Below are 90751 nucleotides of genomic sequence, written 5' to 3'. Positions count from 1 at the left end.
CGCTTCGAAGTTCATCTCAAAGCGGACGGCCATTCTAGCGAGTTAAGTGTCAGTGTCAACCACTTTTTCAAAACTTTTTTAAGCACTTGGCTTAGCCAGAAGACCTTACTAACTGGGCGCTTGGCTTGTTTGAAGCCATCCCGTGTCAGCGAGGGGGCATTATAGAGATCGGAAGTTTATTGGCAAGCGTTTTTTTCAGTTTTTTTAATATTTTTTATATTTGATTATTTCCTAGCCAACAATGGCTATTTTTCTTACTCTTTTACACGTATATAGTGCCAACTTCACAAACTAAAGGAATCATTATGAGCTCTATCCGTAGTTATAAGGGGATTGTGCCAAAGCTTGGTCAACGCGTGTATATAGACAGTAGTGCCGTTATTGTTGGTGATATAGAGATCGGTGACGACTCTAGTATTTGGCCACTCGTGGCCGCTCGTGGAGACGTAAACTCTATAACAATAGGTCAACGTAGCAATATTCAAGACGGTAGCGTATTACATGTCACCCATAAAAATAGCGAGAACCCTAATGGTTACCCTCTTATTATTGGCGATGATGTCACGGTCGGCCACAAGGTTACCCTGCATGGTTGCACGATAAAAGATCGAGTCTTAGTAGGAATGGGGGCTATCGTTTTGGATGGTGCTGTAATAGAAGATGACGTCATGATTGGTGCTGGTAGCTTAGTGGCACCAAGCAAGAGACTGGAAAGCGGTTACTTGTATGTTGGCAGCCCGGCAAAAAAAGCACGGCCTCTCACTGAAAAAGAACGCGCTTTTTTACAAAAGTCAGCAGACAACTATGTACAAAACAAAGAAGACTATATGCAGCAGGTAAAAACCGTATCGCTATAGTTGGACTCGTCCAGAGGAGTCATACTCCTCTGCTTCGATCGCCTGCTCTGCAAGCTCCTCAAGATCAAACCTTAGCCCCAGAAAGCAGTCTAGTGCGTGCTGGGAAGAATCTATGCTTTCTCCAGACAAATGGCTCAAACGTTCGAGCGTCACCACACATTCAACAAGTAAGCCAGAGACTTGCGCGGGGAAAACAACAGCCTGCAGCGTTTCATTCCACCTCTGCTCATCTGGAAATAGGATCGATTGATTCATTTTGACTGTAACTCTTGTCTTAGTTTGTCTTCGACAATACGCGTTTCTGGACGAACACCGCGCCAAAGCATAAAACTCTCTGCCGCCTGTCCGATCAACATGCCTAGACCATCCAGAGCTTTCAAGACACCGTGTTCTTGAGCCCAACCATTAAATGATGTCGTCTCTGATTTATACACCATGTCATAGCAAACACTGCAATCAGAAAAGATGGCTGATGAGACGTTAGGTAATTCCCCATTCAAACTGGTTGAGGTTGAATTGATAATAATATCGAAGCCATTAACCAGCTCATTAAAATTGGCCGCTTTGATTTCTCCGTAAGCCTGGAACTTATCCGCTAACTGTTGAGCCTTTTCTATCGTGCGATTCGCTATCACTATACGACGCGGTTTTTGATCGAGCAGTGGCTTTAAAACGCCACGTGCCGCACCACCCGCTCCAATGAGTAACACCGTTTTGTCCGCAAACGAAGTGCCGTTTTGTAGCAAGTCCTGTACTAAACCTTCGCCATCCGTGTTATCACCTAAAATTTTGCCATCATCCAGCTTCTTAAGCGTATTGACTGCACCAGCAAGCTCGGCTCTTTGTGTCAAAACGTCTGCGAACTGATAAGCATCCCCTTTAAACGGCATGGTAATGTTGCACCCTTTGCCGCCTTGGGCAAAAAATGCCTCGGCCGATTGAGTAAATCCATCCTCTGGCGCAAGTTCTGCTGTATAAGTCATTGCCTGCTGGGCCTGCTCAGCAAATAGAGCGTGAATCACTGGAGATTTGCTATGGCTGATCGGATTACCAAATACCGCATAACGGTCTTTCTGCTGGGTCATGCTACTTCCTCAAGCTGGATAAAACTAGCAAGCTATCACTAACCTAATCCTGCCTCAATGTTATTCATTTGATCAATCATTAGGTGGAAAAACACCTAGCAGTTTACCAATCTCTTGGCTGTAAATAGTGCTGATACAACTCAGCTTCAGGTGATCCTTGTTCAACTTGGTAATTGTATTCCCAGCGAGCCAATGGTGGCATAGACATCAAAATCGACTCGGTTCTACCGCCACTTTGTAAGCCAAACAAAGTGCCACGGTCATAAACTAAATTGAACTCAACGTATCGACCACGCCGATAGAGCTGGAACTGACGCTCTCTTTCTCCAAATGAGATGTCTTTTCTGCGTTCTACAATGGGTAAGTACGCGTTTGTATAACCCTCACCGACCGCTTTGATGTAATCGAAACACTTTTCGAACTCCCAGTGGTTCAAGTCATCAAAAAACAAGCCGCCAACGCCCCGTGTTTCATCTCGATGAGGAAGATAGAAGTATTTATCACACCAAGCTTTATGTTCCTGATACACCTCATCACCAAACGGCGCACACAGATTTTTCGACACATCATGCCAATGCTGACAATCTTCAGCAAATGGGTAAAAAGGCGTCAAGTCAAAACCACCACCAAACCACCAGATCGGCGCTTCACCGTCTTTTTCGGCTATGAAGAAGCGCACATTAGCATGCGACGTAGGAACGTAGGGGTTATTCGGATGCATAACCAGCGAAACGCCCATGGCTTCAAACCGTCTGCCAGCAAGTTCAGGACGATGAGCCGTCGCCGAAGCTGGCATTTGTCTTCCTTCTACGTGAGAGAAGTTTACCCCACCTTGTTCAAAAACTTGACCTGAGCGCATGATACGAGAGCGGCCGCCGCCACCCAGTTTTTCGCCTGGCTCTCGCTGCCAGGCATCTTCTTCAAACTTTGCCTCACCATCAACCAACTCTAGTTGCTGACAAATGCTGTCTTGTAACTTAAGTAAAAATTGCTTTACCGCTAGCTTATCTATTGAAGTACTCATTCTCGGCCCTACTAAGCGTTATCCTTGGCGTAATACTTGAGAGGTTTTAATATCTCGAATCTCACTTGGGTTGTCACGCCCACCAGTTTTACCATCAACCACAACTAACGGTTGTTCGCCAAGCTGATCCATCACTTCTTGAGTAGTCCTGCATGGCGGCTGCCCAGATAAATTCGCGCTGGTAGACGTGATGGGCTTTGCAAACGCTTGGGTCAGCTTCTGAACCAGTGGATGGTCAGTGACTCGAACAGCGATAGTGGAAAATTCGCCTGACACCCAATGCGTCACACGCTCACTAGCTGGCATAATCCATGTCACCGGCCCGGGCCAGGTTTTCATGGCTTTATCTAACTGCTCATTAGTTAATTGGCTAAGATCAATGTAAGGCTTTAATTGCTCAAAACTCCCCGCGATTAAGATTAAGCCTTTTGCTACGGGCCTTTGTTTTATAGCAAGCAGTTGCTGAATCGCGTCAACATTATCAGGGTCACATCCAACGCCAAACACTCCCTCTGTCGGATACGCAATGACTTTGCCTTGTTGTAAGGCTTGAACAGCTTGTTGAAGTTCAGACACAGATTCACCTTCATTGATTGTAAAACTTTCTCGATTAGCGCTAAGTTTAACGACAAACCTCGTTTGAAAAAAAGATTATTTTTGCTGCTAGTAGATAAAAGCGGCTACCAATAAAAAGCAAACGTTTGCTTAGATTTTTTTTCGCCGTATAATGCGCTCAAATTATCAGCTCGCTTACCACACACAATGAAGGAGTTTGAGATGACTGTTGGTATTATTATGGGTTCTAAATCAGACTGGCCAACCATGAAACTTGCAGCCGACATGCTTGACCAATTTGGCGTCGCATACGAAACAAAAGTCGTTTCTGCACACCGTACCCCTCAGCTTCTCGCCGATTACGCCACTGGCGCGAAAGAAAGAGGCATCAAAGTCATCATTGCTGGCGCAGGTGGCGCTGCTCATTTACCAGGGATGACCGCCGCTTTCACTAGCCTGCCAGTCCTTGGTGTTCCTGTTCAATCACGTGCGCTAAATGGTATGGACTCCTTGCTTTCTATCGCTCAAATGCCAAAAGGCATTGCCGTTGGCACGCTTGCTATCGGAGAAGCAGGTGCAGCCAATGCAGGCATCCTAGCGGCGCAAATTATTGGTACTCACAATGAAAGCGTCATGGAGAAAGTCGAAGCCTTCCGTACCGAGCAAACCGAAACCGTATTAGCTAACCCAAATCCAGCGGAGGACTAGTGACATGCGAGTCTTAGTCTTGGGTGCGGGACAACTAGCAAGGATGATGTCATTAGCAGGTGCGCCTCTCAATCTTTCCATTACCGCTTTTGATGTTGAAAGCGGCAAAATTGTTCACCCTTTAACTCAGGCTCATATTGGCGATGGCTTAGAGAACGCCATTGCGCAAGCCGATGTGGTCACCGCTGAGTTTGAGCACATTCCGCAGCACGTGCTCGAAGTATGCGAAAACAGTGGTAAGTTTCTGCCAGGTCAAGACGCCATTCTAATCGGTGGAGACAGGCGCATTGAAAAAGCCTTGCTGGATAAAGCACAAGTAAAAAATGCCAACTATCACGTGATAAAAAGCAAAGCAGATTTTCATTCAGCTATCGAGAATGTCGGGCTGCCAATGGTGTTGAAAACGGCGTTAGGCGGATACGATGGTAAGGGCCAGTGGCGACTTAAAGATCGGAATGATGCGGAGCTTATTTGGCATGAAATGGAAGCCTGTTTAGCCGATAGCAAACAAGCGATTGTCGCCGAACAGTTTGTTCCTTTTGATCGTGAAGTGTCTCTTGTTGGCGCCCGCAATGCCAAGGGAGAAGTCGCGGTATATCCGCTGACGGAAAACGTCCATACCGATGGTGTATTAAGCTTATCGACGCCAATTGACGATAGCCTATTACAAGATAAGGCAAGAACCATGTTCACGGCTGTCGCGGAAACCATGAACTATGTAGGTGTATTAGCGATTGAATTTTTCGATCTCGATGGCGAGTTATTGGTCAATGAACTAGCCCCTCGTGTACACAATTCGGGTCACTGGACACAGCAAGGCGCTGAGACCTGTCAGTTTGAAAACCACCTGCGCGCCGTCTGCGGTTTGCCTTTAGGCAGCACGACACTTGTTAGGCCAACTTGCATGATTAATGTGTTAGGTGAAGATACACTACCAGATGCGCTGTTAGCACTAGAAGGGTGCCATATCCACTGGTATGGTAAGCAAAAGCGCGACGGTCGCAAAATGGGCCACATCAATGTCAGTGCAGAATATTCGGCCGATCTAGATAGAAAGTTGGCATTGCTGGCAAACATACTCGATAAAAAAGCATTTCCTGCAATGCAGCGCTTTAGTCAGGAATAAAACGGTAAATTGATAAAGGTGTCGCTATGACACCTTTACCTTTTGCACCTGATGGCACTTTTTATCTGCGCACTGATACTTTTCTCCACTGGCTAGCTTTTTCTTCATCAGCAAGGGAAAGCCACACACTTCACAGCTCCCCACTACTGGTTGCTGATTGATGGTAAAACGACATTTAGGGTAGTTATCGCAAGAGTAGAACACTTTGCCAAAGCGATTATTACGCTCAACAATGTGTCCTGTTTTGCACTCAGGGCAGGCAAGCTCAGCGCTTTGCTGTTGTGAATGATGAGCCTCTAGGCTCTCAATGTGATGACATTCTGGGTAATGGCTACAACCAATGAACATGCCATATCGACCTTGCCTTAGCACCAATTCTTGACCACATTCCGGACACGCAACCCCTAACGCCTTCACCACATGGCCATCGTTTTGATGCAACGGGCGCATAAAGTCACACTGCGGATAATGGTTGCAGCCGAGAAAAGCGCCTCGTTTACCATATTTCATTTTTAGTTGCCCTCCACATTGAGGGCAATGTTCATTGGCTAGTGCGTGCTCATGGGCATTGAATAGCTGATTATCGATTTTACGACTCATAAACGTCTTGAGTGTTAGTGCAAAATCCCTTGCTCTTTGGTGTACAACAGCTCTTCCATAAGCGTGTAAGCGTTCTCATTTCCTGGCACATTAAATAGCACCATTAGAATAATCCACTTCAGATCATCTAATTCAAATTCGTTGGTTTCGAGCCCCATCACGCGGTCGATAACCATTTCACGAATCTCAGTGGTGAGAACCTTAATCTGTTCTAAAAACATCAAAAATCCACGACACTCCAAATCGAGCCGTGACATTTCTGTACGTGTGTAAATACGTGTAGATGTGGCTGCACTGGTCGCAATTGCAGAGTGAGTATCGCTTTGTTGTAACGCCGCTAACCCCTCTAACCAATGGAGGGCCTTGTAGATATCTTCTTGGTGAAAACCTGCTCTCAGCAATTCATCTTCGAGCTCATCTTGGTTGACTTGTAACTCCGCATCACTATGGATGTAGGTTTCGAACAAATACATAAGTATGTCCATCATCATAGCTCGCCCCTCCCCTTTCGAATATAGCCACCGGAAACTGCAACAACATGCCCTGAAAGTTCTAACTCCAAGAGCTGCATCATGACTTCATGTACAGGTATATTGGTCCTGTCCGCTACAATATCAACTGGCGTAGCCTCTATTCCTACGTTAGCTAACACTTCAGAAAATGGCAATTCTTCTTGGCCATCATTTTGAACAAAAGTTGCCACTTGCACGGATTTATTACTATTTATCGACCAATTTACTAATATTTCAATTTCGTTTAGGACATCTTGTGTTTTTTGTACTAAGCAAGCCCCTGATTTTATGAGTTGATTTCCCCCTCGATTGTTAGGGTTATGTATAGAGCCCGGAATTGCAAACACGTCTCGTCCCTGCTCAGCGGCATACCTTGCGGTGATCAAAGAGCCACTTCGTTCAGCCGCCTCAACCACCAATACGCCAGTGCAAAGCCCACTGATAATACGATTTCTTCGAGGGAAGTGATTTGATCTCGCTTTAATATGGGGCAAAAATTCGCTGACCAACGCACCTTGCTCAGTAATGCGCTGCGATAGTCCTCTGTGCCGAGAGGGGTAAACCTGCTCCAACCCTGAGCCTAACACGGCTATAGTTTTGCCCGCATTCTTTAACGCCCCGTCGTGGGCGTACCCATCAATGCCCAAGGCTAAACCACTGGTGACAACCAATCCATGTTCAACGAAGTCCTTAGCAAACGCATAGGCTGTTTGTAGCGCTTCTGCGCTGGCATTGCGACTGCCCACCATGGCAATCTGTGGTAAGTCCAATACCTCAACCTCTCCTTTAACAAACAATATCGGTGGTGGGGAGTCGATTTGATTTAACAAACTCGGGTAGTGGCTTTTGTTGGGCACTAGGATATGACGATCAGGTGATTGGGCTTTCCACTCAAAGCATTGGTCAATATCCCGCTTAGCTCGCGATGTTATGTAATGTATTTGTTGTTGAGAAAGACCAATGGAAGCGAGCGCGGCTTTATCGTAACCAACAATGTGTTCAACTTTATCTAGCTTGGATAATTGAGATAAAGATTTTGGTCCCAATTTTGGGGCAAGGGCAAGCGTCATCCATGCCGATAAATAGGCTTCGTCCAATCTATCTTCCTTTTTATTAAGGAGAAAAATAAGTAATGGCTCATCGTATTGTCGCTAGCTAATATTAAACGAATACGATTGGGTGAAATTATACTTTTGGCATGCTGTCATTTGGCTGGTAAAATGTCTAGAATTGACCCAATTAGTTTACGCCGTTTCGGCACAATTCAATTATTTGAGTGTATATGTCTGTATTAGAAGTATTAACGTTTCCCGACGATCGTCTTCGTACTGTCGCTAAACCAGTCAAAGAAGTGACTCCGGAGCTTCAACAGTTTATCGACGATATGATCGAAACGATGTATGACGAAGAAGGTATCGGTCTGGCCGCTACACAAGTGAACGTTCATCAACGCATTGTGGTGATTGATGTTTCAGAAACTCGCGATCAGCCTCTGGTATTAATCAATCCAGAAATTCTCGAAAAACGAGGAGAGGATGGCATTGAAGAAGGCTGCCTTTCTGTCCCAGGTGCTCGCGCATTAGTGCCAAGAGCCGCTGAAGTCACTGTGAAAGCATTAGATCGTGATGGCAAAGAAATCACCTTTGACGCTGACGATTTACTTGCCATTTGTATACAACACGAGCTCGATCACTTGCAAGGCAAACTGTTTGTTGATTACTTGTCTCCACTGAAAAGAAAGCGCATTCAAGACAAGCTTGCCAAGATAAAACGTTATAACGAAAAACAAGCGAATAAATAACTGACGCTGCACGTTGTTCTATAAGAAGGATGCCCACTTTGAGCTCATCTTTAAAAGTTGTTTTTGCAGGAACCCCTGATTTCGCCGCCAGACACTTGGCGGCGTTATTGTCTTCACAGCATGAAGTTATCGCTGTGTACACCCAGCCTGACCGTCCTGCCGGCCGCGGCAAGAAGCTAACCGCGAGCCCAGTTAAAACTCTCGCATTGGATAATGACATTCCGGTTTATCAGCCTGAGAACTTCAAATCCGACTCAGCCAAACAAGAACTCGCTGCCCTTGAGGCTGATATCATGGTAGTGGTCGCCTATGGCTTACTATTACCACAAGCTGTGTTAGATACGCCAAAACTGGGTTGTATTAATGTGCATGGTTCTATTCTCCCACGTTGGCGCGGCGCAGCCCCTATCCAACGCTCAATTTGGGCCGGAGATAAAGAAACCGGTGTCACCATCATGCAAATGGATATTGGCTTAGACACAGGTGATATGCTGCACACAGCCACCTTGCCGATTGATGCCAATGACACCAGCGCCTCCATGTATGAGAAATTGGCACAACTGGGCCCTGTGGCTTTGATTGATACCTTGGCTGAGATTGCAGCAGGCAACACGCAGCCAATCAAACAACAAAATGATTTGGCCAATTACGCAGAAAAGCTGTCGAAACAAGAAGCAAAAATCAACTGGTCTGACAGCGCACAACACATTGAGCGCTGCGTACGCGCATTTAACCCTTGGCCAATGAGTCATTTTTCTGTGGCTGACAACACCATCAAGGTATGGCAAAGCCGAGTAGAAGCCACGAGCACAGATCAACCACCAGGCACCATTATCCAGGCGGACAAGACTGGGATCTATGTTGCGACAGGTCAATCGGTATTGGTTTTGCTGTCGATGCAAATACCTGGCAAGAAAGCCATGTCGGTCCAAGACATCCTAAACTCTCGCTCTGATTGGTTTGCGGTCGGCTCGCAACTGAACTAGTCTATTTTCAGGGCAGAGATGCCCGCTATTTTTAAGGTAACCCTATGAATGTTCGCGCTGCTGCTGCCAACGTTTTATACCAAGTGGTTGATAAAGGCGTTTCGCTTTCATCTGCCCTTCCTACTGCACAGCAATCCATCAAACCTCGTGACCATGCTCTGCTGCAAGAAATTTGCTATGGCGCACTACGCTATTTGCCGCGCCTAGAATCCATTAGCGGCAAACTGATGGATAAGCCATTAAAGGGTAAACAACGGGTGTTCCACCATCTCATTTTGGTCGGTATCTACCAGCTAAGCTTTATGCGAATTCCGGCGCATGCCGCGGTTGGGGAAACGGTTGAAGCGACAAAAAGCCTTAAAGGGCCACGCTTACGAGGCCTCATCAATGCCGTGTTGAGAAACTATCAACGTAACCAAGCGGAGCTCGATAGCTTTGCCGTTAGCCATCAAGCTGGCCAATTGGCTCATCCAAGCTGGTTAGTGACGTTAATACAAAATAGTTATCCAGATCGCTGGCAAGAGATCATGGCCGCCAATAACCAAAAAGCCCCCATGTGGCTCAGGGTAAACCGGCAGCATCACACCCGAGATCAGTACCTTACACTACTTAGCGAGCTAGATATTGCAGCTGAGAGCGTCCAGCAGGCCCCCGATGCCATTAAACTCAGCAAACCTTGCGATGTCTCCACTTTACCAGGATTTGAACAAGGTTGGGTGTCGGTTCAAGACGCGGCGGCTCAGCTGTCTGTGGAATATTTAGATCCACAACCGGGCGAGTTAATCCTAGACTGCTGCGCCGCGCCAGGTGGCAAAACCGCACACATTTTAGAGCGCTCGCAAAACAGCCGAGTTGTCGCGTTAGACTGCGATGAAACTCGCCTTAAACGAGTTCACGATAACTTGCAACGATTACAATTATCGGCACAAGTATTGTGTGGCGATGCCCGCTCACCGCAAACATGGTGGCAAAGTGATGAAAAGTTTGATCGCATATTGCTGGATGCACCATGCTCTGCGCTGGGCGTCGTACGCCGTCATCCTGATATTAAATGGCTGCGCCGCCAAGACGATATTGCCGCGTTGACCCAATTGCAAAGTGAGATCATGGATGCGATGTGGGCGCTATTGAGAGCTGGGGGCACCATGGTCTACGCCACTTGCTCTATCACACCACAAGAAAACACCGAACAAGTGGCGGCATTTCTAGCCAGAACACATGACGCCAATTTAGCCGATATTTCCAAAAAACATGATAGCTCACAATTAGGCCAACAAATCTTACCGGGCGAGCAGGGTATGGATGGTTTTTACTACGCGGTGATACAAAAACAATCGTAGTAAGTACTACTCTAGGTAGCAAATGGCTGTATTACGGATAATTTAGAGAACTCAATATGAAAATCATCATTCTTGGTGCCGGTCAAGTTGGAGGCACACTCGCAGAGAATCTAGTGGGTGAAAACAATGACATCACCATTGTTGATAAAAGCAATGAAAGACTGCGCGAGCTGCAAGATAAATATGATTTACGCGTGGTCAATGGTCATGCAAGTCACCCTCAAGTTCTATTAGAAGCAGGGGCGCAAGATGCCGACATGCTGGTCGCGGTCACCAATATGGATGAAACCAATATGGCCGCATGCCAGGTGGCATTTTCTCTATTTAATACGCCAAATCGAGTAGCTCGTATTCGCTCTCCTCAATATTTGGTCGAAAAAGAAGCGCTGTTCAAATCGGGGGCTATTCCGGTTGATCACCTTATTGCTCCTGAAGAGTTAGTCACCAGCTACATTGAAAGGCTTATCCAATATCCAGGCGCACTGCAAGTTGTCAGCTTCGCAGAAGAAAGAGTCAGCCTAGTCGCGGTCAAAGCCTATTACGGCGGCCCACTGGTAGGTAATGCCTTATCGGCTCTGCGTGAGCACATGCCACATATCGATACTCGTGTGGCGGCTATCTTCCGCCAAGGTCGCCCTATACGCCCCCAAGGAACCACCGTTATCGAAGCAGATGATGAAGTGTTTTTCGTCGCCGCTAGTAATCATATTCGCTCGGTCATCAGTGAGCTACAACGACTAGAAAGACCTTATCGCCGCATCATGATTGTCGGCGGAGGCAATATTGGCGCCAGCCTTGCCAAACGGCTAGAACAGTCATACAGCGTCAAACTGATTGAGCGTAGCTATCAAAGGGCAGAAAAGCTGTCTGAAGAGCTGGAAAACACCATTGTGTTTTGTGGCGATGCCGCCGACCAAGAGCTACTCACCGAAGAGAACATCGAGCAAGTTGACGTCTTTATTGCGTTAACCAATGAAGATGAAACCAATATCATGTCGGCCATGTTGGCAAAACGCATGGGTGCGAAAAAGGTCATGGTGCTCATACAGCGCGGTGCCTACGTTGACCTCGTTCAAGGCGGTGCGATTGACGTAGCAATCTCTCCACAACAAGCGACCATTTCGGCTTTGCTGACGCATGTCCGTCGCGCTGATATTGTCAATGTATCCTCATTGCGACGCGGCGCTGCAGAAGCGATTGAAGCGATTGCGCACGGCGATGAAACCACATCAAAAGTAGTCGGCCGAGCTATTAGCGATATCAAACTGCCTCCAGGTACAACGATTGGTGCTATTGTTCGCGGTGAAGAAGTGCTCATCGCCCATGATAGAACCGTCATCGAGCAAGATGATCACGTGGTGATGTTCTTAGTCGATAAGAAATACGTACCTGACGTCGAAGCCTTGTTCCAACCCAGTCCATTTTTCCTCTAGGTTGCGTCACTATGGTAAACTTTCGTCCAGTCTTGTTCGTTATTGGGCTCGTCCTTTCAAAACTGGCCTTATTCATGTATGTGCCAACAGTGGTGGCTTTTTTCACTGGCACAGGTGGGTTTATTGAGTTTGCTCAAGCGGTGATCATCACCCACATCGCGTCGTTTATTTGCTTATCATTGGGTAAGACCAAGTCGTTTAAACTTAATGTGCGCGATATGTTCTTAATCACCAGTTTAGTCTGGATGATCACCAGTGCCTTCGCCGCGCTGCCCTTTGTCTTTATCAACCATATCAGTTTTACCGATGCTTACTTTGAGACCATGTCTGGTATCACCACGACAGGCTCGACCGTGCTAAGTGGTTTACAACATATGCCGCCCAGCGTGCTGCTATGGCGATCCATCTTGCAATGGATTGGCGGTGTTGGCTTTATTGTTATGGCCGTGGCCATTTTGCCGATGCTAAATGTCGGTGGTATGAAACTCTTCCAAACCGAGTCGTCCGATTGGTCAGACAAAAGCAGCCCAAGGGCGAAAACCGTCGCGAAAAATATTGTTGCTGTCTATTTGGTACTCACCCTACTGTGTATTTTAAGTTATCGCTTAGCCGGTATGAGTTTATTTGATGCCATCAACCACGCTTTTACCACGCTTTCAACTGGGGGCTACTCCACCACTGACAAATCGATGAATCAGTTTTCTCATGCGGCAGACTGGGTAGGGACCATATTTATGTTCCTAGGCGGATTACCGTTTCTTTTGTTTGTCACCGCCATCAAGAAGAAAAAGCCCAAAGCACTCATCTTCGACGAGCAAGTAAAAGGCTTTACCTATTTAGTCTTAATTTCCAGTATCACCATTGCGGTGTGGATGACGCTGCGCGACGGATATCACCCACTAGATGCCTTGCGTTTATCTATGTTTAATGTGGTATCGGTGCTGACAACAACGGGCTATGGCTTAGGTGACTTTACGATGTGGGGCGCTCTACCTACCACCATTTTTGCTGTTTTGCTAATGGTGGGCGCGTGCTCTGGCTCTACATCAGGGGGAATTAAAATATTTCGCTTTCAAATTGCCATGACACTACTGCGCAAACAAATGATGAAATTGATTCACCCATCTGGGGTATTCGTACAGCGCTATAATAACCGCCCGGTGAGTGACGACATTGTTCGCTCTCTGGTGGCGTTTACCTTAATGTATTTCATTACCATTATCGGCTTAGCGGCATTTCTTAGTGCGCTGGGTCTAGATCCGGTAACCAGTATTTCCGGCTCCATCACAGCAGTTGCCAATGTTGGCCCTGGGATGGGCCCAATTATTGGTCCTAGCGGTAACTTTGCACCACTCCCTGATGCCGCGAAATGGGCTCTTAGCCTAGGTATGCTGATGGGCCGCCTAGAGATATTGACACTATTAGTGTTGTTTTTCCCCGCTTTCTGGAGACGATAAGTGTTTAGTAAAAAAAGTCTGTTACTTGCGATAGCTCTGACCACACCTTTGTGTCACGCGGCAGAAATAGTGACGCTCAAAGATGGTCGACAAGTAAAGCTCAACGATGACTTTACCTGGCAGTATGTACAAAAAGATAGCGATAATAAGCAAGCTGTTATCCCGGTAACCGCGGTGCCAGTGATAGAAAAGCAAAATCGCTACACGACTGCCACCCTAGGCGAGCAGAAGCCTACACTACAGCTTACCCAATCTGGTGTAGATGTATTACTTGAGCCGCTGCGATACCAATCGGGCTCGCTACTCATCCCTACCGCCATTACCAACCAAGGCACTGAATCTGTGATTTTAGTGACCATCAAGATAACCGTCGCAGATGAAAACGGACAGATTCTAGACACCCAATCGGTGAATGTATGGGAATCGATAAAACGGATGGCCAGCACGTATTTGCGGCCGAAAACTCATCAGCCGGGTCGGACGATTTCATTGCCAGTCAAACAACTGAAACACTATAAGATTTCAGCAAGTATCAGTGCAGTGACCACTCGCTAACATGTCCGCACGTTAAACCGGTGTGACATACCAATAAATCGCCAAGTAATGACAGACGCTGCCACCCAAGACAAACAAATGCCAAATGGCATGGTTATACGGCAGCGATTTGGCCGCGTAGAAAATCGCGCCTAACGAATAGACTAAACCGCCAGCGGCCAACAAAATGACCCCATTGATTTGCACGTGCAATACAAGCTGGTAAATCACGATAAGAGATAACCAGCCCATGATTAAATAAGTGGCCAGTGAAACCTTTTTAAACCGATAAACAAACAGCAGCTTGATGACAATGCCTACCAATGCCAAAAGCCAAATCACCACCATCAAACCTATTGCCAAAGGTGTGCGTAAGCTGATCAACATAAAAGGCGTATAGCTGCCCGCTATCAGTAAGAAAATGGCGCAATGATCTAGCGTCTTGAGCCATCGCTTGGCTTGGGGGTACGGTATGGAATGATAAAGTGTCGAGGCAAGAAAAAGCAGCACCATGCTTGCGCCATAAATCGAGTAACTGGCCACCGTCAAAGCATCCGCATGATAGAAGTCGGCTTTCAATATCAGCAATACTAAACCAACCACACTGACAACTAAGCCTGCCCCGTGCGTCAACGCATTGAACAACTCTTCTCTTCGCGTATAACCATTAGATACTGATTGCATAACGAACCCCATTACCGATCTCGCTTGCCCAGTATCACACATTTGACTTACACGTGTAAGCCCAAATAAAAGTTAAACCTTATTTGTTTAGGTATACACCTCTTCTAAGTAGTGAATGACTAAGTCTCCTGCTTGTTTGGCATCCACATTTAACGGGATCGATAAATGATGTACCAATTCCCCTTTGCCCAGCAAACTAGCTAACATGCCTTTGGTTCCTTGTCGGTTTCTATCGATCTCAAACCACATTTGAATGCCATCACTGGTGTAATGTGACACCAATTCCAACTCTCGCCATTGGCCATGATAAGGCCCATCAACTGGTACAAATTCGAACTCCTGAACATACGGTAATGGCAAACCATCCACAGCTTCACATTCCACCTGTCGAATGCGTAACCCCTTATTTTCTAATGCCGAAAAAACACCATCCATAATGACATCAGGACGAACGGTGAGTATTTCTTTATCGGTCGGATCGGGCGTTTTGTGAATATCGAGATCTGTCTCGACCCAGACTTTTGTGTCACCAACCGTGATTGGCGTGTTCCAAGGGATATCCAGTTCCACCTCAAAGTCTTTGCTTTCTCGAGGTTCAATTGTAAAAGAGTACGGCAGCTCCCATGCCACGAGCGTATGACTTTGGTGCTTACGCTGCAATGTACCAGAAGACACATCCAGATCTTCTTTGATATAGCGACAACATAGCTTTAAGTGAATGTTATCGATTTCTTGTTGCTCACCACCACCATAAACATGAATGGTGATATTGGCTTTTTGGCCTGGATACAGCGCTTCTTGGTGTAGCACCGAGTCCACCTTGACGGAACCAATACCAAAACTCGAGAGGGTCTTATTGATAAACGACATATACACCTCCATTAGGAATAATTCATATTAGTCCGGTTTACTATACTCAAGCAACCCGGGGCTGTGAGTCCAAATTTTGAGATAGCTCATAACAAACTAGGTCTATCTCACTATTTTAGTATCTTTGATCAAATTTAATTGATTAAGTATCGATCAATACCGTATCGAGTGCTACTATTTGCGCGATATGTTTCATATCAAAAATTCCTGGGTAATGATTTGGATTGGCCGAAGCCAGAAGAGCCACCCTTCATTAAGCAGTAGAAGTTCAACTCATGATTACTCAGGCCTATAAATTGACAAGGATTGTCGGATAGTTAGGTAAACCAATGCACCACACGCCTATTAGATTTGCAAACTATAGTCGCAGTGCGCGTCGTAGTGGCTTCGCTACGATTCCAGTCGCTAAGAAAAAGTAATACATAGTCATCAATGTAATACCACAAAATTAAAGCGCAGTGACCATTTGCGCTTTTTTTACGCCTTCAATCTTACGTTTCGTTAACGCCAACCGCCAAACTTAGACCTTAACCACATAGAAAATAAGCTTTTTGCATTGGTATTTGAGCATGAGTTTGATACCTTACGCAGCACGGTTTACTGCCTAGTGGTCCAACCATGATTCAAATAATCTTTGCGTCAGATAACAAGACCCTCTTCACTAGGTTAAAATATACCCTAAGGTGAGTATTTGTTGGCGAGCAAATCATCGCACTATTTAATATCGCCTGAAGAAGGACCTTCATATGAGCCAAGACAAGATCAATGTCAAAGAGGTTTCCGCTGAAACCACAAGGCCAAAGTCGGCACAACATGCTCGCAAGCGCGCTGGCACCAATAATGACCGATTCAATCCTAGCCAGAGAATTTATGTACGCGCCAGCAGCGGCGTTTTTCAAAAACTGCGTCGCTATGGCGGCTGGTTTTTTATGGCGTTGTTTCTAGTGACACCCTGGATAACTCAAGGTGGCCATCAGGCGATTCTTATCGACATCGGCGAGCAAAGATTCAATTTCTTTAACACCACACTCTACCCACAAGATCTCACTCTACTTGCGCTATTGTTTGTCGTCGCCGCATTTGCCTTATTTTTTCTCACCACGTTTTTAGGCCGAGTCTGGTGTGGTTACCTATGCCCACAGACAGTTTGGACCTTTATCTACATCTGGTTTGAGGAGAAGCTAGAAGGCAGTGCCAATAAGCGGCGTAAACAGGACTCGCAACCTTACACTCGGTCGCTCATCTACAGAAAAACGCTCAAGCACATCGCTTGGTGGGCGGTTGCTTTAGTTACAGGCGCGACGTTTGTCGGCTACTTTGTGCCGATTCGAGAGTTACTGCTCGATAGCTTCACTGGCAGTTTGAGCTTTTGGCCAGCATTTTGGGTGTTATTTTTCTCAGCCTGCACCTATGGCAATGCAGGCTGGATGCGCTCCATTATGTGTATCCATATGTGCCCTTACTCGCGATTTCAGTCAGCCATGTTTGATAAGGACACCTTTATCGTCGGCTATAACACTAAGCGGGGCGAAGATCGGGGACCGAGACCGCGAAAGGCAGACCCTAAACAGCTTGGGCTAGGTGATTGCGTGGACTGTGACTTATGTGTTCAGGTATGTCCGACTGGCATTGATATTAGAAATGGGCTGCAATATGAATGCATTAACTGCGGCGCTTGCATTGACGCTTGCAACCACACCATGGATCGCATGGGTTATGACAAAGGACTCATCAGTTATACAACAGAAAACAAACTCGAAGGCCACTCAACCAAAGTGATGCGACCTAAGCTGATCGGCTATGGGTTGGTCATGGTGCTCATGGTAGGCTTATTCTTTGTCCAGCTAAGCTATATTGACCCGGCCGGGCTATCAGTGCTTCGAGATCGCAACCAGCTCTATCGAGTCAATAGCGCAGGTGAAGTTGAAAATACCTATGTACTGAAAATACTCAATAAAACTCAGCAACCACAGCAATACACGCTTTCAATAAAAGGGCTTGAACAACCTTCCTGGTATGGAAAGCAGCAAGTCTGGGTTCAGCCGGGGGAAGTGCTGAGCTTGCCTATGACTTTAGGTATGTCTCCGGATAAACTCCGCTCACCCGTTTCAAAGATTCAGTTTATACTGTCGGACAGTAATCACTTTACCATTGAAGTTGAAAGCCGCTTTATCGAAAAGCTCTAATCGCAACAACAATGGCACAACGATGGGCTGGGTTTAGTAATGAACCTCGCAATTGATGATGCAACAAGCATTTAATTTTGATGCGCTGACCCCAGATTTTATGTGGTACGCGCTAGAAAGTATCGGTATCAGAGCAGAGTCTGGCCTTTTACCACTCAATAGCTATGAAAATCGCGTCTACCAGTTTACCGACGAGGAACGTCAGCGATATGTGGTGAAGTTCTACCGTCCGCAAAGGTGGAGCAAAGAGCAAATATTAGAAGAGCATAAGTTTACCTGTGAACTGCTCGAAGCCGACGTCCCCGTCGCCCCACCAATACAGCTCAATGGCGAGACGTTGCATCATTATCAGGGCTATATGTTTGCTTTGTTTGCCAGTGTAGGTGGGCGCCAATTTGAAGTCGACAACTTTGACCAGCTCGAAGGCGTTGGGCGCTTTCTAGGTCGTATCCATAAAGTGAGCAGCGTTTACCAATTTCAGCACCGCCCGACAATTGGCTTAGAAGAATACCTATATCAGCCGAGAAAATTGTTGGAGAATTCCACTTTTATCCCCATGCATTTAGAGTCCGCCTTCTTTAATGACTTAGATATGCTCATCACTGAGTTAGAAACACATTGGCACAACCAGCATCAGGTCATACGGCTACATGGAGACTGTCATCCAGGTAATATTTTATGGCGTGATGGGCCTATGTTTGTCGATTTGGATGATTCTAGAAATGGCCCGGCCATTCAAGACATCTGGATGTTACTCAGTGGCGAAAGGCACGATAAGCTTGCGCAACTAGACACAATTTTGGAAGCGTATCAGGAATTTTCACAATTTAATTCTTCGGAGTTGAAACTGATTGAACCTTTGCGCGGTCTGAGAATGGTACATTATATGGCATGGCTAGCAAAAAGGTGGGAAGATCCTGCGTTTCCAATTGCATTTCCCTGGTTTGCAGATCCAAAGTATTGGGAGAACCAAGTTTTGTCCTTTAAAGAACAAATCGCGGCATTGAATGAACCAACACTTTCACTCTCACCTCAATGGTAGATAGTCGCCGATTACAACATAGAATGGAGTTTATATGAAAAAGCTGTTTGCACTTGCTGCTACATTATTGCTGAGTGTATCTGCATACGCAGCCCCCTTCCAAGCGGGCGTGAACTATACAACGCTCAAGCTTCCCGAGTCTGCTAAACCAACAGTGACGGAGTTTTTCTCTTTTTATTGTCCACACTGTTATGCATTTGAGCCCATCATTCAAGAATTGAAAAGTGACCTGCCAAAAGACGTAGTATTTCAAAAAGAACATGTCTCTTTCATGGGTGGTTCTATGGGTGAGAATATGAGCAAAGCTTACGCGACTATGGTCGAGCTAGGCGTACAGGACAAACTGGTTCCAATCATGTTCAATCAAATCCATAAATTGAATCAAGCACCACAAAATATCGCAGAATTAAGACAGATCTTCGTCAATGCTGGCGTCAGTGCCGATCAATTCAACTCGGTGTTTAACAGCTTTGCAGTGGATTCCAAGGTCAGACGCTATGACAAAGATTTTAAAGACTCTGGCCTAACTGGCGTACCTTCTGTCATCGTCAACAACAAGTACGTGGTAAGAACGCAATCCATTACTTCCGTCAAACAGTACATTAGCTTGGTTAAGTACCTACTAAAAGGCAATCCAGGTAAGGGCGATAAAAAAGACAAAGATGATAAATCAACCAGTCTAACTCAGCCTCACGCAGAAGAGACTCACACAGTCGCAGCCACGCACAATTAAATCACCAGTAAGTCTAAATAAGCATAAGGGGAAGCATTGGCTTCCCCTTTTAAAATCTCACTGACTTTTGGCTCGTTGATGGCTATTTGTGAATATCCTTTAACAGCTCATCTTTTTCTTGCCATACATTTGATAGCCATTGCTGGAACTGACGTTTATAGGGCTTATCATTGAAGTAATCGCCCATGACCTGCTCATTCACGGGCAGGGTACGACTTCTTACCACAATCTTCGTCATTCTGCCCATCAGCATGTCTTTAAACGGTTTATCTAAATTGTCTGGATAGGCCAAAGTCACGTCAACAATACTGTCAAATTGCTCCCCCATCGCCGCCAATGTATAAGCGATACCACCTGACTTAGGTTGTAACAGGTGCTGGTAGCCATTGCTCTTCTTTTTGTGATGGTTAAAGCGCGTGCCTTCCACGTAGTTCACTACCGTGGTAGGGGTGTGTTTAAACTTGGCACATGAGCGACGAGTGGTAGCTAAATCTTGACCGCGCTTCTCTGGGTGACGTATCAGATACTCTCGCGAATAACGACGCATAAAGGGCATGTCTAGGGCCCAGCAAGCCATACCGATAAAAGGCACATAGAGCAGTTGCTGTTTCAAGAAAAACTTTGGCATAGGCACTTTATCCTTGAATACACAACACAGCACCACGATGTCTGTCCAACTTAGATGGTTACTGATCATCAAATACCAACCATCTTTTCTTAACCCTTCGACGCCCTCAACATCCCACTCCACTCGGTTTGACGCTGATAATATCCATGAGTTCAAGGTTGCCCACAACCACATGGCTTTATTGGCTAAGCGTGTGGCGATCGATTTTAATCCAGCTGTTGGGAGCACAAATTTAAACAAAGCGATAATGCATATCAAGATAGAGCAAAACGCCGAATTCAACACAACTAACAACACATTGAGAATAAGTAATAGGTACGCCAACATAATTGATAACAACAGTAATAGAGAAATGATAAATCCGTTTGAAGCCTTGACTAGCCTAGGCCTGTCGACCTAAAACAGGTAGAAAAAGCAGCAAGACATTATACAGTTACTCTAAAACATTGGAATATTGGTTCGACGGTTTTGCTTGGAATTTAATCTTTCGTCGTGCTGGAGATCGTTTAAAACAGCTAGCAAGCAATCGAGTTGTCCGTGATGCGTTTAAGCAATCGGTCCATCGCGCGATAGCCAAGGGCTTCTGAAATATGCTGCCGCTCAATGTTTTGGCTGGCTTGTAAGTCAGCGATGGTTCGCGCCACTTTGATGATGCGGTGATAAGCGCGAATCGACAGCCCGAGTCGGTGCAATGCGTTTTCCAAAAACTCGGCGTCGCTTCGGCTTAGCGGGCAATGTACATCGATATCGCGGCTTCCTAGTAAAGCATTCGCCATGCCATTTCTATCTAGCATCCTCTGTCTAGCGTCAGCGACTCGCTGCTTGACGACATCGGTTGTCTCGCCGCGATCGCCGCCCTCGGAAAGCGTGCCTTTAGGTAGAGCAGGTATCTCAATCGACATGTCAAAACGATCAAGTAGCGGACCGGATAAACGACTTAAATAACGCAGCATATGTTGTGGATTAACACGGGCTTGATTGCCCTCATAGTAGCCTGTAGGGCTGGGATTGAGCGCGCCGACTAGCTGAAATCGGGCAGGAAAACGGGTTTTACCTTGTGCACGAGAGATGATGATTTCACCAGATTCTAACGGTTGCCTTAAAGAATCAAGCACTTTGCGTTCAAATTCGGGTAATTCGTCAAGAAACAACAGGCCATTGTGCGCTAGAGAAATTTCGCCTGGCCTAGGCACCGTCCCACCACCAACTAACGCCGCCATCGAACTCGAATGGTGTGGTGAGCGAAAAGGCCTTTGCTTCCAATTATTATGATTAATCTCCTGTTGAGTCAGCGAAGCGATAGAGGCCGTTTCTAGCGCTTCTGCATCACTCATCTCGGGCAGCAAATCACACAATCTTGAAGCCAGCATGGTTTTGCCAGTGCCTGGTGGGCCCAAAAACAACACATTGTGATTACCAGCTGCTGCAATTTCTAGTGCTCGCTTGCCCTGCTGCTGGCCAATAATATCGCGCAGATCTCTGCTTTCCTTAGTGGTTTGCTCATTGGCTTGAGTCTGAAATAAGTCCAAGGGTTGTTGGCCGCATAAATCTGCACACACTTCTAGCAAAGTGCGCGCGGACTTATGCTTGTCTTTACCAACCAACGCCGCCTGATCGCCATTTTGTTGAGGCACCACTAAACTTCGACCAACGTGGTTGGCGGCCAATGCCGCAGGTAACACACCCTTCACAGGCCTCAGCTCTCCAGATAACGCCAGCTCTCCGACAAACTCTTTTTTCTCAATCATGGTCGATGAAATTTGTTCAGAAGCAATCAAAATACCCAACGCGATCGGCAAATCGAATCGACCACCTTCTTTAGGTAGATCGGCGGGCGCCAAGTTGACCGTAATGCGTTTAGCGGGAAACTCAAAACGCGAGTTAATGATCGCGCTGCGCACCCTATCTCTTGATTCTTTCACTGTCGTTTCAGGCAAACCGACCAAACAAAAGCCTGGCATACCATTACTAATATGCACTTCTACTGTTACTTGTGGAGATTCAACGCCAATACAAGCTCGGCTATAAATTACTGATAATGCCATCCCTACTCTCTTTTTATGCTGTATGTTGATTTCGTAACCTAACGCTTATGTATCCACCACATACAGCGCTATGTATTGGTATACAGGAGAAACCGTACACTTGATGATGAAAAAAGAATGAATTTTTACTTGTCAACCAACAGAAATCTGTGTTACCACTAAAGACATAGAGTTTGAAACTCACAATTTGCACAATTACAGAATTAAAAATGAACTTACTCGCTCGCATTAACACTGCTGTTCTCCTGATTATCGTGGTCATTATTAGCACCGCGCGGGGGCGAGTGGGCGAAAGATAACCACAAGATTGCAAAAACCCCCGCACTGAAAAGTCCGGGGGTTTTTTTATAACTAAATTTTAACGGGAATAGGACTGTCGCGGCTTTGGTAATCAACACAACTATAATCAAGCTAGCGACAAAACGGGAGCAAACATGACATCAAGCACACACAGTGACACCACTAGGCGAAGAGGAGCATACCAATGAAGGGAGCCGAACTTGTCGTCGCAGCATTAAAACAACACGGAATCAACACGGTTTTCGGTTACCCAGGTGGAGCCATCATGCCGATTTACGACGCGCTTTATGATGGTGAGGTGGAACACATCCTTTGCCGCCACGAACAAGGCGCAGCCATGGCGGCCATTGGCCTAGCTCGGGCTACGCAGCAAGTGGGCGTATGCATGGCAACATCCGGGCCTGGCGCTACCAACCTAGTCACAGGCCTAGCCGATGCCTTTCTAGACTCTATTCCTTTGGTGGCGATTACAGGTCAAGTTGCCACCTCTCATATCGGTACCGATGCGTTCCAAGAAATGGATGTGATTGGGATGTCGCTCTCTTGCACCAAACACAGTTATCTGGTCACCGATGTCAATGAGCTTGCTGCCACCCTTGCCGAAGCATTTGAAGTCGCTCAATCGGGTAGGCCTGGCCCTGTGATTGTCGATATCGCCAAGGACGTTCAACTTGCCGATGTGCCTGACCCCAGCTTGCCTTCCTTTGATGCTCCTGCTATGCCTGTGCCGAGCGATAGTGACTTTGAAATAGCCCAGCAGGTGTTGTCGCAAAGTTCACGCCCCGTATTGTACGTCGGTGGTGGCGTACAACTGGCGAAAGCCACTGAATCTGTGCGTGAGTTTTTAAGACTCAACCCCATGCCCTGTGTTAGCACGTTAAAAGGCTTAGGTACGATTGAACGCCATGACCCTCACTATCTTGGCATGCTAGGTATGCATGGCACCAAAGCGGCCAACTTAGTGGTACAAGAAAGTGATTTGCTCATTGTCATCGGCGCTCGATTTGACGACAGAGTGACCGGAAAACTGGACACCTTCGCGCCGAACGCTAAGGTCATTCATATTGATATTGATGCTGCTGAAATCAACAAGCTTCGTCACGCACATGCACCGCTGCGTGGCAACATCAATACCATCTTACCTAAGCTAGAACTTAGCCATGATATCTCACCATGGGTTCACCATTGTGAAAGCCTAAGAAGTGCGTTCAAGTGGCGTTACGATCATCCTGGCGAGCTTATTTTCGCCCCTTTGCTACTCAAACAATTGTCCGACATGATGCCAGACAGCAGCATGGTTTCTACCGATGTGGGCCAGCATCAAATGTGGGCTGCACAACACATCCAGCCAAGAAACCCACAAAACTTTATTACCTCTGCAGGGCTTGGCACCATGGGATTTGGTTTACCCGCCGCAATGGGTGCCGCCGTTGGGCGACCAGAAGACCAATCGATCCTCATTTCCGGTGATGGTTCCTTCATGATGAATGTTCAAGAATTAGGTACTTTGAAACGCCGTCAAATTCCAGTAAAGATTGTGTTGCTAAATAACCAACGTCTTGGCATGGTTCGTCAGTGGCAATCTCTGTTCTTTGATGGTCGTCATAGCGAGACCATCTTAGACGATAACCCTGATTTCGTTACTTTAGCCAAAGCTTTTGATATTCCGGGTAAAACGATCACTAGAAAAGAAGAGGTCGAACCTGCTTTGCAAGAAATGTTAGCCAGCAAAACCTCTTATTTACTGCATGTATTGATTGATGAAGAAGAAAATGTATGGCCTTTGGTACCACCAGGTGCCTCAAACAATGACATGTTAGAAAATACCTAGGAGAGACCAATGGACAGATATTTAATCGACATCAAAGCGCAAGACAAACCCGTATTGGTCGAGCGCATCTTACGTGTCATTCGTCATCGCGGCTTTATCATCAAGCAGATAGCTGCAACACAAAATCATGAAAGTAAGGTTGCCAGCGTTGAAATTATTGTCGACAGTGACCGTCCGATTTCATTTTTGATAAATCAAATTGAAAAACTTTGGGACGTTCGTACAGTCGAAGTAACCGCAATCCATAACAACGAACTACCCAACAACAATCTCCAACAACATATTTGTGCTTAATAAAGGAAAATAACAAATGGCTAAGAAAACAGCAGACTACATCTGGTTCAACGGTGAAATGGTTCCATGGGAAGAAGCAAACGTCCACGTATTGACGCATGCGATGCATTATGGAACTTCTGTGTTTGAAGGAGTACGTTGCTATGATACGCCCAAAGGGCCTATTGTTTTCCGCCATCGAGAGCACGCACAGCGCCTACACAATTCCGCTAAGATCTATCGCTTCCCTATTCCTTATTCCGTTGAAGAAATCATGGAAGCGACCAGAGAAACCATCCGCGCTAACAAACTCAGCTCTGCTTATATTCGCCCACTCGGTTTTGTCGGCAATGTCGGCCTAGGAGTATGTCCACCAGCCGATACCAATATGGACGTCATCATCGCAGCGTTCCCGTGGGGTGCCTATCTTGGTGAAGAAGCATTGGAAAACGGTGTTGATGCCATGATTTCAAGCTGGAATCGCGCCGCACCAAATACCATCCCAACCGCGGCCAAGGCTGGTGGTAACTATTTATCGTCTCTATTGGTAGGCGGTGAGGCAAGACGCCATGGCTACGATGAAGGTATTGCGCTTAGCGTCGATGGGTATTTATCAGAAGGTGCTGGAGAAAACATCTTTGTCATCAAAGACGGTTTGATTACAACCCCTCCCGCCACCAGCGCTATCTTACCTGGTATTACCCGAGACACCATCATGACTATCGCTAAAGACAAAGGCTACCGAGTAGAAGAAGCCAACATCGCGAGAGAAGCCTTATATCTTGCTGATGAGATTTTCATGACGGGTACCGCTGCTGAAATCGTTCCGGTTCGCAGCATAGATAAAATTGAAGTGGGCTCAGGCAAGCGTGGTCCTATCACCGAGGAGCTCCAGTCTGCCTATTTTGGACTATTTAATGGAAGCACTGAAGACAAATGGGGCTGGCTAGATTATGTCTATCCAGACCGAGCATAAAACGTATAAGGATAAAAATACAATGCCGAAGTATCGTTCTGCAACCACAACACATGGCCGTAACATGGCAGGGGCTCGCGCTTTATGGCGAGCCACTGGCATCAAAGATGAAGATTTTGGCAAACCTATCATTGCGGTTGTCAATTCCTTCACCCAATTTGTACCTGGCCACGTACATTTAAAAGACTTAGGGCAACTTGTTGCTAAAGAAATTGAACAAGCGGGTGGCATTGCAAAAGAGTTCAACACCATCGCCGTCGATGATGGCATCGCTATGGGACACGGGGGGATGCTGTATTCACTCCCGTCACGCGAGCTGATTGCCGACTCTGTTGAATATATGGTCAACGCGCATTGCGCCGATGCCATGGTGTGTATTTCCAACTGTGACAAAATCACTCCCGGAATGCTCATGGCTTCCATGCGCCTTAACATCCCGGTGATTTTTGTTTCCGGCGGCCCCATGGAGGCAGGTAAGACTAAACTGTCCGATCAAATCATTAAACTTGATTTAGTCGATGCCATGATGAAAAGTGCCGATCCGACGGTTTCTGATGAACAAAGTGAACAAATTGAACGTTCTGCGTGCCCAACCTGCGGCTCGTGCTCTGGAATGTTCACCGCCAATTCAATGAACTGTCTAACCGAAGCACTTGGCCTTTCTCAGCCAGGTAACGGTTCAATGCTCGCCACTCACGCCGATCGCAAACAACTGTTTGTTAACGCGGGTAAACGTATTGTTGAGCTGACAAAACGATACTACGAACAAGATGACTCAACGGCCCTACCACGCAATATCGCTTGTAAAGCGGCCTTTGAAAACGCCATGGCGCTGGATATTGCGATGGGCGGTTCGACCAATACCGTGCTTCATCTACTTGCCGCAGCTCAAGAAGGCGAAATCGATTTTGATATGGGAGACATTGATCGCATGTCTCGCCAAGTGCCGCACCTTTGCAAAGTGGCACCATCGACGCCGAAATATCACATGGAAGATGTACACCGTGCTGGGGGCGTTATCGGTATCTTAGCTGAGCTTAATCGCGCAGGTTTGATCAACAATCAAGTGAGTACGGTGTTGGGCTTGACGCTTGATCAACAACTTGCTCAATACGATATTAAGCAAACTGACTCAAGCGAGGTCAAAGCCTTTTATCGAGCAGGCCCAGCAGGTATCCGCACTACTGAAGCATTCTCACAAGATTGTCGCTGGGACTCACTGGATGACGATCGCCAAGAAGGCTGCATTCGAGAAAAATCTCACGCTTACAGTCAAGACGGCGGACTTGCGGTACTCAAAGGCAATATCGCCTTAGATGGCTGCATCGTCAAAACTGCGGGTGTTGATGAAAGTATCCTCAAGTTCCAAGGCCCAGCGGTTGTCTTTGAGAGCCAAGAAGATGCCGTAGACGGCATTCTTAGTGGTGCGGTAAAAGCGGGCGATGTCGTCGTTATACGCTATGAAGGACCAAAAGGTGGTCCAGGCATGCAAGAGATGCTGTATCCAACTACCTACCTAAAATCCATGGGATTGGGTAAGGAATGTGCACTACTTACCGATGGTCGCTTCTCAGGTGGCACCTCAGGTCTTTCCATTGGCCACGTTTCTCCAGAAGCGGCCAATGGTGGCACAATTGGCCTAGTTGAGCCTGGCGATACCATTACCATCGATATTCCTAACCGTACTATTGAGTTAGACGTCAGCAAACAAGAGCTAAACGCTCGACGCGAAGCGAAAGACGCGCAAGGCTGGAAGCCTGTCGATCGCCAACGTGAAGTGTCATTCGCGTTAAAAGCGTATGCAAGCATGGCAACCAGTGCAGATAAAGGTGCCGTAAGGGATAAATCATTGCTCGAGGGCTAGTATGACTTTGACCAAACAAACTGGCGCAGATTATCTGCGCCAAATTCTCAGGGCCCCGGTATACGAAGTTGCGGTGGTCACACCATTGCAAGACATGCCTCGGCTTTCAGAAAGAATCGGCAACCAAGTACAGCTCAAGCGCGAAGACCGCCAACCCGTGCATTCATTCAAGCTGCGCGGCGCGTACAACATGGTGTCTAATTTATCTGAGTCGCAAAAATCGGCTGGCGTAATAGCGGCCTCAGCGGGTAACCACGCTCAAGGCATGGCGCTTTCTGGTACTAAATTGGGTGTCAAAACCACCATAGTGATGCCAAACACCACTCCGGATATCAAAGTAGATGCTGTAAGGGGATTTGGCGGCCAAGTTATCTTACATGGCAATAATTTTGATGAAGCGAAAGCAGAAGCGCAGCGCTTAGCCGCGCAACATGGCTACACCTTTGTGCCTCCCTTTGATCACCCCTTGGTCATCGCTGGACAAGGCACCATTGGCATGGAAATGCTGCAGCAAAATGGCCATTTGGACTGCATCTTTGTTCCTGTTGGTGGTGGCGGCTTAGCCGCTGGTGTTGCGGTACTGGTTAAGCAACTGATGCCGGACGTCAAGGTCATCGCGGTGGAGCCGGAAGACTCTTCTTGTCTAAAAGCGGCTTTAGATGCTGGTGAACCCGTCGTGCTCGATCAAATCAGCATGTTTGCCGATGGCGTTGCAGTCAAACAAATTGGCCATGAGACGTTTCGTCTGTGCCAAGAGTATATCGACGGGCACGTTAGCGTTAGCAGCGATGAAATTTGCTCAGCGGTAAAAGATATTTTTGAAGACACTCGCGCGATTGCTGAGCCCTCTGGTGCGTTAGCTCTGGCTGGCTTAAAAAAATACGCTGAAGTTAACCAGCTGCGTGACAAGAAGCTTGGCACGATTTTATCGGGCGCCAACACTAACTTTCATGGCTTACGTTATATTTCTGAGCGTTCGGAGTTGGGTGAGAAACGAGAAGGTTTACTTGCCGTCACCATCCCAGAGCGTCAAGGCGCATTTTTTGAGTTCTGCAACTTGATTGGCGGAAGAGCCGTCACTGAGTTCAATTACCGATTTGGCGATGAGTCGCTCGCCAATATTTTTGTTGGCGTACGCCTGCAAGACGGCCAAGAAGAGCTTGACAGCATCATTCAAGACTTGCGTGATGGCGGGTATCCCGTTGTGGACTTATCCGATGATGAAATGGCCAAACTGCACATCCGCTATATGATTGGTGGCAGACCATCCAAACCACTGCAAGAAAGACTGTATAGCTTTGAGTTTCCTGAATACCCTGGCGCATTGCTGAATTTTCTTAGCACGCTGGGTACTCATTGGAACATCAGTTTATTCAATTACCGCAACCACGGTGCCGACTATGGCCGAGTCTTGTGTGGTTTTGAGTTACAAGAGTCTGACTTGGCCCGATTTTCAGCCCATTTGCGCGAGTTGGGATACCAGTGCAAAGATGAAACCGACAACCCTTCCTATCAGTTTTTTCTGTCTTAATCTTGCTCAACCTGATGACCAGTCCATCGGCTGGTCATCATCCCAATGATTGATATTGTTCTATATTATCTTCTTCGCCATAGTGCTATGGTTGCACTTTCACAGAGCACACGCATACTTTCGTATCATTTTTCTTTCGGAGCCAGCCATGTTTAATGCTTTAGTTCTTAATCAAATCGAGAAAAAAACCGTTGCACAAATCGAACCCTTAGATGAGTCTCGCCTTCCTGAAGGCGACGTCCTAATTGATGTCGATTATTCTTCTCTCAATTACAAAGATGGTTTGGCCATTACCGGAAAAGGCAAAATTATCCGTAACTTCCCTATGGTGCCCGGCATCGATCTCGCTGGACGAGTCCTTTCTTCTGATGACGCTCGCTACAAGCAGGGTGATGAAGTCGTGCTAACTGGCTGGGGAGTGGGAGAAAATCACTGGGGCGGAATGGCGCAAAAAGCACGCCTAAAAGCGGATTGGTTAGTACCACTACCTAAAGGGTTAGACAGCAAAAAGGCCATGATGGTTGGTACCGCAGGCTTTACCGCCATGCTATGCGTGCAAGCCTTGCTTGATTCTGAGATCACCCCACAGTCAGGTGAAATTTTGGTGACGGGTGCCAGTGGTGGTGTCGGCTCTGTCGCGATTTGTTTACTGGCGAAACTCGGCTACCAAGTCGCGGCCGTAACAGGGCGCATCGAACAAAATGGCCCACTACTAAAAGAGCTCGGTGCAACGCGCGTTATTGACCGCACAGAGTTCGAAGAGCCTAGCCGCCCACTGGAAAAGCAGATCTGGGCAGGAGCTATCGATACCGTTGGCAGCAAAGTGCTGGCCAAAGTGCTAGCACAAATGGACTACAACAGCACGGTTGCTGCATGCGGTCTTGCTGGAGGCTTTGATCTACCCACCACCGTCATGCCATTTATTTTGCGAAATGTTCGCTTGCAAGGTATCGATTCTGTTTCTTGCCCCTCAGAAAAACGTATTCAGGCATGGCAGTCCTTATCTGAGCTGCTACCAGCCAGTTATTTTGAGCAGGCATGTACCGAAATAAGCCTCAATGAAGCGGCAAAATACGCCGAGGACATCACCAATGGACAGGTGACTGGTCGCGTGGTGATAAAACTATAAGCACCATTCAAGGCCAATAGCTAAGGCTTTGGTGCCTTAGCTTACATACTTACTAGGCTTGGCTGCATGACAAAAGGATGAAAAAAATCCCGCCTTTCAGCGGGGAAGCCCAAGAAAAATGGGGATAGTGTCGGAATGTGTTCGTTCTAATGGTCGTGAGGTTCTTCGCGCCAGCGAAATCTTTCAAGCCAGATCCCTACAATGGATGCACTCAAACCTATGACTGGCAGCCACGAAACGTTGGCCGTTGTTCGAAAGACCAAGGCACAAGCTGCGACCACACAGAGGACAGAATAAATCGTCAACCTATCTCTTGCCGTCAACATGTGCGCCTTAGACTCAATGTTACTAACTTGTTAATTACGTTAAAGGAAAAAGATCACTTTGCCAAGAGGTGATTGAATATTTTTTTACTCCCTGTATCCTCTATATTTTATAAAATTGAACACAGATTACATTTATGGCGCTGAACTCAGAACTTGCTACCCACACTCTTGAAGCGGAAGGCTTGCGCTGCCCGGAACCTGTGATGATGGTGAGAAAGCTCATCAGGCAAATGAAAGATGGTGAAGTGCTGTTAGTGAACGCTGACGACCCATCGACCACTCGTGATATACCGAGTTTCTGTCGCTTTATGGATCATCAGCTGATTGATTCTCAAACCAATGAGCTGCCTTATCAATACCTCATTCGAAAAGGCACAGAATAACCAGAGATGCCCGACGTCACTCTTCCTGTGAGTGACTTTGCTGTTTTAACTGATCCACTTGTTGTTTTAAATTTCTCAGCTCTTTATGCATTGGAATAATATGAGCAACACGTATCCACGACTCAGCCATCAGTGCCGACATAAGAATCGCACCGACCACCATGGGCAGCCAAAGATCTGTTAGGCCCATACCTAAGACGGTTAAAACAAAACCAAAAGTAAACAAATAGCTTTGGTTTTTTGCTGTCATGCCAGTATAACGTGTAAGCATGGTGTCGCCCTCATTCGCCAATCTTCTGTCACCAGATTAGCATGGCTGATGACGGGTAAATTTGCCAATGATCAAACAGGCTGCCAATTGCTGCAAAGATGCTACAAATCTGGCAGCCACCCAGCCGGTTATAGCGACATCCAAGCCAGAATGGCCATGATGACAAACGCCACTGCGGTTATCTTCCTTACCAGTGACATAGGGATTTTATCTGCGGACAGCTGTCCAAGGAGTATGACTGGCACATTCGCCAGCATCATGCCAATGGTTGTTCCCAAAACAACCCAGCCCAATGCATGAGAATATTGTGCGCCTAAAATCGATGTCGCTATCTGAGTTTTATCACCAATTTCAGCAATAGAAAACGCAATAAAGCTGGCTAAAAAGGGGCCCCGGCTGGAAAACGATTGTTGGTCTTCCAGCTTATCTGGGAAGAGTACCCACAATGCCATGGACGCAAAACTCAGCACCACCAGCCACTTTAATACCGTGGGGGACAAAAAGTCAGCCAGAACCACACCAAACCATGCCGCAACAAAGTGGTTGAGAAGGGTCGCCGTAAAAATTCCAAGGATAATACTTAGCGGTTTTCGATAGCGGCTAATCAGCAATAACGACAAAAGTTGCGTTTTATCGCCAATTTCAGCCAAGGCTATACTGGTTATAGATGTTGCTAGAACACTCACATTAAGCTCAGTGAGGCTGGGGTTTATTATATTTAAACCATAGACAAACGCCGCGCCCCTGCCTCGGTTCACGATGCTTGTCTAAGGTCTTGCTAAACTAAAAAGGCTTCTAGTCTCGAACGCCATGGTGATTGGGCACCAATTATGTTGACGGACGAAGTTAACACAGTGAAATGAGTTAACTAAGCTACTCCCCAAAGACGGGCAAATTCTAGTCAAACCGATCGCTAAAAGCAAGTCAGTCAATAAGCAAAACACCACCTTTCCTCAGGTCAGAAGCACTATTTTCCAGTTAGTTTATTAATTAAGCATGATTACCCCTACTCGGCCACGCGATATATAGGTATACTGGGCCGCTATTTTTATCGAATTATTTATCAATTTCGCGCGAACCTGACTATGCAAAAATACGATATCAAAACTTTCCAGGGAATGATCCTCGCGCTGCAGGATTATTGGGCTCAAAATGGCTGTACCATAGTTCAGCCGCTGGACATGGAAGTGGGTGCCGGCACGTCTCACCCTATGACTTGCCTTCGAGCACTTGGTCCAGAACCAATGTCGACGGCTTACGTTCAACCCTCTCGTCGTCCGACTGATGGACGTTATGGTGAGAACCCAAACCGTCTACAGCACTACTACCAGTTTCAAGTGGCGTTAAAGCCATCTCCGGACAATATTCAAGAGCTGTATTTAGGATCACTGGAAGTACTTGGTGTCGACCCATTAGTTCACGATATTCGATTTGTTGAAGACAACTGGGAAAATCCAACATTAGGCGCTTGGGGTCTAGGATGGGAAGTGTGGTTAAACGGGATGGAAATCACCCAATTTACCTACTTCCAACAAGTCGGTGGTCTTGAGTGTAAGCCAGTAACGGGTGAAATCACATATGGTATCGAGCGTCTTGCTATGTACATCCAAGAAGTCGATTCTGTGTACGATCTGGTTTGGAATATTGCCCCAGATGGCAGCAAAGTGACTTATGGCGATATTTTCCACCAAAACGAAGTTGAGCAATCCACCTATAACTTCGAACATGCAGATGTGGACTTCCTATTTGGCTTTTTTGATCAGTGCGAAAAAGAGACCAAAGCCTTACTTGAGCTTGAAAAGCCACTTCCGCTTCCTGCATACGAGCGTATTTTAAAAGCAGGCCATGCCTTCAACCTACTTGATGCACGCAAAGCTATTTCAGTTACCGAGCGTCAGCGTTACATCCTGCGTATTCGTAACCTAACCAAAGCGGTTGCGCAAGCGTACTACGCGTCACGAGAAGCACTTGGCTTCCCAATGTGTAAAAAGGATGAGGAGAAGTAATCATGGCAAAGAATTTTTTAATTGAACTGGGCACCGAAGAGCTGCCACCAACACAGCTACGCACCTTAGCTGAAGCGTTTGCGGCCAACTTTGAAGCTGAGTTAAAAAGCGCGGAGCTTGATCACCAAGGTGTGAAGTGGTTTGCCGCTCCTCGCCGTTTAGCCCTTAAAGTCTCGGCTCTAGCAGAAGGTCAAGCCGATAAGACAGTAGAAAAACGTGGCCCTGCGATTTCGGTTGCGTTCGACGCTGAAGGCAATGCCACCAAGGCCGCGCAAGGCTGGGCACGTGGCAATGGCATTACCGTTGACCAAGCTGAGCGTCTGACCACAGACCAAGGCGAGTGGTTGCTGTTCAAACAAGAAGTCAAAGGTAAGCCGACTTCAGATATCGTCGTTGACCTAGCCGCCAAAGCTTTGGCCAACCTGCCAATCGCAAAACCCATGCGTTGGGGTAACAAAACCACCCAGTTCATCCGCCCAGTAAAAACCCTCACCATCTTGATGGGTGATGAACTGATCGCAGGCGAAATCCTAGGCGTACAATCGAACCGTACCATTCGCGGCCACCGCTTTATGGGCGAACAAGAGTTCACCATTGAGTCGGCTGATCAGTACCCAGACATTCTGGCTGAGCGTGGCAAAGTCATCGCCGACTATGAAGCGCGTAAAGCTATCATCTTGGCTGATGCGCAAAAAGCCGCCACGCAAGTGGGTGGCACCGCGGATCTAGAAGACGATCTGGTTGAAGAAGTCACATCTTTGGTTGAATGGCCAGTGGTATTGACGGCTAAATTTGAGCAAGAGTTCTTGAAAGTGCCTTCAGAAGCATTGGTTTACACCATGAAGGGCGATCAAAAGTACTTCCCAGTTTACGACGATAATAAAAACCTACTGCCTAACTTTATTTTCGTCTCCAACATCGAATCTAAAGAACCAAGATACGTCATTGAAGGCAACGAAAAAGTGGTTCGCCCACGTCTAGCCGATGCAGAGTTTTTCTTCAATACTGACCGTAAACGTCCGTTAGTGGATCGCCTACCTGAGCTAGAAACGGCTATCTTCCAAAAACAACTTGGTACGATTAAAGATAAAACCGACCGCATCACTGAGCTGGCGGGCTATATTGCGGACAAGATTGGCGCTGATGTTGAAAAATCAAAGCGCGCTGCGCTGCTAGCAAAGTGTGATTTGATGACATCTATGGTGTTTGAGTTCACCGATACCCAAGGTGTTATGGGCATGCATTATGCTCGCCACGACGGTGAGGACGAGCAGGTTGCACTGGCTCTGAACGAGCAATACATGCCTCGTTTTGCTGGTGACGAGCTACCAAGCAATGGCATCTCATCTGCTGTTGCCATGGCCGATAAGCTGGACACCATCGTTGGCATTTTTGGCATAGGTCAAGCGCCGAAAGGCAGTGACCCATTTGCTCTGCGCCGCGCCTCGCTCGGTGTACTGCGCATTATTGTAGAAAACGGCTACCAACTGGATTTAACCGACCTGATAAGCAAAGCTAAATCACTGTTTGGCGATAAGCTAACCAATGCTAACGTTGAATCAGATGTGATTGAGTTTATGCTTGGCCGCTTTAGGGCTTGGTATCAAGATGCTGGCTTTAGCATTGATATCATCCAAGCGGTACTGGCTCGTCATCCAACTAAACCGTCTGACTTCGATCAACGTGTTAAAGCGGTCTCTCACTTCCGAGGTTTAGATGAAGCAGAATCGCTTGCGGCCGCGAACAAACGTGTTGGTAATATTTTGGCCAAATTCTCTGGCGAGCTAGCTGAAGAAATCGACTTGTCATTGCTGCAAGAAGACGCCGAAAAAACACTGGCTGAAAATGTTGAAGTCCTAGCGGAAGCTTTAGAGCCCGCATTTGCAACGGGTAACTACCAGCAAGCCTTGAGCCAGTTAGCAGCACTACGAGAGCCAGTCGATGCATTCTTCGACAATGTCATGGTGATGGTAGAAGATGAGGCATTAAAACTTAATCGTCTCACCTTGCTTAACAAGTTGCGCAACCTTTTCCTCAAAGTTGCCGACATTTCGCTGTTACAAAAGTAGCTTCAAGCTCACAATTTGCCCAAAACAAACCCAGCTGACAAAGCTGGGTTTTTTTATCGAAATTAAACAATAATGACTATGAAGCTCAATTGCATTGCGGTATGTTCAATGGTTCATAAATTTTGGCTTTGCTATTTGTACCGTGCACCTGCCCCTTCAGGTTGCCTAGAGTTTTCTAATTACTACAACAGTGGGTAAAGTAAATAATGCAATTTTCTAACTTTGGTGAAAAATTCAATCGATATTCTGGTATTACGCAACTAATGGATGATTTAAATGATGGACTCCGCACTCCAGGCGCCATCATGCTCGGAGGCGGTAACCCAGCCGCAATACCTGAAATGCTCGAATATTTTCGCCAAGTCAGTGAAGAAATGTTGCAAAATGGCGACCTAATTGCCTCGATTACCAACTATGATGGACCACAAGGTAAAAATACCTTTATCAAATCGCTAGCCGCGTTACTGAAAGAAAACTATGGTTGGGACATCAGTGAAAAAAACATTACCTTAACCAACGGTAGCCAAAGTGGCTTTTTCTACCTTTTCAATCTGTTGGCTGGTAAGCAAGCTGACGGCTCGAACAAACGCATTCTTTTGCCCCTCGCGCCAGAATATATCGGTTATGCCGATGCAGGCGTTGCGGATGATATCTTTGTCTCTTATAACCCAGAAATCGAGCTACTTGAAAATCGACAGTTTAAATATCATGTCGATTTTGAAAAAATCGCCATCGATGATTCTATTGCCGCTATTTGTGCATCCCGCCCGACCAACCCGACGGGCAATGTGTTAACCGATCTCGAAGTTCAGAAGCTGGATAAGCTGGCACGCGCCAACAACATTCCTCTCATTATCGATAATGCCTATGGCGTGCCTTTCCCGGGAATTATTTTCGAAGACGTCAAACCATTTTGGAATGAAAACACCATTCTATGTAAAAGCCTTTCTAAACTTGGCCTACCAGGACTACGCTGTGGCATCATCATTGCCAATGAAGAGATCACCAAAGCACTGACCAACCTAAACGGGGTGATTAGCTTAGCCCCAGGCAGCATGGGACCGGCAATTGCGAACCATATGATCCAAAAAGGCGACTTGCTTAAAATGAGCCGAGAGGTCATTAAACCTTTCTACAAAAATAAGTCTCAGCAGGCAGTAGAGTGGTTACAAAATGCCATCCCAGATGAGCGCTTTAGAATTCACAAACCGGAAGGTGCGATGTTTCTTTGGCTTTGGTTTAAGGACTTGCCCATTACCACTATGGAGCTTTATCAGCGCTTAAAAGCCAGAGGAGTGTTGATCGTACCCGGAGAATATTTCTTCTTTGGCCAACAAGATGACTGGCAACATGGCCATCAGTGTTTGCGAATGAACTATGTTCAACCGGAAGATACGATGAAAAAAGGCATAGGGATCATTGCGCAAGAGATTGAAAAAGCATTTGCAGAAAGCTAGTCACTCACTTTCCATGCCGTACATGTTAAAAGAGCGCTAAATAGCGCTCTTTCTCTACCTTTCACAACTATTGATTAGCTGTTTTCTATCAGCTTACTGCCGTTAATCGCAATTTTACGTGGCTTCATCGCTTCTGGAATTTCACGCTCTAAATCAACATGAAGAAGACCGTTTTCCATTTCAGCGCCGATGACTTTTACATAGTCGGCCAGCTGGAACTTACGTTCAAAATCGCGCTCAGCAATACCTTGATAGACATAGTTCTTTTCTTCTGCGGCTTTTTGCTCTCCACGAACCACTAACATATTTTCTTTTTGAGTGATTTCAAGCTGATCTTCAGCAAAACCTGCAACCGCCATAGTAATACGGTACTTGTTTTCATCTTGCTGTTCGATGTTGTATGGAGGGTAACCCGAAGAACCGTTCTTGCTGTTGTTGGCTTCCATCAAATTAAACAGACGGTCAAAACCAATCGCATTACGGTATAAAGGTGAGAAATCTAAATTACGCATAGTACTATCCTCTTTAATAAGCAATAGCGTCGCCAGTTGTTGGCGAGCACGTTCATCTCAACTCCACGGCTCTAGCTTGGGACGTAAGAGTGAACGAGTTTTCAAATTTGCCAAGCTTTGCTTCCTCTACATGAGCGAAACTTGTTTGGCGCGGGTCAGAGGCCCTGTTGGCATCCTCTTCATAACTAGATATAGGGGCAATAAATTGATAATCAAGGGCGCTGGAAAATTTTTCTGCACTCCTTCAAGCTGCTATCCAACCAAGCGATATGGATATTATTTCCCGACAAATGAACATCAGCGCATATCCATTTTATGTTAGCATCCATGGCTAAAACGTTCTTGCAGAACAATGCAATGTAAAAGCGCTCTCTATGCAATATCAAACTATTAGCAGCATTTGTCATCATACTATTGAGGTATTTAATGGCTAACCTCCCTCCCCATTCATTTGTGATGATGGCAGGCATTAGCCTAGTCCTCATCATCGGCACCCTAATTTACCTATTTTTGTCTCACCGCAATAAGGATAAAGATTACACTGAGCTGAAACTACGAATCCGCTCCTGGTGGTGGATGATAGCCATACTCTTTATTGCACTTGCTTTGCCTAAATCCTTCACGCTGGTATTTATTGCCATTTTGAGCTTCATGGCACTGAAAGAATTTCTCTCTATCGTGCCGATACGCATCGCTGATAGACGGGTGATATTTTGGGCCTATCTGTGCATACCGCTTCAGTATTACTGGGTCTCCATCGGTTGGTACGGCATGTTTATCATTTTTATCCCAGTCTACATGTTTTTATATTTACCTATGGTGGCCGTACTCGTTGGCGAGACTAAAGGATTTATTCGCTCTGCTGGTATTATTCATTGGGCATTGATGCTCACGGTTTTTTGCGTAAGTCACATGGCTTATCTATTAACGCTGCCAAGTCTTAATCTTCAAGCTGGCTCCGTGGGCATGATTCTGTTTTTGTTGAGTGCCACCCAATTTAACGACGTGTGCCAATATGTATGGGGCAAGTGCTTTGGTAAGCATAAGATTGTGCCAAAAGTTAGCCCGAACAAAACCTGGCAAGGCTTTATTGGTGGCGCTGCTACTACCACAATACTGAGCTACTTTGTTGCCCCATACTTGACTCCGCTATCGGCCAATCAAGGTTTACTCGCCGGGCTTATCATCGCCTTTAGTGGCTTTATTGGTGATTTAGTCATGTCATCGGTCAAGCGCGATCTAAAAATAAAAGACACCAGCCAATTGATACCAGGCCATGGTGGCATACTCGATCGCATGGACAGTTTGATGTTTACCACTCCATTGTTTTTCCACTTTATCTACTATCTCCACTACTAGGGTATAAGGATGAACATGTTAAAAATCGCATTTATTGTCTTGTTTGTTCGACCATTAGTTTTGATTGGCTTAGGTCTCAATATTATCAACCGAGAGCGCCTGCCAACTCAGGGGCCAATGGTCATTGCCGCAAATCACAACAGTCACCTTGATACCTTGGTTCTGCTGTCTTTGTTTCCACTGGCTATGGTACATAAAGTGAGGCCAGTCGCGGCAGCCGACTATTTTCTGGCGAATAAATTCATGGCTTGGCTTTCCCTTAAAGTGCTGGGCATCATCCCGATTCATCGCTCGCCTAATCCAGCTGAGCGTCACTCTGTGTTTGACCAGTGCCATAAAGCGTTGCAAAACGGAGACATACTTTTAATTTTTCCGGAAGGAAGCCGTGGAAAACCAGAGGTGATGAGCGAGATAAAAAAGGGCATTTATCATCTAGTCAAATCCCATTCAGACTGCCCTGTTCTTCCCGTGGTAATGAGGGGGCTGGGTCTATCATTGCCTAAAGGCACCGCTATGTTGGTACCTTTTAACTGTGACGTCGTTCTCGGCGAGCCAATCAAACGTTTTAACGACGCCGACGATTTTATTCTAACGATGAGCAAAAACTATGCAAAACTGGCCAATGAATGCATTGTCACTCACGCTGACTAAAGGGAAGCCCAACCGATACATGCCAGTAGTGTAACAAGTAATATCACCTGTATTAGCGTGCAAAAAAGCTGAGCTTTTAAAAGCCGCATGGCTCCTTTAAAGCGAGCATCCAGTGACTGGCCTGTTTGGCTCGGCTTTTTTAACCCTAAGGTAGTCAATTGACTATCAAGCGCCTGCAATGACAGCTCTAGGCTAGAGGGTTGTTCAGAGTCAACACAGCGCTGAATACTGGCCGCTACACAAGAAAACAAATCCGCGTCTAGGCTAACTCGAAGCGCATAATATTGCTGAATCAGCCCGGTAATAACGATAATAAACCAGCCAATCAGCTGGCCATTATGGGGTTATGCGCACATTTCAGCGAAAAGTCCAAAGTGACGCTCTAGCCCTTACGTGGCATGGGCTAGAGAGAAAAAAAGGGGGTAAGCTAAGCAACTTGATTTAAGGCTACTTCTTCATTGACTAACGACTCAACATTTTCCAATAACTTTTCTAATACGATATTGTTCTTGTTAGTACCAAACGTATAGTGACCAGCCAACTGAATATGTCTCCAAGCGACCGGAGATAAATGAGTGAGCATATCGATGGTTTGTTGATTGTTATCTGCCTCAAATTTTTCTGCCAAACTAGATAGCAGCGCTGAGTTGTAATAGATAATGCAGTTAGCGATCAAACGAGCGCAGTCATTCCATTGTTCAACTAAATAATCATTACCTCCTCTAAATTGGTTCCCATTGATTGAGGCAATAGCTTTACGTAACTGATGGTACGCTTCTCCACAGTTTAATGCTTGTTGAACGAATTGCCTTAACGTCTTGTTATTTATGCAATTAAGTACATAAAAACATTTCACTAACCGATCATATTCATGAAGTGCTGCAAGTGTTCGGCTGTTTCTTTTGTTGGCTGAAAGCTTTTTAACAATAGTACTTTGTGTGGATGTGTTTGATAGATATTTGCAATGTCAAATACCTGAATAATATCGTGGAGCAGAGTCATCGTTGGGTGAAACAGAAAACTCGTCAAGCCTTGTCGGGTTGGAAATCGGTCGAAGGGGCAATAGCGTCACTGCATGGTCGAGAAATGTGGACAATGTTAAAACGAGGACAAATTGACGTGGAGGGCGAGAGCGCGGTAGATCGATTTTACGCTCTCACAGGGTAATTGTGTCTGGAGATTATTGCCTGCACATCATGAATAAACGTTGCGACAGAACCGTTTGACAGCATCAAAAAATAGCGATGCAATAAGCGCTCCGTAGATAAAAAAAGTAGAGAACGGTGCTGAAAGCATGCACGAACCACGTTAGAAAATCCATTCTTAGTCATCAAAAAATAATTTTATATATTGTTTTGCAATAGAAATATCGGAAAAAGCGTCTGCGCGACGGTAGTACACTTTTTTCTCTTCTTCAAGAGTATCTAACATCGCCTCAGCCAGTGCGTTTGGGTCGTCCACAGCGGTTAAACGTCCCCATTCACCCTCTTCGAGCACTTCAGCAGGACCGCTTGGACAGTTGGTACTCACTACAGGCGTACCAAGCGCCAGGGCTTCTACAATGACATTCGAAAAACCCTCCCGAGAAGATGAGACCGCCAACAAGTTCGCCTGAGCGATATATGGAAATGGGTTGGTTTGTGATCCTAAAAGCATCACCTGGCTAGAAAGGCCAAGCCGTTCTATCTTGTTCTCTAATGAAGATCTTAACGCACCTTCACCAACGATCACCAGCCGTAACGGCCGCATTTTATGTATGGCGACCATCGCGTCCAGTAGCATGGAAAAATTCTTAGCAGGAGTTAATCGGCCAACGGCTACAGCCACGGGAATATCAGTTTTTGTAAACCAAGGGTGGGTAATAGAGTCTTGCGAACGCTGGCGTACAAGCGCCAAATTGATAGGGTTATGAATGACTTTCACTTGATCGCATGGTATGGCATATGAGGTGACTAAGCACTCCTTCACTCCCTTCGATACAGCCACCACTTTTGCCGCTCGTTTATAACTCCAGCGTATAGCACGAATCATCAAGATACGTCGCCACCCAGGCATTTCCGCAAGCTGAGAGGCACTATTACTATGTTCTGTTACAATGTGTTTTGCACGCGAACAGCTCATAAAATGGGCTAAACTGCTAATAACATTCGGCATTTGTAGCCCTGATACAAAGATGTCTGGCTTTTCGGTAACAAAAAAACGGATAAGGGAAGGTAAGGCATAAACGGAGCGTCGTACATTGAGACTACGCACAGTAACGTTTTCATTCACCTCTTGCCGCAGTTCATTGTTAATACCTTGTGTTAGCAAGGTGACACACAAGCCTTCGTGTGCGAAACGATTTGCCAGTGTGACAAAAACTTTTTCAGCGCCACCTACAATGAGGCTTGGTACGAACAAAACACAGCTTTTGGGGGAGTCAGACACGGAAGTTTCTTTTGGTTGTAATAATCATGATGTGTATTCTTATCATACTCTGACGGTGGAGGCGATAATAAAATGGCCATGACCTCGATCCTTTTGGTACCCCTTCCACATAGCGTTAAAGGCGTTTCAAGACACGACATCAGGCGGCCAACGGTTCTGTCGCAACGTTTATTCATGACGTGCAGGCAATAATCTCCAGACACAATTGCCCTGCGAGATCGTAAAATCGATCTACCGCGCTCTCGCCCTCCACGTCAATTTTTCCTCGTTTTAACATCTTCCAGATTTCTCGACCATACATATTGCCCCTTCGACCGATTTTCCAACCCAAGGCTTGACTAGTTTTCTGTTTCACCCAACGATGACTCTGCTCCACGATATTATTCAGGTATTTGACATTGCAAATATCTATCAAACACAGCATGAAGTAACCCGTTAGCCAAAGCTGAACATTCATCGCATCTAGGGCTGCGTAATTCGCATTGTTCCCATCAATCACCACTTTCTCAGGTAAGCCATTTTGAGCGATGTCCTTATTTAGAAAGGCTTTAGCAGCGGCTTCATCTCTATGTTTACTCAGGTAGTAAGCAATAACATCGCCGCATTTATCGACGGCTCGGTAATAATACCAATACTTGCCCTTGATTTTGATGTAGGTCTCGTCCATTCGCCAAGACCGTAATGTTTAGATTACGGAGAATGATACCTCAATATTCATAGATGCGACAGGCCACCTAATACTCTAGTTATAATACTCTCCATATAGAAATGGAACTTCAACAAACTCTGAGCCTAATCGTATTGCGTAACGTGAAACAGAGCTACGATCACTAACAATCTTAATTCTATTAAACAGCATTTCAGCTTCAAGAATGATATTACCTGGCAGTAGTGACACTCCTGAAAACTCAGCTGAATCGAGAATAATTTCTATCTTCCTAAGCGCGCCTCTAGTTTCATAATATGCTGGATGTAGCTTTAAAAACGTTCTCCGCCCTCTATGCGAATATAATTGACCAATCGCGCGAGCCCACTCAGTCTTAGGTAGTCGCCCTGGAGTTGGTAATAACATTACGACATCTCCACCTTTAAGATAAGGTTTATACTTTTCTTTTAAATAAGAGAGCTCTCCAAGTAAGCTAACTCTCTCAACAGGTGCCGCAGGAAATACCCCCTCAACAGTACCTATCCACATCTTGGCATCATCACGCCAATAGTGATCATATTTATACTTCTTTGATCCCGTTTCAGCAGGGGGTTTATAATCTTCCTTGAATGCGCATACCGGTACGTCTTTATACGATTGTTGTCCCTCTTCTATATAGCAATGAGCTCGACACTTACTTGATTTTATGACTTCTGATGCTATTGCATCTAACCAGCTAGTATAAAGAATGAATCCATCAGATAACTGTTCTATGAGATTCCTGACAGCTTCAGGGTAAGTTCTCAAGAAAGTCACCCTTCTTGCAGCTCGGTTAAGAATAGTTCTCTTTATCAAGTGAGTTGAAACCTCATCGAAAAGCGTATATTCCAGTCCGCGGACATAAATCACTTCTACATCCTTAAGATCAATATTTTTTGCTCGAGAAATATATTCATATGCCACCATTGCCATTACTGGATTGGCGATGAGGAAGACATGCTTGACCGACTTCAAAAACACCTCCATTGATTGCAATAACATAGACATTATTTCTAAATAATTATTTAGAATCAAGCGGACACACCACAATGGGTTCTGTCGCAAAGTTTATTCATGACGAGCAGGCAACAACCTCCGGACGCAACTATCCTGCGAGAGCGTAAAATCTATCTACCGTACACTCGCCCTCCACGTCAATTTGTCCTCGTTTTAACATCGTCCACATCTCTCGACCATGGAGTGAAGCCATCGCTCCTTCGACGGACTTCCAACCCAAGGCTTGCCGAGTTTTCTGCTTCACCCAACGGTGACTCTGCTCCACGATATTATTGAGATATTTGACTCCATTGCAAATTTTTAAATTCTATCCAAAATCATAGTATATCGAGTACGTCAACAAAGCCATGCGACAGAACCGTAAGAATGTCACCCAACAAACCCACTCATCGTTCACAAGGTCGACCATGTAAACGAGTTGGATCTCGTGCTTTACAGAAAGTAAAATCGTATATTATACTCGCGCTAACGATTTTTATGATATGTCTATCGTACAACATATAAAAGTGCTTGCTGATGCCTAAATCGACATCTTTTCGCTCTTCAGTGCCACTCACGCAATCTTATGTTTCGGGTGCTGGACTTCTGCAGCGATTTATCTCTATGCGCTATCTACGCTGTGTTGCTGCGCCTTATCGAGCAGAACGCAGTGCACGTATGGCGTGTTTTGCAAATGAAGAAATTGGCAATGAACTTGCCGTGAATGGAATTTATGAGCGGCTCCATATTGATGCTTTACTAAGCATTATAGGACGTTTGTCCCTTGATATGTCTTCCCTTGCTTTTTGTGATGTTGGGGCCAATATTGGTAATCACTCGATGGTTCTGGCCCCTTTTTTCAAGAAAACCTACGCATTTGAGCCCAATCCTGATGCCTATTATTTACTGACATACAACATGTCATCTCTTGATAAAGTAGAGAGCTTTCATGTGGGGTTAGGTGATACAGCTGGGATGATTGATTTGTATCAAAATGAGGGCAATATAGGTGCATCAACCATGATGCATGCATCTACTGATGGGGCTGTTTCTAAGGTGCGTGTTGAGCGATTGGACGATATATGCCCTAGCGATATTCCTATTGGCGTAATGAAGATAGATGTAGAAGGTATGGAGTATCAGGTGCTGAATGGAGCAACGGAAACGATTAACAATCATCGCCCTGTGATTGCCTTCGAACAACATGAGAGCGATATGGTTAGTGATGGGCCATCTGTTATCTCATGGTTGCAAGAACGTGATTATAGCGTGTGCTGGCTTGACCTTTCATCTGCACAAGAGTGTGGCACTGTTGTGCGGGTTTTTCAGCGTGTGTGGGAGTTGCTGTGTGGCCGGACGACACGCATTCGGTTGGTTGTAGAAGGCGATATTCCAAAGAGATCACATACGATGCTCATCGCTATCCCTGCAGAGAGAATGGCAGCTTTGTGACCTGTTTGCATCGCTGGCCCATATGCGTAACAAGCCTATGAAAGATATATGCACGCTGAGAGAAAGATTTTTTTATACGTCTTGAAGAGGCTTTTGGGGGTTCTGTCGCATCTATGAATATTGAGGTGTCATTCTCCGTAATCTAAACATTACTCCTAATCTATAATGAACTTCAAAAGCTATCAATTTCCCAAAGACATCATTTTCGAAACCGTCCGTTACTATCTGGCGTATAAGCTCAGTTACCGTGAAATAGCGGAAATCCAAACGGAGAGCGAGGGGTTAAAGTTGATCACGCCACCATTCATCGCTGGGTAGTGACATTCACTCCAATTTTAGAAGGCTGTGCGAGACGAAAGAAGAAGCCAGGGTAATGTCGTATTTTTACCAAGATCTCGGCCGAGGGTCTTAAACCCTTAACGTACGTTTTCGTACCGCTGGACTTCAAACCACTACATGAAGAATGAGCTTTTCGGGGAAATGTGCGCAGTACCCCATTATCGAGCGATAAATAGTTACCCATAACCATCAGTAACACGCCAAAGAATGTCATCCACAAGCTCAGCTGATTGAGCGCCTTGCCCCGCTTTAATAGACTCACCTGAGTTGCAAGTTTGACGAGAGAGCTCATTCGCTTACCTCAATTGATGGTGACACTTCGCCATGTTCTTGGCCGGAGAAAGCAGGGTTATCTCGCTGATAGTCAATAAACTCCGTCAGACGCATCATATTTTTTAGCGCCATTAAATGATGCTGACGAATAACGACTTGAGGCCGTTTCTTTTCAATCAACGCCTTAGCTTGCTCCGGTGTTCTGACGTATTGGCTCAATAACAGCCATGCCATTAGAGCGACGCTACTGCGAGAATAGCCCAAAGCACAATAGACCAATATTGGCTGGCATTGCTTATCGCGTATAGATTGAATGGCTTTCGCCGCTTGCCAGCATTGCTGCGCACTCAAAGGCAGCAAATCTAACGTAGCAAAGTGGCGATAATGAGTATTATCACCGACAAACACAGGTAATTCGGGGCACATATCCACTAAGCCTGCGTAAGTAGCCGATTGCTTACCAGATGGCCTTCTCCCCAGCCAAACTCCCGGGATGATTTCATTAGCCGGGCTTTGGCCTAGTGTCCACAACTTTGAATTTATCCACGCTCCTAGCAAGTAAGGCGCAAATACGATAAAGGCAGGCAAGCTCAAGCGGCCATGGGGCTGCTTTTGCCAGCCAAGTCCACCTATCCAGGCATAGTTCAGCCCAACCAATAACAAAGAAACACTTGGCCAGATCAAAATCAAAGCAGCGCCAGACCAATAGTTCGCTGCAACCGCAAATAAAATACCAGCAAACCCGTAATAGCTCGCTAGACGAAATTGCGCAGGGTATGGGTTGTATTTTCTGGCTCGCAAAGGACTCACCCCTTTCTCGGGCCAGCACCAAAGACAAAAGAACCCCGCCAGTAGGCCAGTGGGCACATCGATAAAATGATGTTGCCACGTGGTCAGTACCGATACACCGATGAGCAAAAACCAAAAATGAATGGCCCACTTTAGTGGGCCAGTTATGTATTTGCTACAACAAGCCCAAAGTACGACCAATAACGTAATGTGTAGCGATGGCGCTTGGTTGTATGGCTTATCAAAACCCATCAGCACATCGAACATCTGGCCAAATACGCCATGTAGCTCTGGCCGCTCGACGGCAAATTTCAATGGCCACAGAAAAAAACAGCCAATACAAATTAGCTGAGCGGTTAATAGTCTTAAGCCAAGAGTGTTGATCTGTTGGGGCGTACGCGGCAACAAAAAAGCCAAACCATATAAGAGGTCAATAGACCAATAGGGAACGATGGTCCAAGGCACTAAGGGTATATGGCGCTCCCACGCGAAAACCACACTAGCTACTTGCGGTAAGCTCGCTGCGTAGGCGTTCGCCAAGCTGTAACTGGTGAAAAAAAGGGGCACCAGCAGTAATAGCCATGCCACACCTCGCCCCCACAGGATGGCTGGCGAGCGAGTTGAAGTCAGTGATTCTGCCATAGTGGTATCGCTAATCGCTTAAGATCCCTTGCTGGTATCATGGTTTCCCTGACTCATTTTCTGCGCGATAGAAACGGTAAATATGCCCATCTCATCTATCCGTTGCTCGATTTTGCTAAATCCAGCCTGTTTGACTAGCTGGTCCATTTCGGCCTGACTACGCCGTCTCATCACCCAAGCCTGCCCACCTCTATGACTCGTAAGCGAACGGGCGATCATCTCTAACTGAGGATGCCACGGCTGACAGGTGTAGATAAGATAGCCGCTATCTTGCATTCCTTTTGCCAGCCCTCTGAGCGAGTCGAACACGCTGGCATTATCGCTAAAGAGCTCGTAAAGACCAGAGACCACCGCTAAATTGGGCTTAGGATCTAATCTCGCTAAATCAGCTTTATCGAAGGCATCACCTTGTGCAAACTGAATAATGTCAGACAGCCCCTTTTGCTCAATGAGCGCCTTACCATCTCTAACATTGATATCACTAAAGTCTCTGAGTAATACCGATTGGGGTTTGACTGAGGATTTTTCAATCGCTTCGATAACATATCTTCCGTGACCCGCAGCCACATCCACTAAGTGAACGTCTTTTTGTTGGCTTGCTAAGCAACTCATCGCGTTAGAAAGCATCTCTTCTATGTGTATTTTGCGCTGGCGGATGCCTTGCCAACCTGCAGAGTTGAGATAGACCTTATCAATAAGTTGACCAAACTTATTGCTCCCCGCCGCTTGATTACGATATACGTAATCCAAGGTGCTGCCAGAATCAAACCCCGTCTCAAAGCCCAACTTGATGCCTGTGGAGTAACGGCTGGCAAACGACAAACCTGAGCGATAGAGCGACCAGAACCTATCATAAGCAGAGCCGCGAGGTAAGGGCGTAGCTAACGACTCAGCTTCCGCACAAAAAGCGCCATTTTTATCGGCATCGAGCAAGTTGGTCTCTTGGTTTGGCTGCTCAAAACGCTGACGGATGAACCTCTTGATACGAGACAAGGCATCTGAGCGGCTAAGCTCTCCTAACGTATCGTGATAGTAGCCTGGTAAAATATGCTGCTCTTTGCAACTGCTCCCTAGGCGCTGAAAAAATTGTTGCTGGGGCTTACGTCGCACCACCCAATCTGATCCCGATATCAGTAGTTGAGTCGGCACCGTAATCGCGGCGGCATCAGCGACAACTCGCTTCGCCGTATCATGCAGCCCCAACAGCATTCGAACGGAGATAGGCCTTGCAATTAAGGGGTCGTTGTCAAATGACTGAATTCGTTCTTCGTCATGGGTCAGGTATTTAGCTTTGACATAGCTATTGACAAAGAAATTGCCACGCAGCCGCTTCAACAGCCGCAAGCCTGGAATCGCAAATGGGACATACAATTTAATACTAAAAGCCGGTGATGCGAGCACCAAAGCTCGAATTTTTGGCGCGTAATCATGCACCCAAGTCGATACCAATACCGCACCGACACTTTGTGCTAGCACGACAGTTTGTTCTATTTCAAGATGGTGCTGACGCTGCAAATGCTGGAAAAAGGTTTGAATATCGCGCACGCTGGTTGCAAAGCTGGGACTGTCCCCTCGTTGACCTGGTGATTCACCATGTCCCCTAGCATCCCATGCGAAAAAGTCGCATTCATCAAGCTCAAGTTCATCGACTAGATGGGCCATTCTGCCACTATGCTCATGCCCGCGATGAAACATCACCACCGCTTTGCGCTGTTTATTACTTGGTTGTTTGGCAGGCCAATAACGATAGCGCAGCGTGACATCATCATGAGTGGTAAACGACAGCAGTCTTGCCTCACTGATGTCGTCGCGGTCGTCAGAGATAGACTCAAGAGTCGACGTTGATGTGGAATCCAAATCATGTTGTTGTAAGTTAGCGTTGTTCATTTTCTTCTTTCCCTTTATTCGCCGATTCTGATACACCTTGACCAATTCGATTGACGCTCGTGACACACAAAAGTAGCAACATCAGTGCAAAACACACGTTGAGCCACAACGGGGTTATCCAACCATAGGCCCACAATACCGCCATAACACCCAGTAATAAGGCACGATCACTCTTACCCATGGGGCCGTCATAGCGCCTCGAGGCGCCAACCATCACGCCAAGCACACCACTAAATTCACTGAGCATTGCGACAAAAATCACGACAATAAGCAAAACTGGAGAGACTTGAGGGAGAAATACGAAAGGCAATAATAATGCGGCGTCAGCTATCACATCAGACAGCTCATTAAGATAAGCACCTAGCGCTGATTTTTGCTTGAACTCACGCGCTAGCATGCCGTCGATGGCATTGAGTGCCATGCGTAACAACATCCAAATCGGCAGTAAAAGAAACCATTTTGTCGATAGTGTTGGTATACAAAGTACGCCAGCAACCAGTAGTGACACAAGCATGGCTACTAAGGTGACTTGATTTGCGGTGACGCCACAGTGATATAAGTATCGTACGCCCGGGCGCAGTAAGTTCTGAAAAGCAGGTTTCAAACGATAGACGGACAAGAGATTAACCTCGAAATCAATTCACCGCCCGAGTGTAATGCACCCAAACACTTATGTCGCAGTTTTCTGTTAAAGTTAGGTGTAATCGCATAAAAATAGGCCAAAATCACTATACTATTGAATTTATTATCAATAAAAAAGGCGAACCCTAGGTTCGCCTTGCACAATGATGACTGACTCAGCCGCTTTCTATACGTCGAGGTTCGCTACTTTCAGCGCATTTTCTTCAATGAAGTTACGACGAGGCTCAACATGATCTCCCATCAAAGTGGTAAACAGCTGATCGGCACCAACCGCATCTTCAATGGTTACTTGCATCATGCGGCGTGTTTCTGGGTCCATTGTGGTTTCCCACAGTTGATCAGGGTTCATCTCACCCAGTCCTTTGTAGCGCTGTAAGCTCAAGCCACGTTTCGACTCTTTGAGTAACCAATTCAACGCTTCAGCAAAACTGGATACAGAATTGGTTCTTTCTCCACGCTTCACATACGCCCCCTCTTCAATAAGGCCATTAAGCGCCTCAGAAAGCGTCGCGAGTTTATTGTACTCTTTAGAGCCAAGCAGATCCGTACTCAATACGTACTCATGACTCACACCATGTGTTCGAACCATGACTTTAGGGAGATTTAATCCAAGTTCAGCATGCTGTTCAACTTCTAAACTATACTGGCTTGCACCGACTTCCTTAGCGTTGAGCTGAGAAACTAGTTGATTACCCCAAGTTTCTACTGTAGCCAAGTTCTGACATTGTTCAGCCGTCAATCTAGGCACATAAATCAACTCTTCAACTAGCGCACTTGGATAACGACGGCTCATGCGGCCCACTAGCTTCATGCCCGCATTATATTGCTGAACCAACTTCTCTAGTGCCTCACCAGACATCGCTGGTGCTTGCGTATTGACATGCAGCGACGCGTTATCCAATGCCAGAGACACCTGATATTGGTTCATGGCATCTTCATCTTTAATGTATTGCTCTTGCTTACCTTTTTTCACCTTGTATAACGGCGGCTGAGCAATATAGATATAACCACGCTCGATAAGCTCAGGCATTTGACGATAAAAGAAGGTCAACAATAATGTACGTATGTGTGAGCCATCCACATCCGCATCCGTCATGATGATGATGTTGTGATAGCGCAGCTTGTCAGGGTTGTATTCATCGCGACCGATGCCGCAACCTAAGGCCGTAATCAGCGTCGCCACCTCTTGAGAAGACAGCATCTTGTCAAAACGTGCTTTCTCAACGTTCAGGATTTTGCCTTTCAGCGGTAGTATCGCTTGGTTCTTACGATTGCGTCCTTGTTTGGCCGATCCCCCAGCTGAGTCACCCTCCACTATATACAGTTCGGAAAGCGCAGGATCTTTTTCTTGGCAATCAGCCAGCTTACCTGGCAAGCCTGCCAGATCTAAAGCGCCTTTACGACGGGTCATTTCTCTGGCTTTACGCGCCGCCTCACGAGCTCTTGCTGCATCAATGATTTTGCTGCATACGGTTTTGGCTTCATTCGGGTTTTCCACCAAGAACTCTGAAAGTTTTTCACCCATCACAGACTCAACGGCCGATTTCACCTCAGAAGACACCAGTTTATCTTTGGTTTGGCTGGAGAATTTTGGATCCGGCACTTTAACAGAAACCACCGCTGTCAAGCCTTCACGAGCATCGTCGCCAGACGTCGAGGTCTTTTCTTTCTTTGAGAAGCCCTCTTTATCCATAAAGCTATTGATGGTTCGGGTTAGCGCGGCTCTAAAACCAGCTAAGTGGGTGCCGCCATCGCGCTGAGGAATATTGTTGGTAAAACAATAGATATTTTCTTGGAAGCCGTCATTCCACTGCATGGCGACTTCAACCGCAATGCCATCTTCACGCTCGTAGTCAAAGTGGAACACTTTGGCATGGATTGGCGTTTTATTCATGTTCAAGTGCTCAACAAACGCTTGAATACCACCTTCATACATAAAGTGATCGTGTTTGTCTTCTTCACGCTCATCAATAAGCTTAATTGACACACCTGAATTCAAGAAAGACAGCTCACGCAAGCGCTTGGCAAGAATGTCGTAGTGGAATTCAATATTGGTAAAAGTCTCTGCACTTGGCCAGAAACGGATAAAAGTACCCGTTGAATCCGTTTTACCAATCACTTCAAGCGGAGATTGAGGTTCACCATGACAATAGGTTTGCGAGTGGATAGAGCCACCACGGTGAATCGTCAGTTCGACTTTTTCAGATAACGCGTTGACCACAGAAACCCCTACGCCATGCAAGCCGCCCGACACCTTGTAAGAGTTATCGTCAAACTTACCGCCCGCATGCAGTACCGTCATGATAACTTCGGCAGCAGACACATTTTCTTCAGGGTGCATTTCAGTAGGAATACCACGTCCATCATCACTCACTGATACCGAATTATCCTCGTGGATAGTGACAATAATGTCTTTACAGTGGCCAGCCAGTGCCTCATCAATCGAGTTGTCCACCACCTCAAAAACCATGTGGTGTAAGCCGGTGCCATCATCAGTGTCACCGATGTACATTCCTGGACGCTTACGGACTGCATCTAGCCCTTTCAGTACCTTAATACTCGATGAATCGTAATTTTCAGACATGAGTTACTCTCTATTTATACGGGTTCTATGGTTCCGTGTTCCACATGAAACACCTTACCTTGATCGTCATGCATGTCAGCAATTTGATTCTGGGTAATAGAACTTACAAAAACTTGAGCCCCCGTCGACTTCAAACAGTCTGCAAGACGTTGTCGACGTTGGCTATCTAACTCGGAAGCAAAGTCATCAATTAAATAGATGCATTGCTTACCTGTCATTTCTGTTAAATGTTGCCCCTGCGCAACACGCAGCGCACACACCATTAACTTCAATTGACCTCGTGAAAGTACATCCTCAATAGGTGTACCATTCACCTTAATTCTTAAGTCAGCCTTATTCGGACCACTGAACGTGTAACCCAGCGACTGATCTCGCTCGAAGTTTTGACTGAGCACATCCTTATAGTCGGTCTCTTTGTCCCAACCACGATAATACTTCAGTTGGATATCGAACTCCGGTAGAAACTCGCGGCAAATATGTTCGGCAGCCATCTTCAAGTGATTGACATACTGCGCTCGCCAATGACTGATATTTTCAGCCAGTATAGCCAGCTCTTGATCCCAAAAGCTCACTTCTCGGTAACTTTTCGCCGACTTGAGTAGCGCGTTCCGCTGCTTTGCTAACCGTTTGTATCGCCCCCAGCTGTCATAAAACGCAGGCTCAGAGTGAAACACACCCCAGTCTATATAAGCTCGACGTGATTTTGGACCAGCGGTTAGTAAGTCAAAACCTTCAGGGTGAATCAATTGCAATGGCAATACATTCGCCAGTTTCGCGATTTTCTGACCAGATTCCCCGCCTATTTTAACCTCTGTGCTGCCATCGCGCTGCTTATTTATACCGATAGGTAGCTCAAATTGATCACTATGTAACAAACGGCCATGAACGAACAGTTGTTCGCACTCATTTTGAATGACCCTGCCAGTCAATGAACTGCGAAAAGAGCGCCCATGACCAAGTAGATAAATAGCTTCTAAGACGCTGGTTTTTCCACTGCCATTAGGGCCAATAAGAAAGTTAAAGCCTGGTGATAAATCAATATCACAGGCTTTAATATTTCTAAACTGTTTTACAATGAGACGAGAAAGAGGCATTGATATGTAATGTCACTCTACCTATAAGCGAATTGGCATCACAACGTACATTGCGCTGTCATCTTCAACATCTTCAATCAGAGCACTGGCATTGGCTTCCGACATAGAAACCTTAACTTGCTCACAACGCAGTGTGTTCAAAATATCCAAAACATAGCTGACGTTAAATCCAATCTCGATTGGCTCACCAGCGAAAGTAACATCCAAATGCTCTTCAGCTTCTTCTTGTTCTGGGTTGCTGGCAGTAATGCGCATTTCGCTATTTTCTAGGTTTACTCGAACCCCACGAAACTTTTCATTGGAAAGAATAGCAGCTCGAGCGAAAGATTGTCTTAGATCTTCACATCCAGCCTGCATTTCTTTGTTGGTATTTTGCGGTAATACGCGGCGATAATCAGGGAAACGTCCGTCTACCAGCTTAGAAGTAAAGACAAAGTTATTTACTTCAGCGCGAATATTTGAACTGCCAATTTGCAGTATCACTTGTTGATCAGGTTCATCGAGCACTTTAACCAGCTCTTGTACGCCTTTACGAGGTACAATGATCTGCGAATGGTCAAAACTGGCATTCAACTGAGTATGGGCTACTGCCATTCGATGTCCATCGGTTGCGACGGCTCTGAGCGTGGTGTCGTCAATCTCAAATAACATGCCGTTCAAATAATAGCGAACATCTTGGTTTGCCATGGAAAACTGGGTTTTCTCAATAAGCGCGCGCAATTCACCTTGACTCAAAGAGACTTCCGCTTCATTTTGCCAATCTTCAATATTTGGGAAATCATTGGCTGGCAGCGTCGCAAGAGAAAAACGACTACGGCCCGATTTCACAAGCACTCGATCACCTTCTAATAAGAAAGTAATACTAGCGCTTTCTGGTAGTCCACGACATATATCTAAAAACTTACGCGAAGGAACGGTAATACTGCCTGCTTCACATGCGCCTTCTAAGTCAATGCGGCTGATCAGCTCGATTTCTAGGTCAGTCGATGTCATCGACAACACCGCATCTTCTACTTTAAGCAGTATATTACCTAGAATCGGTAGCGTTGGTCTTCCACCTAGGGCACCAGAAACTTGTTGTAATGGCTTTATTAGATGGCTGCGCTCAATAGTAAATTTCATATATAGCTCTTAACAAACCGACAGTTCGCTTAAATAATGACAAATATAATAGTTATGCAAATTTTAAGAAGAAAGGGTGCGAATCAAATTTGAATAATCTTCCTTGATATCATGACTCTCTTCGCGCAATTGTTCAATTTTACGGCAAGCATGAAGTACCGTGGTATGATCTCGCCCACCAAATGCATCACCTATCTCAGGTAAGCTGTGGTTGGTCAGCTCCTTTGAAAGTGCCATGGCCAACTGGCGCGGACGAGCAACCGATCGTGAGCGACGCTTAGACAGCAGATCAGCCACTTTGATTTTATAGTATTCCGCGACCGTTTTCTGAATATTGTCGATTGTCACCAGCTTTTCCTGTAGCGCAAGCAAGTCGCGCAGCGCTTCACGAACAAAATCAATGGTGATAGGACGACCGGTAAAATTGGCATTGGCGATAACACGGTTAAGCGCGCCTTCTAATTCACGAACATTGGAGCGCAGACGTTTTGCGATAAAAAATGCGACTTCATCAGCGAGGTTGATTTGGTGGTCTTCTGCTTTTTTCATCAAAATCGCCACCCGAGTCTCAAGCTCCGGCGGCTCGATAGCCACTGTTAGTCCCCAACCAAAGCGGGACTTCAATCGATCTTCAACACCGCTTATCTCTTTCGGATATCGGTCTGAAGTAAGGATAATTTGCTGATTGCCTTCAAGGAGTGCATTGAAGGTATGAAAAAACTCTTCTTGTGAGCGCTCTTTGTTGGCAAAGAATTGTATGTCATCAATGAGTAGCGCATCCACACTGCGATAATAACGCTTAAATTCTTCAATGGCGTTATTTTGCAGCGCTTTGACCATATCCTGCACAAAACGCTCAGAGTGCATATAGACGACTTTGGCATTTGGCTTGTTATCCACAATTGCATTTCCAACTGCGTGCAACAAATGGGTTTTACCTAACCCGGTACCACCATAAAGAAATAGCGGGTTGTACGCCGCTCCTGGATTGTCAGCCACTTGCCTTGCGGCAGCCAAACCAAGTTGGTTAGATTTACCTTCAACAAAGTTATTAAACTTGTGTTTGATATTCACATTAGAGCGATGATTAATATTGGCTATCGCGCTCGCTTCATCATCCCAGGTTTTCTGTAGCTGCGCAGGCGCTGAAGATTCCGCTGCTAAATCTGCTTTGGTCCTAACAGGCTCAGGTTTTGGCGCGGCAACGGGTTTGCTGCCCACTTCAAAACGCAAGCTAGGAATGTCGTTACCACAATATTCGAGCAATAATCGATTAATGCTATTAATGTACTTATCACGAACCCAATCTAAGACGAAACGATTTGGAGCAAACAAAGTCAGCGTGTTGTCATTGATCTCCGCTTGTAACGGACGAACCCACATACTGAATTCTGTAGCTGGTAGCTCTTCTTGAAGTTGTTGCATACATTGCAACCAAAGCGAAGATGACACGGTGCCCCCACGAGAAAAAAATGATCAGGAAAGACCGATAATTTTACCTGTTGATAAACAAGATCGCCAGCAAATGATCGGCGATCCGGTGAATAAGATCTAACTTATTCACAATTTTTTCGCTCGTTTGACGAGATCCGCACAGTTCACCCTGTAATTACTCACACCTTGATCCACATTTTTTAGAAAAGAGCAACATTTCCGTAGATCTTGCTATTGGTGATAACTTTGTGGATTAAATTATTGCCGAATGATTTTTTTGCGATCACTTTGCACTTAAACCGTACAATGTATCACTATGATTTATATGTCTTGTGCGTAGCGCAATGGTTTCCTTATTCCTAACCGCTCTAGATTATTGCCGATCATTATTTACTGAACTATCTATATAGAATGTAGTATCGCAGCCTAAGTTACATAGGGGTTAGAGTATGAAATTCTGGACTAGATTATTTATCGCGATAGTTGCACTGTCTACATTTGCTGTCCAAGCAGAAACAGTGGTTAAAGTCGGCATGTCTGGTCGATACTATCCATTCACTTTTGTTAAACAAGACAAACTACAAGGCTTCGAAGTCGACTTGTGGAAAGAGATTGGTAAGCGCGAACATTATAAAGTTGAGTTTGTTACAGCAAACTTCTCTGGCTTGTTTGGTCTATTGGAGTCGGGTCACATTGATACCATCTCAAACCAAATCACCATTACCCCAGAGAGAAAAGCCAAGTATCTATTTTCCAACCCGTACGTCATTGATGGCGCTCAGTTAGCGGTAAGAAAAAGCAACGATAGCATTCATGGCATCAACGATCTGGCGGGTAAAACCGTAGCGGTTAACCTTGGCTCGAACTTTGAACAGTTGCTACGTCAACATGATAAAAACGGCAAGATCCACATTAAGACGTTTGATACTGGGATAGAACAATCTGTCCTCATCGGCGCAACCGATGCTTTTGTCATGGATCGCCTGTCTGTGGTTCAACTGATTAAGAAAAGTCATCTGCCATTGAAACTTGCAGGCAAACCATTTGCGACAATAGAAAACGCCTGGCCGTTTATGAAAGATGCGAAAGGTCGCAAGCTGCAAGAGCAGGTCAACCAAGCGCTAGCATCAATGAGAGCCGATGGCACATTGGCCAAAATATCAGAAAAGTGGTTTGGAGCGGACATTACTAAAGAGTAAATCGCCCGTTATACAAACAATCGCAGCATTATTTTTCACTTTACCCACTACTTTTACTAGTAGTGGGTTTTACTTTCTTTACTGGATGACGTTATGGGCTTTGATTTTCACTACATGATTGATCTGATACCGATACTGCTAAAGTATCTGAGTGTCACAATGAAAATGGCGACCTTAGCCATGATATTTGCGCTCATATTATCTGTGCTGATCGCGAATATTCGAATCTTTAAAATTCCTGTTCTCAATCAAATCAGTCAGATTTACATTAGCTTTTTTCGTGGCACACCCCTATTAGTGCAACTGTTTCTATTCTATTTTGGCCTGCCTCAGGTCGTGCCATTTTTCGAAGGAATGAGCGCCTTTAACGCTGCTGTCTTTGGTTTGAGTCTTCACTATGCCGCCTACATGGCAGAAACCGTGCGAGCGGCCATTCTGGGCATTGATAAAAGCCAAATGGAAGCCAGCTTATCTGTTGGCATGACCACTCCACAGGCAATGCGTCGTGTTATTCTACCGCAGGCGACACGCATCGCCTTTCCATCGTTGATGAACTATTACATTGATTTGATAAAATCCACGTCTTTAGCCTTCACTCTGGGAGTAGCTGAAGTTATGGCAAAAGCGCAGATGGAGGCCTCATCAAGTTTCCGTTTCTTCGAATCCTTTACCGCTGCAGCACTCATCTATTGGGTGGTCGTCATTTTGCTGACTCGAGTGCAAACCATTGTCGAAGCAAAACTGGATAAGGCGTATAAAAAATGATCGAAATAAAAAACATACACAAATCTTTCGGTAATAGCGAAGTATTGAAAGGTATTGATCTCAACATAGAGAAAGGTGAGATCGTCGTCATCATCGGTTCCAGCGGCACAGGTAAATCCACCCTACTGCGGTGCATCAATTTCTTAGAAAATGCCGATAAAGGATCGATATCTATTGGTGGCGTGTCTGTCAATACGCAGCGTCATTCTCGGGCAGAGGTGCGCGAACTTAGAAAGAAAACGGGCTTTGTTTTCCAAAACTATGCCCTGTTTGCCCATATGACAGCAAAACAAAATATCGCTGAAGGCTTGATCACAGTAAGAGGTTGGAAAAAACAGCAAGCTTATGACAAAGCGCTACAGATATTGAAAAATATCGGTTTGGCTGACAAAGCAGACAGTTATCCCATCGCTTTATCTGGCGGCCAGCAGCAACGGGTAGGCATCGGAAGAGCCATGGCTTTGTCACCGGATCTGCTATTATTTGATGAGCCCACTTCTGCACTCGATCCCGAGTGGGTAGGAGAAGTACTGGCATTGATGAAAAATTTGGCGCAAGATCACCAAACCATGCTGGTCGTGACCCATGAGATGCAGTTCGCGAAAGAAGTGGCTGATAGAGTGATCTTTATGGCCGAAGGCAATATCGTTGAGCAGGGTAAGCCCGAAGATATTTTTAATCATCCACAGGATGAAAGACTAAAACGCTTTTTACGTAAAGTAGGAACCCTTTAAGGATCGACGAAAGATCCTTGAGATTTTGTTCGTACTTCGTATAATCCCCCCGGCTGGAATTTGTTCATTGACACTTTTGGTGACAGTGATTACAATTCCGCCTCTTTGTTGAGAGGCGTTGGATATCGTCTTTGTTTTACTAACAAGATGAATAACTGCCCACGCCGGGTTAACTAAGAACCTAAAACTACTGATCAGTAAGGTAATTATCATGAAACGCACTTTTCAACCTTCAGTTCTAAAGCGCAAGCGTACTCACGGTTTCCGTGCACGCATGGCAACTAAGAACGGCCGTAAGGTTATTAATGCACGTCGTGCAAAAGGCCGTGCGCGCCTATCAAAATAATCGCTGATTTATTTTGAATACATACGCGTTCAATCGGGAGTTACGTTTGTTAACTCCCGAGCATTATCAAAACGTCTTTCAGCAAGCTCATCGAGCTGGCTCGCCTCACTTCACTATCATTGCTCGCAATAACACACTTAATCAGCCAAGATTAGGTCTAGCCGTTCCAAAAAAACAGATTAAAACCGCAGTCGGTCGCAATCGGTTTAAACGTCTTGCTCGCGAAAGTTTTCGTAACAAACAACACGAACTTCCTAATAAAGATTTTGTTGTCATTGCAAAAAAAAGCGCGCAAAGTTTAAGCAATGAAGAAGTGTTTAGGTTATTTGACAAATTATGGCATCGCCTGTCTCGCCCTTCGCGCGGTTAGCCATTGGACTCATCTATTTATATAGATGGCTAATCAGTCCTCTCATTGGTCCACGCTGCCGATTTACACCAACCTGTTCTCGATATGCAATAGATGCATTGAAAGCTCACGGTTTTGTAAAAGGGTGTTGGTTATCAGGTAAACGTTTATTAAAATGCCACCCTTTGAACGAAGGAGGATATGACCCAGTTCCTCCTCCCCAGAAACAGAACCGAGATAAATAACAATGGATTCTCAACGTAATATCCTGTTAATCGCCTTGGCACTGGTTTCTTTTTTGCTCTATACCAAGTGGCAAGAACATAAGAATCCAGCACCACAGACACATGCGGTTGCGCAAACACAAAGTAACAGTAGTTTACCTGCCACATCGGTAACAGGCCCTAACACGCTTGTTCCACCAGCTGCGCAGACGGCGGCAAACACTGGCAAAACTATACAGATTAAAACTGACGTATTAACGTTGACCATTGACACTCATGGTGGTGATGTCATTAACGCCAAGTTAAACAAATACGACGCAACGCTAAAATCAAAAGCGCCGTTTGTTTTACTTGAAGACCAGCCGGGTAAACAATACATCGCACAAAGTGGCTTGGTTGGCCCACAAGGCATCGACCTGAGCACGACTGATCGCCCAGACTACAAAGTCAGTGCCAACGACTTTACCCTCGCTAATGGGCAAGGTGAACTGCGCGTACCGATGACATTTACTAAAGATGGCATTACGTACACCAAGACCTTTATTTTGAAGCGTGGCAGCTACGCGGTAAATGTTGAATATGACGTGAAAAATGATTCGGGCAAGAACGCTCAAGTTCAAATGTATGCTCACTTACGTCAGAACGAAAACAACGCAGAAGCAAGCAGCAGCTTTACTGAACATTCTTATCACGGCGCAGCGTATTCAACAGAAAAAACTCGCTATGAGAAGTACAGCTTCAAAGATATGAATGAGAAAAACCTGTCCATTAAACTGACAAATGGTCAAGGATGGGTGGCTATGATTCAACGTTACTTTGCAACAGCGTGGATCCCAAGAAATGCACCGGATGCTACTATCTATAGCCGTACGGTCGGTAAGCTTGCCGATATCGGTGTACTACTGCCACAACAAACCATTCAAAATGGCCAACAAGCCAAATTTGATGCCACCCTATGGGTTGGTCCACAACTGCAAAACCAAATGGCAGCTGTGGCACCGAATTTAGATCTTGTGGTGGATTATGGTTGGCTATGGTTTATCGCTAAGCCGCTTCACTCGCTACTGTCATGGATTCATGGCTTCGTTGGCAACTGGGGTATTGCAATCATCATCCTAACCTTCTTGGTTCGTGGTGCTATGTACCCACTGACGAAAGCGCAGTACACTTCCATGGCGAAGATGCGCATGTTGCAGCCAAAAATCCAAGCGATGAAAGAGCGTATTGGTGACGATCGTCAGCGCATGAGCCAAGAGATGATGGAGCTGTATAAGAAAGAGAAAGTAAACCCGCTCGGTGGTTGCTTCCCAATTATACTGCAAATGCCTATCTTCCTAGCGCTGTACTGGGCCTTAATGGGTTCGGTTGAACTGCGTCATGCGCCATTCTTTGGTTGGATTCACGACTTGTCGGCGGCAGATCCGTACTACATTCTACCGGTATTAATGGGTATCAGTATGTTCTTCATTCAGAAGATGAGCCCAACAACCGTGACCGATCCAATGCAACAAAAGATCATGATGTTTATGCCAGTTGGCTTTACGGTGTTCTTTATCTTCTTCCCATCAGGATTGGTTCTATACTGGTTAGTATCGAACATCGTTACCTTGATTCAACAGACATTAATTTATCGTCAGTTGGAGAAAAAAGGCTTACATACTAAGAAAGCCAAGAGCTAACGATAACTTGTGAGTTAAAAGGCGGCCAAAGGTCGCCTTTTTTATGTTTGCTGATTACAATTCAGCTAGTTTATTTATTATGACAAATACGTGGTTAGAAAACGTATTGCGATTGAAATGTAGGCATATTTATGACAACTGAAACGATTGTTGCTCAAGCGACAGCTACAGGTCGAGGTGGGGTTGGCATCATCCGCGTATCCGGGCCAAAAGCAAAGCAGGTTGCACTGGCATTGACGGGCAAAGAGCTCAAACCACGCTATGCTGAGTACCTTGCTTTTCAGGATGAGCATGGAGAAGCCCTAGACCAAGGCATAGCCTTGTACTTTCCCAACCCACACTCATTCACCGGTGAAGACGTTCTCGAGCTACAAGGCCACGGTGGCCCTGTTGTCATGGATATGCTGATTAAACGTATACTGTTGCTGCCAGATGTTCGCGCAGCCAGACCTGGCGAGTTCTCAGAGCGGGCATTTTTAAATGACAAAATGGACTTGGCCCAAGCAGAAGCCATTGCCGATCTGATTGATGCTAGCTCAGAAGAAGCGGCAAAATCCGCCCTGCACTCTTTGCAAGGCCAGTTTTCAAAGCGAATTCAAATTCTAGTAGAATCACTGATCCACCTTCGCATCTACGTCGAGGCCGCGATTGATTTCCCAGAAGAAGAAATCGACTTTCTCGCCGATGGCAAAGTGGCCGGAGATTTACAAAACATTATTGATAAGCTTGGCCTCGTGCGCAAAGAAGCCAATCAAGGTGCCATCATGCGTGAAGGTATGAAAGTGGTCATTGCAGGCCGACCCAATGCGGGTAAATCTAGCCTGCTTAATGCATTATCCGGCAAAGAATCCGCCATTGTGACCGAAATCGCTGGCACCACACGCGATGTGCTACGTGAACATATCCATATCGACGGCATGCCGCTGCATATCATTGATACCGCAGGGCTACGTGATGCATCTGATGCGGTGGAAAAAATCGGTATCGAGAGAGCGTGGGAGGAAATAGAGCAAGCCGACCGCATTTTGTTCATGGTTGATGGCACCACTACCGACGCGTGCGATCCAAAAGACATTTGGCCAGAGTTTGTCGACCGACTGCCAAGCAATGTGGGTATTACGGTTATCCGCAATAAAGCCGACCAAACTAACGAGTCCCTTGGCATCTGTCACGTCAATTCCCCCACCCTTATCCGTCTGTCGGCCAAAACTGGTGCAGGCGTTGATGCGCTGCGTAGCCACTTAAAAGAATGCATGGGATTCGCTGGTGGCCATGAAGGCAGCTTTATGGCTCGCCGCAGACACCTAGACGCATTAGAGAAAGCGGCGAATCACCTCGATATTGGCCAACAACAACTAGAAGGATACATGGCTGGTGAAATCTTGGCAGAAGAGCTAAGGATCGCCCAGCAACACCTCAACGAAATCACTGGAGAATTTAGCTCCGATGATCTGCTGGGGCGGATCTTCTCTTCGTTTTGTATTGGTAAATAACGCTCAAAGAAGCAAAAGCAATGCATAAAATCGTTGCTTTTGCTTTAAACGCCAGCCCAATAGGCGACTTTCAAACCTCAATTACAATCTAACATACTGTAAGTTAATGTAATTAACAGTATTTATGTCGATTTAATAAAAGCTTCATCTTAGCCGATTTTAATAGCTGCCATTTATAACTAATAACTGGTAATTATAAAAATGTCACTTGGTGAACTACGGCTTAAACTCGCGAGCAAACTAAAACAACTTATTCGCTCACCGGAGCTGCAACACAAAGAACTGCAATGCTTCGACAGTTTGATTTCTCGACGAGCGTTTGTTTCTGGCAGTATTAAACTTGCCTCACTATCTGCACTCATCGCTGCAGGCCGCGTGCCAACCGCGTGGGGCGATACCATTCCAGAGCTGACCAGCAACCCGGCTGATTTCGGTATTAGCAACGATGAGATGTTGGCAGAGCCAGGCATTTATAGTTTTCGAGTATCTGATGAGTTAATGAGTTATCCCGCATACAGTCAGGCACCGAACTTGTCTAGTCTCGTCGACAGTATCGAAGGGTTTAACTGGGGCAACTGTAAACTGTATTCCATGCCAACGTTTAACGCTGATGAGTCGGTAGAAGCGACCTTTATCGACAAATCAGCCCACTATGGTCCCACTGAAGTCGTGCAAGTCGTCTACGATGAGCAGGCCAAGCAATGGCAATTTGAACATTACGAAAACATTCCTGTACACTTGCATGATGCTGAGATACCCGCCGATGGCCACCACAAACATATAGTACCACTCAATCTCACGATCAACCCAGAGCGAATTGTCGCTGTCACCTTGCCGGGCAGTAACGATATCTATGACCAGACCAATAGCCAGAGCCCAACTCAGGCCATGTGGTTAGTGTTTATCCTTTGCCAAGACGCCACCGTTATCCTTTCTCGAAAAATATCGCTGAACTTGTCACTCTATCCGGATAGAAATAGCATAGTGAATGCCGTTGAAAACGCTCAGTGGACCACCTACAAAAGTGATACGAACGCCCCATTATGTACCTTAGGCACTAAAGGTTACTGGACATTAAAATCGCGCTATATCGATCGAAATGGCTACACACACCTTTGGTTTCAAAACAGTAGTAACAAACTTGAAAACGCCGTATACAGTTTCATCTATGCTGATTCTATTAACGTCTATGCTGCGCAAACCACCTTCCCACTCAACGCAATTAACGATATTGAATACATAAAAGATGCCGCTCCCTCCAACAATCAGCTGAAAGTTAGCTTCTCTTGTTATTGTGAAGGTGAGCCTGGCTATTACAAACTGCTGGACTTTGATAGCAGCAAATTTGAATGTAACAGTGCTGTACTGGCAGACAATACCCCATTTAACTTGCACTATACTAACCAGCCCATTCTAACAAGCAGCGCCTATTACCATTGCGCAAAATATTTACCCAGCGCCCCTAGCTACTCTGACAGTGCCATTATCTCTGATATCACAGATAGCCATTATATTTGCTCAACGCTAGCGAGTAACTTAACGGTGAAAGACAGCAAACCTGTAACTACCGATATCTATATTGGTATCGCTTGGCTTGTGGGTAAAGAGCGAGATTCCAGAGTCATCATGTACGGCGTAAATCGAGCCACAAAAGAAATCCAGTCCACCGTCAAACTCAATTTTCCCGGCTATCTTGGCTATTCAAAAACATACTTTCTTAGAGGTGGTCAGTCGAAATATGGTGGTTGGCGTTTTCTTATTAAAACGGAAAATGGGGCAGGCCTCATCAGCCAATCGTTTATCACCGATGGTGAGACTAATCAAGCTAACAACCCATTTGCCACCAATGGCTATACGAAAAACCTAATCGCAATGGGGCCAGTAGAAAATACGGTTTGGCGATACGACAACGTACCAGACTTTCGCACCGATACCACTGATACGAGTATGATGGCCAACCAAGCGCTATTTCTTGGCAATGCGCATGTGAACTTGGCTTGTAACAACCGTTTCAGTCATGATTTTGAATACGTCAGTGTGAAAGGCGATCCCGCTAGCCAAGAGTTAACCACTCAGATATACAGCTTTAACCACGTTGCCGGGCAATGGTCTACGCAAACCATCACTGAACGAAAGCAACTTACCAACAGTCAAAGACCTCAAGCGGTACGCAAACAATTTCACCAGGTGGTGATAGAGCCTATCAACCAATATGGCTACGGCATTCCATTTGATAATACGGATACTCAATCCGCCGTTGCCGACGCCTTCTACTACGAAATTCGCTCCACTACTCCAATTACGCTCATCGATCACAACGGCTATGCTCATCAGGCATCACGCAATTCAGGCGCGATAATACGTCCCATCACTAAACATTCACCGCTTCGGTTTAGAGTTCTCGCCACCAACCTCGCCGCGCATATCATGATTCGCAGCGTCGACATGGGTAACTATGTGGCCGCCAACCAACCCTTAACCCCGAGATTTATCACAAACCCCACTTTAGGTAGCGCCGTTGTTCCTTTGCAAGCCAATGATTCTCCATCGACCTCAGCATGGTTTAGCTGCTTTATTGGCCATGGCGCCAATAACCGCTTGCAAACCAATATCACGCCCGAGCAAGTTGGCACTATGAAACCTAAGTATCGCGCAGGCATCAATGAATCTGATGGCGAACAGCAATTATGCCAATTGTCCAAACAAACGGGTGCAGAGCTACTGAAAATGGGCCAAACCGATAGCAGCCACTTTAAGCAATATAGTGGTGATGGCGTCAATATCATGATTGCCAATGGGTTATACCATTCAAATTCGCCAAGATACATCAACCCATTTCTTTGCGTGATTAAGCCACAGATCTACTCGGCTCAGCTTGGCTTATCCTGGTCTCCTTTCGATTGGATCACCCATGCCTGGCACTCATTAGAAAGCTGGGCTGAAAAAGAAGCGAAAAAATTGGGCGACGATTTAGCTAGAGTGCGCAAAAGTGTCATCAAAGAAGGGGAAAACATTTTTGATAGACTGGCGAAAATCCCCGGTGATGTACTGAAAGATATCGGTGTGGCATTGAAGGATGTTCAACAAGTCGTACTGTCAGTAGAAAAGGTGTTGAGTGTTATTCCCGGCCTATCTGCACTATTTTTGGTTATCAATGCATGGTTCGACTACATGTTAGCGGTCATCCGATTTATTGAGATGTTTTTTCACCTCGGTGATATGATCAAATACATCGATAGCTTTAAAGCTTATATGCGCAATCTTCTAGGCCAAAGCCACTCATTTACTCCTCCAGTTGACACGCCTTTTACACAATTTCAAAACGATCTCAAAATGGGCAAAGCTGAATTTGATGGCGCGTTAAACTCAATCATTAACAACTCCCCTTTTGGTCAAGATCAGTCACAACAAATACAAAATGAGCTAAAAAGCGGTATCGACATCGCGCAAAGTAAAGTCATTCATCCCATCATGCACTTGATAGAAGAAGGGATAGCCAAGCTCACACAAAATATTGATCAAGATATGAACGCCTTATCACCGATCATTATTAATAATATTGCAGCCCCTCAGCCGTTGATCACTGCCATTGATACCGATCTCGCTCATATTTCTAATGATGTTGAAAACACCTTGGTCGATTTGCTTGGCACTTTTATCTCAGGCTTAGGCGCTATCGCCGATCCCGCTCAAATGGTGAACAGTTTTCTGGGTAGCGTAAAGAACGTAGGAGATGATCTATTTAACCTGATCGAAGATATCACCCAGCTGGTGCAAACGGCGCTTGATCCCAATAATATAAAAGGCCTACTCAGCGGGATCTGGTCTGCACCTTTAGTCACGCTTCAAATTCCACTACTCACCGACCTACTCAAGGTATTGGGTGTAAACCTATCCACTACCCTAAGCTTTGAAGATTTCTTTGCTTGGACCTGTGGCATGAGTACTTGGGTTGTCAACTACCTGCAGAGCAATACTTCGATGACAAGCTTTAATGATTTACATCCCAACCCTGCCCTTTTATCAAGCACATCCGCATCGAACGGGTTTCTTGGCTGGCAAATTGGCTGTCGTTGTTACGAAAACATGGCCTGGATACTCAAATACTCGCTCAAAGGGCCTGCGAAAAACAACGACGCCGTTAAAGAATTTGTCGATAATATACAGCTGTCACGCTTAGTTTTTAAAGCAGGACGCGTCTTTAGTGAATTTCTTGAATTTTACCTTTGGGAAGCAAAAGAATTAAGTGATAGTAAAAGAACGGGCAAACTGGTCTACAAAACCATAGCAGGCCACTTGGATATGGCGATCAAGCTCGCTACCCTTTTTGCTACCCTGATAGAGCGCGCAAGACCGACCCAGCCAGATGAGCTCAAAAAGCCGACATTTCAATTATTAAAAACCGCGAATGCGATTAGAGAGAGCTTAAATATCTTCTTTGGCATCGTTTATTCTGTTGTCGGCAGTGAAAACCGAGCCAAAGATATTGTCCACGAGCTCGGTAGCGATTTTGGCCGAGGCGCTACATTTATGACCTATTCAACAATTCAGTGGAACGAAGAGGATGGGAAATGGAATGATATCGACCCTTGGGCTGAGTATTACACCTTCCGCAGTGGATATTTAATCCTCTCACCTAGCGCTGATCTAGGCTTGGTACTCTTGTCTCGCTCACTATAAATGGGTATTGAATAGAAAACAGGCTTGCGTCTGTTTTCTATTCCTACTTTCTATTCGAGCCCACCGATTTTATAACGCGCAGCAAGACTTTCCCCGGCAGCATATTTAGCGGTACCATAAATCAGTTTTCGACAATATTAGGAATTAAAATGATCCACATAATAACGGGCAGCACGTTAGGCGGAGCTGAATACGTCGGTGATCACTTAAGTGAGTTATTCGAACAAAACGGCCAACAAACCATGATCCACAATGCGCCAGAATTGAACGAGATCCCGAATGAAGGTATTTGGCTGGTGATTACCTCTACACATGGCGCGGGTGAGTTCCCCGATAATATTCAGCCTTTCTTTGCTGAGCTTGAGGGTGATAGCACTGACTTGAGCAAGGTGAGATACGCCGTTATCGCCATTGGTGATAAGAGTTACGACACATTTTGCGCAGCCGGAAAACAAGCTTTCCAATTATTACAACAAGCAGGGGCAAAACCGGTGGCGGAGTGTTTAACGATAGATGTATTAACCCACCCAGTGCCAGAAGATGCCGCTGAAGAGTGGTTAAATAAAAACATACAACTATTTTCGAATTAATTGGGTCATTCAGTTACTTTAATCAAGAGCAGGCCCAATTGAGGCCTACTCTTGTCGATCACACGTTAAATAAGTAGCTATAAGTTGACTAATTAGCTTTTACTTGCAACGCAGTCTGTTTTCTTTTCGGTAGGAACCAGTACCTGACTGTCATATTTCCACATATCACCAGTAGCATAATCGATTAAGAATCCCCAACCGTTCAAAATATTAGCCCAATAAGAAGGAGTAACCGACTTATTTACTGTAACGGAAGTATTCTTGTAGCATTTATCATCCACTTTAATGGTTACGTCCCTAGTCGATGATGGAGCAGTGACAATTGTTGTAGGTAGCGTGGTTTGGTAGGTAGAGCTTGCCGTTGTGACGTCCACATTGACGTTCTTATCAGGGGCCGTCGCTACAATTGTTTGACTGCCGCTATTAAACATTGTCGAACAACCAGACAATGTAAGGACTGAGGCCGCAATACCTAACGTTAAAATTTTTTTCATGCTTTATCTCTTTACTTAAAAAATTTAATTCACTTTATTAGTAAACGAATAAATGAATACCTAACTTCAGTCACCTAAAAGCAATACCATCTCGCAAAGAAGAAAAAATAACATGTTAGACGAGATAAGCAATTGATAATAATATAATTTAAAAAATACTATTATTTATCATTCGATTGAATACACCAGATAACCAATCTAAGTTAGGGGTCAGAATACTATAATTATATTCATATCAGTGCAACTCTAAAGCTTTTACATTTATACCGTAAATCATTCTGTTAACTAAAAATTCTTTAATATAGACAAGTCAATTCAACCAGCACAGTCGAGATTAGTAGCCCTATTGATGGGAGTAACGGCAGGAACGAGATAAACTGTACACACTCATCCCCAAATAACCCACACGACAAGACCACTTGTGGATAATATTAGATCTTTTCGGTGATTAACCTATAGTTATCCCAATAATAACTCTAGATCATTCGACCCCATGTGCATAACTAAGCTTTTTGATCCCAGCAAATCCTCGATCAGATCAGAGCAACAACACATGTTTTGATCAAATCAATAAGCATGATCTTGTTGATCATTTTCCACTTATCCACAAGAGATGGCGATCCTAATAATAGATCCAATAAAAAGATCTATATAGATCTATATATATTAAGGTTCTAAAAGGATCTGGCAAAAAGTATGCAAAAGCGATTTTCTCCAATGAGGAAAGAAGGTAGAATACGTCTCCTTTTGTCTGTCCGTTGCTACGGGTTATATTTGAGGTCGACGTATGCTTTATCATGAAAAATTTGATGTCATTGTTGTCGGAGGTGGTCATGCTGGTACTGAAGCTGCACTCGCTTCTGCGCGAACAGGTCAAAAGACACTGTTATTGACACACAATATCGATACTCTCGGCCAAATGTCATGTAACCCTGCGATCGGTGGTATTGGTAAAGGGCACCTAGTCAAGGAAGTGGATGCCATGGGTGGGGTGATGGCCCAAGCCATCGATCATTCTGGCATTCAGTTTAGAACGCTTAATGCTTCTAAAGGTCCAGCGGTAAGAGCAACTCGAGCGCAAGCGGACAGAGCCTTGTATAAGACCTATATCCGAAACGTTTTAGAGAACACAGCAAATCTAACCTTGTTCCAACAATCCGTGGATGATCTTATTGTTGAGAATGATCAAGCTGTGGGTGTTGTCACTCAAATGGGGCTTAAATTCCACGCCCAAGCCATTGTATTGACCGTAGGCACGTTTCTTGGTGGAAAGATCCATATTGGTATGGAAAACTTCTCTGGTGGCCGTGCAGGCGATCCTCCATCCATTGCTCTTGCTCACCGACTCCGTGAACTACCTTTTCGAGTGGATCGTTTAAAAACTGGCACTCCACCGCGTATTGATGCCAATAGTGTCGATTTTTCGCAGCTCGAAGTGCAACATGGTGACAATCCGACTCCCGTGTTCTCATTTTTAGGGGATAGACAGCAGCATCCACGTCAGATTCCATGCTACATCACACATACGAATGAAATGACGCATGATGTGATTCGAGCAAACTTGGACAGAAGCCCAATGTATGCAGGGGTTATCGAGGGTATTGGCCCTCGCTATTGTCCATCCATAGAAGACAAAGTCATGCGCTTTGCTGACAAAAACAGCCATCAGATATTTATTGAACCAGAAGGTCTCGATAGTAAAGAACTGTATCCGAATGGAATTTCGACGAGCTTACCATTTGATGTGCAAGTTGAGATCGTACGTTCAATGAAGGGCTTTGAAAACGCACACATTGTCCGCCCAGGTTATGCGATTGAGTACGATTTCTTTGATCCTCGAGATTTAAAACAAACCTACGAAACCAAGTTCATTAACGGTCTGTTCTTTGCTGGACAGATCAACGGCACAACTGGTTACGAAGAAGCTGCCGCGCAAGGTCTAATGGCTGGGCTTAATGCAAGCTTATATAGTCAAGGCAAGGAAGGCTGGAGCCCTCGTCGTGATCAAGCTTATATGGGGGTGCTGATTGATGATCTATCCACAATGGGTACCAAGGAACCATACAGGATGTTCACATCTCGTGCTGAATATCGTTTGTTGCTGCGTGAAGACAACGCTGACTTGCGTTTAACAGAGACTGCACGCCAGCTTGGATTGGTCGATGATCATCGTTGGGCAAGATTCAACGAGAAGATCGACAACATGGAACGAGAGCGCGCTCGTCTTAGTCAGACCTGGATCAACCCAACATCTGAGGGGGTTGAAGCCCTGAATGCGTTATTGAAAACGCCCATTTCCAGAGAAGCCAGCGGCGAGGATCTCCTGCGTCGCCCAGAACTCGATTACGCGCAACTTACCTCTTTAGAAACATTTGCACCCGCACTAGCAGATATTCAAGCGGCGGAGCAAGTTGAGATCCAAGTAAAATACGAAGGGTATATTCAGCGCCAGCAAGATGAGATTGAGAAATCGCTGCGTCATGAAAATACCAAACTGCCGATGGACTTGGATTATCAGACCGTCAAAGGCTTATCGAACGAAGTGGTATCAAAGCTTACCGAAGCAAAGCCTGAGACGATTGGCATAGCGTCACGTATTTCAGGTATTACACCTGCTGCGATTTCCATCTTGCTTGTTCACCTGAAGAAGCAAGGCTTACTTAAAAAAGGTGAAGTAGCATAATGGAATCTTTGCGAGTAAAGTTAGAGCAGTTAGTTGAACAAAGTGGGCTAACGGTTAGTGATCATCAGATTGGTTTATTGGTTAGGTTTGTTGCTTTGCTGGATAAATGGAACAAAGCCTATAACCTGACTTCGGTTCGGGATCCAATGGATATGTTGGTTAAACATATTTTGGATAGTATTGTGGTCAGCTCGCACTTGCATGGTCATCGTTTTATTGATGTGGGTACAGGACCTGGATTGCCCGGTATTCCATTGGCCATCATGAACCCTGATTGTCAGTTTTATTTGCTGGATAGTTTGGGTAAGCGTATCCGTTTCATTAAACAGGTCGTACATGAGCTGCAATTGGAGAACGTTAACCCGGTACAAAGTCGAGTTGAAGAGTTTATTCCTGAAGAAAAGTTTGATGGTGTTCTAAGTCGCGCGTTTGCATCCATGACAGATATGGTTGAGTGGTGCCATCATTTACCTAAGCCTGACTCAGGGGTATTTTACGCGTTGAAAGGGCAAATGTCTCAAGAAGAACTGGACCTACTACCAAAATGGTGTTGTGTAGATAAGGTTGAAGTATTGAATGTCCCACAGCTTGAGGGAGAGAGACATCTTGTCACCTTATCGCGCAAGGAATAAATAGCGAGGAATACAGTGGGTAGAATAGTAGCAATCGCCAACCAAAAAGGTGGCGTAGGCAAGACAACAACTTGTATCAATCTCGCGGCATCCATGGCTGCGACGAAGAGAAAAGTGTTGGTTATCGATCTCGACCCACAAGGCAATGCCACGATGGCAAGTGGTGTCGACAAATATCAAGTAGATGCTACAGCGTATGATTTGTTGGTCGAGGATGCGCCGTTTGCCGAAGTCGTGTGCCCAAAAACCTCTGGCCACTATGACCTCATCGCAGCGAACGGAGATGTGACGGCGGCTGAAATCAAATTGATGGAAGTCTTTGCTCGCGAAGTCAGATTGAAAAACGCGCTTGCGCCTGTCAAAGACGATTACGACTTTATTTTTATAGATTGTCCCCCTTCACTTAATCTACTTACTATCAATGCGATGGCGGCTGCCGACTCTGTGCTGGTACCAATGCAGTGCGAGTATTTTGCGCTGGAGGGGCTAACCGCCCTCATGGATACCATCAGTAAACTGGCTGCGGTAGTGAATGAAAACCTCAAGATCGAGGGTTTGTTACGAACCATGTTTGATCCGAGAAATCGCTTATCTAACGAGGTTTCTGATCAACTTAAAAAGCATTTTGGTAGCAAGGTTTACCGTACGGTTATTCCTAGAAATGTGCGCTTAGCCGAAGCCCCGAGTCATGGTAAACCAGCCATGTATTATGATAAATATTCTGCCGGCTCTAAGGCTTATCTTGCTTTAGCTGGAGAGATGCTTCGCCGAGAAGAAGTCCCTGCTTAATCTAAAAATTTAAAGGAATCCCTCTATGTCTAAACGTGGTTTAGGAAAAGGGCTGGATGCATTGTTGGCGACCAGTACTTTAGCTCGTGAAAAACAACAAGTTGCAAACAAAAGCCAAGCGTTATCGTCGGATGGTGAACTGACCGAGTTAGAGATATCTTGCTTGCGACCTGGAGCCTACCAACCGCGTAAAGAAATATCGCCAGAAGCCCTTGAAGAGCTGGCGACGTCTATTCAGTCTCAGGGGATTATTCAGCCCATTGTGGTACGTGAGATTGATGCTGAAGAAGGGCAATATGAAATTATTGCTGGCGAGCGTCGTTGGAGAGCCGCTCGCTTAGCTGGACTTTATCTAGTTCCTTGCTTGATTAAAAATGTTGCAGATCGCACCGCGATTGCGATGGCTTTGATCGAGAATATTCAACGTGAAGATCTGAATGTCATTGAAGAAGCACTCGCGTTAGAAAGGTTACAGGAAGAGTTCACACTCACCCACCAGCAAGTCGCTGATGTGATCGGTAAATCTCGTGCTACAGTGAGCAACCTATTGCGTCTTAATCAACTGGAGAATTCTGTAAAATCTTTGGTTGCAGATAAGCAATTGGAAATGGGCCACGCGCGTGCATTGCTCATGCTCGAAGGTGAGCAACAGAGCGACATCGCGCAACAAGTCGCCAATAAAAACATGACCGTACGCCAAACCGAACGCCTGGTTAAAAAATGCCTCTCACCACAACCTGAAGAAAAAAACACACCTCAAGACGCAGAAACACATCAATTGTCACAAAATTTGGCTGAAATTCTGGGTGCAAAAGTTTCAATTGTAAGAACTAAGACTGGAAGTGCAAAAATGACAATTAGTGTTGATGAGCCTCACAAATTCGATGCACTAATCGCCCGCCTAAAAAACTAAGTGGGATAATCGGTCTTGACCAATTATGAACAATTCTAGGTATTTGTACTAAAACTGTCGGATTGTAAACAAAGTTGTAACTTTATGCGTTATTTTAATTGCATTCAGTTTAACTGGCCGTATAATTTCCGCGAAATTCTTAGCATTTTAAAAAATAAGTTTGCATTGCTGAGAATAATACTTAGAGGTAAGAATACATGGTAGCTGCGTTGGCTAGGCCTGGGCGAGAGCTTGCTAAGCAATTGTTAATGATCCAGTCTGGCGCGGTTATAATACTGGCTGCAGGGATGTCAATTGCTGTGAATGCTGAATGGGGACTTTCAGCGCTGGTTGGCGGCGGTATTTTTGTTGTCGCTAATGCAGTTTTCGCATTCTGTGCTTTCATGTTTGGTGGAGCTCGCGCTGCAAAAAAAATCGCGGCTTCCTTCTATACAGGTGAAGCACTAAAAATCCTCATTACCGTCGCACTCTTCTATGTAGCCTACATGTATACGAAGGTGGACCTTGTTCCCCTACAACTAACTTATTCGCTGGCATTAGGGATAAACTTTCTCGCGCCAGTGCTATTCGTTAACAAAAAGAAATAGGATGAGTTATGGCTGCGCCAGGTGAAGCGCTAACATCGGCCGGATACATTGAGCACCACCTCGTCAACCTTTCTTTAGCTAAGTTAGGTTTGGTCGCGGAGGAAACAAGTTTCTGGAACGTGAATATCGATAGTTTGTTTTTTTCTGTGTTGACAGGAGTGTTCTTCCTTTGGGTTTTTCGCTCTGTAGCAAAGAAAGCGACATCTGAAGTACCAGGTAAGCTGCAGTGTTTTGTAGAAATGATTGTGGGATTTGTCGATCAAAACGTCAAAGACACTTTTCATGGACGTAATCCACTCATCGCGCCTTTGGCACTGACTATCTTTTGCTGGGTGTTTTTAATGAATGTCATGGACTTGGTTCCAGTAGACTTCTTACCTTACTCAGCACAGCTAATGGGAGTCCCTTATTTAAAAGTGGTTCCAACAGCTGACGTAAACATCACCATGGCAATGGCTCTAGGCGTATTTGCATTAATGCTCTACTACAGCATTAAAGTGAAAGGTCTAGGTGGTTTTGCGAAAGAATTGGCTCTCCATCCTTTCAATCACCCAATCATGATTCCTTTTAACTTACTCATCGAAGTGGTTTCTTTACTGGCGAAACCATTATCACTAGGGATGCGTTTGTTCGGAAACATGTTTGCGGGAGAGGTGGTATTCATTCTTATCGCCGCTATGTTGCCTTGGTGGCTACAGTGGGTCGGTTCACTTCCGTGGGCGATATTCCACATATTAGTCATTTTGATTCAATCGTTTGTGTTTATGATGTTGACTATTGTCTATCTATCAATGGCACACGAAAAACATTAATTTATTGACGCTTTTAGTAAACAAATTTAGCCAACAACTATAAATATTTGGAGATAGTAATGGAAATATTATTGAGCTATTCCGCGATTGCTGTAGGTCTTATCGTAGGTCTTGCGGCGCTTGGTACTGCTATTGGTTTTGCAATCTTAGGGGGCAAATTCCTTGAAGGTGCTGCTCGTCAACCAGAAATGGCACCTATGCTACAAGTTAAGATGTTCATTATCGCAGGTCTGCTTGATGCGGTTCCAATGATCGGTATCGTAATCGCGCTTCTATTTACATTTGCAAACCCATTCGTTGGTCAGTTAGGCGGTTAATCTATCCATAAGGGGCAAACATTGAGTTTGTTGTTGATTAACACTATGTCCAAATAAAGGAAGGGGTAGCGTTGTGAATATGAATGCAACTCTGCTAGGTCAGGCAATCGCGTTCGCATTATTTGTTTGGTTCTGCATGAAATATGTGTGGCCACCAATCATGAATGCTATAGAAGAGCGCCAGAAAAAAATCACCGATGGTCTGATGGCTGCTGAACGTGCAGCCAAAGATCTCGACCTAGCACAAGCCAACGCTTCCGAGCAAATGAAGGAAGCGAAGCGCACGGCAACAGAGGTTATCGATCAAGCTAATAAACGCAAAGCTCAGATTTTAGATGAAGCACGTCATGAAGCACAGGAAGAACGTAAAAACATCCTGGCTCAAGCGGAAGCTGAAATCGAAGCGGAACGGATTAAAGCACGCGATGATCTGCGTAAACAAGTTGCTGCTCTGGCTATCGCCGGTGCAGAGAAAATCCTTGAGCGTTCAGTTGATGAGACAGCGCACAAAGATATTCTTGAAAACATTACTGCAAAACTTTAAATCAGGGGGCGAAATATGTCTGACTTGACAACAATTGCACGCCCCTACGCTAAAGCAGCGTTTGATTTTGCGGTTGAGAAAAATCAGCTAGACCAATGGAGTCAAATGCTGGCTTTTGCAGCCGAAGTTGCAAACAACGAAAAAATTCATGAGCTATTAACTAGCGCGACTTCTGCAGAGAAGCTTGCCGAAATAGTGATTGCAGTTTGTGGCGAGCAGTTTGATGCTAACGGTCAAAACTTCCTTAAAGTGATGGCTGAAAATGGACGCTTATTAGCGCTTCCTGATGTGTTTGAAGCTTTTCTGACTCTGAAAAGAGAGCACGAGAACGAAGTCGATGTAGAACTGATTTCGGCAACGGAGCTTAATGAAGAGCAGAAAGCAGACATTAGCAAAAGACTGGCAGAGCGTCTTGAACGCAAAATTCAGCTGAATTGCAGTGTAGATTCGGCCCTAATTGCTGGGGTCATTATTCGAGCCGGAGACCTAGTCATTGATAACTCAGCACGTGGCCGTTTGACGCGTCTGGGCGATGCATTAATGTCTTAATGGGGATTGGAGCATGCAACTTAATTCCACCGAAATTAGCGACCTAATCAAACAGCGTATCGAAGCATTCGACGTTGTAAGTGAAGCTCGCAATGAAGGTACTATCGTTTCGGTAAGCGATGGTATTCTTAGTATTCATGGCCTTGCTGATGTAATGCAAGGCGAAATGATCGAATTACCGGGTAATCGCTACGCGCTTGCACTGAACTTAAATAGAGATTCAGTGGGTGCGGTAGTTATGGGTCCTTATGCCGACCTAAAAGAGGGCATGAAAGTGACTGGTACGGGGCGTATTCTAGAAGTTCCTGTCGGTCCAGAATTACTTGGTCGAGTCGTCAATACACTTGGTGAGCCTATAGATGGCAAAGGGCCACTTGGTACTAAAATGACTTCTCCTGTAGAAGTTATCGCACCAGGGGTTATCGATCGTAAATCCGTCGACCAACCAGTACAAACTGGCTACAAATCGGTTGACTCAATGATCCCAATCGGTCGTGGTCAGCGTGAGCTGATTATCGGTGACCGTCAAACAGGTAAAACTGCGCTGGCGATCGATGCGATTATTAACCAAAAAGATTCAAGCATTTATTCTATCTACGTAGCGATTGGCCAAAAGGCGTCAACGATTGCTAACGTGGTACGTAAGCTTGAGGAACATGGCGCACTGGCCAACACAATTATTGTTGTGGCGTCTGCATCTGAGTCTGCCGCGTTGCAATATCTTGCACCTTATGCAGGTTGTGCCATGGGCGAATATTTCCGCGATCGCGGTGAAGATGCACTGATTGTTTATGATGACCTGTCAAAACAAGCGGTCGCTTATCGTCAAATATCACTCCTACTAAAACGTCCACCTGGCCGTGAAGCATTCCCTGGAGATGTATTCTACCTACACTCTCGTCTACTTGAGCGAGCTGCTCGAGTGAGTGAAGAGTACGTGGAAAAATTCACTAATGGTGAGGTGAAAGGCAAAACGGGCTCATTAACTGCGCTCCCAATCATCGAAACTCAAGCTGGTGACGTGTCTGCGTTCGTTCCAACTAACGTAATCTCAATCACTGATGGTCAGATTTTCCTACAAACTGAACTGTTTAACTCAGGTATTCGCCCTGCAGTAGATCCTGGTATTTCGGTATCTCGTGTAGGTGGTGCCGCTCAGACGAAAATCATCAAGAAGCTATCTGGCGGTATTCGTACTGCTTTGGCTCAGTATCGTGAACTTGCCGCGTTTGCCCAGTTCTCTTCTGATCTAGACGATGCGACTAAGAAGCAGCTCGATCATGGTCAAAAAGTAACTGAGCTGATGAAGCAGAAACAGTACGCGCCAATGTCTGTGTTTGACCAAGCGCTGGTGATTTTCGCTGCAGAGCGTGGTTATCTTGATGACGTTGAGTTGAACAAGCTTCTGGATTTTGAAGCAGCACTGCTGTCGTATGCTCATAGCCAATATGCTGAATTTGTATCGGAATTGAACAAGACGGGTGCTTACAACGATGAAGTTGAAGGTCAGATGAAGAAACTGACCGACGATTTCAAGGCAACCCAAACTTGGTAAAAGGTGGGTGGCGAACACTGCCACCAACTAATGGAGAGTAACGATGGCCGGCGCAAAAGAGATACGTAATAAAATAGGTAGTGTAAAAAGCACTCAAAAAATTACGAAAGCAATGGAAATGGTAGCGGCGTCTAAGATGCGTCGCTCGCAAGAGGCGATGCAAGCGTCTCGTCCATATGCTGAAACAATGCGTAAGGTGATCGGTCATGTGGCTAACGCTAACCTAGAGTATAAACATCCATATCTAGAGCAGCGTGAAGCTAAACGTGTTGGTTACATCATAGTTTCAACCGATCGTGGACTGTGTGGTGGTCTAAACATTAACTTGTTTAAAAAAGCCATGTTGGACATGAAAGACTGGTCTGAAAAAGGTGCGGAAGTAGAGCTTGCTGTCATTGGCTCGAAGGCAACTGCATTTTTTGATAACAGTGGCGCCAAAGTGGCTGCTCAAGTTTCAGGTTTAGGTGATACACCGACCTTGGAAAGCTTGATTGGTTCTGTTGGCGTGATGTTGAAAAAATATGATGAAGGTGAGTTGGATCGCCTGTTCGTAGTGTATAACCAGTTTGTTAACACTATGACGCAAGAACCAACGATCGATCAATTATTACCTTTGCCTAAATCTGACAGCGAAGAAATGCAGCGCGATCATTCGTGGGATTACATCTACGAGCCTGAGCCAAAACCTTTACTGGACACACTTTTAGTGCGTTATGTAGAGTCTCAGGTTTATCAAGGTGTGGTTGAGAACCTTGCTTGTGAGCAAGCCGCTCGAATGATTGCAATGAAAGCGGCAACAGATAATGCTAGCAATCTTATTGATGAACTAGAGCTTGTGTACAACAAAGCCCGTCAAGCGGCGATTACACAAGAGCTGTCTGAGATTGTCTCTGGCGCTGCTGCAGTTTAGGTGAAACAAAATTTAGAGGATTAACGATGGCTACAGGTAAGATCGTACAGATCATAGGTGCGGTAGTCGACGTGGAGTTTCCACAGAGCGAAGTACCTAGTGTATATGATGCTCTTAACGTTGCTGACAGCAAAGAACGTTTGGTTCTAGAAGTTCAACAACAACTTGGCGGTGGCGTGATTCGTGCCATCGTTATGGGAAGCTCCGATGGTTTACGTCGTGGTTTGACAGTAGAAAACACAGGTGCCCCAATCTCAGTACCAGTCGGAACTAAGACTTTGGGTCGCATCATGAACGTTCTTGGTGACTCGATTGACGAGTGTGGAGAAATTGGTGCAGAAGAGCACTATGCGATCCACCGTCCAGCGCCAAGCTATGAAGAGCAATCGAACGAAACGTCACTGTTAGAAACAGGTGTGAAAGTGATCGACTTGGTTTGCCCATTCGCTAAGGGTGGTAAAATCGGTCTGTTCGGTGGTGCGGGTGTAGGTAAGACCGTTAACATGATGGAGCTTATCAATAACATCGCACTGCAACACTCTGGTCTATCCGTATTTGCTGGTGTAGGTGAGCGTACTCGTGAAGGTAACGATTTCTACTATGAGATGCAGGAAGCGGGCGTTGTAAACGTTGAAAACCCTGAAGAATCAAAAGTAGCAATGGTTTACGGTCAGATGAATGAGCCACCGGGTAACCGTCTTCGTGTTGCTCTGACAGGCCTGACTATGGCAGAGAAGTTCCGTGACGAAGGTCGTGACGTACTGCTGTTCATCGATAACATCTATCGTTATACCCTTGCCGGTACAGAAGTATCAGCACTGCTAGGTCGTATGCCTTCTGCGGTAGGCTATCAGCCAACTCTTGCAGAAGAGATGGGTGTGCTTCAGGAGCGTATCACGTCAACTAAGCAAGGTTCTATCACGTCAGTACAGGCGGTATACGTACCGGCGGATGACTTGACTGACCCGTCTCCAGCAACCACGTTTGCTCACTTAGATGCAACCGTTGTACTTAACCGTAACATCGCTGCCATGGGTCTATACCCAGCGATTGACCCGTTAGATTCAACGTCTCGTCAGCTTGACCCTCTGGTAGTTGGTCAAGAGCACTATGATATCGCGCAAGGTGTACAGAGAACACTTCAGCGCTATAAAGAGCTGAAAGATATCATCGCTATCCTAGGTATGGACGAGCTATCTGAAGAAGATAAGCAAGTGGTATCTCGCGCACGTAAGATTGAGCGTTTCCTCACTCAGCCTTACCACGTAGCAGAAGTCTTTACGGGTGACCCAGGGGTTTACGTACCGCTGAAAGAAACACTACGTGGCTTTAAAGGTCTACTTGCTGGCGATTATGATGATATCCCTGAGCAAGCGTTTATGTACTGCGGTGCAATTGACGATGCGATTGAGAATGCGAAGAAGCTGTAAGGCTTATTAGGAGGCGATATGTCAGAGATTACCTTTCATCTAGATGTGGTCAGCGCGGAGAAAAAGATTTTTTCTGGCCGAGTTGAAACGTTTCAGGTGACCGGTAGTGAAGGGGAGTTGGGCATCTATCATGGCCACACACCTCTACTAACTGCAATCAAACCTGGCATGGTGCGCATTGTTAAGCAGTTTGGGCATGAAGAAATCATCTATGTGTCTGGCGGTATGGTTGAGGTTCAACCTGGTACCGCGACTGTACTGGCTGATACCGCTATACGTGGTGAAGAGCTGGATGCCGCTAAAGCTGAAGAAGCAAAACGCAAAGCAGAAGAAAATATCAAAAACCAACATGGTGATATGGACTATGCTCAAGCGGCGAGCGATTTGGCAAAAGCCATTGCTCAGCTTCGCGTGATTGAGTTGACCAAGCGTCGACGCTAGCAATCAGTCAACCTAGAATGAAAGGCGACCTCAATGGTCGCCTTTTTGTATAAAATTTACCTTAAGCTTTTCCTCTAATACCGTTCACCGTTACAATAGTCAGCATAAAATTTATCACCATTAAGGTAATCATTAATGAACTTTAGCGCCGTTATTCTTGCTGCGGGTAAAGGAACCCGAATGTACTCCAATTTACCCAAGGTACTGCATACCCTTGCCGGTAAGCCGATGGTAAAGCATGTCATTGATACCTGTGAAGGCATGGCAGCACAGAGGATTCACCTTGTTTATGGTCATGGCAGTGAAAAGATGCAAGCCACGTTGGGCCAAGAGAAGGTCAATTGGGTGCTGCAAGCAGAGCAGTTGGGGACTGGACATGCTGTAGACCAAGCGTCTGCCAACTTTGCTGATGATGAGCAAGTCCTAGTCTTGTATGGTGACGTACCTCTGATAAGTGAGCACACACTAACTAATTTACTGCAGTCGCAACCTAAAGATGGAATTGGATTGCTAACAGTGGTTCTGGATGACCCAGCGGGGTACGGACGCATCGTTCGCCAAAATGGTAAAGTCACCGCCATCGTTGAGCAAAAAGACGCATCAGATGAGCAACAAAAAATCCAAGAAATTAATACCGGTGTAATGGTTGCTACAGGGAAAGATTTAAAACGCTGGCTGGCTGGATTAAGTAACGATAACGCCCAAGGTGAGTATTACCTGACCGACGTTATTGCCGCTGCGCACCAAGAAGGCAGAGAGATAGTGGCGGTTCACCCGAGCAGCCCGATAGAAGTGGAAGGGGTTAATGATCGAGTTCAACTGGCGCGTTTAGAAAGAGCCTTTCAAGCTATGCAAGCTGAGAGCTTGCTTAAGCAAGGGGTGATGTTACGAGACCCTTCTCGCTTTGATCTAAGAGGTGAGCTACAAGCTGGAAAAGACGTAGAGATTGACATAAATGTTGTGATTGAAGGCACAGTGTCGCTTGGAGACAACGTCATCATTGGTGCGGGAAGTGTTCTTATCGATTGTGAGATAGATGATAACACGGTAATTCGCCCATATTCTGTCATTGAAAACGCAAGCGTTGGCGAAGATTGTACTGTAGGTCCGTTTAGTCGTTTAAGGCCTGGTGCTCAGCTTGCCAATGATGCGCATGTGGGTAATTTCGTAGAAATGAAAAACGCCCAGTTAGGTCAAGGATCTAAAGCCAATCACCTGGCTTACATTGGTGATTCAGAAATCGGTCAGCGGGTGAATGTGGGAGCTGGTGTCATTACCTGCAATTACGATGGTGCAAACAAACACAAAACCATTATAGGCGATGATGTATTTGTCGGCTCAGACAGTCAATTGGTGGCGCCAGTAGAGATAGGCTCTGGAGCGACGATTGGCGCTGGGACAACATTAACCAAAGATGTATCACCTGATCAGCTAGTGATTACTCGGGCGAAAGAGCGCAGAGTAGAGAACTGGGTCAGGCCAAGCAAAACGCGTAGTTAATATAGCGCTAAATAGATAAAGGGCCCAATAAGGGCCCTTTAAGTTTAACTGTGCTTTACACTTTTACTCTTCGCTAGTGAGAGGGGTATTGTCGGTATCGATATGGGTTGAACGTGATCTTCCCGTAGCAACCACATAGCTGGCTAATAGTGCTAGCATACAAACTAAGATAGTAATACCTGTTGCTGACAGTGCTTGTGAAGCAAAGGCGGCGACAACCGCACTTGCTAGGCTACTTACCGATATCTGGACGCTGTTTTGCAGGCCAGCTGCCGTTGCCGCACAATGCTTGGCGCTGGATAGCGCATTGTTCACCACGATGGGATACATGGCACCGTTGGCGACAGCTAGCAAACAGAAAGGCGCTAATACTGGCCAAATGGAGGTCAATTGCCACTGGGAAGCGATGGATATCATGATAGCGGCTACGGCAAATAAGGCTAAGATTTGTTTTAGAATCAAATCTGGACCAAATTTGTTGACCAATTTTTTGCCCATATAGCCACCCACAATAAAAGCAGCGGTTTGAGGGATAAAGCTAAAGCCGATATCTTTAGCTGAGTAACCCAAACGAGTCATGATTTCTGGCATGCCAGTCAGGTAGGCGAAAAACGCCGCAGAGCCAAAGGCAAACATGAGTATATTGCCAATGTAGACTCGATTGCGCGTTAAGGAAATCAAGTCTTGCTTAGTCGATGTCGATTTAGATGCACTGATCTTGTCAGTAGGCTGTAGACAAGTCGCTGCGGTCAGGACGATTCCGATTAGCGCTAGGGTAATAAAGATACTTTGCCAGCCCCATTGATGCGATAGGGCAACACCAATTTGTGGTGCAAGCGCGGGTGAGAGTGCGACTAAAGGCATGATAGTGGCAAATAATTGCTGGCTAGTTTTCTCTGGATAACGCTTGATGATCATCGCTTGCCAGATCACAGCTGGTGCACAAACACCAATGGCTTGTATAAAGCGTAAAGCAAGTAGTTGCCATATCGAGTCACTAAATGCGATGCCTGCTGAAGCGAGGGCAAATAGAACAAGCCCGGCAGCTAGTGTTTTCTTACTGCCATATTTGTCGCTAGCTAAGCCCCATAAAAACTGACCAACAGCCATCCCCACTAAGAAAACACTTAGAGAAAGGGCGATTTGTTGCGGCCCAGTACTAAAGGCAGTTTCTAATTCTTTAAATGTTGGCAGGTACATGTCAGTGGCGACAAATCCTAACATTGATAAGCAAATTAGATAGATTAATTGTAATTTTGAAGGCTTCATTTTTCTTTCCAATCAAAAAAATTCGTGCTTGTTTTTACTCAAGGGCAGTTACCATCCCTTATATTTTGTTAACTAAATTTTATTTTTTGATTATTAATAAATGAAACGTTAAATTTTATAGTTATGAGTCAAAATTTTTGATGGCAGGTTATGTACTCAAAATCTTCGTTAGAATTAATCGATACTATTGCTCGGTTAGGGAGCTTTGCTGCTGCCGCTGACGTATTGCACAGGGTTCCTTCCGCAATCAGTTATTCAGTACGCCAACTAGAGAAAGATCTCAATGTGGTTTTATTTAAACGACTGCCACGTAAAGTCGAGCTCACACCAGCGGGGGAAATTTTTGTTGCTCATGCTAGAAGTATGCTCAGGCAAATGGATGAAGTGACGATTCAAACCCAACGCGCTGCCAGTGGGTGGAAACAAACACTAAAAATTACCTTAGACAATATAGTCAGGCTGGAGAAGCTTGAACATCTGGTCAGCGATTTTTATAGCTATTTTGATTTTGCAGAACTGCAAATCAACATGGAAGTGTTTAATGGCTCTTGGGAGGCGATTTCGCAGGGTCGAGCGGATATCGCCATTGGTGCGACGTCTGCCATTCCAGTTGGCGGTGAGTACCACACTAAAAATATGGGCAGTTTAGAGTGGATTTTTGTCATGTCGCCTTTCCATCCTTGCGCAAAAGCCGATCGGCTAAACGAACAAATCGTTAGTCAATATCCGGCTATTTGTTTAGATGATACCTCTAGAGAGCTACCAAAAAGGCATCATAGTTTTTTCGCTAATCAGCGTCGATTATTAGTACCGAATTGGCACGTTGCGATTGAATGTCTGAAAAAAGGCTTAGGCGTAGGCTATATGCCTGTTCACATGGCAAGTAAGCACTTACTATCAGGGGCGCTCGTTGAGAGATCGAATATTTTGGATACCCCGAGCAGTGAGTGTTGCTTGGTTTGGAAACGAGATCCCACCAATAAGCTTATTCAGTGGATGGTCGACTATTTAGGTACGTCGGAGCAGCTGTATCAAGATTGGCTAAAAGCGTAAAAAGGACCAGCGAGAACGCTGATCCTTTGTGGAGTATGGTCAATTATGGACGCTCAAAGATAGTAGCAATACCTTGGCCCAAACCAATGCACATGGTGGCTAAGCCAAACCGTGCATTTTCGTGTTCCATGATATTAATCAGTGTGGTGGATATTCTTGCGCCAGAGCAACCTAATGGGTGGCCTAATGCTATAGCGCCGCCGTTAAGGTTAACCTTTTTGTCCATGACGTTTGCCAGCCCCAAATCTGCCACACAAGGCAATGATTGAGCAGCAAACGCTTCGTTTAATTCAACCACATCGATATCGTCAATGGAGAGTCCAGCTCTTTTCAACGCTTTTTTGCTCGCAGGTACAGGGCCATATCCCATAATGGAAGGATCACAGCCTGCGACCGCCATCGATTTGATTTTGGCACGGATGGTTAAACCGAGTGCCATCGCTTTTTCTTCTGACATGATCAGCATGGCGGCCGCGCCATCAGACAGAGCAGAAGAAGAGCCAGCAGTGACCGTACCTGAAGCTGGGTCAAAAACAGGGCGTAATTGTGATAGGCCTTCAACACTGGTCTCAGGTCGAATCACTTCATCATAATCGAGCTTAATCAGTGAACCGTCTTCAGCATGAGCTTCAATCGGCAAGATTTCGTTTTTGAAGCGTCCCTCAATGGTTGCTCGATGAGCTTTCTGGTGCGAGTTGGCGGCAAACTCATCTTGTTGTTGGCGGCTAACATTATGCATTTTGCCTAACATTTCCGCCGTGAGGCCCATCATACCTGCTGCTTTCGCGACATTTTTGGACAACCCAGGGTGGAAATCGACGCCATGGTTCATGGGAACGTGTCCCATATGTTCGACGCCGCCAATCATACATATTTCGGCATCACCGACCATGATGGCCCTTGCTGCGTCATGTAAAGCTTGCATAGATGAGCCGCATAGGCGATTAACCGTTACCGCACCTATCTCAATTGGAAGCCCCGCTAGTAACGATGCGTTTCTGGCGATATTGAAGCCTTGCTCAAGCGTTTGTTGAACACATCCCCAATAAATATCTTCGATGTCGTTTGCACTAACTTGAGGGTTACGAGCCAGTAATCCGGTCATCAGCTGGGCAGATAAATCTTCTGCCCTAGTATGACGAAAGGCACCACCTTTGGAACGTCCCATTGGGGTGCGTAGGCAATCAACAATAACTACGTTGTTCATGATGTTTATCCTTTTCCAAATATGGTTTATAAAGCGCTACTGCTTTGTGCCGAGTAGAACGTTTTCCCTTCTTTATGCATGGATTCCAGAAGCGATGGAACTTGATACAAAGGCCCAAGGTGTTGGAATTTCTTGGTCATTGCAATGTAGCTATCTATTCCTATCGTATCTAGGTAGCGGCATACCCCACCCCTAAATGGAGGGAAACCTAATCCATAGACGAGAGCCATATCCGCTTCTTGCGGTGAGGCGATGATGTTTTCTTCCAAACACAGCAATACTTCATTGATCATTGGAATCATCATTCTTTGAATAATGGTTTCATCATCAAACTCGCTTGGTCTTTGACATACGCTTTCTAGCACTGACAGAACGTCCTTAGAGAAGGACTTCTTAGGCTTACCTTTTTTATCAACACTGTATTCGTAGAAGCCATGGCCGTTCTTTTGTCCATATCTGTCGACATCGAAAAGAGCGTGCACCGCATCTTTGCCATCATTAGCCATTCTGTCAGGGAAGCCTTGCGCCATGACAGCTTGTGCATGAGTCGCGGTATCGATACCGACAACGTCAAGTAAATAAGCAGGTCCCATCGGCCAGCCAAACTGACGCTCCATCACTTTGTCTACATGGGTAAAATCGGCGCCATCTTTGAGTAATAAGTTAAATCCTGCGAAGTAAGGGAATAGGACGCGGTTGACGAAAAATCCGGGACAATCGTTGACTACGATAGGAGATTTGCCCATTTTCGCCGCATAAGCGACGACTCTGTTGATGGTTTCATCTGAGGTTTTCTCTCCGCGGATAATTTCAACCAAAGGCATGCGATGTACTGGGTTAAAAAAGTGCATACCGCAGAAATTCTCAGGCCTTTTTAGCGAGCCTGCTAATGTGTTGATCGGTATGGTAGAGGTATTGGAGGCAATGACAGTATCCGCATCCACCAATTCTTCCACTTCACTAAGCACGCTGGCTTTGACTTTAGGGTTTTCTACTACGGCTTCAACGATGACGTCAGCTTGATTGAGTTCTGCGTAATTGAGCGTTGGTTTTATTGAAGCAAGTACTTTTGCCATCTTAAAACCGTCGATTCGTCCTTTAGATAATTTCTTATTCAGAAGTTTGGACGCCTCACTCATGCCGAGATCAAGCGCGGATTGAGTGATATCTTTCATGATCACAGGCACGCCTTTCGACCCGGATTGATAAGCGATGCCACCTCCCATGATGCCCGCGCCTAATACTGCGCTTTGTTTGGTTTCAACCTTGGCCTTCTTGGCTGACTTTTTCGCCAGAGACTTTAAATATTGGTCATTAAGGAAAATCCCGACCAAGGCTTTTGCTTCAGGAGATTTTGCCAACTCGATAAAGTACTGTCTTTCGATATCTAGCGCGTTTTGTCTTGAGTGGTTGGCACCTTTTTCTATCGCTATAACCGCATTCATCGGCGCTGGGTAGTGAGTACCTGCTACTTGTAGAACCATACCTTTTGCGATGGTAAAGCTCATTTTTGATTCAATTTTGCTTAAGCTTAGCGGTGAGGTTTTTTGTTTTCTTCTTTGTTGCCAGTCGAGCTTGCCTTCGATGGCGCTAGTAATGGTGCTTAATGCTGATTGGTGTAGAGCGTCAGCGTCCACGACTGCGTCAAGCAGCCCTAAACTGAGCGCCTTAACTGCCGCAACAGACTTACCTTGGGTAATAATTTCCATGGCGCTGTCGGCACCGATTAGTCTCGGTAATCTAACGCAACCCCCAAAGCCGGGCATGATGCCAAGTTTAGTTTCTGGCAGCCCAATATTGGTCGATGCATCTCCAATGCGAAAATCTGTTGCTAGCACACACTCACATCCACCGCCAAGCGTATGGCCAGTTAGTGCAGATAAGGTAGGGAAAGGTAGGTCTTCAAGCTTGGAGAATATTGAGTTGGCAAATTGAAGCCACTGATCAAGCTCTTGTTTGGACTTCTCAAACAAGCCTAAAAATTCGGTAATATCTGCACCGACAATAAAGCTATCCTTGTCGGAAGTAAGAATGAGTCCCTTAATATTTTTATGGGATTGTAGTTTTTCAATTGCCTTATCAAGTGACTCTAATGTATCGAGGTCAAGTTTGTTTACAGAATTTGGGGAGCAGAAACTGAGCTCAGCGATCCCGTTGTCTAATTCCTTTACTGATAAGGTGTTAGCCTGATAAATCATTATTTATCTCCGTCACATACAATCTATAATTGTGCCAAAATGAACGTTGCAATCTTATCTGGTTAGACCAGTTTTGACAGTGTGCACAGATCACCTGTTGTGTTCAACACATTTTTTCAACAAAAGGTTAACAATGTGAGTTTCCATCTGTAACCACAATACGTGGTACACTTTTTCTCATTACTGCCAACTATATAACTGTATATGACAGATAGCCGTTATCTCATCCCTTCTTCACCAGTGCAATTTGAAGAAGAAATTAAGAAAAGTGTGTTTATTACTCACTTGATTCCTACTCCAAGTGTAGACGTTGCCAAAGCCACAATAGAACAAATAAAGCGACAACATAAATCGGCCAGACACAACTGCTGGGGATTCGTCGCTGGGCGTCCGGAAGATTCAATGAAATGGGGCTTTAGCGATGATGGTGAACCATCAGGCACCGCTGGTAAACCAATACTGGCTCAGTTGTCAGGATCGGGTATTGGAGAAATAACGGCAGTGGTTACGCGCTATTCTGGCGGGATTAAATTGGGTACCGGCGGGCTGGTGAAAGCCTATGGTGGCGGAGTTCAGCAGGCGCTAAAGCTAGTTCAAACAATTGAGAAAAAAATAACGACAAAATTACGCCTAGAGTTAGACTATGGATTAATGCCCATCATTCAGTCTATATTGGACTTTTACCGAGCAGACACTGTTGAGTCTAACTATTCTGACTCGGTGGTGTTAATTGTTGAAGTAGAAAGGAACCTTGTCGACGCTTTTATTCAAGCTTCGATCAATAAAAGTGGTGCAAAGGCAGTTGTCACTACTCTAAATTAACACTAGGAAGTTAGAAGCTAGCCTTCACTTTAATTGTGATGCAAATACGATCTATTATTCGCATAGTTGGCCTCTTATTGGCTCTATTCAGTATTACCATGCTAGCACCTGCATTGGTTGCATTAATCTATCGAGATGGGGCTGGGGTTTCTTTTGTTACCACCTTTTTTGTCTTACTAGCCTGTGGTGCCTTTTTTTGGTTTCCAAATCGTCGTTATAAACAAGAACTGCAATCCAGAGACGGTTTTTTAATCGTTGTACTATTTTGGACGGTATTGGGCAGTGCTGGTGCTTTACCCTTTCTTATCTCCGATAACCCTAACGTTTCCGTCACGGATGCTTTTTTTGAGTCATTTTCCGCGCTAACAACAACAGGGGCGACAGTTCTCACGGGTTTAGATCATTTGCCCAAGGCCATTTTGTTTTATCGACAAATATTGCAGTGGTTCGGCGGTATGGGGATTATTGTGTTGGCTGTGGCCATATTGCCAGTGCTGGGTATTGGAGGAATGCAACTTTATCGCGCTGAAATTCCAGGTCCCGTTAAAGATCGTAAAATGACTCCTAGAATTGCAGAAACGGCGAAAGCGCTTTGGTATATCTATTTAAGTCTTACCATAGCATGCGCCTTGGCCTATTGGTTCGCTGGGATGACACCGTTTGATGCGATCTGCCATAGCTTTTCTACTATCGCCATTGGTGGATTTTCTACTCATGATGCAAGTATCGGCTATTTTGACAGTGAAACGATTAATTTAATTGCGGTCGTATTCTTGTTGATATCTGCCTGCAACTATTCATTGCATTTTGCCGCGGTAGCTTCAGGAGGTGTCCACCCTCGCTATTACTTTCGAGATCCAGAGTTTCGGGCCTTCTTTGTTATTCAAGCAATTTTGTTTGTTATCTGCTTCGGTGTTCTTTTGGCGAATCAAACCTATCATTCGACGTTTGAAACTTTCGACATGGCCTTGTTTCAAACCGTGTCTATTTCCACCACTGCCGGGTTCACTACTTCCAGTTTTTCTGATTGGCCGCTTTTTCTGCCGGTTTTACTTTTGTTTTCTTCATTCATTGGTGGGTGCGCGGGATCAACCGGTGGTGGCATGAAAGTCATTCGCATTTTGCTGCTAACTCGCCAAGGCGCGCGGGAAATGAAACGCCTGATCCACCCGCGAGCTGTTTATACCATCAAAGTTGGAGGAACGGCCTTGAATCAAAGAGTCGTAGATGCTGTTTGGGGGTTCTTTTCGGCGTATACTTTAGTTTTTGTCGTGTGTATGCTAGCGCTAATCGCAACGGGAATGGGCGAGTTAACAGCATTTTCAGCCGTTGCTGCGACGTTAAATAATCTCGGTCCTGGCCTTGGGGAAGTGGCTTCTAATTTTGCGGCTGTGAACGATGGCGCTAAGTGGGTGTTAATTGCTTCTATGGTGTTCGGACGTTTAGAGATATTTACTTTGCTTATTTTGTTTACTCCTACATTTTGGCGCAGTTAAAGAGGTCGGTGATGAAAGTACTATTTCTTTATTCAAGTAGAGAAGGCCAAACCAAGAAGATTTTTGAATACATAGATGGTCAACTGCAGGGCGATGAGTGCGAATTTAAAAATTTGCACGAAATAGAACAAGTTGATTTATCTTTGTATGACCGCGTGTTGGTTGGAGCTTCAATTCGCTATGGCCATTTAAATAAAAAGTTGTATCAGTTTATTGAATCGCACTTGGCGCAGCTCGAAAACAGTAAGGTGGCGTTTTTTTGCGTTAATCTAACAGCGAGAAAAGAAGAACAAGGTAAAGACACGCCTGAAGGTAGTGCTTATATTCAGACGTTTCTTAAAAAGTCGCCATGGAAGCCAGAGCTAATTGGTGTTTTCGCTGGAGCTTTATATTACCCCCGTTACAACTGGATAGATAAGATGATGATTAAGTTGATTATGACGATGACTGGCGGTGAAACGGATACGACAAAGGAAGTTGAGTATACCAATTGGCAAAAGGTAACGTTATTTGCCGAAAAATTTAAGAATTTGACGTAAAAAGTGTTCATTTACGTAGCGACTTGTTTGATATTTGAACGAATAACGTTTTTATTCAAAAAAACTTCAAAAAACGCTTGCCAATAAACTTCCGATCTCTATAATGCCCCCTCGCTGACACGGGATGGCTTCAAACAAGCCAAGCGCCCAGTTAGCAAGGTCTGGTAGCTAAGCCAAGTGCTTAAAAAAGTTTTGAAAAAGTGGTTGACACTGACACTTAACTCGCTAGAATGGCCGTCCGCTTTGAGATGAACTTCAAAGCGCGCTCTTTAACAATATAAACCTATCAATCTGTGTGGGCACTCGTTGATGATGATCACTAGCTTCTTAGGAAGCAAAATGGTTTCAATGAACTGAGTGACCAATTGAACCGAAAGGTTCAGCACAGTCAATTCACATATCGTTAGATATGATTCAGTACTCATTGAGCCTCCCCTTATTT

Annotated in this window: 82 protein-coding genes and 5 pseudogenes; 54 read left to right on the top strand and 33 right to left on the bottom strand. The window is 45.5% G+C overall.

Features of this window, described 5'->3' with window-relative positions; all coding sequences use genetic code 11:
* Positions 1 to 305 precede the first annotated feature (305 nt).
* Positions 306 to 857 (top strand): gamma carbonic anhydrase family protein, encoded by a 552-nt coding sequence (locus M9194_RS16440; RefSeq protein WP_250613770.1) that lies wholly within the window; start codon positions 306 to 308, stop codon positions 855 to 857.
* Here the strand turns inward: M9194_RS16440 and M9194_RS16435 are convergent.
* The 4 genes from M9194_RS16435 to tsaC all read right to left on the bottom strand — a co-directional run bounded on the left by M9194_RS16435 (position 852) and on the right by tsaC (position 3542).
* Positions 852 to 1112, bottom strand: coding sequence for a DUF1488 family protein (locus M9194_RS16435; RefSeq protein ID WP_250613769.1), 261 nt, complete (start codon positions 1110 to 1112; stop codon positions 852 to 854). The genes M9194_RS16440 and M9194_RS16435 overlap by 6 nt on opposite strands.
* On the bottom strand, positions 1109 to 1942 hold the full coding sequence (aroE, locus tag M9194_RS16430) for a shikimate dehydrogenase (RefSeq protein ID WP_250613768.1): 834 nt from the start codon (positions 1940 to 1942) through the stop codon (positions 1109 to 1111). The genes M9194_RS16435 and aroE overlap by 4 nt, the downstream gene beginning before the upstream one ends.
* A gap of 103 nt (positions 1943 to 2045) precedes the next feature.
* Positions 2046 to 2966: an oxygen-dependent coproporphyrinogen oxidase gene (gene hemF / locus M9194_RS16425; RefSeq protein ID WP_250613767.1), complete on the bottom strand. Its 921-nt coding sequence runs from the start codon at positions 2964 to 2966 to the stop codon at positions 2046 to 2048.
* A gap of 18 nt (positions 2967 to 2984) precedes the next feature.
* Entirely contained in the window at positions 2985 to 3542 is a 558-nt protein-coding gene (gene tsaC / locus M9194_RS16420) for an L-threonylcarbamoyladenylate synthase type 1 TsaC (protein WP_250613766.1), read from the bottom strand.
* Between the two features lie 201 nt (positions 3543 to 3743).
* On the opposite strand from tsaC, the gene purE reads away from it, so the two are divergent.
* Both purE and M9194_RS16410 read left to right on the top strand, forming a co-directional pair.
* Complete coding sequence (gene purE, locus M9194_RS16415; protein ID WP_250613765.1) at positions 3744 to 4229, top strand: 5-(carboxyamino)imidazole ribonucleotide mutase; 486 nt, start codon at positions 3744 to 3746, stop codon at positions 4227 to 4229.
* Between the two features lie 4 nt (positions 4230 to 4233).
* Positions 4234 to 5355 (top strand): 5-(carboxyamino)imidazole ribonucleotide synthase, encoded by a 1122-nt coding sequence (locus M9194_RS16410; RefSeq protein ID WP_250613764.1) that lies wholly within the window; start codon positions 4234 to 4236, stop codon positions 5353 to 5355.
* A gap of 24 nt (positions 5356 to 5379) precedes the next feature.
* On the opposite strand, the gene M9194_RS16405 is transcribed toward M9194_RS16410, so the two are convergent.
* The 3 genes from M9194_RS16405 to dprA are packed head-to-tail and all read right to left on the bottom strand — an operon-like array spanning position 5380 to position 7564.
* Complete coding sequence (locus M9194_RS16405; RefSeq protein WP_250613763.1) at positions 5380 to 5955, bottom strand: DNA topoisomerase family protein; 576 nt, start codon at positions 5953 to 5955, stop codon at positions 5380 to 5382.
* Positions 5956 to 5969: 14 nt separating this feature from the next.
* Positions 5970 to 6446: a DUF494 family protein gene (locus tag M9194_RS16400; RefSeq protein ID WP_284676617.1), complete on the bottom strand. Its 477-nt coding sequence runs from the start codon at positions 6444 to 6446 to the stop codon at positions 5970 to 5972.
* Positions 6443 to 7564, bottom strand: coding sequence for a DNA-processing protein DprA (gene dprA, locus M9194_RS16395; protein WP_250613762.1), 1122 nt, complete (start codon positions 7562 to 7564; stop codon positions 6443 to 6445). Before dprA ends, M9194_RS16400 begins: the two co-directional genes overlap by 4 nt.
* A 185-nt stretch (positions 7565 to 7749) precedes the next feature.
* Here dprA and def point away from each other — a divergent pair, with 185 nt between their 5' ends.
* The 6 genes from def to M9194_RS16365 are packed head-to-tail and all read left to right on the top strand — an operon-like array spanning position 7750 to position 14039.
* Positions 7750 to 8268, top strand: a complete 519-nt coding sequence (gene def, locus M9194_RS16390) for a peptide deformylase (RefSeq protein ID WP_250613761.1) — start codon at positions 7750 to 7752, stop codon at positions 8266 to 8268.
* A 38-nt stretch (positions 8269 to 8306) separates the two neighbouring features.
* Complete coding sequence (gene fmt / locus M9194_RS16385; RefSeq protein ID WP_250613760.1) at positions 8307 to 9254, top strand: methionyl-tRNA formyltransferase; 948 nt, start codon at positions 8307 to 8309, stop codon at positions 9252 to 9254.
* A gap of 44 nt (positions 9255 to 9298) precedes the next feature.
* Positions 9299 to 10594 carry a 16S rRNA (cytosine(967)-C(5))-methyltransferase RsmB gene (gene rsmB, locus M9194_RS16380; RefSeq protein WP_250613759.1) on the top strand — a complete coding sequence of 432 codons (1296 nt, stop codon included), beginning with the start codon at positions 9299 to 9301 and terminating at the stop codon, positions 10592 to 10594.
* 56 nt (positions 10595 to 10650) lie between these two features.
* Positions 10651 to 12027 carry a Trk system potassium transporter TrkA gene (gene trkA, locus M9194_RS16375; protein WP_250613758.1) on the top strand — a complete coding sequence of 459 codons (1377 nt, stop codon included), beginning with the start codon at positions 10651 to 10653 and terminating at the stop codon, positions 12025 to 12027.
* An 11-nt stretch (positions 12028 to 12038) separates the two neighbouring features.
* Positions 12039 to 13484 (top strand): TrkH family potassium uptake protein, encoded by a 1446-nt coding sequence (locus M9194_RS16370; protein ID WP_250613757.1) that lies wholly within the window; start codon positions 12039 to 12041, stop codon positions 13482 to 13484.
* Positions 13485 to 14039 carry a DUF3157 family protein gene (locus M9194_RS16365; protein ID WP_250613756.1) on the top strand — a complete coding sequence of 185 codons (555 nt, stop codon included), beginning with the start codon at positions 13485 to 13487 and terminating at the stop codon, positions 14037 to 14039.
* Positions 14040 to 14051: 12 nt separating this feature from the next.
* Here M9194_RS16365 and trhA read toward each other — a convergent pair whose 3' ends face one another.
* Both trhA and M9194_RS16355 read right to left on the bottom strand, forming a co-directional pair.
* Positions 14052 to 14702 (bottom strand): PAQR family membrane homeostasis protein TrhA, encoded by a 651-nt coding sequence (trhA, locus tag M9194_RS16360; protein WP_431769415.1) that lies wholly within the window; start codon positions 14700 to 14702, stop codon positions 14052 to 14054.
* A gap of 87 nt (positions 14703 to 14789) precedes the next feature.
* Positions 14790 to 15572 carry a sporulation protein gene (locus M9194_RS16355; RefSeq protein ID WP_250613755.1) on the bottom strand — a complete coding sequence of 261 codons (783 nt, stop codon included), beginning with the start codon at positions 15570 to 15572 and terminating at the stop codon, positions 14790 to 14792.
* Between the two features lie 746 nt (positions 15573 to 16318).
* Between M9194_RS16355 and ccoG the strand changes: the two genes are divergently transcribed.
* The 3 genes and pseudogenes from ccoG to M9194_RS16340 all read left to right on the top strand — a co-directional run.
* Positions 16319 to 17758, top strand: a complete 1440-nt coding sequence (ccoG, locus tag M9194_RS16350; RefSeq protein WP_250613754.1) for a cytochrome c oxidase accessory protein CcoG — start codon at positions 16319 to 16321, stop codon at positions 17756 to 17758.
* Positions 17759 to 17813: 55 nt separating this feature from the next.
* Positions 17814 to 18800, top strand: coding sequence for a serine/threonine protein kinase (locus M9194_RS16345; protein ID WP_250613753.1), 987 nt, complete (start codon positions 17814 to 17816; stop codon positions 18798 to 18800).
* 34 nt (positions 18801 to 18834) lie between these two features.
* Positions 18835 to 19425 (top strand): annotated as a pseudogene (locus tag M9194_RS16340) (thiol:disulfide interchange protein DsbA/DsbL); the annotation flags it as partial.
* 190 nt (positions 19426 to 19615) lie between these two features.
* On the opposite strand, the gene yihG reads toward M9194_RS16340, so the two are convergent.
* Both yihG and M9194_RS16330 read right to left on the bottom strand, forming a co-directional pair.
* Positions 19616 to 20488 carry a 1-acylglycerol-3-phosphate O-acyltransferase, YihG family gene (gene yihG / locus M9194_RS16335; protein WP_250613752.1) on the bottom strand — a complete coding sequence of 291 codons (873 nt, stop codon included), beginning with the start codon at positions 20486 to 20488 and terminating at the stop codon, positions 19616 to 19618.
* 188 nt (positions 20489 to 20676) lie between these two features.
* A complete protein-coding gene (locus tag M9194_RS16330; protein ID WP_250613751.1) occupies positions 20677 to 22206 on the bottom strand; it encodes a YifB family Mg chelatase-like AAA ATPase in 1530 nt (509 codons plus the stop codon).
* 484 nt (positions 22207 to 22690) lie between these two features.
* Here M9194_RS16330 and ilvG point away from each other — a divergent pair, with 484 nt between their 5' ends.
* From ilvG to acuI, 6 genes are all read left to right on the top strand, one after another.
* The gene (ilvG, locus tag M9194_RS16325; protein WP_250613750.1) at positions 22691 to 24337 is read left to right on the top strand and encodes an acetolactate synthase 2 catalytic subunit; all 1647 of its coding nucleotides are present in this window, start codon (positions 22691 to 22693) and stop codon (positions 24335 to 24337) included.
* 9 nt (positions 24338 to 24346) lie between these two features.
* Positions 24347 to 24631: an acetolactate synthase 2 small subunit gene (gene ilvM, locus M9194_RS16320; RefSeq protein ID WP_250613749.1), complete on the top strand. Its 285-nt coding sequence runs from the start codon at positions 24347 to 24349 to the stop codon at positions 24629 to 24631.
* Positions 24632 to 24647: 16 nt separating this feature from the next.
* Entirely contained in the window at positions 24648 to 25586 is a 939-nt protein-coding gene (ilvE, locus tag M9194_RS16315) for a branched-chain-amino-acid transaminase (protein WP_250613748.1), read from the top strand.
* 22 nt (positions 25587 to 25608) lie between these two features.
* Entirely contained in the window at positions 25609 to 27450 is a 1842-nt protein-coding gene (gene ilvD, locus M9194_RS16310) for a dihydroxy-acid dehydratase (RefSeq protein ID WP_250613747.1), read from the top strand.
* A 1-nt stretch (position 27451) separates the two neighbouring features.
* Positions 27452 to 28981, top strand: a complete 1530-nt coding sequence (gene ilvA / locus M9194_RS16305; RefSeq protein WP_250613746.1) for a threonine ammonia-lyase, biosynthetic — start codon at positions 27452 to 27454, stop codon at positions 28979 to 28981.
* A 148-nt stretch (positions 28982 to 29129) separates the two neighbouring features.
* Positions 29130 to 30110: an acrylyl-CoA reductase (NADPH) gene (gene acuI, locus M9194_RS16300; RefSeq protein ID WP_250613745.1), complete on the top strand. Its 981-nt coding sequence runs from the start codon at positions 29130 to 29132 to the stop codon at positions 30108 to 30110.
* Between the two features lie 146 nt (positions 30111 to 30256).
* Here the strand turns inward: acuI and M9194_RS16295 are convergent, their stop codons facing one another.
* On the bottom strand, positions 30257 to 30436 hold the full coding sequence (locus M9194_RS16295) for a hypothetical protein (RefSeq protein ID WP_250613744.1): 180 nt from the start codon (positions 30434 to 30436) through the stop codon (positions 30257 to 30259).
* Positions 30437 to 30570: 134 nt separating this feature from the next.
* Between M9194_RS16295 and tusA the strand changes: the two genes are divergently transcribed.
* Positions 30571 to 30819 carry a sulfurtransferase TusA gene (tusA, locus tag M9194_RS16290; RefSeq protein ID WP_250613743.1) on the top strand — a complete coding sequence of 83 codons (249 nt, stop codon included), beginning with the start codon at positions 30571 to 30573 and terminating at the stop codon, positions 30817 to 30819.
* A gap of 16 nt (positions 30820 to 30835) precedes the next feature.
* Here the strand turns inward: tusA and M9194_RS16285 are convergent, their stop codons facing one another.
* Complete coding sequence (locus M9194_RS16285) at positions 30836 to 31090, bottom strand: hypothetical protein (RefSeq protein ID WP_250613742.1); 255 nt, start codon at positions 31088 to 31090, stop codon at positions 30836 to 30838.
* A gap of 128 nt (positions 31091 to 31218) precedes the next feature.
* Positions 31219 to 31776 carry a TMEM165/GDT1 family protein gene (locus tag M9194_RS16280; RefSeq protein WP_250613772.1) on the bottom strand — a complete coding sequence of 186 codons (558 nt, stop codon included), beginning with the start codon at positions 31774 to 31776 and terminating at the stop codon, positions 31219 to 31221.
* 399 nt (positions 31777 to 32175) lie between these two features.
* Between M9194_RS16280 and glyQ the strand changes: the two genes are divergently transcribed.
* The 3 genes from glyQ to M9194_RS16265 all read left to right on the top strand — a co-directional run bounded on the left by glyQ (position 32176) and on the right by M9194_RS16265 (position 36622).
* Positions 32176 to 33096, top strand: coding sequence for a glycine--tRNA ligase subunit alpha (glyQ, locus tag M9194_RS16275; protein ID WP_250613741.1), 921 nt, complete (start codon positions 32176 to 32178; stop codon positions 33094 to 33096).
* A gap of 2 nt (positions 33097 to 33098) precedes the next feature.
* Positions 33099 to 35165, top strand: a complete 2067-nt coding sequence (gene glyS / locus M9194_RS16270; RefSeq protein ID WP_250613740.1) for a glycine--tRNA ligase subunit beta — start codon at positions 33099 to 33101, stop codon at positions 35163 to 35165.
* Positions 35166 to 35371: 206 nt separating this feature from the next.
* On the top strand, positions 35372 to 36622 hold the full coding sequence (locus tag M9194_RS16265) for a valine--pyruvate transaminase (RefSeq protein WP_250613739.1): 1251 nt from the start codon (positions 35372 to 35374) through the stop codon (positions 36620 to 36622).
* A gap of 74 nt (positions 36623 to 36696) precedes the next feature.
* Here M9194_RS16265 and M9194_RS16260 read toward each other — a convergent pair whose 3' ends face one another.
* On the bottom strand, positions 36697 to 37134 hold the full coding sequence (locus M9194_RS16260) for an Hsp20 family protein (protein ID WP_250613738.1): 438 nt from the start codon (positions 37132 to 37134) through the stop codon (positions 36697 to 36699).
* Positions 37135 to 37560: 426 nt separating this feature from the next.
* Here M9194_RS16260 and M9194_RS16255 point away from each other — a divergent pair, with 426 nt between their 5' ends.
* Positions 37561 to 38493, top strand: coding sequence for a phosphatidate cytidylyltransferase (locus M9194_RS16255; protein ID WP_250613737.1), 933 nt, complete (start codon positions 37561 to 37563; stop codon positions 38491 to 38493).
* Positions 38494 to 38502: 9 nt separating this feature from the next.
* Positions 38503 to 39144 (top strand): lysophospholipid acyltransferase family protein, encoded by a 642-nt coding sequence (locus tag M9194_RS16250; RefSeq protein WP_250613736.1) that lies wholly within the window; start codon positions 38503 to 38505, stop codon positions 39142 to 39144.
* Here M9194_RS16250 and M9194_RS16245 read toward each other — a convergent pair.
* Both M9194_RS16245 and M9194_RS16240 read right to left on the bottom strand, forming a co-directional pair.
* On the bottom strand, positions 39141 to 39395 hold the full coding sequence (locus M9194_RS16245; protein ID WP_250613735.1) for a hypothetical protein: 255 nt from the start codon (positions 39393 to 39395) through the stop codon (positions 39141 to 39143). The genes M9194_RS16250 and M9194_RS16245 overlap by 4 nt on opposite strands.
* Before the next feature lie 176 nt (positions 39396 to 39571).
* Positions 39572 to 40090: pseudogene (locus tag M9194_RS16240) on the bottom strand (Tn3 family transposase); the annotation flags it as partial.
* 2 nt (positions 40091 to 40092) lie between these two features.
* Here M9194_RS16240 and M9194_RS16235 point away from each other — a divergent pair.
* A pseudogene (locus M9194_RS16235) lies at positions 40093 to 40311 on the top strand (IS6 family transposase); the annotation flags it as partial.
* Positions 40312 to 40467: 156 nt separating this feature from the next.
* Here M9194_RS16235 and M9194_RS16230 read toward each other — a convergent pair.
* From M9194_RS16230 to M9194_RS16215, 4 genes and pseudogenes are all read right to left on the bottom strand, one after another.
* The gene (locus M9194_RS16230) at positions 40468 to 41571 is read right to left on the bottom strand and encodes a glycosyltransferase (RefSeq protein ID WP_250613733.1); all 1104 of its coding nucleotides are present in this window, start codon (positions 41569 to 41571) and stop codon (positions 40468 to 40470) included.
* Positions 41572 to 41743: 172 nt separating this feature from the next.
* Positions 41744 to 42247, bottom strand: a pseudogene (locus M9194_RS16225) (IS6 family transposase); the annotation flags it as partial.
* 66 nt (positions 42248 to 42313) lie between these two features.
* Positions 42314 to 43231, bottom strand: coding sequence for a hypothetical protein (locus M9194_RS16220; protein WP_250613732.1), 918 nt, complete (start codon positions 43229 to 43231; stop codon positions 42314 to 42316).
* A 130-nt stretch (positions 43232 to 43361) separates the two neighbouring features.
* Positions 43362 to 43559 (bottom strand): annotated as a pseudogene (locus M9194_RS16215) (IS6 family transposase); the annotation flags it as partial.
* 230 nt (positions 43560 to 43789) lie between these two features.
* Between M9194_RS16215 and M9194_RS16210 the strand changes: the two are divergent.
* A complete protein-coding gene (locus M9194_RS16210; protein WP_250613730.1) occupies positions 43790 to 44704 on the top strand; it encodes an FkbM family methyltransferase in 915 nt (304 codons plus the stop codon).
* 304 nt (positions 44705 to 45008) lie between these two features.
* Here M9194_RS16210 and M9194_RS16205 read toward each other — a convergent pair whose 3' ends face one another.
* The 8 genes from M9194_RS16205 to dnaA form a co-directional block, all read right to left on the bottom strand.
* Positions 45009 to 45335, bottom strand: coding sequence for a hypothetical protein (locus M9194_RS16205; RefSeq protein WP_250613729.1), 327 nt, complete (start codon positions 45333 to 45335; stop codon positions 45009 to 45011).
* On the bottom strand, positions 45332 to 46747 hold the full coding sequence (locus M9194_RS16200) for a phosphatase PAP2/dual specificity phosphatase family protein (protein ID WP_250613728.1): 1416 nt from the start codon (positions 46745 to 46747) through the stop codon (positions 45332 to 45334). The genes M9194_RS16205 and M9194_RS16200 overlap by 4 nt, the downstream gene beginning before the upstream one ends.
* Before the next feature lie 18 nt (positions 46748 to 46765).
* On the bottom strand, positions 46766 to 48634 hold the full coding sequence (locus M9194_RS16195; RefSeq protein ID WP_250613727.1) for a bifunctional alpha/beta hydrolase/class I SAM-dependent methyltransferase: 1869 nt from the start codon (positions 48632 to 48634) through the stop codon (positions 46766 to 46768).
* Positions 48621 to 49253, bottom strand: a complete 633-nt coding sequence (locus M9194_RS16190) for a CDP-alcohol phosphatidyltransferase family protein (protein WP_250613726.1) — start codon at positions 49251 to 49253, stop codon at positions 48621 to 48623. The genes M9194_RS16195 and M9194_RS16190 overlap by 14 nt, the downstream gene beginning before the upstream one ends.
* A 189-nt stretch (positions 49254 to 49442) precedes the next feature.
* Positions 49443 to 51860: a DNA topoisomerase (ATP-hydrolyzing) subunit B gene (gene gyrB, locus M9194_RS16185; RefSeq protein ID WP_250613725.1), complete on the bottom strand. Its 2418-nt coding sequence runs from the start codon at positions 51858 to 51860 to the stop codon at positions 49443 to 49445.
* A gap of 14 nt (positions 51861 to 51874) precedes the next feature.
* Positions 51875 to 52954, bottom strand: coding sequence for a DNA replication/repair protein RecF (gene recF, locus M9194_RS16180; RefSeq protein ID WP_250613724.1), 1080 nt, complete (start codon positions 52952 to 52954; stop codon positions 51875 to 51877).
* Between the two features lie 21 nt (positions 52955 to 52975).
* Positions 52976 to 54076, bottom strand: coding sequence for a DNA polymerase III subunit beta (gene dnaN, locus M9194_RS16175; protein WP_250613723.1), 1101 nt, complete (start codon positions 54074 to 54076; stop codon positions 52976 to 52978).
* A 63-nt stretch (positions 54077 to 54139) separates the two neighbouring features.
* Positions 54140 to 55528, bottom strand: a complete 1389-nt coding sequence (dnaA, locus tag M9194_RS16170; protein WP_250613722.1) for a chromosomal replication initiator protein DnaA — start codon at positions 55526 to 55528, stop codon at positions 54140 to 54142.
* Between the two features lie 431 nt (positions 55529 to 55959).
* On the opposite strand from dnaA, the gene M9194_RS16165 reads away from it, so the two are divergent.
* From M9194_RS16165 to mioC, 10 genes are all read left to right on the top strand, one after another.
* Positions 55960 to 56709: an amino acid ABC transporter substrate-binding protein gene (locus tag M9194_RS16165; protein WP_250613721.1), complete on the top strand. Its 750-nt coding sequence runs from the start codon at positions 55960 to 55962 to the stop codon at positions 56707 to 56709.
* Between the two features lie 93 nt (positions 56710 to 56802).
* On the top strand, positions 56803 to 57474 hold the full coding sequence (locus M9194_RS16160) for an amino acid ABC transporter permease (RefSeq protein WP_250613720.1): 672 nt from the start codon (positions 56803 to 56805) through the stop codon (positions 57472 to 57474).
* Positions 57471 to 58208, top strand: coding sequence for an amino acid ABC transporter ATP-binding protein (locus tag M9194_RS16155; RefSeq protein ID WP_250613719.1), 738 nt, complete (start codon positions 57471 to 57473; stop codon positions 58206 to 58208). The genes M9194_RS16160 and M9194_RS16155 overlap by 4 nt, the downstream gene beginning before the upstream one ends.
* A gap of 211 nt (positions 58209 to 58419) precedes the next feature.
* A complete protein-coding gene (gene rpmH, locus M9194_RS16150) occupies positions 58420 to 58554 on the top strand; it encodes a 50S ribosomal protein L34 (protein ID WP_006880025.1) in 135 nt (44 codons plus the stop codon).
* A gap of 46 nt (positions 58555 to 58600) precedes the next feature.
* Positions 58601 to 58924: a ribonuclease P protein component gene (gene rnpA / locus M9194_RS16145; RefSeq protein WP_250613718.1), complete on the top strand. Its 324-nt coding sequence runs from the start codon at positions 58601 to 58603 to the stop codon at positions 58922 to 58924.
* Positions 58891 to 59148, top strand: a complete 258-nt coding sequence (gene yidD / locus M9194_RS16140; protein WP_250613717.1) for a membrane protein insertion efficiency factor YidD — start codon at positions 58891 to 58893, stop codon at positions 59146 to 59148. The genes rnpA and yidD overlap by 34 nt, the downstream gene beginning before the upstream one ends.
* Positions 59149 to 59150: 2 nt before the next feature.
* A complete protein-coding gene (gene yidC / locus M9194_RS16135) occupies positions 59151 to 60806 on the top strand; it encodes a membrane protein insertase YidC (protein ID WP_250613716.1) in 1656 nt (551 codons plus the stop codon).
* Between the two features lie 131 nt (positions 60807 to 60937).
* Complete coding sequence (gene mnmE / locus M9194_RS16130) at positions 60938 to 62299, top strand: tRNA uridine-5-carboxymethylaminomethyl(34) synthesis GTPase MnmE (RefSeq protein ID WP_250613715.1); 1362 nt, start codon at positions 60938 to 60940, stop codon at positions 62297 to 62299.
* Between the two features lie 201 nt (positions 62300 to 62500).
* Positions 62501 to 66979: a phage tail family protein gene (locus M9194_RS16125; protein ID WP_250613714.1), complete on the top strand. Its 4479-nt coding sequence runs from the start codon at positions 62501 to 62503 to the stop codon at positions 66977 to 66979.
* A 149-nt stretch (positions 66980 to 67128) separates the two neighbouring features.
* Positions 67129 to 67569 (top strand): FMN-binding protein MioC, encoded by a 441-nt coding sequence (mioC, locus tag M9194_RS16120; RefSeq protein ID WP_250613713.1) that lies wholly within the window; start codon positions 67129 to 67131, stop codon positions 67567 to 67569.
* Positions 67570 to 67661: 92 nt separating this feature from the next.
* Here mioC and M9194_RS16115 read toward each other — a convergent pair whose 3' ends face one another.
* Entirely contained in the window at positions 67662 to 68063 is a 402-nt protein-coding gene (locus M9194_RS16115) for a hypothetical protein (RefSeq protein WP_250613712.1), read from the bottom strand.
* 787 nt (positions 68064 to 68850) lie between these two features.
* Here M9194_RS16115 and mnmG point away from each other — a divergent pair.
* The 14 genes from mnmG (at position 68851) to glmU (ending at position 81725) form a co-directional block, all read left to right on the top strand.
* Positions 68851 to 70746 carry a tRNA uridine-5-carboxymethylaminomethyl(34) synthesis enzyme MnmG gene (gene mnmG, locus M9194_RS16110; protein WP_250613711.1) on the top strand — a complete coding sequence of 632 codons (1896 nt, stop codon included), beginning with the start codon at positions 68851 to 68853 and terminating at the stop codon, positions 70744 to 70746.
* Positions 70746 to 71378 carry a 16S rRNA (guanine(527)-N(7))-methyltransferase RsmG gene (rsmG, locus tag M9194_RS16105; RefSeq protein WP_250613710.1) on the top strand — a complete coding sequence of 211 codons (633 nt, stop codon included), beginning with the start codon at positions 70746 to 70748 and terminating at the stop codon, positions 71376 to 71378. The genes mnmG and rsmG overlap by 1 nt, the downstream gene beginning before the upstream one ends.
* A gap of 15 nt (positions 71379 to 71393) precedes the next feature.
* Positions 71394 to 72167 (top strand): ParA family protein, encoded by a 774-nt coding sequence (locus M9194_RS16100; RefSeq protein ID WP_250613709.1) that lies wholly within the window; start codon positions 71394 to 71396, stop codon positions 72165 to 72167.
* A 25-nt stretch (positions 72168 to 72192) separates the two neighbouring features.
* Entirely contained in the window at positions 72193 to 73080 is an 888-nt protein-coding gene (locus tag M9194_RS16095; RefSeq protein ID WP_250613708.1) for a ParB/RepB/Spo0J family partition protein, read from the top strand.
* Positions 73081 to 73277: 197 nt separating this feature from the next.
* Complete coding sequence (locus M9194_RS16090) at positions 73278 to 73667, top strand: F0F1 ATP synthase subunit I (RefSeq protein WP_250613707.1); 390 nt, start codon at positions 73278 to 73280, stop codon at positions 73665 to 73667.
* A gap of 8 nt (positions 73668 to 73675) precedes the next feature.
* Positions 73676 to 74479 carry a F0F1 ATP synthase subunit A gene (atpB, locus tag M9194_RS16085; protein ID WP_250613706.1) on the top strand — a complete coding sequence of 268 codons (804 nt, stop codon included), beginning with the start codon at positions 73676 to 73678 and terminating at the stop codon, positions 74477 to 74479.
* Between the two features lie 59 nt (positions 74480 to 74538).
* Positions 74539 to 74796, top strand: coding sequence for a F0F1 ATP synthase subunit C (gene atpE / locus M9194_RS16080; protein ID WP_237363418.1), 258 nt, complete (start codon positions 74539 to 74541; stop codon positions 74794 to 74796).
* Between the two features lie 73 nt (positions 74797 to 74869).
* On the top strand, positions 74870 to 75340 hold the full coding sequence (gene atpF, locus M9194_RS16075) for a F0F1 ATP synthase subunit B (RefSeq protein ID WP_250613705.1): 471 nt from the start codon (positions 74870 to 74872) through the stop codon (positions 75338 to 75340).
* A gap of 15 nt (positions 75341 to 75355) precedes the next feature.
* Positions 75356 to 75889, top strand: a complete 534-nt coding sequence (gene atpH, locus M9194_RS16070) for a F0F1 ATP synthase subunit delta (RefSeq protein ID WP_250613704.1) — start codon at positions 75356 to 75358, stop codon at positions 75887 to 75889.
* 13 nt (positions 75890 to 75902) lie between these two features.
* A complete protein-coding gene (gene atpA, locus M9194_RS16065; protein ID WP_250613703.1) occupies positions 75903 to 77444 on the top strand; it encodes a F0F1 ATP synthase subunit alpha in 1542 nt (513 codons plus the stop codon).
* A 43-nt stretch (positions 77445 to 77487) separates the two neighbouring features.
* The gene (atpG, locus tag M9194_RS16060; protein WP_250613702.1) at positions 77488 to 78354 is read left to right on the top strand and encodes a F0F1 ATP synthase subunit gamma; all 867 of its coding nucleotides are present in this window, start codon (positions 77488 to 77490) and stop codon (positions 78352 to 78354) included.
* 26 nt (positions 78355 to 78380) lie between these two features.
* Complete coding sequence (gene atpD, locus M9194_RS16055; RefSeq protein ID WP_250613701.1) at positions 78381 to 79784, top strand: F0F1 ATP synthase subunit beta; 1404 nt, start codon at positions 78381 to 78383, stop codon at positions 79782 to 79784.
* An 18-nt stretch (positions 79785 to 79802) separates the two neighbouring features.
* Positions 79803 to 80225: a F0F1 ATP synthase subunit epsilon gene (locus M9194_RS16050; protein WP_250613700.1), complete on the top strand. Its 423-nt coding sequence runs from the start codon at positions 79803 to 79805 to the stop codon at positions 80223 to 80225.
* Positions 80226 to 80360: 135 nt separating this feature from the next.
* Positions 80361 to 81725, top strand: a complete 1365-nt coding sequence (glmU, locus tag M9194_RS16045) for a bifunctional UDP-N-acetylglucosamine diphosphorylase/glucosamine-1-phosphate N-acetyltransferase GlmU (RefSeq protein ID WP_250613699.1) — start codon at positions 80361 to 80363, stop codon at positions 81723 to 81725.
* A 63-nt stretch (positions 81726 to 81788) separates the two neighbouring features.
* Here the strand turns inward: glmU and punC are convergent, their stop codons facing one another.
* A complete protein-coding gene (punC, locus tag M9194_RS16040) occupies positions 81789 to 82994 on the bottom strand; it encodes a purine nucleoside transporter PunC (RefSeq protein WP_250613698.1) in 1206 nt (401 codons plus the stop codon).
* A gap of 150 nt (positions 82995 to 83144) precedes the next feature.
* Here punC and punR point away from each other — a divergent pair, with 150 nt between their 5' ends.
* Positions 83145 to 84047, top strand: a complete 903-nt coding sequence (gene punR / locus M9194_RS16035) for a DNA-binding transcriptional activator PunR (RefSeq protein ID WP_250613697.1) — start codon at positions 83145 to 83147, stop codon at positions 84045 to 84047.
* Positions 84048 to 84090: 43 nt separating this feature from the next.
* Here the strand turns inward: punR and fadA are convergent, their stop codons facing one another.
* A complete protein-coding gene (gene fadA / locus M9194_RS16030; protein ID WP_250613696.1) occupies positions 84091 to 85254 on the bottom strand; it encodes an acetyl-CoA C-acyltransferase FadA in 1164 nt (387 codons plus the stop codon).
* Positions 85255 to 85280: 26 nt separating this feature from the next.
* On the bottom strand, positions 85281 to 87452 hold the full coding sequence (fadB, locus tag M9194_RS16025; RefSeq protein ID WP_250613695.1) for a fatty acid oxidation complex subunit alpha FadB: 2172 nt from the start codon (positions 87450 to 87452) through the stop codon (positions 85281 to 85283).
* Between the two features lie 204 nt (positions 87453 to 87656).
* Here fadB and M9194_RS16020 point away from each other — a divergent pair, with 204 nt between their 5' ends.
* The 3 genes from M9194_RS16020 to hemG are packed head-to-tail and all read left to right on the top strand — an operon-like array spanning position 87657 to position 90309.
* A complete protein-coding gene (locus M9194_RS16020; protein ID WP_250613694.1) occupies positions 87657 to 88274 on the top strand; it encodes a YigZ family protein in 618 nt (205 codons plus the stop codon).
* 38 nt (positions 88275 to 88312) lie between these two features.
* Positions 88313 to 89770 (top strand): TrkH family potassium uptake protein, encoded by a 1458-nt coding sequence (locus M9194_RS16015; RefSeq protein WP_250613693.1) that lies wholly within the window; start codon positions 88313 to 88315, stop codon positions 89768 to 89770.
* A gap of 8 nt (positions 89771 to 89778) precedes the next feature.
* A complete protein-coding gene (hemG, locus tag M9194_RS16010; protein ID WP_250613692.1) occupies positions 89779 to 90309 on the top strand; it encodes a menaquinone-dependent protoporphyrinogen IX dehydrogenase in 531 nt (176 codons plus the stop codon).
* The last annotated feature ends 442 nt before the right edge of the window (positions 90310 to 90751 follow it).

The organism is Vibrio sinus (genome assembly GCF_023634645.1).
Taxonomy (GTDB): Bacteria; Pseudomonadota; Gammaproteobacteria; order Enterobacterales; family Vibrionaceae; genus Vibrio; species Vibrio sinus.
Note: the sequence above shows the minus strand (reverse complement) of the source record. Positions and strands in the feature narration are given on the sequence as shown.

Bases quoted from the DNA above. Each gene is read 5' to 3' on its own strand.
- M9194_RS16295 (WP_250613744.1), bottom strand. From the start codon at position 30,436: ATGTTGACGGCAAGAGATAGGTTGACGATTTATTCTGTCCTCTGTGTG.
- M9194_RS16250 (WP_250613736.1), top strand. From the start codon at position 38,503: ATGAACATGTTAAAAATCGCATTTATTGTCTTGTTTGTTCGACCATTA.
- M9194_RS16195 (WP_250613727.1), bottom strand. From the start codon at position 48,634: ATGAACAACGCTAACTTACAACAACATGATTTGGATTCCACATCAACG.
- M9194_RS16345 (WP_250613753.1), top strand. From the start codon at position 17,814: ATGATGCAACAAGCATTTAATTTTGATGCGCTGACCCCAGATTTTATG.
- M9194_RS16160 (WP_250613720.1), top strand. From the start codon at position 56,803: ATGGGCTTTGATTTTCACTACATGATTGATCTGATACCGATACTGCTA.
- M9194_RS16260 (WP_250613738.1), bottom strand. From the start codon at position 37,134: ATGCGTAATTTAGATTTCTCACCTTTATACCGTAATGCGATTGGTTTT.
- dnaN (WP_250613723.1), bottom strand. From the start codon at position 54,076: ATGAAATTTACTATTGAGCGCAGCCATCTAATAAAGCCATTACAACAA.
- M9194_RS16095 (WP_250613708.1), top strand. From the start codon at position 72,193: ATGTCTAAACGTGGTTTAGGAAAAGGGCTGGATGCATTGTTGGCGACC.
- M9194_RS16165 (WP_250613721.1), top strand. From the start codon at position 55,960: ATGAAATTCTGGACTAGATTATTTATCGCGATAGTTGCACTGTCTACA.
- glyQ (WP_250613741.1), top strand. From the start codon at position 32,176: ATGCAAAAATACGATATCAAAACTTTCCAGGGAATGATCCTCGCGCTG.
- M9194_RS16050 (WP_250613700.1), top strand. From the start codon at position 79,803: ATGTCAGAGATTACCTTTCATCTAGATGTGGTCAGCGCGGAGAAAAAG.
- rsmG (WP_250613710.1), top strand. From the start codon at position 70,746: ATGGAATCTTTGCGAGTAAAGTTAGAGCAGTTAGTTGAACAAAGTGGG.
- M9194_RS16400 (WP_284676617.1), bottom strand. From the start codon at position 6,446: ATGATGATGGACATACTTATGTATTTGTTCGAAACCTACATCCATAGT.
- M9194_RS16355 (WP_250613755.1), bottom strand. From the start codon at position 15,572: ATGTCGTTTATCAATAAGACCCTCTCGAGTTTTGGTATTGGTTCCGTC.
- yidC (WP_250613716.1), top strand. From the start codon at position 59,151: ATGGATTCTCAACGTAATATCCTGTTAATCGCCTTGGCACTGGTTTCT.
- def (WP_250613761.1), top strand. From the start codon at position 7,750: ATGTCTGTATTAGAAGTATTAACGTTTCCCGACGATCGTCTTCGTACT.
- yidD (WP_250613717.1), top strand. From the start codon at position 58,891: ATGGCATCGCCTGTCTCGCCCTTCGCGCGGTTAGCCATTGGACTCATC.
- rsmB (WP_250613759.1), top strand. From the start codon at position 9,299: ATGAATGTTCGCGCTGCTGCTGCCAACGTTTTATACCAAGTGGTTGAT.
- M9194_RS16015 (WP_250613693.1), top strand. From the start codon at position 88,313: ATGCAAATACGATCTATTATTCGCATAGTTGGCCTCTTATTGGCTCTA.
- acuI (WP_250613745.1), top strand. From the start codon at position 29,130: ATGTTTAATGCTTTAGTTCTTAATCAAATCGAGAAAAAAACCGTTGCA.
- M9194_RS16115 (WP_250613712.1), bottom strand. From the start codon at position 68,063: ATGAAAAAAATTTTAACGTTAGGTATTGCGGCCTCAGTCCTTACATTG.
- mnmG (WP_250613711.1), top strand. From the start codon at position 68,851: ATGCTTTATCATGAAAAATTTGATGTCATTGTTGTCGGAGGTGGTCAT.
- atpE (WP_237363418.1), top strand. From the start codon at position 74,539: ATGGAAATATTATTGAGCTATTCCGCGATTGCTGTAGGTCTTATCGTA.
- mioC (WP_250613713.1), top strand. From the start codon at position 67,129: ATGATCCACATAATAACGGGCAGCACGTTAGGCGGAGCTGAATACGTC.
- M9194_RS16265 (WP_250613739.1), top strand. From the start codon at position 35,372: ATGCAATTTTCTAACTTTGGTGAAAAATTCAATCGATATTCTGGTATT.
- fadA (WP_250613696.1), bottom strand. From the start codon at position 85,254: ATGAACAACGTAGTTATTGTTGATTGCCTACGCACCCCAATGGGACGT.
- M9194_RS16210 (WP_250613730.1), top strand. From the start codon at position 43,790: ATGCCTAAATCGACATCTTTTCGCTCTTCAGTGCCACTCACGCAATCT.
- M9194_RS16255 (WP_250613737.1), top strand. From the start codon at position 37,561: ATGGCTAACCTCCCTCCCCATTCATTTGTGATGATGGCAGGCATTAGC.
- hemF (WP_250613767.1), bottom strand. From the start codon at position 2,966: ATGAGTACTTCAATAGATAAGCTAGCGGTAAAGCAATTTTTACTTAAG.
- purE (WP_250613765.1), top strand. From the start codon at position 3,744: ATGACTGTTGGTATTATTATGGGTTCTAAATCAGACTGGCCAACCATG.
- ilvD (WP_250613747.1), top strand. From the start codon at position 25,609: ATGCCGAAGTATCGTTCTGCAACCACAACACATGGCCGTAACATGGCA.
- M9194_RS16125 (WP_250613714.1), top strand. From the start codon at position 62,501: ATGTCACTTGGTGAACTACGGCTTAAACTCGCGAGCAAACTAAAACAA.
- atpH (WP_250613704.1), top strand. From the start codon at position 75,356: ATGTCTGACTTGACAACAATTGCACGCCCCTACGCTAAAGCAGCGTTT.
- atpB (WP_250613706.1), top strand. From the start codon at position 73,676: ATGGCTGCGCCAGGTGAAGCGCTAACATCGGCCGGATACATTGAGCAC.
- ilvM (WP_250613749.1), top strand. From the start codon at position 24,347: ATGGACAGATATTTAATCGACATCAAAGCGCAAGACAAACCCGTATTG.
- M9194_RS16090 (WP_250613707.1), top strand. From the start codon at position 73,278: ATGGTAGCTGCGTTGGCTAGGCCTGGGCGAGAGCTTGCTAAGCAATTG.
- atpG (WP_250613702.1), top strand. From the start codon at position 77,488: ATGGCCGGCGCAAAAGAGATACGTAATAAAATAGGTAGTGTAAAAAGC.
- ilvE (WP_250613748.1), top strand. From the start codon at position 24,648: ATGGCTAAGAAAACAGCAGACTACATCTGGTTCAACGGTGAAATGGTT.
- M9194_RS16405 (WP_250613763.1), bottom strand. From the start codon at position 5,955: ATGAGTCGTAAAATCGATAATCAGCTATTCAATGCCCATGAGCACGCA.
- M9194_RS16155 (WP_250613719.1), top strand. From the start codon at position 57,471: ATGATCGAAATAAAAAACATACACAAATCTTTCGGTAATAGCGAAGTA.
- atpD (WP_250613701.1), top strand. From the start codon at position 78,381: ATGGCTACAGGTAAGATCGTACAGATCATAGGTGCGGTAGTCGACGTG.
- recF (WP_250613724.1), bottom strand. From the start codon at position 52,954: ATGCCTCTTTCTCGTCTCATTGTAAAACAGTTTAGAAATATTAAAGCC.
- M9194_RS16285 (WP_250613742.1), bottom strand. From the start codon at position 31,090: ATGCTTACACGTTATACTGGCATGACAGCAAAAAACCAAAGCTATTTG.
- M9194_RS16435 (WP_250613769.1), bottom strand. From the start codon at position 1,112: ATGAATCAATCGATCCTATTTCCAGATGAGCAGAGGTGGAATGAAACG.
- punR (WP_250613697.1), top strand. From the start codon at position 83,145: ATGTACTCAAAATCTTCGTTAGAATTAATCGATACTATTGCTCGGTTA.
- atpA (WP_250613703.1), top strand. From the start codon at position 75,903: ATGCAACTTAATTCCACCGAAATTAGCGACCTAATCAAACAGCGTATC.
- M9194_RS16330 (WP_250613751.1), bottom strand. From the start codon at position 22,206: ATGGCATTATCAGTAATTTATAGCCGAGCTTGTATTGGCGTTGAATCT.
- ilvA (WP_250613746.1), top strand. From the start codon at position 27,452: ATGACTTTGACCAAACAAACTGGCGCAGATTATCTGCGCCAAATTCTC.
- M9194_RS16205 (WP_250613729.1), bottom strand. From the start codon at position 45,335: ATGAGCTCTCTCGTCAAACTTGCAACTCAGGTGAGTCTATTAAAGCGG.
- tusA (WP_250613743.1), top strand. From the start codon at position 30,571: ATGGCGCTGAACTCAGAACTTGCTACCCACACTCTTGAAGCGGAAGGC.
- trkA (WP_250613758.1), top strand. From the start codon at position 10,651: ATGAAAATCATCATTCTTGGTGCCGGTCAAGTTGGAGGCACACTCGCA.
- M9194_RS16410 (WP_250613764.1), top strand. From the start codon at position 4,234: ATGCGAGTCTTAGTCTTGGGTGCGGGACAACTAGCAAGGATGATGTCA.
- mnmE (WP_250613715.1), top strand. From the start codon at position 60,938: ATGACAACTGAAACGATTGTTGCTCAAGCGACAGCTACAGGTCGAGGT.
- gyrB (WP_250613725.1), bottom strand. From the start codon at position 51,860: ATGTCTGAAAATTACGATTCATCGAGTATTAAGGTACTGAAAGGGCTA.
- fadB (WP_250613695.1), bottom strand. From the start codon at position 87,452: ATGATTTATCAGGCTAACACCTTATCAGTAAAGGAATTAGACAACGGG.
- M9194_RS16200 (WP_250613728.1), bottom strand. From the start codon at position 46,747: ATGGCAGAATCACTGACTTCAACTCGCTCGCCAGCCATCCTGTGGGGG.
- aroE (WP_250613768.1), bottom strand. From the start codon at position 1,942: ATGACCCAGCAGAAAGACCGTTATGCGGTATTTGGTAATCCGATCAGC.
- ccoG (WP_250613754.1), top strand. From the start codon at position 16,319: ATGAGCCAAGACAAGATCAATGTCAAAGAGGTTTCCGCTGAAACCACA.
- glmU (WP_250613699.1), top strand. From the start codon at position 80,361: ATGAACTTTAGCGCCGTTATTCTTGCTGCGGGTAAAGGAACCCGAATG.
- rpmH (WP_006880025.1), top strand. From the start codon at position 58,420: ATGAAACGCACTTTTCAACCTTCAGTTCTAAAGCGCAAGCGTACTCAC.
- glyS (WP_250613740.1), top strand. From the start codon at position 33,099: ATGGCAAAGAATTTTTTAATTGAACTGGGCACCGAAGAGCTGCCACCA.
- M9194_RS16440 (WP_250613770.1), top strand. From the start codon at position 306: ATGAGCTCTATCCGTAGTTATAAGGGGATTGTGCCAAAGCTTGGTCAA.
- M9194_RS16020 (WP_250613694.1), top strand. From the start codon at position 87,657: ATGACAGATAGCCGTTATCTCATCCCTTCTTCACCAGTGCAATTTGAA.
- punC (WP_250613698.1), bottom strand. From the start codon at position 82,994: ATGAAGCCTTCAAAATTACAATTAATCTATCTAATTTGCTTATCAATG.
- M9194_RS16370 (WP_250613757.1), top strand. From the start codon at position 12,039: ATGGTAAACTTTCGTCCAGTCTTGTTCGTTATTGGGCTCGTCCTTTCA.
- yihG (WP_250613752.1), bottom strand. From the start codon at position 20,488: ATGTTGGCGTACCTATTACTTATTCTCAATGTGTTGTTAGTTGTGTTG.
- ilvG (WP_250613750.1), top strand. From the start codon at position 22,691: ATGAAGGGAGCCGAACTTGTCGTCGCAGCATTAAAACAACACGGAATC.
- trhA (WP_431769415.1), bottom strand. From the start codon at position 14,702: ATGCAATCAGTATCTAATGGTTATACGCGAAGAGAAGAGTTGTTCAAT.